Origin of the sequence: Hydrogenophaga sp. (genome assembly GCF_051860785.1) — a bacterium.
Lineage (GTDB): Bacteria > Pseudomonadota > Gammaproteobacteria > Burkholderiales > Burkholderiaceae_C > Hydrogenophaga.
In genome coordinates, this window is the sequence record NZ_JBIMLB010000002.1 from 1 (window position 1) to 110,648 (window position 110,648).

General features: G+C 63.3%; 110 protein-coding genes, 2 tRNA genes and 1 pseudogene (1 of these 113 running past the window's edge). 76 read left to right on the plus strand and 37 right to left on the minus strand.

Annotation, left to right across the window (positions count from 1 at the left end; translation table 11 throughout):
- Positions 1-310, minus strand: a pseudogene (locus ACTIF6_RS02995) (IS21 family transposase); the annotation flags it as partial.
- Positions 311-574: 264 nt separating this feature from the next.
- On the opposite strand from ACTIF6_RS02995, the gene ACTIF6_RS03000 reads away from it, so the two are divergent.
- Positions 575-1,492, plus strand: coding sequence for a porin (locus tag ACTIF6_RS03000; RefSeq protein ID WP_439586917.1), 918 nt, complete (start codon positions 575-577; stop codon positions 1,490-1,492).
- Between the two features lie 77 nt (positions 1,493-1,569).
- Here ACTIF6_RS03000 and ACTIF6_RS03005 read toward each other — a convergent pair whose 3' ends face one another.
- A complete protein-coding gene (locus ACTIF6_RS03005) occupies positions 1,570-1,887 on the minus strand; it encodes a ComEA family DNA-binding protein (RefSeq protein ID WP_439586534.1) in 318 nt (105 codons plus the stop codon).
- A 259-nt stretch (positions 1,888-2,146) separates the two neighbouring features.
- On the opposite strand from ACTIF6_RS03005, the gene ACTIF6_RS03010 reads away from it, so the two are divergent.
- The 8 genes from ACTIF6_RS03010 to ACTIF6_RS03045 all read left to right on the plus strand — a co-directional run bounded on the left by ACTIF6_RS03010 (position 2,147) and on the right by ACTIF6_RS03045 (position 11,587).
- Positions 2,147-2,857 (plus strand): DUF3047 domain-containing protein, encoded by a 711-nt coding sequence (locus ACTIF6_RS03010; protein ID WP_439586535.1) that lies wholly within the window; start codon positions 2,147-2,149, stop codon positions 2,855-2,857.
- Positions 2,858-3,029: 172 nt separating this feature from the next.
- Positions 3,030-4,601, plus strand: a complete 1,572-nt coding sequence (locus ACTIF6_RS03015; RefSeq protein ID WP_439586536.1) for an ABC transporter substrate-binding protein — start codon at positions 3,030-3,032, stop codon at positions 4,599-4,601.
- Between the two features lie 63 nt (positions 4,602-4,664).
- Positions 4,665-5,645, plus strand: a complete 981-nt coding sequence (locus ACTIF6_RS03020; RefSeq protein ID WP_439586537.1) for an ABC transporter permease — start codon at positions 4,665-4,667, stop codon at positions 5,643-5,645.
- Positions 5,642-6,943, plus strand: coding sequence for a M20 aminoacylase family protein (locus ACTIF6_RS03025; RefSeq protein WP_439586538.1), 1,302 nt, complete (start codon positions 5,642-5,644; stop codon positions 6,941-6,943). The genes ACTIF6_RS03020 and ACTIF6_RS03025 overlap by 4 nt, the downstream gene beginning before the upstream one ends.
- A gap of 41 nt (positions 6,944-6,984) precedes the next feature.
- Positions 6,985-8,517 carry an ABC transporter substrate-binding protein gene (locus ACTIF6_RS03030; protein ID WP_439586918.1) on the plus strand — a complete coding sequence of 511 codons (1,533 nt, stop codon included), beginning with the start codon at positions 6,985-6,987 and terminating at the stop codon, positions 8,515-8,517.
- A 91-nt stretch (positions 8,518-8,608) separates the two neighbouring features.
- Positions 8,609-9,517 (plus strand): ABC transporter permease, encoded by a 909-nt coding sequence (locus ACTIF6_RS03035; RefSeq protein WP_439586919.1) that lies wholly within the window; start codon positions 8,609-8,611, stop codon positions 9,515-9,517.
- A 4-nt stretch (positions 9,518-9,521) separates the two neighbouring features.
- A complete protein-coding gene (locus ACTIF6_RS03040; protein ID WP_439586539.1) occupies positions 9,522-10,499 on the plus strand; it encodes an ABC transporter ATP-binding protein in 978 nt (325 codons plus the stop codon).
- A gap of 44 nt (positions 10,500-10,543) precedes the next feature.
- Entirely contained in the window at positions 10,544-11,587 is a 1,044-nt protein-coding gene (locus ACTIF6_RS03045) for an ABC transporter ATP-binding protein (RefSeq protein ID WP_439586920.1), read from the plus strand.
- A gap of 6 nt (positions 11,588-11,593) precedes the next feature.
- On the opposite strand, the gene ACTIF6_RS03050 is transcribed toward ACTIF6_RS03045, so the two are convergent.
- Positions 11,594-12,442, minus strand: a complete 849-nt coding sequence (locus ACTIF6_RS03050) for a MurR/RpiR family transcriptional regulator (RefSeq protein ID WP_439586540.1) — start codon at positions 12,440-12,442, stop codon at positions 11,594-11,596.
- A gap of 63 nt (positions 12,443-12,505) precedes the next feature.
- Between ACTIF6_RS03050 and tal the strand changes: the two genes are divergently transcribed.
- Entirely contained in the window at positions 12,506-13,447 is a 942-nt protein-coding gene (gene tal / locus ACTIF6_RS03055; protein ID WP_439586541.1) for a transaldolase, read from the plus strand.
- A 73-nt stretch (positions 13,448-13,520) separates the two neighbouring features.
- Here tal and groL read toward each other — a convergent pair whose 3' ends face one another.
- Positions 13,521-15,173 (minus strand): chaperonin GroEL, encoded by a 1,653-nt coding sequence (groL, locus tag ACTIF6_RS03060; protein ID WP_439586542.1) that lies wholly within the window; start codon positions 15,171-15,173, stop codon positions 13,521-13,523.
- 44 nt (positions 15,174-15,217) lie between these two features.
- On the minus strand, positions 15,218-15,508 hold the full coding sequence (locus ACTIF6_RS03065; protein WP_439586543.1) for a co-chaperone GroES: 291 nt from the start codon (positions 15,506-15,508) through the stop codon (positions 15,218-15,220).
- A 237-nt stretch (positions 15,509-15,745) separates the two neighbouring features.
- On the opposite strand from ACTIF6_RS03065, the gene ACTIF6_RS03070 reads away from it, so the two are divergent.
- Positions 15,746-16,294, plus strand: coding sequence for an NADPH-dependent FMN reductase (locus tag ACTIF6_RS03070; RefSeq protein WP_439586544.1), 549 nt, complete (start codon positions 15,746-15,748; stop codon positions 16,292-16,294).
- 16 nt (positions 16,295-16,310) lie between these two features.
- On the opposite strand, the gene ACTIF6_RS03075 is transcribed toward ACTIF6_RS03070, so the two are convergent.
- From ACTIF6_RS03075 to metK, 3 genes are all read right to left on the minus strand, one after another.
- Positions 16,311-17,090 carry an SDR family oxidoreductase gene (locus tag ACTIF6_RS03075; RefSeq protein WP_439586921.1) on the minus strand — a complete coding sequence of 260 codons (780 nt, stop codon included), beginning with the start codon at positions 17,088-17,090 and terminating at the stop codon, positions 16,311-16,313.
- A 755-nt stretch (positions 17,091-17,845) separates the two neighbouring features.
- Positions 17,846-19,918, minus strand: a complete 2,073-nt coding sequence (locus ACTIF6_RS03080) for a PAS domain-containing sensor histidine kinase (protein WP_439586545.1) — start codon at positions 19,916-19,918, stop codon at positions 17,846-17,848.
- A 182-nt stretch (positions 19,919-20,100) separates the two neighbouring features.
- Entirely contained in the window at positions 20,101-21,282 is a 1,182-nt protein-coding gene (metK, locus tag ACTIF6_RS03085; protein ID WP_439586546.1) for a methionine adenosyltransferase, read from the minus strand.
- Positions 21,283-21,405: 123 nt separating this feature from the next.
- On the opposite strand from metK, the gene ACTIF6_RS03090 reads away from it, so the two are divergent.
- Complete coding sequence (locus tag ACTIF6_RS03090) at positions 21,406-22,260, plus strand: lysophospholipid acyltransferase family protein (RefSeq protein ID WP_439586547.1); 855 nt, start codon at positions 21,406-21,408, stop codon at positions 22,258-22,260.
- Between the two features lie 56 nt (positions 22,261-22,316).
- Positions 22,317-23,219, plus strand: a complete 903-nt coding sequence (locus tag ACTIF6_RS03095; protein ID WP_439586548.1) for a lysophospholipid acyltransferase family protein — start codon at positions 22,317-22,319, stop codon at positions 23,217-23,219.
- On the opposite strand, the gene ACTIF6_RS03100 is transcribed toward ACTIF6_RS03095, so the two are convergent.
- The gene (locus tag ACTIF6_RS03100) at positions 23,204-24,133 is read right to left on the minus strand and encodes an alpha/beta fold hydrolase (RefSeq protein ID WP_439586549.1); all 930 of its coding nucleotides are present in this window, start codon (positions 24,131-24,133) and stop codon (positions 23,204-23,206) included. The two genes, ACTIF6_RS03095 and ACTIF6_RS03100, sit on opposite strands and share 16 nt — an antisense overlap.
- A 27-nt stretch (positions 24,134-24,160) precedes the next feature.
- Positions 24,161-24,931: a ribosome biogenesis GTP-binding protein YihA/YsxC gene (gene yihA / locus ACTIF6_RS03105; RefSeq protein ID WP_439586550.1), complete on the minus strand. Its 771-nt coding sequence runs from the start codon at positions 24,929-24,931 to the stop codon at positions 24,161-24,163.
- Positions 24,932-25,034: 103 nt separating this feature from the next.
- Between yihA and ACTIF6_RS03110 the strand changes: the two genes are divergently transcribed.
- From ACTIF6_RS03110 to ACTIF6_RS03130, 5 genes are all read left to right on the plus strand, one after another.
- Positions 25,035-25,649, plus strand: coding sequence for a c-type cytochrome (locus ACTIF6_RS03110; RefSeq protein ID WP_439586551.1), 615 nt, complete (start codon positions 25,035-25,037; stop codon positions 25,647-25,649).
- A 172-nt stretch (positions 25,650-25,821) separates the two neighbouring features.
- Positions 25,822-27,975 (plus strand): cytochrome c biogenesis protein ResB, encoded by a 2,154-nt coding sequence (locus tag ACTIF6_RS03115; protein WP_439586552.1) that lies wholly within the window; start codon positions 25,822-25,824, stop codon positions 27,973-27,975.
- A complete protein-coding gene (ccsB, locus tag ACTIF6_RS03120) occupies positions 27,972-29,339 on the plus strand; it encodes a c-type cytochrome biogenesis protein CcsB (protein ID WP_439586553.1) in 1,368 nt (455 codons plus the stop codon). Before ACTIF6_RS03115 ends, ccsB begins: the two co-directional genes overlap by 4 nt.
- 104 nt (positions 29,340-29,443) lie before the next feature.
- Complete coding sequence (gene msrP, locus ACTIF6_RS03125) at positions 29,444-30,451, plus strand: protein-methionine-sulfoxide reductase catalytic subunit MsrP (protein ID WP_439586554.1); 1,008 nt, start codon at positions 29,444-29,446, stop codon at positions 30,449-30,451.
- 4 nt (positions 30,452-30,455) lie between these two features.
- The gene (locus ACTIF6_RS03130; protein ID WP_439586555.1) at positions 30,456-31,127 is read left to right on the plus strand and encodes a sulfite oxidase heme-binding subunit YedZ; all 672 of its coding nucleotides are present in this window, start codon (positions 30,456-30,458) and stop codon (positions 31,125-31,127) included.
- Here ACTIF6_RS03130 and lysA read toward each other — a convergent pair.
- On the minus strand, positions 31,063-32,361 hold the full coding sequence (lysA, locus tag ACTIF6_RS03135; protein ID WP_439586556.1) for a diaminopimelate decarboxylase: 1,299 nt from the start codon (positions 32,359-32,361) through the stop codon (positions 31,063-31,065). The genes ACTIF6_RS03130 and lysA overlap by 65 nt on opposite strands.
- A 19-nt stretch (positions 32,362-32,380) precedes the next feature.
- The gene (gene lptM, locus ACTIF6_RS03140) at positions 32,381-32,581 is read right to left on the minus strand and encodes an LPS translocon maturation chaperone LptM (protein WP_439586557.1); all 201 of its coding nucleotides are present in this window, start codon (positions 32,579-32,581) and stop codon (positions 32,381-32,383) included.
- A 12-nt stretch (positions 32,582-32,593) separates the two neighbouring features.
- Between lptM and cyaY the strand changes: the two genes are divergently transcribed.
- Positions 32,594-32,923, plus strand: coding sequence for an iron donor protein CyaY (gene cyaY / locus ACTIF6_RS03145; protein WP_439586558.1), 330 nt, complete (start codon positions 32,594-32,596; stop codon positions 32,921-32,923).
- Here the strand turns inward: cyaY and ACTIF6_RS03150 are convergent.
- Positions 32,913-35,336 carry a penicillin-binding protein 1A gene (locus ACTIF6_RS03150; protein WP_439586559.1) on the minus strand — a complete coding sequence of 808 codons (2,424 nt, stop codon included), beginning with the start codon at positions 35,334-35,336 and terminating at the stop codon, positions 32,913-32,915. The two genes, cyaY and ACTIF6_RS03150, sit on opposite strands and share 11 nt — an antisense overlap.
- Before the next feature lie 267 nt (positions 35,337-35,603).
- On the opposite strand from ACTIF6_RS03150, the gene ACTIF6_RS03155 reads away from it, so the two are divergent.
- From ACTIF6_RS03155 to hisF, 29 genes are all read left to right on the plus strand, one after another.
- Positions 35,604-36,683, plus strand: a complete 1,080-nt coding sequence (locus tag ACTIF6_RS03155) for a pilus assembly protein PilM (protein WP_439586560.1) — start codon at positions 35,604-35,606, stop codon at positions 36,681-36,683.
- A complete protein-coding gene (locus tag ACTIF6_RS03160; protein WP_439586561.1) occupies positions 36,680-37,303 on the plus strand; it encodes a PilN domain-containing protein in 624 nt (207 codons plus the stop codon). The genes ACTIF6_RS03155 and ACTIF6_RS03160 overlap by 4 nt, the downstream gene beginning before the upstream one ends.
- Positions 37,304-37,321: 18 nt before the next feature.
- Positions 37,322-37,996, plus strand: coding sequence for a type 4a pilus biogenesis protein PilO (locus ACTIF6_RS03165; RefSeq protein ID WP_439586562.1), 675 nt, complete (start codon positions 37,322-37,324; stop codon positions 37,994-37,996).
- Complete coding sequence (locus ACTIF6_RS03170; protein ID WP_439586563.1) at positions 37,996-38,547, plus strand: pilus assembly protein PilP; 552 nt, start codon at positions 37,996-37,998, stop codon at positions 38,545-38,547. The genes ACTIF6_RS03165 and ACTIF6_RS03170 overlap by 1 nt, the downstream gene beginning before the upstream one ends.
- Positions 38,544-40,664 (plus strand): type IV pilus secretin PilQ, encoded by a 2,121-nt coding sequence (gene pilQ, locus ACTIF6_RS03175; RefSeq protein ID WP_439586564.1) that lies wholly within the window; start codon positions 38,544-38,546, stop codon positions 40,662-40,664. Before ACTIF6_RS03170 ends, pilQ begins: the two co-directional genes overlap by 4 nt.
- A complete protein-coding gene (locus ACTIF6_RS03180) occupies positions 40,661-41,227 on the plus strand; it encodes a shikimate kinase (protein ID WP_439586565.1) in 567 nt (188 codons plus the stop codon). The genes pilQ and ACTIF6_RS03180 overlap by 4 nt, the downstream gene beginning before the upstream one ends.
- Before the next feature lie 45 nt (positions 41,228-41,272).
- A complete protein-coding gene (aroB, locus tag ACTIF6_RS03185) occupies positions 41,273-42,397 on the plus strand; it encodes a 3-dehydroquinate synthase (RefSeq protein WP_439586566.1) in 1,125 nt (374 codons plus the stop codon).
- Complete coding sequence (locus tag ACTIF6_RS03190; RefSeq protein ID WP_439586567.1) at positions 42,394-43,584, plus strand: deoxyguanosinetriphosphate triphosphohydrolase; 1,191 nt, start codon at positions 42,394-42,396, stop codon at positions 43,582-43,584. Before aroB ends, ACTIF6_RS03190 begins: the two co-directional genes overlap by 4 nt.
- A complete protein-coding gene (locus ACTIF6_RS03195; RefSeq protein WP_439586568.1) occupies positions 43,581-44,789 on the plus strand; it encodes an MFS transporter in 1,209 nt (402 codons plus the stop codon). The genes ACTIF6_RS03190 and ACTIF6_RS03195 overlap by 4 nt, the downstream gene beginning before the upstream one ends.
- A 42-nt stretch (positions 44,790-44,831) precedes the next feature.
- Positions 44,832-45,533, plus strand: coding sequence for a transposase (locus ACTIF6_RS03200; protein WP_439586569.1), 702 nt, complete (start codon positions 44,832-44,834; stop codon positions 45,531-45,533).
- Between the two features lie 175 nt (positions 45,534-45,708).
- Positions 45,709-50,487 carry a glutamate synthase-related protein gene (locus tag ACTIF6_RS03205; RefSeq protein ID WP_439586570.1) on the plus strand — a complete coding sequence of 1,593 codons (4,779 nt, stop codon included), beginning with the start codon at positions 45,709-45,711 and terminating at the stop codon, positions 50,485-50,487.
- Positions 50,488-50,523: 36 nt separating this feature from the next.
- On the plus strand, positions 50,524-51,990 hold the full coding sequence (locus ACTIF6_RS03210; RefSeq protein ID WP_439586571.1) for a glutamate synthase subunit beta: 1,467 nt from the start codon (positions 50,524-50,526) through the stop codon (positions 51,988-51,990).
- A 66-nt stretch (positions 51,991-52,056) separates the two neighbouring features.
- Positions 52,057-52,884: an ABC transporter ATP-binding protein gene (locus ACTIF6_RS03215; RefSeq protein ID WP_439586572.1), complete on the plus strand. Its 828-nt coding sequence runs from the start codon at positions 52,057-52,059 to the stop codon at positions 52,882-52,884.
- Positions 52,881-53,663, plus strand: coding sequence for a lipid asymmetry maintenance ABC transporter permease subunit MlaE (gene mlaE / locus ACTIF6_RS03220; RefSeq protein WP_439586573.1), 783 nt, complete (start codon positions 52,881-52,883; stop codon positions 53,661-53,663). Before ACTIF6_RS03215 ends, mlaE begins: the two co-directional genes overlap by 4 nt.
- Before the next feature lie 28 nt (positions 53,664-53,691).
- A complete protein-coding gene (gene mlaD / locus ACTIF6_RS03225) occupies positions 53,692-54,183 on the plus strand; it encodes an outer membrane lipid asymmetry maintenance protein MlaD (protein ID WP_439586574.1) in 492 nt (163 codons plus the stop codon).
- A 20-nt stretch (positions 54,184-54,203) separates the two neighbouring features.
- Positions 54,204-54,965 carry an MlaA family lipoprotein gene (locus tag ACTIF6_RS03230; protein ID WP_439586575.1) on the plus strand — a complete coding sequence of 254 codons (762 nt, stop codon included), beginning with the start codon at positions 54,204-54,206 and terminating at the stop codon, positions 54,963-54,965.
- A gap of 87 nt (positions 54,966-55,052) precedes the next feature.
- On the plus strand, positions 55,053-55,673 hold the full coding sequence (locus ACTIF6_RS03235; RefSeq protein WP_439586576.1) for an MlaC/ttg2D family ABC transporter substrate-binding protein: 621 nt from the start codon (positions 55,053-55,055) through the stop codon (positions 55,671-55,673).
- Between the two features lie 6 nt (positions 55,674-55,679).
- The gene (locus ACTIF6_RS03240) at positions 55,680-55,961 is read left to right on the plus strand and encodes an STAS domain-containing protein (protein ID WP_439586577.1); all 282 of its coding nucleotides are present in this window, start codon (positions 55,680-55,682) and stop codon (positions 55,959-55,961) included.
- Positions 55,962-56,073: 112 nt separating this feature from the next.
- Positions 56,074-57,012, plus strand: a complete 939-nt coding sequence (locus ACTIF6_RS03245) for an ABC transporter ATP-binding protein (protein WP_439586578.1) — start codon at positions 56,074-56,076, stop codon at positions 57,010-57,012.
- Positions 57,009-57,764 carry an ABC transporter permease gene (locus ACTIF6_RS03250; protein WP_439586579.1) on the plus strand — a complete coding sequence of 252 codons (756 nt, stop codon included), beginning with the start codon at positions 57,009-57,011 and terminating at the stop codon, positions 57,762-57,764. The genes ACTIF6_RS03245 and ACTIF6_RS03250 overlap by 4 nt, the downstream gene beginning before the upstream one ends.
- A gap of 1 nt (position 57,765) precedes the next feature.
- Entirely contained in the window at positions 57,766-58,005 is a 240-nt protein-coding gene (locus tag ACTIF6_RS03255; RefSeq protein WP_439586580.1) for a BolA family protein, read from the plus strand.
- 13 nt (positions 58,006-58,018) lie between these two features.
- Positions 58,019-59,299, plus strand: a complete 1,281-nt coding sequence (gene murA / locus ACTIF6_RS03260) for a UDP-N-acetylglucosamine 1-carboxyvinyltransferase (RefSeq protein WP_439586581.1) — start codon at positions 58,019-58,021, stop codon at positions 59,297-59,299.
- A complete protein-coding gene (gene hisG / locus ACTIF6_RS03265; protein WP_439586582.1) occupies positions 59,296-59,946 on the plus strand; it encodes an ATP phosphoribosyltransferase in 651 nt (216 codons plus the stop codon). Before murA ends, hisG begins: the two co-directional genes overlap by 4 nt.
- On the plus strand, positions 59,943-61,334 hold the full coding sequence (hisD, locus tag ACTIF6_RS03270) for a histidinol dehydrogenase (protein ID WP_439586583.1): 1,392 nt from the start codon (positions 59,943-59,945) through the stop codon (positions 61,332-61,334). Before hisG ends, hisD begins: the two co-directional genes overlap by 4 nt.
- 17 nt (positions 61,335-61,351) lie before the next feature.
- Complete coding sequence (gene hisC / locus ACTIF6_RS03275; RefSeq protein ID WP_439586922.1) at positions 61,352-62,419, plus strand: histidinol-phosphate transaminase; 1,068 nt, start codon at positions 61,352-61,354, stop codon at positions 62,417-62,419.
- Positions 62,416-63,036 (plus strand): imidazoleglycerol-phosphate dehydratase HisB, encoded by a 621-nt coding sequence (gene hisB / locus ACTIF6_RS03280; RefSeq protein WP_439586584.1) that lies wholly within the window; start codon positions 62,416-62,418, stop codon positions 63,034-63,036. Before hisC ends, hisB begins: the two co-directional genes overlap by 4 nt.
- A 13-nt stretch (positions 63,037-63,049) precedes the next feature.
- On the plus strand, positions 63,050-63,709 hold the full coding sequence (gene hisH, locus ACTIF6_RS03285; protein WP_439586585.1) for an imidazole glycerol phosphate synthase subunit HisH: 660 nt from the start codon (positions 63,050-63,052) through the stop codon (positions 63,707-63,709).
- A gap of 31 nt (positions 63,710-63,740) precedes the next feature.
- Entirely contained in the window at positions 63,741-64,481 is a 741-nt protein-coding gene (gene hisA, locus ACTIF6_RS03290; protein WP_439586586.1) for a 1-(5-phosphoribosyl)-5-[(5-phosphoribosylamino)methylideneamino]imidazole-4-carboxamide isomerase, read from the plus strand.
- Positions 64,482-64,489: 8 nt separating this feature from the next.
- Positions 64,490-65,269: an imidazole glycerol phosphate synthase subunit HisF gene (gene hisF, locus ACTIF6_RS03295; RefSeq protein WP_439586587.1), complete on the plus strand. Its 780-nt coding sequence runs from the start codon at positions 64,490-64,492 to the stop codon at positions 65,267-65,269.
- Positions 65,270-65,279: 10 nt separating this feature from the next.
- Here hisF and ACTIF6_RS03300 read toward each other — a convergent pair whose 3' ends face one another.
- Positions 65,280-65,774, minus strand: a complete 495-nt coding sequence (locus tag ACTIF6_RS03300) for a LapA family protein (protein ID WP_439586588.1) — start codon at positions 65,772-65,774, stop codon at positions 65,280-65,282.
- A gap of 91 nt (positions 65,775-65,865) precedes the next feature.
- Here ACTIF6_RS03300 and hisI point away from each other — a divergent pair, with 91 nt between their 5' ends.
- From hisI to tatC, 7 genes are all read left to right on the plus strand, one after another.
- On the plus strand, positions 65,866-66,264 hold the full coding sequence (gene hisI, locus ACTIF6_RS03305; protein WP_439586923.1) for a phosphoribosyl-AMP cyclohydrolase: 399 nt from the start codon (positions 65,866-65,868) through the stop codon (positions 66,262-66,264).
- A gap of 7 nt (positions 66,265-66,271) precedes the next feature.
- The gene (locus ACTIF6_RS03310) at positions 66,272-66,652 is read left to right on the plus strand and encodes a phosphoribosyl-ATP diphosphatase (protein WP_439586589.1); all 381 of its coding nucleotides are present in this window, start codon (positions 66,272-66,274) and stop codon (positions 66,650-66,652) included.
- A gap of 13 nt (positions 66,653-66,665) precedes the next feature.
- Entirely contained in the window at positions 66,666-67,055 is a 390-nt protein-coding gene (locus ACTIF6_RS03315; RefSeq protein WP_439586590.1) for a DUF4870 family protein, read from the plus strand.
- Positions 67,056-67,058: 3 nt separating this feature from the next.
- Positions 67,059-67,421, plus strand: coding sequence for a histidine triad nucleotide-binding protein (locus tag ACTIF6_RS03320; RefSeq protein ID WP_439586591.1), 363 nt, complete (start codon positions 67,059-67,061; stop codon positions 67,419-67,421).
- Between the two features lie 115 nt (positions 67,422-67,536).
- On the plus strand, positions 67,537-67,779 hold the full coding sequence (gene tatA / locus ACTIF6_RS03325; protein ID WP_439586592.1) for a Sec-independent protein translocase subunit TatA: 243 nt from the start codon (positions 67,537-67,539) through the stop codon (positions 67,777-67,779).
- 61 nt (positions 67,780-67,840) lie between these two features.
- The gene (gene tatB, locus ACTIF6_RS03330; protein WP_439586593.1) at positions 67,841-68,338 is read left to right on the plus strand and encodes a Sec-independent protein translocase protein TatB; all 498 of its coding nucleotides are present in this window, start codon (positions 67,841-67,843) and stop codon (positions 68,336-68,338) included.
- Positions 68,338-69,132: a twin-arginine translocase subunit TatC gene (tatC, locus tag ACTIF6_RS03335; protein WP_439586594.1), complete on the plus strand. Its 795-nt coding sequence runs from the start codon at positions 68,338-68,340 to the stop codon at positions 69,130-69,132. Before tatB ends, tatC begins: the two co-directional genes overlap by 1 nt.
- Positions 69,133-69,141: 9 nt before the next feature.
- Here tatC and ACTIF6_RS03340 read toward each other — a convergent pair whose 3' ends face one another.
- Positions 69,142-70,293 carry a Do family serine endopeptidase gene (locus ACTIF6_RS03340; protein ID WP_439586595.1) on the minus strand — a complete coding sequence of 384 codons (1,152 nt, stop codon included), beginning with the start codon at positions 70,291-70,293 and terminating at the stop codon, positions 69,142-69,144.
- Between the two features lie 187 nt (positions 70,294-70,480).
- Between ACTIF6_RS03340 and ACTIF6_RS03345 the strand changes: the two genes are divergently transcribed.
- Positions 70,481-71,245 carry a Nif3-like dinuclear metal center hexameric protein gene (locus ACTIF6_RS03345; RefSeq protein WP_439586924.1) on the plus strand — a complete coding sequence of 255 codons (765 nt, stop codon included), beginning with the start codon at positions 70,481-70,483 and terminating at the stop codon, positions 71,243-71,245.
- A gap of 8 nt (positions 71,246-71,253) precedes the next feature.
- Positions 71,254-72,297, plus strand: a complete 1,044-nt coding sequence (gene pdxA / locus ACTIF6_RS03350) for a 4-hydroxythreonine-4-phosphate dehydrogenase PdxA (protein WP_439586596.1) — start codon at positions 71,254-71,256, stop codon at positions 72,295-72,297.
- Here pdxA and mscL read toward each other — a convergent pair.
- Positions 72,287-72,715 (minus strand): large conductance mechanosensitive channel protein MscL, encoded by a 429-nt coding sequence (gene mscL, locus ACTIF6_RS03355; RefSeq protein WP_439586597.1) that lies wholly within the window; start codon positions 72,713-72,715, stop codon positions 72,287-72,289. The genes pdxA and mscL overlap by 11 nt on opposite strands.
- Positions 72,716-72,923: 208 nt before the next feature.
- Between mscL and petA the strand changes: the two genes are divergently transcribed.
- From petA to ACTIF6_RS03385, 6 genes are all read left to right on the plus strand, one after another.
- Positions 72,924-73,532, plus strand: a complete 609-nt coding sequence (petA, locus tag ACTIF6_RS03360; protein ID WP_439586598.1) for a ubiquinol-cytochrome c reductase iron-sulfur subunit — start codon at positions 72,924-72,926, stop codon at positions 73,530-73,532.
- A gap of 41 nt (positions 73,533-73,573) precedes the next feature.
- Complete coding sequence (locus ACTIF6_RS03365; protein WP_439586599.1) at positions 73,574-74,974, plus strand: cytochrome b; 1,401 nt, start codon at positions 73,574-73,576, stop codon at positions 74,972-74,974.
- 32 nt (positions 74,975-75,006) lie between these two features.
- Positions 75,007-75,762, plus strand: a complete 756-nt coding sequence (locus ACTIF6_RS03370) for a cytochrome c1 (RefSeq protein ID WP_439586600.1) — start codon at positions 75,007-75,009, stop codon at positions 75,760-75,762.
- Between the two features lie 113 nt (positions 75,763-75,875).
- Positions 75,876-76,487 (plus strand): glutathione S-transferase N-terminal domain-containing protein, encoded by a 612-nt coding sequence (locus tag ACTIF6_RS03375; protein WP_086122704.1) that lies wholly within the window; start codon positions 75,876-75,878, stop codon positions 76,485-76,487.
- Positions 76,488-76,510: 23 nt separating this feature from the next.
- Positions 76,511-77,056 carry a ClpXP protease specificity-enhancing factor gene (locus ACTIF6_RS03380; protein ID WP_439586601.1) on the plus strand — a complete coding sequence of 182 codons (546 nt, stop codon included), beginning with the start codon at positions 76,511-76,513 and terminating at the stop codon, positions 77,054-77,056.
- 15 nt (positions 77,057-77,071) lie between these two features.
- Positions 77,072-77,147: transfer RNA gene (locus ACTIF6_RS03385), tRNA-Thr, on the plus strand.
- 40 nt (positions 77,148-77,187) lie between these two features.
- Here ACTIF6_RS03385 and ACTIF6_RS03390 read toward each other — a convergent pair.
- Entirely contained in the window at positions 77,188-77,505 is a 318-nt protein-coding gene (locus ACTIF6_RS03390) for a hypothetical protein (RefSeq protein ID WP_439586602.1), read from the minus strand.
- Positions 77,506-77,552: 47 nt separating this feature from the next.
- Between ACTIF6_RS03390 and ACTIF6_RS03395 the strand changes: the two genes are divergently transcribed.
- The 5 genes from ACTIF6_RS03395 to ACTIF6_RS03415 all read left to right on the plus strand — a co-directional run bounded on the left by ACTIF6_RS03395 (position 77,553) and on the right by ACTIF6_RS03415 (position 84,093).
- Positions 77,553-78,503, plus strand: a complete 951-nt coding sequence (locus ACTIF6_RS03395; RefSeq protein WP_439586603.1) for a M23 family metallopeptidase — start codon at positions 77,553-77,555, stop codon at positions 78,501-78,503.
- Between the two features lie 173 nt (positions 78,504-78,676).
- Positions 78,677-81,433: a preprotein translocase subunit SecA gene (secA, locus tag ACTIF6_RS03400; RefSeq protein WP_439586604.1), complete on the plus strand. Its 2,757-nt coding sequence runs from the start codon at positions 78,677-78,679 to the stop codon at positions 81,431-81,433.
- A 74-nt stretch (positions 81,434-81,507) separates the two neighbouring features.
- On the plus strand, positions 81,508-82,755 hold the full coding sequence (gene argJ, locus ACTIF6_RS03405) for a bifunctional glutamate N-acetyltransferase/amino-acid acetyltransferase ArgJ (RefSeq protein WP_439586605.1): 1,248 nt from the start codon (positions 81,508-81,510) through the stop codon (positions 82,753-82,755).
- A gap of 10 nt (positions 82,756-82,765) precedes the next feature.
- Entirely contained in the window at positions 82,766-83,644 is an 879-nt protein-coding gene (locus ACTIF6_RS03410; RefSeq protein ID WP_439586606.1) for an ATP-binding protein, read from the plus strand.
- On the plus strand, positions 83,641-84,093 hold the full coding sequence (locus tag ACTIF6_RS03415) for an NUDIX domain-containing protein (protein ID WP_439586607.1): 453 nt from the start codon (positions 83,641-83,643) through the stop codon (positions 84,091-84,093). Before ACTIF6_RS03410 ends, ACTIF6_RS03415 begins: the two co-directional genes overlap by 4 nt.
- A 9-nt stretch (positions 84,094-84,102) precedes the next feature.
- Here the strand turns inward: ACTIF6_RS03415 and ACTIF6_RS03420 are convergent, their stop codons facing one another.
- The 8 genes from ACTIF6_RS03420 to ACTIF6_RS03455 form a co-directional block, all read right to left on the minus strand.
- The gene (locus ACTIF6_RS03420) at positions 84,103-84,306 is read right to left on the minus strand and encodes a DNA gyrase inhibitor YacG (protein WP_439586608.1); all 204 of its coding nucleotides are present in this window, start codon (positions 84,304-84,306) and stop codon (positions 84,103-84,105) included.
- 9 nt (positions 84,307-84,315) lie between these two features.
- Complete coding sequence (gene zapD, locus ACTIF6_RS03425) at positions 84,316-85,071, minus strand: cell division protein ZapD (protein ID WP_439586609.1); 756 nt, start codon at positions 85,069-85,071, stop codon at positions 84,316-84,318.
- Positions 85,072-85,113: 42 nt separating this feature from the next.
- On the minus strand, positions 85,114-85,719 hold the full coding sequence (gene coaE, locus ACTIF6_RS03430) for a dephospho-CoA kinase (RefSeq protein ID WP_439586610.1): 606 nt from the start codon (positions 85,717-85,719) through the stop codon (positions 85,114-85,116).
- An 8-nt stretch (positions 85,720-85,727) separates the two neighbouring features.
- Positions 85,728-86,588 (minus strand): prepilin peptidase, encoded by an 861-nt coding sequence (locus ACTIF6_RS03435; protein ID WP_439586611.1) that lies wholly within the window; start codon positions 86,586-86,588, stop codon positions 85,728-85,730.
- A complete protein-coding gene (locus ACTIF6_RS03440; RefSeq protein WP_439517738.1) occupies positions 86,588-87,805 on the minus strand; it encodes a type II secretion system F family protein in 1,218 nt (405 codons plus the stop codon). The genes ACTIF6_RS03435 and ACTIF6_RS03440 overlap by 1 nt, the downstream gene beginning before the upstream one ends.
- 31 nt (positions 87,806-87,836) lie before the next feature.
- Positions 87,837-89,528, minus strand: a complete 1,692-nt coding sequence (gene pilB, locus ACTIF6_RS03445) for a type IV-A pilus assembly ATPase PilB (protein WP_439586612.1) — start codon at positions 89,526-89,528, stop codon at positions 87,837-87,839.
- Positions 89,529-89,738: 210 nt separating this feature from the next.
- Positions 89,739-89,815: transfer RNA gene (locus ACTIF6_RS03450), tRNA-Pro, on the minus strand.
- A 49-nt stretch (positions 89,816-89,864) separates the two neighbouring features.
- Positions 89,865-90,794, minus strand: a complete 930-nt coding sequence (locus tag ACTIF6_RS03455; RefSeq protein WP_439586925.1) for a polyprenyl synthetase family protein — start codon at positions 90,792-90,794, stop codon at positions 89,865-89,867.
- Positions 90,795-91,058: 264 nt separating this feature from the next.
- Between ACTIF6_RS03455 and rplU the strand changes: the two genes are divergently transcribed.
- The 4 genes from rplU to proB all read left to right on the plus strand — a co-directional run bounded on the left by rplU (position 91,059) and on the right by proB (position 94,062).
- The gene (rplU, locus tag ACTIF6_RS03460; protein ID WP_086122717.1) at positions 91,059-91,370 is read left to right on the plus strand and encodes a 50S ribosomal protein L21; all 312 of its coding nucleotides are present in this window, start codon (positions 91,059-91,061) and stop codon (positions 91,368-91,370) included.
- Between the two features lie 13 nt (positions 91,371-91,383).
- Positions 91,384-91,641: a 50S ribosomal protein L27 gene (rpmA, locus tag ACTIF6_RS03465; protein WP_439586613.1), complete on the plus strand. Its 258-nt coding sequence runs from the start codon at positions 91,384-91,386 to the stop codon at positions 91,639-91,641.
- Between the two features lie 140 nt (positions 91,642-91,781).
- Positions 91,782-92,855, plus strand: coding sequence for an Obg family GTPase CgtA (gene cgtA / locus ACTIF6_RS03470; protein WP_439586614.1), 1,074 nt, complete (start codon positions 91,782-91,784; stop codon positions 92,853-92,855).
- A 73-nt stretch (positions 92,856-92,928) separates the two neighbouring features.
- Positions 92,929-94,062: a glutamate 5-kinase gene (gene proB / locus ACTIF6_RS03475; RefSeq protein WP_439586926.1), complete on the plus strand. Its 1,134-nt coding sequence runs from the start codon at positions 92,929-92,931 to the stop codon at positions 94,060-94,062.
- A gap of 25 nt (positions 94,063-94,087) precedes the next feature.
- Here proB and ACTIF6_RS03480 read toward each other — a convergent pair whose 3' ends face one another.
- Together ACTIF6_RS03480 and ACTIF6_RS03485 are read right to left on the minus strand one after the other, a co-directional pair.
- Positions 94,088-94,627 carry a CNP1-like family protein gene (locus ACTIF6_RS03480; RefSeq protein ID WP_439586615.1) on the minus strand — a complete coding sequence of 180 codons (540 nt, stop codon included), beginning with the start codon at positions 94,625-94,627 and terminating at the stop codon, positions 94,088-94,090.
- On the minus strand, positions 94,624-95,268 hold the full coding sequence (locus tag ACTIF6_RS03485) for an RNA pyrophosphohydrolase (RefSeq protein ID WP_439586616.1): 645 nt from the start codon (positions 95,266-95,268) through the stop codon (positions 94,624-94,626). The genes ACTIF6_RS03480 and ACTIF6_RS03485 overlap by 4 nt, the downstream gene beginning before the upstream one ends.
- Before the next feature lie 179 nt (positions 95,269-95,447).
- On the opposite strand from ACTIF6_RS03485, the gene ACTIF6_RS03490 reads away from it, so the two are divergent.
- Together ACTIF6_RS03490 and ACTIF6_RS03495 are read left to right on the plus strand one after the other, a co-directional pair.
- On the plus strand, positions 95,448-97,193 hold the full coding sequence (locus ACTIF6_RS03490; RefSeq protein WP_439586617.1) for a proline--tRNA ligase: 1,746 nt from the start codon (positions 95,448-95,450) through the stop codon (positions 97,191-97,193).
- On the plus strand, positions 97,190-97,822 hold the full coding sequence (locus ACTIF6_RS03495) for a lytic transglycosylase domain-containing protein (protein ID WP_439586618.1): 633 nt from the start codon (positions 97,190-97,192) through the stop codon (positions 97,820-97,822). The genes ACTIF6_RS03490 and ACTIF6_RS03495 overlap by 4 nt, the downstream gene beginning before the upstream one ends.
- Here the strand turns inward: ACTIF6_RS03495 and ACTIF6_RS03500 are convergent, their stop codons facing one another.
- The 5 genes from ACTIF6_RS03500 to hemA form a co-directional block, all read right to left on the minus strand.
- Complete coding sequence (locus tag ACTIF6_RS03500; RefSeq protein ID WP_439586619.1) at positions 97,823-98,827, minus strand: AAA family ATPase; 1,005 nt, start codon at positions 98,825-98,827, stop codon at positions 97,823-97,825.
- A 180-nt stretch (positions 98,828-99,007) separates the two neighbouring features.
- Positions 99,008-99,331, minus strand: a complete 324-nt coding sequence (gene grxD / locus ACTIF6_RS03505) for a Grx4 family monothiol glutaredoxin (protein ID WP_439586620.1) — start codon at positions 99,329-99,331, stop codon at positions 99,008-99,010.
- Positions 99,332-99,384: 53 nt separating this feature from the next.
- Positions 99,385-100,218, minus strand: coding sequence for a peptide chain release factor N(5)-glutamine methyltransferase (prmC, locus tag ACTIF6_RS03510; RefSeq protein WP_439586621.1), 834 nt, complete (start codon positions 100,216-100,218; stop codon positions 99,385-99,387).
- Positions 100,215-101,303 (minus strand): peptide chain release factor 1, encoded by a 1,089-nt coding sequence (gene prfA / locus ACTIF6_RS03515; RefSeq protein WP_439586622.1) that lies wholly within the window; start codon positions 101,301-101,303, stop codon positions 100,215-100,217. Before prfA ends, prmC begins: the two co-directional genes overlap by 4 nt.
- A 72-nt stretch (positions 101,304-101,375) precedes the next feature.
- A complete protein-coding gene (gene hemA, locus ACTIF6_RS03520; protein ID WP_439586623.1) occupies positions 101,376-102,674 on the minus strand; it encodes a glutamyl-tRNA reductase in 1,299 nt (432 codons plus the stop codon).
- 48 nt (positions 102,675-102,722) lie between these two features.
- Here hemA and ACTIF6_RS03525 point away from each other — a divergent pair, with 48 nt between their 5' ends.
- Complete coding sequence (locus ACTIF6_RS03525; RefSeq protein WP_439586624.1) at positions 102,723-102,992, plus strand: hypothetical protein; 270 nt, start codon at positions 102,723-102,725, stop codon at positions 102,990-102,992.
- A 12-nt stretch (positions 102,993-103,004) separates the two neighbouring features.
- On the opposite strand, the gene ugpQ is transcribed toward ACTIF6_RS03525, so the two are convergent.
- The 5 genes from ugpQ to ugpB form a co-directional block, all read right to left on the minus strand.
- A complete protein-coding gene (gene ugpQ, locus ACTIF6_RS03530) occupies positions 103,005-103,736 on the minus strand; it encodes a glycerophosphodiester phosphodiesterase (RefSeq protein WP_439586625.1) in 732 nt (243 codons plus the stop codon).
- Positions 103,733-104,737 carry a sn-glycerol-3-phosphate ABC transporter ATP-binding protein UgpC gene (gene ugpC / locus ACTIF6_RS03535; RefSeq protein WP_439586626.1) on the minus strand — a complete coding sequence of 335 codons (1,005 nt, stop codon included), beginning with the start codon at positions 104,735-104,737 and terminating at the stop codon, positions 103,733-103,735. Before ugpC ends, ugpQ begins: the two co-directional genes overlap by 4 nt.
- Before the next feature lie 38 nt (positions 104,738-104,775).
- Positions 104,776-105,627 carry a sn-glycerol-3-phosphate ABC transporter permease UgpE gene (gene ugpE, locus ACTIF6_RS03540; protein ID WP_439586627.1) on the minus strand — a complete coding sequence of 284 codons (852 nt, stop codon included), beginning with the start codon at positions 105,625-105,627 and terminating at the stop codon, positions 104,776-104,778.
- Position 105,628: 1 nt separating this feature from the next.
- Positions 105,629-106,510: a sn-glycerol-3-phosphate ABC transporter permease UgpA gene (gene ugpA / locus ACTIF6_RS03545; protein ID WP_439586628.1), complete on the minus strand. Its 882-nt coding sequence runs from the start codon at positions 106,508-106,510 to the stop codon at positions 105,629-105,631.
- A gap of 117 nt (positions 106,511-106,627) precedes the next feature.
- Positions 106,628-107,953 (minus strand): sn-glycerol-3-phosphate ABC transporter substrate-binding protein UgpB, encoded by a 1,326-nt coding sequence (gene ugpB, locus ACTIF6_RS03550; protein WP_439586629.1) that lies wholly within the window; start codon positions 107,951-107,953, stop codon positions 106,628-106,630.
- 176 nt (positions 107,954-108,129) lie between these two features.
- Between ugpB and ACTIF6_RS03555 the strand changes: the two genes are divergently transcribed.
- A protein-coding gene (locus ACTIF6_RS03555; RefSeq protein WP_439586630.1) for a DUF3683 domain-containing protein crosses the window boundary here: on the plus strand, positions 108,130-110,648 show its 5' portion. 1,360 nt of this gene lie beyond the right edge of the window; the window shows 2,519 of its 3,879 coding nt (coding positions 1-2,519); its start codon is at positions 108,130-108,132; its stop codon lies off the right edge, out of view.

The window sequence follows — 110,648 nt, forward strand, 5'->3', positions numbered from 1 at the left end:
GGCCGGGGTGGCGGGTGCTGTGCTCCTCCCACAGCAGCATCAGCGTCATGCCCTTGCGGCGCAACTCCTGGTGGATACGGCCGTAGTCGGGCTGCACAAAGCCACTGGCTCGCTGAGGTGTCCCCAGCAAACGGTTGTGCAGGGCGGTGTCATCGAGGGCCTGGATTTGCGGCCAATCCAAACCAGCGCCTGTGGCCAGGGTGAGGTACTTGGTGATGACGCCTTTGGAGATATCCAGAGCAGCAGCGGTTTGCTCGTGGGTGAGCTGGGCTTCAAGTTTGAGACGCAGCACGTCCCGTATCTTGCGCATATTGATCCTTCGGGTGTCGGGCATGCCCACTCCAGCAAAGCTGTCGAGGCTACCCGCGTGGGTTGGGGAAATATGCGCAACGTCACACGCTGCAAGACCTGATTCCGGCATCGTGAACAAGCATTCCGGCGTCGTGAACGGGGATTCCGGTCACTGCCCAAAAACGTTCACGATCGCCCGGAATCCCTGTTCACGATAAATCGGAATCGGTGTTCACGATCTGCCGGAATCACCGTTCACGGTCGTCCGGAATACCCAGTCACGATCTACGGTATCGCTGACGTTTGGGTCGGCAGCCAGAAGGACACCGGCGGCGTCGTGGTGCCCCAGGTTTCGTCCACGAACGTTCTCGAGTCGGGTGGCTTGTCTGCCAGCCGTCTGGGCTTCAAGGGTACGGAAGACCTCGGCGGTGGCCTGTCTGCCGTATTCGGCCTCGAAGCCGGCCTGACCATCGACAACGGCACCGCAGGTGGCCTGAGCTTCAACCGCCAGTCCTACGTCGGCTTCGCTGGCGGTTTTGGTGAGGTGACCTTCGGCAAGATGTGGACCTCGTACGACGATATCGAAGCCGGCGCACACAGCCTGTTCGGTGGTCTGGACTTCGCTCCGGAATACGCCGTGATGCTCAGCGGCCGCGACTACATCGGCAACCCCAACAACGGCTTCAAGTACACCTCGCCCGATTTCGGTGGCATCAGCGGCTCCGTGTCTTATGCGCTGGACGAAACCGTTGGTGGTAACGCTGAAGTGACGGCCTTCCACATCAAGTACACCGGCGGCCCGATCTACGCTGGCATCGCCTACCAGGACGAAGGCACCACCGGTGGCCTGCCCAACCCTGAGTACATCCGTGCCAACGCGTCCTACGACTTCGGTGTTGCCCAACTGCTGGCCACCTACGGCAACAAGAAGGTCGGCGCTGCCAAGACCAACGAGTACGCCCTGGGCGTGAACGTGCCCGTGGGCCCCGCTGTCGTGGTGTCCGCTGGCTATGCCACCTCCAAGGACAACGCCGCTGCAGGCAGCAACAAGCGCACCGGCTTCGGCCTGGGCGCCACCTACGCCCTGTCCAAGCGCACCGCGCTGTATGGTGCATTCACCTCGGCCGACTGGAAAGACGGCGCTGGCGTGAAGACCAACGACATCAGCATCTGGGGCGTGGGCGTTCGCCACACCTTCTGATCGACGTTCTCCGGAACAGCGAGCATCAAAAAAGCCACCCGGCGTGCCGGGTGGCTTTTTCTTTGGCGCAGACGTGGTTACTTCGACGCTTTGGCCGGCTTCTTTTCTGCAGTGCTGGCGGTGCTGCCAGGCTTGTAGGCTTCACCATTGACGGTAAGCCCCTCGGCGGAGAGTTTGCTGGCACGCTTGTCGCCGATGCCGGGGACTCGCTGGACCAGATCTGCCCAGTTCTTGAATGGCGATGCCTTTCGTTCTTCCAGCATCTTGCCCGAGGTCCCGGGTCCGATGCCTTTGATGCTGTCCAGATCGGCGGCAGTGGCTGTGTTGACATCCACGGCTGCCCAGCAGGTGAGGGCAAAGAAGGCCAGCAAGGCGGCCACAGTTTTTTTGATCATGTGTTTCCTCCACTAGGGAATCGGGTTTTGAATCACCTGCTCAGCAGGCGGGTGCCGCATGTGTGGCATCCGAGTGAAATGTAATTCTTTTGTATTCAATTGACATCCTGATAATCCCGGAGAAAAACGCCAATGAAACTTAGACTTGGCGCGAGCAGTGATTGGCCCGTTGGCCAGAGGACCTATGCAATCGAACAAGCCAAATAGAGGCGCCGCGCTGCTTACCATCGTGCTGGTGGCTGGGTGCGCTGGAACGTTGATGCGCGATGACGCAACAGAGGCCGGCAAAACCGTCGAAGTGGACGATGCCAGCTTGAAGGCCGTGGCCAACCGGATATTGCTGACGCCGGCTGGCGTGCCCGACTGGCAGTCTTTTGTCTTTCCCGGCAAGCGCTTTGCGCCTTTCGAGCCGGTGGTGGTGCAGGACCGACAGGGGTTGCGAGTCAGGGCAAAAAGCTCGGTGAGCATCTTGCGCCAGCGCTTCGATCCCATGCTGAACCGGTTGGGTCAACTGAGCTTCTCGTGGCGGGTCGACGGACTGCCCGGCCAGGCAGACCTCACGCAGGCCGCTCTGGCCGACTCACCGGTGCGGGTCGTGCTGGCGTTTGAGGGCGATCGCCAGCGCTGGTCGCCGAGGACGCACCGACTCTCCGAGATGAGCCGCCTGTTCACCGGAGAGGAGTTGCCCTATGCCACGCTGGTCTATGTGTGGAGCGTGAAAGATGCGCTGGGCAGTGTGGTGATGAACCCGCGCACGGACCGCATCCGCAAGCTGGTGCTGGACAGTGGCCCGGAGCGTTTGGGCCAATGGCGTGACCACGTGCGAGACGTGAGGGCGGACTTCATCCAAGCATTCGGGGAAGAGCCTGGACCGCTTCGCGCGGTGGCGCTCATGACCGACACCGACAACACCCAGAGCCGGCTCACCGCCTGGTACGGTGCGTTGAGCCTGGTGGGCGCAGTCGACTGACCGCCCGCGGCTTCAGTGCCCGCGCCCCGCGGCGATGCATGCGCTGCCTGAAAAGGACACCCAGGTGACCAATCCAGTGCGTTTTCGAGCCGCGGTTGGGGTTAGTCCCGTGCATGAGCGGGAACGTTTGTTGCATAGTTGCGAGATGTTCATTTTATTTAGGTGTCAACAAATGAAATTTCGACTCGCACTCCTTTGCGCCGCGATGGCGGTGGGCGTTGGTGGTGTCCAGGCCAAGACCTTCAAATGGACCAGTGCCAGCGACATTCCCACCTGGGACATCCATTCCCAGAACAACGCCCTTGCCAACGGTGTTCACGCATCGGTCTACGAGTCGCTCGTCTACTACAACAGCCGCACCTTCAAGCCCGAGCCCATGCTGGCCAGTGGCTGGACGCAGGTCTCCCCTACGCAGTTGCGCATCACGCTGCGCAATGGTGTGAAGTTCCATGACGGTTCGGCTTTCACGGCTGACGATGCGGTGTTCTCCATCGAACGCGCCATGAGCAAGACGTCGAACTTCACTGTTTACACACAGGGCATTACCAAGGTCACGAAGGTCAACAACAACACCATCGACATCATCAGTGGCGGGCCCAACCCGGTGCTGGTGAACCAGTTGACGGAACTGCGCATGATGAGCAAGGCCTGGGCCGAGAAGAACAACTCGACCGCGCCCAAGGACATCAAGACGCAGGACGAGAACTTTGCCCACCGCAACGCGAACGGCACGGGGCCTTTCATGCTCAAGGAGTGGCAACCCGACCAGAAGATCGTGCTGGCCAAGAACCCCAACTGGTGGGGCACGGCCGAAGGCAACGTGACCGAGATCGTCTACACCCCAGTGAAGGCTGTGGCCACCCGCATGGCCGCGCTGCTGTCGGGCGAGGTGGACTTCGTTCTCGACCCCAGCCCGCAGGATCTGCCCCGCATCCGCCAGGACGGCAACCTGAAGGTGATGGACGGTGTCGAGAACCGCACCATCTTCTTCGGCATGGACCAGTTCCGCGACGAGCTGCCAGGCAGCAACATCAAGGGCAAGAATCCGCTGAAGGACCAGCGGGTGCGCAAGGCGCTCTATCAGGCCATCGACATCAACGCCATCACCCGCGTAAGTCTGCGTGGTCTTGGCCAGGCCACGGGTGCGCTGGTGGCGCCGCAGGTGGCAGGATGGACGGAAGCGGTGCACGCGCGCCATCCGTTCGACGTGGCCGCTGCGCAGAAGCTGCTGGCCGATGCCGGCTACAAAGATGGTTTCGAGGTCGACTTCGCCTGCCCGAACAACCGCTACATCAACGACGAACAGATCTGCCAGGCCGTGACCGCCATGTGGGCGCGCATCGGCGTCAAGGCCAAACTGCGCACGCTGCCGCTGGCCACCTACTTCCCCATGATCCAGCGTTTCGAAGCAAGCATCTACATGCTGGGCTGGGGCGTGCCGACCTTCGATGCGCTCTACAGCCTGCAGTCACTGGTGCGCACGCTGGGCACGGGCGGTGACGGCAACTACAACGTAGGCCGTTACAGCAACCCCAAGATGGACGCCATCATCGACCGCGCCAAGACCGAGACCGACCCCTTCGTGCGTCCGCGCCTGTTGACGGAGGCCCTGGCGCTGTCGAATGAGGATGTGTCCCACATCCCGCTTCACAACCAGATCATTCCCTGGGCCATGAAGAAAAACATCGACGTGGTGCACCGCGCTGACAACCGCCTGGATTGGCGCTTGATCAAGGTAAACTGATTCCAGCCAGTCAGACGAGGGTCGCGCACCGACAGGGGCGACCCTCTCTTTATTTCCAACAAGATGTTCGCATTCATTCTCCGGCGGCTCGCGCAAGCGGTCGTCGTCATGGTCAGCGTGGCGCTGATCGCGTTCATGTTGTTCCAGTACGTGGGCGATCCCGTGGTGTTCCTGCTCGGACAGGACGCCACCGCGGAGCAGATTCGTGAACTGCGCGCCGACCTCGGTCTGGACCAACCGTTTTTCGTCCAGTTCTGGCATTTCCTGGCCAACGCCGTGCAAGGCGAGTTCGGGCTCTCGCTGCGCCAGGGTGCGAAGGTCTCGCGCCTGATTGCCGAGCGCTTCCCCGCGACGCTGGAACTCTCCATGGTGGCGGCGGTGCTCGCGCTGGCGATCGGCATCCCGATGGGGGTGTACGCGGCCTTGCGGCGCGGCACTTTCATGAGCCAGGTGTTCATGACTGTGTCGCTGCTCGGCGTCTCGCTGCCCACCTTCCTGATCGGCATCCTGCTCATTCTGGGTTTTGCGGTGAACCTGGGCTGGTTTCCGAGCTTCGGGCGCGGTGAGGTGACGCAGGTGGGCTGGTGGACCACCGGGCTGCTCAGTGCCAAGGGCTGGCACCACATCACCCTGCCTGCCATCACCCTGGCGATCTTCCAGCTCACGCTCATCATGAGGCTGGTGCGCGCGGAGATGCTGGAGGTGCTGCGCACCGACTACATCAAGTTCGCCCGCGCACGTGGCCTCACCAACCGCGCCGTGCACTTTGGCCATGCGCTGAAGAACACGCTGGTGCCGGTGATGACGATCACGGGCCTTCAACTGGGTGGGCTCATTGCGTTTGCCATCATCACGGAGACCGTGTTCCAGTGGCCGGGCATGGGATTGCTGTTCATTCAGGCCGTGACCTTTGCCGACATTCCCGTGATGGCGGCTTACCTCTGTCTCATCGCCCTGATCTTTGTGGTGATCAACCTCGTGGTGGACCTGCTGTACTTTGCGGTGGATCCCCGTCTTCGTGTCGAAAAGGCAGGTGGCCATTGAACGCCCGTCAAGACAGTCTCGCGCCGCGCATCAAGGCCCATGGCCGCGCATTCGCGCACATCGCGGCCTTCCATCCTGAGCTCACGGCGCTGCGGCGCGATCTGCACGCCCATCCCGAACTGGGCTTCGAAGAGCACTACACCGCCAACCGGGTGGTGGAGTCGCTCAAGGTTTGCGGCGTGGACGAGATTCACACCGGCATCGGCAAGACCGGCGTGGTGGCCGTGATTCGTGGACGCAAGACGGACAGTGGCCGGATGATGGGTCTTCGTGCCGACATGGACGCCTTGCCCATGACCGAGCACAACGACTTCGCCTGGCGCTCCACCCGCCCCGGAATGATGCACGGCTGCGGACACGATGGCCACACCACCATGCTCGTGGGCGCGGCGCGGTACCTTGCCGAGACACGGAATTTCGACGGAACTGCCGTGCTGATCTTCCAGCCAGGGGAAGAAGGCTTTGCTGGCGCCAAGGCCATGATCGAAGACGGTCTGTTCGATCGGTTTCCCGTGCAGTCGGTCTATGGCATGCACAACTGGCCTCAGATGAAACCCGGCATGGTCGGCGTGAATCCGGGGCCGATGATGGCCTCGGCCGACCGCATCACCATCGAGATCACGGGCAAGGGTGGTCATGGTGCACATCCTTATCAGACCGTGGATCCGGTGCTGGTCGCTGCCCACATCATCACGGCCGTGCAGAGCATCGTCTCGCGCAACGTGCGCGCCATCGACAGTGCGGTGATCAGCCTGTGCGCCATGCAGGCCGGCGACATGGGTGCCTTCAGCGTGACGCCGGGCAAGGCCACGCTGGTGGGCACGGTGCGCACCTTCAACCCCGAGGTGCAGAACCTCGTGGAGAAGCGCCTGCACGAGGTGTGTTCCGGTGTGGCGCTCGGGCTGGGTGCCGCGGCGCACGTGAACTACGAGCGCATCTACCCGGCCACCATCAACAGCCGCGATGAAGCCCGATTTGCCGGCGACGTGGCGCAGCGTCTCGTCGGTCACGATCACGTGGATCGCAACATGGACCCGAGCATGGGTGCGGAGGATTTCTCCTTCATGCTTCAGGTCAAGCCCGGTGCCTACATGCGCCTGGGCCAGGGCACTGACAGTGGCATGGGCGGGTGCTTCCTGCACAACAGCCGCTACGACTTCAACGACGAGGTGCTTCCTCTGGGGGCCGCATTGCATGCTGGCCTCGTCGAGCATGGCATGCCCCTGGCCGATGAATCACGTGCCACCGGCAACCAACCCCTTTCCGCAACCCCAACCCCGACAAGGAGCGACGCATGAAACTCAAGAAAACCCTGGCAGCCACCCTGGTGACCGCTGCCATGATCACCATGGGCGCCGCGTCCGCACAGACGATCCGCATCGGCAACCAGGGGGATGCCCTGTCGATGGATCCGCACTCGCTCAACGAATCGCTGCAGCTCAGCGTGACCGGCAACATCTACGAGCCGCTGGTGGGTCGTGATGCCAATCTCAAGCTCACGCCCGCACTGGCCACAAGCTGGAAGCAGACGTCACCCTCCGTCTGGCGCTTCGAGTTGCGCAAGGGCGTGAAATTCCACGACGGCGCCCCCTTCATCGCAGACGATGTGCTGTTCAGCTTCGAGCGTGCCGGGGCCGATGGCTCGGACATGAAGAGCTACGTCAACGACATCAAGGAAGTGCGCAAGGTGGGTGACTCCGTCATCGAGATCGAGACCAAGGCGCCGTTCCCCATCCTCCCCGACGTGATCTCGCTGCTGTTCATCATGAACAAGAAGTGGGCAGAGGACAACCAGGCCACGCGTCCGGTGGACCGCCGCAAGGGCATCGAGAACGCCGCGTCTTTCCGCGCCAACGGCACCGGTCCCTACCGCCTGCGCGAGCGCCAGCCCAACATCAAGACCGCCTTCGTGCGCAACGGCAACTACTGGGGCAAGATCGAAGGCAACGTCATCAACGTCGAGTACACGCCCATCGGCAACGACTCCACCCGCGTGGCAGCCTTGTTGTCGGGCCAGGTGGACGTGATCGAACCCGTGCCGCTGCAGGACGTGGCCCGCATCAATGCCAGCGGCAAGACCAAGGTCATGCAGGGCCCTGAGCTGCGCACCATCTTCCTGGGCATGGACCAGAAGCGCGACGAGTTGCTGTATTCGAACGTCAAGGGCAAGAACCCGTTCAAGGACAAACGCGTGCGCCAGGCTTTCTACCAGGCGATCGACATCAACGGCATTCAGCGCACCGTGATGCGTGGCGCCTCCAAGCCCACGGCTCTCATGGTCGGCCCCGGCATCAATGGTTTCGACGATGCCATGAACACGCGCCTGCCCTACGACCCGGAAGCGGCCAAGAAGCTGCTCGCCGATGCCGGCTACCCCAACGGCTTTGAAGTGGCGCTCAACTGCCCCAATGACCGTTACGTGAACGACGGTGCCATCTGCCAGGCCGTGGCAGCCAACCTGGCGCGTGTGGGCGTGAAGATCAACCTGCAGGCCGAAACCAAGGGTACGTACTTCCCCAAGATTCTGCGGCGCGACACCAGCTTCTACATGCTGGGATGGACGCCCGGTACCTACGACTCGCACAACGCCCTCAACGCCTTGATGCGCTGCGTGGACGACAAGGGCAGCGGCCAGTTCAACCTGGGTTCTTACTGCAATCCCAAAGTGGATGAATTGACGCTGAAGATCCAGTCGGAGACCGACAAGCCCAAGCGCGACGCGCTCATCAAGGAAGCCTTCAAGCTGCACACGGACGACATCGGCCACCTGCCGCTGCACCAGCAGGCCCTGGCCTGGGGTGTCGCCAGCAATGTGACGCTGGTCCAGCTGGCCGACAACTTCATGCCCTTCCGCTACATGTCGGTGAAGTAAGCCGGCGGCCGGCTCAATCGCCGCGGGGTGTGAAGCTCTTCAGGCCTCACACCCTGCCGGTGGCGATGATTCCAACCAGGTTCCCCACGTGATCAGTCTTCTCAAACGAGGCCTAGACAGCGATGTCGGCCACAGCTTCCGCACTTCGCCGACAGCCATCGTGGCGGCCGTGATTGCGTTCATCTGCATTTTTTGCGCGGTGTTTGCTCCCTGGGTCGCACCGCACAACCCCTTCGACCTGGCCACGCTGGAGCTCTCCAACGCGCGCTTGCCGCCGGCCTGGAGCCCGGATGGTTCGTCCAAGTTCCTGCTGGGCACCGACGATCAGGGACGCGACATCCTTTCCGCGCTCATGTACGGCGCGCGCATCTCGCTGGCCGTGGGCCTGGCGTCGGTGCTGCTGTCGGTGATCATCGGCGTGTCGTTTGGCCTGTTGGCCGGGTTCCTCGGCGGCTGGGTCGACGGCTTGCTCATGCGGCTGTGCGACGTGATGTTGTCGTTCCCGCCCATCCTGATCGCGCTGCTGATCGCCGGTGTGGGCCGTGCGCTGTTCCCGAATGCCCATGAGACGCTGGCCTTCGGTGTGCTCATCATCTCGATCACACTCACCGGTTGGGTGCAGTACGCGCGCACTGTGCGTGGTTCCACCCTGGTGGAGCGCAACAAGGAATACGTTCAGGCGGCGCGGGTGACTGGCGTGGCGCCGCTGCGCATCATGCGCAGCCACGTGCTGCCCAACGTCATGGGTCCGGTGCTGGTGCTGGCCACCATCCAGGTCGCCACGGCCATCATCACGGAAGCCACGCTCTCTTTCCTGGGCGTGGGCGCACCACCCACGTCACCCTCGTTGGGCACGCTCATCCGCGTGGGCAACGACTATCTGTTCTCCGGGGAGTGGTGGATCACCATCTTCCCGGGCGCCATGCTGGTGCTGATCGCACTCAGCGTGAACCTGCTCGGCGACTGGCTGCGCGATGCCCTGAACCCGCGACTGCGATAACAACATGAGCCTGCTTCAAGTCAAGAACCTCGTTGTCGAGTTCCCCAACCGGCGCGGCACGCTGCGTGCGCTCGACGACATTTCCTTCGACATCGCCCCCGGCGAGATCCTCGGTGTGGTGGGAGAGTCCGGCGCCGGCAAGTCGCTCACCGGTGCCTCCATCATCGGTCTGCTCGAGCCACCGGGGCGCATTGCATCGGGTCAGATCCTGCTGCAGGGCGAACGCATCGACAACCTGCCCTACGAGGCCATGCGCAAGGTGCGCGGCCGAAAGATCGGCGCCATCTTCCAGGATCCGTTGACCTCGCTCAACCCGCTGTACTCCGTGGGCCGTCAATTGATCGAGACCATCACAACGCACTTGCCGGTGTCGCAGGCCGAAGCGCGCAAGCGTGCCATCGATCTGCTCAAGGACACCGGCATTCCCGCAGCCGAGCAGCGCATCGATCACTTTCCGCACCAGTTCTCTGGTGGTATGCGCCAGCGCGTGGTGATCGCACTGGCGCTGGCCGCCGAGCCTCAGCTCATCGTGGCCGACGAGCCCACGACCGCGCTGGACGTGTCCATTCAGGCGCAGATCATCACGTTGCTCAAGACCATCTGCAAACAGCGCGGTGCTGCTGTGATGCTGATCACGCACGACATGGGTGTGATCGCTGAAACCTGTGACCGCGTGGCCGTGATGTACGCTGGGCGCGTGGCCGAGATCGGCCCGGTGCACGAAGTCATCAACCACCCGGCGCATCCCTACACCTCGGGCTTGATGGCCTGCATCCCTGACATGACCGAGGATCGCGAGCGCCTGCACCAGATCGACGGCGCCATGCCGCGCCTCAACGCCATTCCCGCAGGCTGTGCCTACAACCCCCGTTGCGAGAAGGTGTTCGATCGCTGCCACACGCAGCGCCCCGATCTTTTGTCTGCCGGCGCCACGCAGGCGGCCTGCTGGCTGCACGCCGCTGAAAAGGCGGTGGCCGTATGAGCACCATCGAGAACACCGTGCAGGCCGAGGCGGCCAGAACCCGGATGACCGAGGCGCATGCCTCCATTTCCGCCGCCACCCGGGAAGCCTCGTCCGCCGCGCCGCTGGTGCGCGCGACCGATCTGGCCAAAACCTTTGACGTCTCCGCTCCGTGGCTCAACCGCGTGATCGAGCGCCAACCGCGCTTGCTGTTGCGCGCGGTCGACGGTGTGTCGTTCGACATCCCGCGCGGTCAGACGCTGGCACTGGTGGGCGAATCAGGTTGTGGCAAGAGCACCGTGGCCCGTCTGCTGGTGGGTCTCTACGAACCCACGCGCGGCGGCTTCGAGTTCGATGGGCAGGATGCTCACGCTGCGTTCAAGACACCCGAAGGCCGCAAACTGCGTCGCCGCATCCAGATGATCTTCCAGGACCCCTACGCCAGCCTCAACCCGCGCTGGCGCGTGGAGGACATCATTGCCGAGCCGCTGCGCGAGCACGAGATCGAGACCGATCCCGCTGCGTTGAAAGAGCGCGTGGCCGATTTGCTGAGATCGGTTGGCCTCTCCCCGCTGGATGGTCCGAAGTATCCGCACCAGTTCTCCGGCGGCCAACGCCAGCGCATCTCGATCGCGCGCGCCCTTGCGACACAGCCGGAATTCCTGGTGTGCGACGAGCCCACCTCGGCGCTGGATGTGAGCGTGCAGGCGCAGGTGCTCAACATCATGAAGGACCTGCAGCGCGAGCGCGGGCTCACTTACCTCTTCATCAGCCACAACCTGGCAGTGGTTCGCCACGTGAGCGACCAGGTGGGCGTGATGTACCTTGGCCGTCTGGTGGAACTCGCACCCAAGCACACGCTGTTCGACAGCCCGCGCCATCCCTACACGCGCATGCTGCTGGATGCCATTCCGAAGATGCACGACACGGGCCGTGCCCGCACACCCGTATCTGGCGAGGTGCCCAACCCGTTGAATCCACCGAGCGGTTGTGCTTTCAACCCACGGTGCCCGCACGCCAACGATCGCTGCCGCAGCGAACGGCCAAATCTTTTGACTTTGGGCGGCATCCGCATCGCGTGCCACGCAGTGGAAGAGGGCAGGATCTAGCGGCGGTCACGCGTACCGCTTGCTTTTCAGGTTGTTCTTCATTTCCTTGAGCAGTGGCTGGAGCTTCGTCCCGCCAATGCGCAACGCCAGACAGGTTGCGACCACGTCGATCACCATCAGGTGCATCAGGCGCGAGGTCATGGGGCTGTAGCGGTCGTACCCTTCTGGGTGGTCCGCCGACAGATGGATGTGGCCGCTCTGTGCAAGCGGTGAGCCGCTGGTGGTGATGACAATCACCGTCGCACCGTGCTTGCGCGCAATGTCGGCCGCGTCCATCAGGTCGCGCGTGCGGCCTGAGTTGGAAATGATCACCACGCAGTCGCCCGGGCCGAGCAGTGAGGCGCTCATCACCTGCATGTGTCCGTCGCTGTAGGCGATGGCGTTGATGCCCAGGCGGAAGAACTTGTGTTGCGCATCCTGCGCCACGATGCCCGAATTGCCCGCGCCGTAGAACTCGATGCGCCCCCGGTTCTTGTAGGTCGCCACCAGCGCGTCCACCGCCTTCTCGATCGCGTGGCTCGAGGCGTCGTTGCGGTACTTCAGGAACGCCGCCACCGTGTTGTCGATCACCTTGACCAGCACGTCGCTGGTCTTGTCGTCTGCGTCCACGCTTCGGTGGATGAACGGCACGCCTTCGCTGACCGTACCTGCCAGCTTGAGCTTGAAGTCCGACAGGCCGTCGTAACCCATGCTGCGGCAGAAGCGCACCACGGTGGGTTTGCTCACGTGGGCGCGCTCGGCAAGTTCGGTTACCGGCAGGCTGGCAAAGGTGCGTGGATCGATCAGCACCAGTTTGGCCACGCGTTGCTCGGCAGGTGCCAGGGAGGGCAGGGAGGCTTTGATCCGGTCGAGCATGTGAGGACCTGAGTTACAAGAGGAGGTGAAATTTTATTACGGAGATTGGCCGATAATCCGCACATGAACCAGCTCGACGCCCTCAAACAATTCACCACCGTCGTGGCCGATACCGGCGATTTCAAGCAGATTGCCGCCTATACGCCCCAGGACGCCACCACCAACCCTTCGCTGATCCTCAAGGCGGTTCAGAAACCGGAGTACGCGCATCTGCTGCAGGACGCGGTGTCCAGGTACGGTGGGCAAGGGTTTGATGAGGTGATGAACCGCCTGCTGGTGCGCTTCGGCTGCGAAATCCTCGGCCTGATTCCAGGCCGCGTGTCCACCGAAGTCGATGCCCGCTTGAGTTTTGACACCGAAGCCACCGTGACGCGAGCGAGGCGCATCATCGACCTGTATCAGGGCGAAGGCGTGCACGTGGACCGGGTGCTGATCAAGATCGCCTCCACCTGGGAAGGCATCCAGGCTGCGGCCCGGCTGGAGCGCGAGGGCATTCACACCAACCTCACACTGCTGTTCTCCTTTGCGCAGGCGGTGGCCTGTGGGCAGGCCAAGGTGCAGTTGATCTCTCCATTCGTGGGGCGCATCTACGACTGGTACAAGAAGAACGCTGGAGCCAGTTGGGACGAAGCCGCCATGGCCGGCGCCAACGATCCCGGCGTGCGCTCGGTGCGCAGCATCTACGAGTTCTACAAGAAGCACGGCATTGCCACCGAAGTGATGGGTGCGAGCTTTCGCAACGTCGGACAGATCACCGCACTCGCCGGTTGCGATCTGCTCACCATCAGCCCCGACCTGCTGGCCCAGCTGGCAGCCAGCGAAGCGCCCTTGAGCCGCGCGCTCGACGGCAACGCTGCCAAGACCATGGACATTCCGTTCGTGACGCACGACGAAGCCAGTTTCCGTTTCGCGCTCAACGAAGACGCGATGGCAACCGAGAAATTGTCCGAAGGCATCCGCGCCTTCGTGGCGGACACGATCAAGCTCGAAGCGATGATGAGGTAGTCGTCGAGACAGAGCGAAAAAAAAGCCCCGCAATCGCTTGCGGGGCTTTTTGCCTTCAGGAGGCAGGGAGCACTTACATGCCCATGCCGCCCATGTCGCCCATACCGCCCATGCCACCGCCAGGCATGCCGCCGGCGCCGGCTTCGTCCTTCGGGGACTCGGCGACCATGGCTTCGGTCGTCAGCATCAGGCTGGACACCGAAGCGGCGTTCTGCAGCGCGGTGCGGGTCACCTTCGTCGGGTCCAGAATGCCCATTTCGATCATGTCGCCGTAGGTGTCGTTGGCGGCGTTGAAGCCGTAGTTGCCCTTGCCAGCCAGGATCGCGTTGACCACCACCGACGGTTCGCCACCGGCGTTGGCCACGATCTCGCGCAGGGGCGCTTCGATCGCTTTCAGCACCAGCTTGATGCCGGCGTCTTGATCAGCGTTGTCGCCCTTGATGGTGCCAGCGGCCTGACGGGCGCGCAGCAGAGCCACGCCACCACCGGCCACGATGCCTTCTTCCACCGCAGCGCGCGTGGCGTGCAGCGCATCTTCGACGCGGGCCTTCTTTTCCTTCATTTCGACTTCGGTGGCAGCGCCGACCTTGATCACGGCAACACCGCCGGCCAGCTTGGCCACGCGCTCTTGCAGCTTCTCGCGGTCGTAGTCGCTGGTGGCTTCTTCGATCTGCACGCGCACTTGCTTCACGCGGGCTTCGATGTCACCGGCAGCGCCAGCGCCGTCGATGATGGTGGTGTTTTCCTTGCCCACTTCGATGCGCTTGGCCTGGCCCAGGTCGGCCAGGGTCACTTTTTCCAGCGTCATGCCGACTTCTTCGGCAATCACCTTGCCGCCGGTCAGGATGGCGATGTCTTCCAGCATGGCCTTGCGGCGGTCGCCGAAGCCAGGGGCCTTCACAGCCACGACCTTCAGGATGCCGCGGATGGTGTTGACCACCAGCGTCGCCAGGGCTTCGCCCTCGACGTCTTCGGCAATGATCAGCAGCGGACGGCCAGCCTTGGCGACTTGCTCCAGCGTGGGCAGCAGGTCACGGATGTTGGAGACCTTCTTGTCGTACAGCAGCACGAAGGGGTTGTCCAGCAGCGCCGATTGCTTCTCGGGGTTGTTGATGAAGTAGGGCGACAGGTAGCCGCGGTCGAACTGCATGCCTTCGACGACGTCGAGTTCGTTCTGCAGCGACTTGCCGTCTTCCACGGTGATCACGCCTTCCTTGCCGACCTTGTCCATGGCGCTGGCGATGATGTCGCCGATGCTGGTGTCGCTGTTGGCAGAAATGGAGCCGACCTGCGCGATTTCCTTGCTGGTCGTGGTGGCCTTGGAGGCCTTCTTCAGCTCGGCGATCAGGGCTTCCACGGCCTTGTCGATGCCGCGCTTGAGGTCCATCGGGTTCATGCCAGCGGCCACGTACTTCATGCCTTCGCGCACGATGGCCTGGGCCAGCACGGTCGCGGTGGTGGTGCCGTCACCAGCGTTGTCGGAGGTCTTGGAAGCGACTTCCTTGACCATCTGGGCGCCCATGTTCTGGAGCTTGTCCTTGAGTTCGATTTCCTTGGCCACGGACACGCCGTCCTTGGTCACGGTGGGTGCGCCGAACGAGCGCTCGAGCACCACGTTGCGGCCCTTGGGGCCCAGGGTGACCTTGACCGCGTTGGCCAGGATGTTCACGCCCTCGACCATGCGTGCGCGGGCTTCGCCGCCGAAAATGACGTCTTTTGCTGCCATGTTGATTTCTCCGGATTCAGTAAATGGGATGAGTGAGCGAAGGCTTACTTCTGGACGACCGCGAACAGGTCGTCTTCCTTCATGACCAGCAGTTCGTCGCCGTTGACCTTGACGGTCTGGCCGCTGTACTTGCCGAACAGAACGCGGTCACCGACCTTGACGTTCATGGCGGACAGTTCGCCCTTGTCGTTTTTCTTGCCGGGACCCACCGCCAGGATTTCGCCCTGGTCTGGTTTCTCGGCGGCGGCGTCGGGAATGACGATGCCGGAGGCGGTCTTGGTTTCGCTGTCAATGCGCTTGACGATCACGCGATCGGCGAGAGGACGAAGGTTCATTGCATCTCCTGGATATGAAACGGATGGGGTTGTTCAGAACGGCGTTGCCCCCTGAACAGGGTTGGCGCTTACCGCCGCTCGACTTGGGGTTGGGTGTTAGCACTCAACCTCAGCGAGTGCTAATGATAAGGGCGTCGGAGTCCGTTTTCAAGGCAGGGTGGTTTTTTTCTTCAGCGACGAAGCACCCGAAAGCGGGTAGCCTGCTCGCTCACCCACCATCCAGAGAGGATCTCCGCCATGTCGGAATTCAAGATTGCTGTGATCGTCGGCAGCCTTCGCCGCGATTCCTTCAACCGCAAACTCGCCACTGCGCTCGCATCACTCGCACCGAAGGAATTTGCCTTCAAGCAACTCGAAATCGGCGATCTACCCTTGTACAACCAGGACGACGACGCCCAGCAGGCCGCGTCCGTGCTTCGTCTCAAGTCCGAGATATCGGCCTCGCAAGGCGTGGTGTTCGTGACGGCGGAATACAACCGCTCGATCCCGGGGGTGCTCAAGAACGCCATCGACCATGCCTCCCGCCCTTATGGCAAGAGCGCGTGGGCGGGCAAACCGGCTGGGGTGATCGGTGTATCGGTCGGCGCGATCGGCACGTCCCTGGCCCAGCAGCACCTGCGCAACATCCTGGCTTACCTCGACATGCCCACCCTGGGCCAGCCTGAGGCGTTCATCCAGGCCAAGGAAGGCCTGTTCGATGCCAACGGCGGGCTTGGCGCGGACAGCGTGGGTTTTGTCCAGAAGTGGGTCGATGCCTATACCGCGTGGGTCAGGCAGCACGCCTGAGCGGGTGGCGGTGGCGTCAGAAATGCGCCAGATAACCGCCGTCCACCACCAGCACCTGCCCGGTGACGTAGTTTGAGGCGGCCGACGCCAGGAAGACCGCTGCGCCGCCCAATTCGTCGGGCTGTCCCCACCGGCCCAGAGAGCAGCGTTGCTGCAGCCATTGCGTAGTGCCTGCGTCGTTCACCATCGCCGCGTTGGTGTCGGTGGCGAAATATCCGGGTGCAATCGCGTTCACATTGACGCCGTGCGGGCCGAGCTCGGCGGCCAGGGCGCGCGTGAGGGCTTCTAGCGCCCCTTTGCCCGTGGTGTAGGCCGCGTCCCCCGCGCGCGCGATCGGCCCTGCGATGGACGTCACATTGATGATGCGGCCAGCACCCTGGGTGCGCATGGGCCGAGCCACTTCCCGGCACAGATGCCATGCCGAGACCAGGTTGGCCTCCAGCAATGCGCGAAGGGCGGCAGCGGGCAGGTCTTCGAGCGGCTGCCGCCGTCGCTGCCCCACGTTGTTGATGAGAATGTCGATGCGTCTGCTCTCGCTGAGCACTCGCGCCACGGCAGCGCTGGCAGCGGCTTCATCGCTGACATCGAAGGGCAGCGCGTGCGCCGTTCCTCCAGCCGCTTTTCCGGCGGCCCGGACTTGATCGACAGCCTTCTGCAATGGGATGGGGTCGCGGCCATTGAGCCAGACCGTGGCGCCATGCGCCGCCAGTGCGCAGGCCATCGACAGCCCCAGACCACGCCCTGCGCCGGTCACCAGGGCGACCTGACCTTGAAGCGAGAACAACGAAGTGGGAATGGGGTTTGGATTTGGATGGGGCGGGTGCACCGATTGATTATCGGGTCAGGGTGTGGGCCCGGTGCGGCGGTGAGTTCTCGGCAGGGCAGCTCTCGGTTCCTGCAAGGAAAAGGTGTTGCCATTCGCAAAAAAAACGCGGCTGGGTGCTTCCGGACGGCGGATTGGGGTCGTCGAACGAGACCTGCTTGGCGATGTATCCAACCGCTCGAGAAAAGCGACCGTTTCCAGAACGGAAGGTGCCTGCGGAGGTGACAGCATCGCGACTGGTGAAGGGGGGTGCAACTCAGATTCAAGGGCGTACTTCGCCGCCTGCAGCGCGGCTGCGCGTGCCAGGGCTTCTCTTTCGAAAGCTGCTCGCGCCTTGTCTTCAAATGCGTAGTTCCGCTTGGGTGTCTCGCGTTCAATATCAGATTCGGGGTTCCACTCGGGTGTCTCGCGTTCCGTGCTCAGTGGTGCCGAAAGCGGATGGTGGTGTATTCGTCGAGCGCGCTGGACGGGCGATGTTCCGAGCTGTGTTTGTTGTGCCCGCCCCATTGACGAATTCCATGGCGGCCGAATTGCCAGCGGGATGGGCGAAGCGACAAGACGGGCAGTGCGGTTGACGGACATACACGGGAGCCTTTCTGCTCGAAGGCATGGGGAATCGTGATGTCACTCTGGCAGCAAATACCGCTGACCAACGAGCAGGACACAAACCGACCTGTCACGGCAACAAGCTGCTCACGAGCCGACCTCGCAAGCGCCTGCAGACGGTCTCAGACCGAGAGTTCGGCCATGGACGACTCTGGGAAAGCCATCTCTGGCTCCATGCCGTCGAATGGCAGGGTGAAGTAGAAGGTGCAGCCTTCGCCGGGCGAAGTTTCGGCCCAGATGCGACCGCCGTGGCGCTCGATGATGCGCTGCGACAGCGCCAGGCCGGTGCCCGTGCCTTCGAAATCCATCGAATGGTGCTGGCGCTGGAACATCACGAACAGGTTGTGTGCCTTTTCCAGGTCGAAGCCCGCGCCGTTGTCCGACACGTAGAACGTGCGGCCGCCCACGGGGTTGACCTTCCAGCCCACTTCGATGCGGGCCAGGTCGCGCTGGCGGGTGTACTTCACCGAATTGCCCAGCAGGTTGCCCCAGGCCTGGGCCAGCAGCATGGCGTCGCCGCGCACGATGGGCAGATCGGTGTCGATCACCCATTCGATGCGGCGTTGCGGATTCTCCTGCTTCAGATGGGCGATCACGCCTTCGAGCAGCGGTTTCAGTGGCACAGGTTGCGACTCGATGGTCACGCGACCCAGGCGTGCGTATTCCAGCAGGCCCTCGATCATCAGGCTCATGCGCCGCGACGCCTTGGCGATGGAGTTCTGGTACTGGAGCGCGAGGGTATCGGCCGAGTCGCCCATCTGCTCCTGCAGCAGGCTGACAAAGCTCGCGATGTGGCGCAGGGGCGCGCGCAAGTCGTGCGACACCATGTGGGAGAACACATCCAGGTCCTTGTTGGCGGCCACCAACTGCTGCGTGCGTTCGGCGACGCGCTTTTCCAGTTCGCGGTTGAGGTCGTTCATCACGTCCTCCAGGCTCTTGGCCGCGGTCATGTCCCTGGTGATGCTCGAGAGGCCCTGCAGTTCGCCGGCTTCATTGCGCAAGGCGGTCAGCACGGTGTGCGCCCAGAAGCGCGAGCCGTCTTCGCGCAGGCGCCAGCCCCGCGTTTCCCATTGCCCGTGCGCCTTGGCCAGGCGAAGCACCTGGCCGGCTTCCACCTCGTCCTCGCCCGCGTTGTCGGCACTGAGCAGTTCCTCGTACGAACGTCCCACCATCTGCGAGTGGCTGTGCCCATGCAGGCGTTGGGCGCTCTCGCTCCATTCGGTGACGATGCCGTTCTCGTCGACGAAGTAGACGCAGTAGTCCTGGATGGCATCGACCATCAGGCGGTAACGTTGTTCGCTGGCAAACAGCTCGGCCGAGCGTTCGCGCACGCGGTCCTCCAGATCCTGGTTGGCATGCAGCACGAATTCCTCGGTGCGGCGCCGTTCGGAGATGTCGTGTAGTTCGATGAAGATGCCCTCGACCTGGCCGTTCTGGAAATCGGGGATGTAGTGCACTTCAAAATAGTTGCGCGAGCCGTCGGCCGACGGGCGCTCGGCCTCGAAGGTCTGCGTCTGGCCGCTCAGGGCCTGCGCCACGCGCGGCAGGATGTCGGGGAGGATGTCCGGGCGCACCACCTGGCTGAGGTGCGAACCCACCATCTCGGCCGGCTTCTTGCCGTAGCGTTGCGCATGGGCGTTGTTGGCAAACCGGCAGATCAGGTCTTTGTCGTAGTAGGCCAGTCGGGCGGGGATGCGATCGGTGATGCTGCGCAGCAGGCTCTCGTTGGCCGTGGGTTTGCCAGACGATGCCTCTCCAGTGATCTCGGTGACCGTGCTGTTGCCCAGCAGGAAGTTGCCATCCGCGTCGAAGACCGGCGTGGAGGACAGCCGGGCCTTGAACAGACTGCCATCCTTGCGCACCAGCTCGATTTCCACAGGGTCGGCGTGGCCGCTCAGGCGCAGCGTTTCCACATGGGCTGACGCCTGTTCGCGCCAGCGCGGAGCCACCAGTTCACGCAGGCTCTTGGGCACGCTGGTGTCCTGCCGGTCGTGGCCCAGCCAGCCCAGCAGGGTCTGGTTCAGGTGGGTGCAGTGTTGCTCTACATCGAAGGACAGCAGACCACAGGGCGCCTGGTCGCAAAGGGACCGGGCGCAGAGCAGGGCGGTTTCGAGTTCTTTCGTCCGTTCCCTCAGCAACCGCTCGCAATCCGGCGCAGAAGCGTCCATCCCGTCGGGGCAGATAGAGGTGTCCATGGTCAAAGGCTCCCAGATCGTTGCAGTGCAGGCCGAAAAAATGGCTTGTACTCCCATATCGGAGCGAGGGACGAAAAATTCAGATTGTTACGACTGACGGTGCAGGGCCGGATTCCCGGCGCAGCAAAAGAAAAGCCCCGAGGCTTGCGCCACGGGGCTTTGCACTTAATGGCTGTAATTATTTACAGGCCAGCAGCTTTGCGCAGGGCTGCTGCCCGATCGGTGCGCTCCCAGGTGAATTCCGGCTCTTCCCGGCCGAAGTGGCCATAGGCGGCGGTCTTGGTGTAGATCGGACGCAACAGATCCAGCATCTGGATGATGCCCTTGGGACGCAGGTCGAAATGCTCGTTGACCAGGGCAGCAATCTGATCGTCAGGGATCACGCCGGTGCCTTCGGTGTAGACCGTCACGTTCATGGGGCGCGCGACCCCGATGGCGTAGGCCACCTGAATCTGGCACTGGCGTGCCAGGCCGGCGGAGACGATGTTCTTGGCCACGTAGCGCGCGGCGTAGGCGGCGGAGCGGTCAACCTTGCTGGGGTCCTTGCCGCTGAAGGCGCCACCGCCATGCGGGCAGGCGCCGCCATAGGTGTCCACGATGATCTTGCGGCCGGTCAGACCGCAATCGCCCTGCGGGCCGCCGATCACGAAGCGCCCGGTCGGGTTGATCAGGTATTTGGTGTCCTTGAGCCATTCCTTGGGCAGCACTGGCTTGATGATCTCTTCGATGATGGCTTCGTTGAACGAAGCCTTCATCTTGGTGGCCGACTCGCTCTGGTCTGGCGAGTGCTGCGTGGAGAGCACCACGGTGTCGATGCTGTGGGGCTTGCCGTCCACGTAGCGCATGGTCACCTGGCTCTTGGCGTCCGGGCGCAGGAACGGCAGTCGGCCATCCTTGCGCAACTGGGCCTGGCGCTCCACCAGACGGTGCGCGTAATAGATCGGGGCCGGCATGAGCTCGGGCGTTTCGTCACAGGCATAGCCGAACATCAGGCCCTGGTCACCGGCGCCGGTGTTCAGGTGGTCATCTGAAGCGTGGTCCACGCCCTGGGCAATGTCGTTGGATTGCTTGTCGTAGCAGACCATCACCGCGCAACCTTTGTAGTCGATGCCGTACTCGGTGTTGTCGTAGCCGATGCGCTTCAAGGTGTCGCGCGCCACCTGGATGTAATCGACGTGCGCGTTGGTGGTGATTTCACCGGCCAGCACCACCAAGCCCGTGTTGCACAGGGTTTCGGCCGCCACGCGGCTGCGTGGGTCCTGGGTGAAGATGGCATCCAGAATGGCGTCGGAAATCTGGTCGGCGACCTTGTCGGGGTGGCCTTCAGAGACGGATTCGGATGTGAAGAGGAAGTTGTTCGCCATGTATAAACTCCGGAGTGGTTGATCGGCGTTGCCGGTCTGTCAGAGTTCGGCGAACGCTTTAGCGGAATTTATGAATCGCCCCGCAATTAGTTCAATAACTCGGCGATGCGCGCATTCTAGATCATGGCCGTGCTGATCCGCTTCCTCTTCCGATTCGCCAGTCTGCTGCCGTTGCCGGTGTTGCACGCCTTCGGCTGGCTGCTGGGCTGGTTGAGCTTCGGGCTGTCCAGCCGCTACCGCCGCAGGCTGTTTGCCCACGCCCGACAGGCGGGCTTTTCCAGGGGTGTGGCGCTGGCTTCAGTGGGCGAGTCTGGCAAGCTGGTGGCCGAGCTGCCACGCTTGTGGTCGGGGCGTTCCGTGGTCGTGTCCTGGGAAGGTGCCGAGCACATCGAGGCGGCACTCGAAGGCCGAAGTGGGGTGCTTTTTCTCACGCCCCACCTGGGTTGCTTCGAGGTCGCTGCACAGGCGTATGCACAACGGTTCGGTGATCGCCAGCCCACCACGGTGCTGTTTCGTCCCGCCCGCAAGGCCTGGCTGCGCGACATCATGACCGGCGCGCGGGAACGACCGGGCTTGTTCACAGCGCCCACCACGCTGGCAGGCGTCAAGCAACTCATCAAGGCGCTCAAGGCTGGTCAGGCAGTGGGCCTGCTGCCCGATCAGGTGCCGCCAGCGGGGCAGGGGGTGTGGGCGCCGTTTTTCGGGCGCGAGGCCTACACCATGACCTTGTCGGCGCGGTTGGTGCACGCGGCGCGCGCCCAGATTCTGCTGGTCTGGAGCGAGCGCCTGGGCTGGGGCAGGGGCTACCTCATCCATGTGCGCCCGTTCGAGCACGCGGGCGTAGGGCCGCTGTCCGGGGATGCCACCGATGCCGCGGCGCAGATCAATCGGGCGATGGAAATGCTGGTGCGAGAATGCCCGCAGCAATATCTCTGGTCGTACGACCGTTACAAGGAGCCCGCTGCGGCGCTCCGGTGAACCGTTCCTCATCCCATTTCGTGATGCCACCTTCCGAATCGAAAGAAGCCCCTGTCGTGCCCGCTGCTTCATTCAGCGAGCGCTGGGGCAACCGCCTGGGGGTGGGCTTCATGCGCCTGTTGGCCCGATTGCCTCTGAGCTGGGTGCGAGGGCTGGGCTGGGTCATGGGCCAGGTGCTGCACGCAGCCGCTTCGCGGCGCAGGCGCATTGCACGCACCAACTGGGCGCTGTGTTTTCCGCAGGACAGCACCATTGAGCGTCACCGCGCCGTGCGGCGCCATTTCGTGGCTTTTGCGCAGGCCTGGCTGGATCGCAGCTGGCTCTGGGAAGGCAGCGAGGCCACGGTGCGCGCGCGGCTCAAGGTGGTGGGCGCCACGCACGAGCTGCATGGCGACAAACCGGTGCTGATGCTCGCACCCCATTTCGTGGGCATGGATGCTGGCGGCACAGCGCTGGCCCTGCTGGAGCCACGCCCGTATTCCTGTATTTACCTCTCACAGATCAACGAGGATGTGGACCAATGGATCCGCACGGGTCGCCTGCGCTTTGGCACCGTGCGCCTGATCGAGAAGCAGCAAGGCTTGCGAACCGTGGTGCAGTCGATTCGTTCCGGGGAGGCGCTCTATCTGCTGCCCGACATGGACCTGGGCCCCGAAGAGTCGATCTTCGTGCCGTTCTTCGGCGTGCCCACGGCCACGGTGCCGACCCTGCCGCGTCTGGCCCGGCTGGGTGGGGCCAAGGTGGTGCCGGTGGTCACGCGGCTCACATCGCGCGGCTATGAGGTGGAGGTGTTGCCCGCGTGGCCAGGCTACCCCGGACCGGACGCTGTGGAAGACACCGCGCAAATGAACCGCCGGATCGAGGGCATGATCAAGCGCATCCCCGAGCAGTACTACTGGGTGCACAAACGGTTCAAGACACGCCCGCCTGGCGAGCCTTCGCTCTACGGCAGCGACTGAGCAAGGAAAGCGCTCAGCAGGGCCGCCACCTTGTGCGGTTGCTCGTGCACCAGCCAGTGCGTGGCGTCCGTCAGCTTTTCAATGTGCAGGTACTGCACGAAGTCTTCCAGGCCATCGAGCAGCGCCACAGGCAGGGCGGTGTCGCCCAGACCCCAGATCACCAGTGTCGGTACTTTCACCGTGACCTTGTCGCACGGAATCTGCACCGCCGCCGCGCCGGGGTCTTGCGGTGTGGGCGGGCGCAGGGGCGAGGCGGCGTAGTAGGCACAGCCGCCGCGCAGGCCCTGCCGCCAGACGGCCCGATAGCGCTCGCGGATGGCTTCGTCCAGCCACGCGGTGGGCCCGCTGTCGGCGGCCATGTTGGTAAAGAACGACCACAGTCGGGCGAAATCGTTTTCTGCCAGCAAATCGGCGGCGTCGGGGCGCGCCAGGAAGTTCATGTAGGCGCTGCTGGCCTGCTGGTCTGGTGAATGGGCCAGTTCGCGCGCGAACGTGGCGGGGTGTGGCGCGTTGAGGATGGCCAACCGGTGCATGAGCGCGGGATGTTGTGCCGCCACGCTCCAGGCGAGTGCGCCTCCCCAGTCGTGTGCCACCAGGCAGGCCAGTTGGCCAGGGGTGGGGCTGTGCTGGGTGATGGCCTCGATCACGGCGCAAAGGTCCTGAATCAGTGGTTTGGCGCGGTAAGCGGCAACCTCCGTGGGCGCACTCGAGCGCTCGAAACCGCGCAGGTTGGGCGCCACGCAGCGGTATCCGCCATGTTCAGGTTGGGCGAAATGCGCCAGCAGGCCGTCCCAAACGAATGCGGCTTCGGGAAAGCCGTGCAGGAAAAGCAGCACCGGTCGGCCGGGTTGGCCTGCCGCTCGGCAGCTCAGGGTGATGCCGTGGGGCAGAGGCAGGTCGAAGGTCTGGATCATGCGGGCACTCTCAAAGGCCCGCAGGGGTCAGTCCAGCGCGGGCGGCTCGTCTTCGGGAACGGGGGCAGTCACCGGCGCGCTGGCGTCGTGGGTCCAGCGCCAGAGCATCTGCGCCACCTCGTCCAGCCCCTTTTTCTTCAGGGCCGAGAAGAGTCTGGCCTCGCCGCCGCCAGACTGCAGTCGCGCAATCGACAGCGCTTTCTGAGCCTCGGCGTGGTTGAGTTTGTCGGCTTTGGTCAGCAACACCAGAAACTTCAGGCCTTCCTCTACGCGGGGCCTGATCACCTCGAGCAGGATTTCGTCGAGTTCGGTGAGGCCCAGTCGCGGGTCGATCAGCAGCACCACGCCGCGCAGGTTCTCGCGAGTGAGCAGGTAGTTGCCCATCACGCGCTGCCAGCGCAGCTTGGCTTCGCGCGGTACTGCGGCGTAGCCGTAGCCGGGCAGGTCGGCCAGCACCGCATCGGTCACACCCTGTTTGCCGAGGGAAAACAGATTGATGCTCTGGGTGCGCCCGGGCGTTTTGGACGCAAAGGCCAGGCGCTTCTGCTGCGTCAGGGTGTTGATGCAGGTGGATTTCCCGGCGTTGGAGCGGCCCACGAACGCCACCTCGGGCACCGTCAGCGGCGGCAGGTGCTCGAGTTGCGGGGCGGTGGTCAGAAAGCGGGCCGTGTGCAGCCAGCCGTGGGCAATCTTGGGATCGGGGGTCTGGGTTCCAGCTTGGGGAGAGTGGGCCTTGGGGCCCTTGGCGTGCTCGGTGGGTGGAGCGGTCGGTTGGGCTGGAGTGGGGTGTTGGGTCATTTGGGGGTTTTCCCGGTGGGACATTGTAAAATCGATTGGCTTTGACCAGACAACCCGCGAATTTCCTCAACCAGAACACGTCGCCGCCGACGCCCGCCCCGTCATGAAATTGCCTGTCTCCCTACTTTGCGCCGCTGCCGCTGCAGCTCTGTCGTTCAGCGCCCAGGCGCAATCCGTCAAGCCCGATCTGGCCAAGGGAGCCGCCATGTTCGGTCAGGTGTGCGTGGCTTGCCATGCGGCGGACGGCAATTCCACCACGCCGGCCAATCCCAAGCTGGCGCAGCAGCACCCCGAATACCTCGTCAAGCAGTTGCAGGAGTACAAATCGGGCAAGCGCGACAACGCCATCATGAAGGGCTTCGCTGCCGCGCTGTCCGACGCCGACATGCGCAACATCGCCTACTGGCTGGCCGATCAGAAGGCCAAAGGTGGTGCAGCCACCGACAAGGACCTCGTGAAGCTCGGCGAGCGCATCTACCGCGGTGGCATTGCCGACCGCCAGATCGCTGCGTGCGCTGGCTGCCACAGCCCCAACGGCGCGGGCATTCCCTCACAGTACCCGCGCCTTTCGGGCCAGCATGCCGAATACACCAAGGCCCAGTTGGAGCAGTTCCGCAGCGGGGCTCGCAAGAACAACGCCCAGATGACCGGCGTGGCCGCCAAGATGAACGACCGCGAAATTCAAGCGGTGTCTGACTACATCGCCGGCCTGCGCTGAAACCCGGTGTGCAGCTTGCCCCTCCGGGGTGCAAGAGATATAAGTCGATATTGATATTTCGCGGCACAATGCCGCCGATGCCTCCGGCGTTGAACCGCCAGCCAAAAACAACATCTGATCAAGGCGGTTCCGGATTCACCGGAACCGCCTTTTTTCTGTCCTCCTCCGATTCATGACCGTTTCCACCCAAGGCCTGCAGATCCGATCTGGTCCCCGCTTCGTGAGCGAGGCGGTGGAATTGCTGTCGTCGATGCGGTTCGCGATTTCCTTGCTCACGGTGATCTGCATCGCTTCGGTGATCGGTACTGTCGTCAAGCAGCACGAACCGTTCATCAACTACGTGAACCAGTTCGGCCCCTTTTGGGCGGATGTGTTTGCCAGCGCACAACTCTTTTCGGTGTACAGCGCCTGGTGGTTCCTGCTGATCCTGGCGTTTCTGGTGACCAGCACCAGCCTGTGCATCGCCCGCAACACGCCCAAGATCTTTGCCGACTACAAGGCCTACAAGGAAAATATCCGCGAGCAGAGTCTCAAGGCTTTCCCCCACCGGGCCGAGGGTGCGCTGGCGGAGACGCCCGAGGTGGCCGCCCACCGCATCGGCCAGACGCTGCTGGGCTCAGGGTGGAAAGTCAAGCTGCAGTCGCGCCCGATGGCTGGTGGTACCGGCTGGATGGTGGCGGCCAAGGCGGGCACCGCCAACAAGATCGGCTACCTCGCCGCGCACAGCGCCATCGTTCTGGTGTGCATTGGTGGCCTGCTCGATGGCGACCTGATGGTGCGCGCGCAGATGTGGTTCAACGGCAAGACGCCATTCACGGGTGGTGGTCTGATTGCCGATGTGCCGGCTCAGCACCGCCTGGCCAGCACGAATCCCACCTTCCGGGGCAACCTGCTGGTGACCGAGGGCACCACCGCCGGCACGGCCATCCTGGCGCAGCCTACGGGCGTTCTGTTGCAGGACTTGCCCTTCACCGTGGAACTGAAGAAGTTCATCGTCGAGTACTACGAAACCGGCATGCCCAAGCTGTTTGCCAGCGAGGTCGTGATCCAGGACAACGAGACCGGTGAGAAGAAGGAGGCGCGTGTCGAGGTGAACCACCCGGCCAGCCACCGCGGCATCAACATCTACCAGTCCAGCTTCGACGACGGTGGCTCGCGCGTGAAGCTGCAAGCCGTTCCGCTGAACCGGCCCACGCGGGCGTTCGAGATCGAGGGCACCATCGGCGGTTCGACGGCGCTCAGCAATGGCGCGGACCAGCTCACGCTGGAGTACACCGGGCTGCGCGTGATCAACGTGGAGAACTTCGCTGGTTCCAGTGCCGGCGAGGCCACGGACGTGCGCAAGGTGGATCTGCGCAGCTCGATCGAAAGCCGCCTGGGCTCCGGCCACAAGACCGTGACCGAGAAGACACTGCGCAACGTGGGACCGAGCATCACCTACAAACTGCGCGACGCGGCAGGCCAGGCGGTGGAATACCACAACTACATGCTGCCGATGGAAATAGACGGTTCGCGCATGTACCTGCTGGGTCTGCGCGAGACGCCTTCCGAACCGTTCCGCTACCTGCGCATCCCGGTCGACGAGAACGACGGTCTCGACGGGTTCGTGCGCTTGCGGGTCGCTCTGGACGATCCCCAGATGCGCGCGGAGGCGGTTCGTCGATACGCCACGTCGGCGGTGGAAGACGGCAAGCCCGAACTCGCCGAGGCGCTCGCGGCCTCTGCCCGGCGCGCCATGGATCTGTTTGCGGGTGTGGAAAGTGTGACGCCGAACGCCGCGCAGCGGGTGGACAACGGCTCTACGCCCAAAGACGTCCGCGGTGGTCTACAGGCGGTCTCGGCGTTCCTCGAAGCCAATGTGCCAGCGGATGAACGCGAGCGAGCGAGCGAGGTGCTGGTGCGCATCCTCAACGGCACGTTGTTCGAGCTGATGCAATTGAGCCGGGAACGCGCGGGCCTTGCGCCGCTGGAGCGTGGCGAAGGTACGCAGCAGTTCATGGCGCAGTCGGTCATCAGCCTGAGCGACACCTTCTTCTATCCCGCGCCCATGACCTTCCAGCTCAAGGACTTCACCCACGTGCAGGCCAGCGTCTTCCAGGTGGCGCGAGCGCCTGGGCAGAACATCGTTTACCTGGGCTGCCTGTTGCTCATCCTCGGCGTTTTTGCCATGCTCTATGTGCGCGAGCGCCGCCTGTGGGTCTGGCTCGCGCCTTCGGGCGAGCAGGGCGCCCAGGCTTCCATGGCCCTGTCGTTGAACCGCAAGACGATGGAGGCCGACCGCGAATTCGACCTGCTGAAGACGCAATTGCTCAAGGTGCCAACATGAATACCGCCACCGCATCACAGACCATCGAACTCAAGAAGGGGCAGGGTGCTGACGGCCTGCAGCCGGGCTATTTCGCTCGTCGCAACGTCTGGGACTGGCTGTTCGCCGCGCTCGTGGTGCTGGGCGCTTCCTGGGCTTTCGTGAGCTACAACACCGCCATGGATGGCTACGAAAAGGCCATTCTGGTGGGGACGGTGCCGGCCATGATCTGGCTGGGCTGGTTCTGGCGGCCACTGCGCAGCCTGGCGGTGGTGGTGGCCGCGCTTTCGCTGCTGGCGATCTGGCTCTACATGACGCCGGCAGGCACGGCGGATCTGGCTCGCGCCGATCAGGTGTTCCTGCTCAAGTACTTCATTTCGAGTCAGTCCGCGATTCTGTGGATGAGCGTGCTGTTTTTCATGAGCACTGCGTTCTACTGGGTCGGCATGGTCACGCGGGGAGGCGACGCTTTTGACCTGCTCGGCTCGCGCCTGGCCTGGGTGGCCGTGACGCTGGCGCTGGTGGGCACCATGGTTCGCTGGTTCGAGAGCCACCAGATTGGCCCCGACATCGGCCACATTCCGGTCAGCAACCTTTATGAGGTGTTCGTGCTCTTCTGCTGGATGACCACCGCGTTCTATCTTTACTACGAAGACCAGTACAAGACTCGCAGCATGGGTGCCTTTGCAATGCTGGTGGTCAGCGCGGCGGTGGGTTTCCTGCTCTGGTACACCGTGGTGCGCGAGGCGCACGAGATCCAGCCGCTGGTGCCGGCCCTGCAGAGCTGGTGGATGAAGCTGCACGTGCCGGCCAACTTCATCGGCTACGGCACCTTCGCCATCGCCGCCATGCTGGCGTTTGCCTACTTGATCAAGCAGAGCGCGAGCGAGAGTCGCTGGTACAAGCTCGCACCGTTGTGGCTGCTGGGCGTGGTGCTGTGCTTCGAGCCCATCGTGTTTCGCCAGTCGGCAGCGCAGAGCGGAGGCAGCTACTGGTTTGTTTATTTCGGCGTCTCGGCGCTGATCGTGGGCACCATCATTTTCGGCCGCCGCCGCATCGCCGAGCGGCTGCCCAGTTTCGAAGTGCTTGATGACGTGATGTACAAGGCCATTGCGGTCGGTTTCGCGTTCTTCACCATTGCCACCGTGCTCGGTGCCCTGTGGGCTGCCGAGGCCTGGGGCGGCTACTGGAGCTGGGATCCGAAGGAGACCTGGGCCCTGATCGTCTGGTTGAACTACGCGGCCTGGCTGCACATGCGGCTCATGAAAGGGCTGCGCGGCACCGTGGCTGCCTGGTGGGCGCTGGTGGGCCTGGCCATCACCACGTTCGCCTTCATTGGCGTGAACATGTTCCTCTCCGGTTTGCACAGCTACGGCGAGCTCTGACCCGCTCTGTCTGGAACTTTGTAAGAATCGCGGTTGTCCGACGACGGACGAAGACACGGCGCGGCATTTTCCGCGCGCGGGTACACCTTGCAAAGGACCGTCCCATGATCATCCGCACCGGCCACCACGGTTTCCAGCATCCGCTGCCCAGCGAGATCACACCTCAGGCGACCTACCTTAACCGAAGGCAGTGGCTGGAGCGCACTGCGCTCAGCGCCACCGCCCTCGGCGTGGCGGGTACCTGGGCAAGCCGCGATGCCTGGGCGCAGGCGGAAACGCCCAAGCCCGGCAAGCTCTCTGCCCTGCCCGGCCGCGCCTCCAGCGTGAGCGGTGCGCGCGCCATGGAGAAACTCACCTCCTACCAGGACGCGAGCAACTACAACAACTATTACGAGTTCGGTACTGACAAGGCGGACCCCGCAAGCGCAGCCAAGGCGCTCAAGCCACGCCCCTGGACGGTGGCGGTGGAAGGCCTTGTGAACAAGCCGGGTAATTTTGATCTGGACGCGCTGCAAAAGCTCAGTCCCATGGAGGAGCGGATCTACCGCTTGCGCTGCGTCGAGGGCTGGTCGATGGTGATCCCCTGGGTCGGCTATTCGCTCTCGGAACTCATCAAACAGGTGCAGCCGCAGGGCAGTGCGAAATATGTGGAATTTCACACCCTGGCCGATCCCAAGCAGATGCCGGGCTTGCGCTCGAACGTGCTGACATGGCCCTATGTGGAGGGTTTGCGCCTGGATGAAGCCATGCACCCGCTGACGCTGCTCGCGTTTGGCATGTACGGCGAAGTGCTCCCCAATCAGAACGGTGCGCCGCTGCGCCTCGTGGTGCCCTGGAAGTACGGCTTCAAGAGCGGCAAGTCGCTGGTGAAGATCCGCTTCACCGACAAGGAGCCGCGCACGGCCTGGAACGTGGCGGCTCCCCAGGAGTACGGCTTCTATTCCAACGTCAACCCGCAGGTGGATCACCCGCGCTGGAGCCAGGCAACCGAGCGGCGCATTGGCGAGGAGGGCGGCCTCTTCGCCAAACGCCGTCAGACCCTGATGTTCAATGGCTACGAACCTCAGGTGGGTCAGCTCTACGCAGGCATGGACCTGCGCAAACTGTATTGACGGGATGCGGCCCGCTGGCTCACGCACCAACCGATGGATCGGGCACACGGCTGCCAAGCCAACCGTTTTCCTTCTTGCAAGTCTGCCCTTCGCCTGGCTCATCTGGGCGGCGTTCTCCAACCAGCTTGGCGCCAATCCCGCTGAGGCGCTGATCCGCTCGCTGGGCGACTGGACCCTGCGCTTCCTGGTGCTCGTGCTGGCGATCACGCCTTTGCGGGTAATGGGTGGCTGGCCGGCGCTGGCGCGCTGGCGGCGCATGTTGGGCCTTTTCGTGTTCTTCTATGCCTGCATGCATCTGCTGGCCTACGCCTGGTTCGACATGGAGTTCGACCTGACCGGCATCCTGGCCGACATCGTCAAACGACCGTTCATCCTCGTGGGCTTCCTGGCCTGGTTGTTGTTGCTGGCGCTGGCGGCCACGTCGTTCAATCGCGCCATCCGGATGCTGGGCGCGCAGGTGTGGCAACGTCTGCACCGCGCGGTGTATGCGATAGCGGGCCTTGCCGTGCTGCACTTCTTCTGGATGCGCAGTGGCAAGAACGACTTCGCGGAGGTGGCGGTATATGCCGCGATCCTTGCGGCTTTGCTGGGTTGGCGCCTTTGGCGCCGGCTCAGGCGGGTGGCAGCAGGCGCTCCAGGCGGAGCTGGTCAACCGCCGTCTCGCGCGAACGGATGAGCGTGGCCTGGTCACCGTTTACCAGCACTTCGGCCGCGCGGCCACGCGTGTTGTAGTTGCTCGCCATGCTCATGCAGTAGGCACCGGCCGAGAGCACGGCCAGGAAATCGCCTGCCTGCACCGCCAGTGCTCGGTCACGTCCGATCCAGTCGCCGCTTTCGCACACCGGACCGACCACGTCCCAGGTGGTGTGCGGTACACCTTCGCGCGGGGCGAGTGGCACGATGCGGTGAAATGCCTCATACAACGCCGGCCGTGGAAGGTCGTTCATGGCGGCATCGACGATCAGGAAGTTCTTGTGCTCCCCCGGTTTGAGGTAAAGCACTTCGGTGAGGCAGGCGCCTGCGTTGCCCACGAGTGAACGGCCGGGTTCGATGTAGATCGTGCGGTCGCCAAAGCCTCGCGCGTCCAGGCGCTGCAGCAATTGCCCCCAGAGTGCGTCGGCCTCGGGCGGCGCATCGCCCTGGTAGTCGATGCCCAGGCCACCCCCGAAGTCGATGTGCTCGATGGCAATGCCCGCGGCCTCGATGCCCTGCACGAGGTCGAGGATTCGGTCCATGGCGTCCAGATAGGGGCCTGACTGCGTGATCTGCGAGCCGATGTGGCAATCAATGCCCACCACACGCAGGCCGGCACAGCCCGCTGCATGGCGGTAGGTGGCGATCACATCTTCGTGCGCGATGCCGAACTTGTTGCCTTTGAGTCCGGTAGAAATGTAGGGATGCGTTTTCGCGTCCACGTTGGGGTTGACGCGCACGCTCACGGGCGCACGCAGATCCATCTCGCGCGCCACTTCATCGAGCACGTCGAGTTCGGCGCGGCTTTCCACGTTGAAACAGCCTATGCCCAGTCGCAGCGCTTGCTGCATTTCCGCGCGCGTCTTGCCCACGCCGGAAAAAATCACCCGGGCGGGGTCGGCGCCGACGGCCACGGCGCGTTCGAGCTCACCGCCCGAGACGATGTCCAGCCCGCATCCTGCGCGCACCAGGGTCTGCAGGATCGCCAGCGAGGAATTGGCTTTCATGGCGTAGCAGATCAGGTGCTTGCGCCCGGCAAGGCCTCGCTGGTACGCCGCCAACGCCGACAGCATGGCCGCCTGGCTGTACACGAACAATGGCGTGCCGTGTTCCCGTGCCAGCTGTTCCAGGGGAACACCTTCGACCGTCAACTGATGGTCTTGATACGCGAAACATGGGGGCAATGCCGCGGAGGGCAGGCCTGAAGTGGTGGTCATGCGATGAGGGACGGTAGCATCAGCGCGGGGCTACCGGGACTGCCGGGGCAGGCGTGCTGACGGGTTTTTCTTTGCCTGAGGTGCCCGGCGCCGGAAGATACAGCGGGCCCTTTTGCCCACAGGCAGACACACCCAACGCACCGACGAGGCAAAGCACGGCGATGGCCATGCGGCGCGAGCGGGAAGGACCACGCCCTAGAATGCTTTTCAACCCAGACATCCAGGGATTGTAATGACCGATACCGAGTACCAGGACCTGGCTGAAGCGTTGCTTCGGTCCATCGAACTGGCGTGTGACCGCATCAACGACGCGACCGATGCCGACCTCGACAACCAGCGCGTGGGTGGCATGATCACCGTGACCTTTGCCAATGGCAGCCAGATCATCATCAATCTGCAGAAGCCGCTGCATGAAGTCTGGATGGCTGCTCGCGCCGGTGGATTCCACTTCAAGCACGACGGTGAACGCTGGATGGACACCAAACAGCAGGGCGAATTCTTCTCGCTGCTCAGCCGTTTCGCCTCGGAGCAAGCCGGCTTGCCGCTGCGCTTCAGTTCCTGAACAGATCCAGAATGCTGCGCCGGTCCACGTTCTCCGCGGGGGGCTTGACCGGCAGATTGGTGTTGGGGTCGTACTCCACAGGAGCTGCCGGGGCGCCTGGCCATGGATCTTGCAGTCCCAGACCGTGCACGCCGCGCCCTGGGCCGAACTCCTCGTAGTACCACTCGCCGCCCACATTGATGACGCCGGAAGGCGGCGTGTAGGTTGCCACGTCCACCCCTTTGAGTGCCTCGGACATGTATGAAATCCAGATCGGCAGGCTCAACCCGCCTCCGGTTTCACGGCTGCCCAGGTTGCGCGGGGTGTCGTAGCCGACCCAGGCCGCGGCCACCAGAGAAGGCTGGTAGCCGACGAACCAGGCATCCACCGCATCGTTGGTGGTGCCGGTCTTGCCATAGAGATCGGTGCGCTTGAGCGAGGCCTGCGCACGGGCCGCCGTGCCCGAGCGCGTGATTTCCTGCAGCAGGCTGTTCATGACAAAAGCATTGCGAGCGTCGATCACGCGCTGCTCGTCAGCCAGTGGCGTGGGCTGAGCGGCGTACAGGACCTTCCCCTTGTGGTCGCTTACCCGGGTGATCAGATTCGGCGCGATGCGGTAGCCGCCATTGGCAAACACCGAATACCCCAGGGCCATCTGCATGGGTGTGACCGAGCCAGCGCCCAGTGCCATCGTCAAATAGGGTGGGTGCTTGTCTGCGTCGAAGCCGAAGCGCGTCACCCATTCCTGTGCGCTCTGGGTGCCCACCAGTTGCAGTACGCGGATGGACACCATGTTCTTGGACTTGGCAAGTGCTCGCCGCACCGACATCGGACCTTCGAACTGGCCGTCGTAGTTCTTGGGTTCCCAGGGCTTGCCGCCGGTTTCTCCGGCCGAATAGAAAAGTGGCGCGTCGTTGACCACTGTCATGGGGGTCAGGCCCTTTTCCAGCGCGGCGGAGTAAATGAAGGGCTTGAAGCTGGAGCCCGGTTGGCGCCAGGCCTGCGTGACGTGGTTGAACTTGCTCTTCTGGAAGTCGAACCCGCCGATCAGCGCAATGATGTTGCCGCTGCGTGGGTCGAGCGCCACGAAGGCCGATTCCACCTCAGGCAGTTGCGTGATGCGCCAGGCCTTGGAGCCGGTTTGCACGACGCGAATCACCGCGCCCGGACGAATCTTGATATTGGGACCGGCTTTCTCCGAAAGCCCGGATTGGGCCGGCTTCAAACCCTCGCCCGTGATCTCGAAAGGTTCACCGTCCTGTCGCACGGCCAGCACCCGGCGCGGGTTGGCCTCCAGCACCACCGCGGACAGCAGGTCGTCGTTGTCGGGTCGGTCGGTCAGTGCCTCGTCGATCGCGTCATCCCGCGCGGCCTTGTCCTCGGGCAGGTTGATGAACAGCTCCGGCCCGCGGTAGAACTGGCGCCGCTCGTAGTCCAGCACGCCCTGGCGCACCGCTTTGTAGGCCGCCAGCTGGTGCTTGGTGTTGAGGGTTGTCATGACCACCAGACCGCGCGTGTAGGCTTCGTCACCGTATTGGGCCACCATGGACTGGCGCACCATTTCCGCAACAAATTCGGTGTGAGGGCGGTCCGGATTGACCGTCGGCCGCAGCTTGAGCTCTTCGGCCTTGGCGTTCTCCGCTTCGGCGGTGGTGATGAAGCCGTTCTCGACCATGCGGTCGATGATGTGCAGTTGCCGGGCGCGGGCGCGTTTGGGGTTGCGCACCGGGTTGTAGGCGGAGGGTGCCTGGGGCAGACCGGCGAGCATGGCGGCCTCGGCGATGGTGACGTCCTTCAGCGATTTGCCGAAATAGATCTGCGCGGCGGAGGAGAAACCGTACGCCCGTTGACCCAGGAAGATCTGGTTCATGTAGATCTCGAGGATCTGCTCCTTGGTGAGCATGTGCTCCAGCTTGAAAGTCAGCAGCACTTCGTAGATCTTGCGGGTGTAGCTCTTCTCGGCCGAGAGGTATACGTTGCGCGCGACCTGCATGGTGATGGTGGAGGCACCCTGGCTCTTGGCTTGGCGAAGGTTGGCCAATGCGGCACGAACCATGCCCCGGTAGTCGACCCCGCTGTGCTCGAAGAAGCGGGCGTCCTCGATGGCGAGCACGGCATTCTTCATCACCGCCGGAATCTGGTCGAAGGTCAGCAGGTTGCGCCGCTCTTCGCCAAATTCGCCAATCAGTTCACCATCGGCAGAGAGTACCCGCAAAGGCAACTTGGGACGGTAGTCGGCCAGGCTGGCCACTTCGGGCAGGTTGGGGTAGGCGACCGCGAGCGCAATACCCACCGCCATCAGCAATCCTGCAACACCCGCCACCGCCAGTCCGGCCAGACCCACCACCAAGCGACCAGCCCAGACGAGTGCGGTGCGTCCGGTCGATACTGACCCATCGGAAGAGCGAGGCGAAGAAGTGTCGTTTTTGGGCATGCGGACGATCAGAGCGGTACTGCCGATTATAAAAATCGGGACGCCCTCCAATCGAGCGCCTGTCCGGCTTATTGTGAGTTGTTGTGAATTGGCCCGATAACCGGCCGATGACGCAATTCACGAAGGGTACCGAATGCGTATGCTTTTGACAACGTTTCACTTTGTCGCAAAGGCAAAAAATCTTTGCTGGACAAAGGCCTTACTGCTAGCATTCAAGTGAATTCTTAAGTCTGGCGCCGCCCGTCGTCACCATTAATGGGGGTCACCTTGATCTCATTGGGATCGTTATTCAGCCGTGAACCGGCGCCTTTGCTGGGCATTGATGTCAGTTCATCCAGCGTGAAGCTGGTGGAACTCGGACGCAACCGGGCGGGAGACCTCGTGCTGGAGCGTTGCGCCATGGAGCCGCTGGAGCGTGGCTGGATTTCCGACGGCAATATCGAGAAATTCGACGAAGTGGCCGACGCTGTGCGCCGTGTGGTGCGCAAGAGTGGCAGTAGGACCAAGAACGTGGCGCTGGCGTTGCCGGCGTCGGCGGTGATAACGAAAAAAATCATTCTGCCGGGGGGACTTTCCGACAAGGAACTTGAAGCCCAGGTGGAGTCGGAAGCCAACCAGTACATCCCGTTTTCGCTGGACGAAGTCAGTCTGGACTTCTGCGTGATTGGCCCCAGTGCCAACTCGGTGGGTGATGTGGAGGTGTTGATCGCCGCTTCGCGCAAGGAAAAGGTGTCGGACCGACAAGGCCTTGCCGAAGCCGCTGGGCTAAAACCCGTCGTCATGGATGTGGAGTCCTACGCCTCGCGCATGGCTGCTGGCCGTGTGATCGAGACCTTGCCCAATCAGGGTGTGGATTCCCTGGTGGCCCTGTTCGAGGTGGGCGCGTTGACCACCAGCATGCAGGTCATGCGCAACGACGATGTGCTCTATGAGCGCGACCAGGCTTTTGGTGGCGCCCAGCTGACCCAGCTCATCGTGCGCCAGTATGGCTTTTCGTCCGACGAAGCAGAAGCCAAGAAGCGCTCGGGCGATCTGCCTGACGACTACCGCTCGGCGGTGCTCGATCCCTTCATCGAAAGCATGGCACAGGAAATCGGCCGTGCGCTGCAGTTCTTCTTCACCAGCACACCCTACAACAAGGTCGACCATATCCTGCTTGCTGGCGGCAGCGCTGCCCTCCCAGGTCTCACCGAAGCCGTGACCCACCAGACCTCGTTCGCCTGCATGGTGATCAACCCGTTTGATGCCATGGAAATGGCAGCCTCCGTGCAAGCCCGAAAGATTTCCCGGGAAGCGCCGTCCTACCTGACCTCGACCGGCCTGGCCCTGCGGAGGTTTTACCAATGATCCTCATCAACCTGCTGCCTCACCGCGAGGCTGCCCGCAAGCGCCAGAAAGACCAGTTCTATACCCAGTTGGGGCTCTCGGCCTTGCTTGGGGGCGTGATTTGCGGTGCCATCTTCACCTGGTATCAGGGCCAGATTGCTTCGCAACAGGGCCGGAATGAGTTCCTTCAGGCCGAGATCAAGAAACTCGAGGCCGAGATCAAGGACATTGCCAGTCTGCAACGTGAGATTGCCTCCCTGCGCGCGCGCCAGACCGCAGTGGAAAACCTCCAGGGTGATCGCAATCTCCCCGTGCATCTGCTCGATGAACTGGTGACCCAGTTGCCCGACGGCATCTACCTCAACAGCATGCGTCAAGAGAACCAGAACGTGTTGCTGGTGGGTGTGGCGCAATCGCAGGAGCGTGTCTCCGAGTTGTTGCGCAACCTTTCGAGCAGCAGCACCTGGTTGGTGCGTCCCGATCTGGTCGAAATCGTGGCGGCCAATGTGGCCGGACCCAATCGCGAGGTGCGCCGGGTGTCAAACTTCTCCATCCGCGTTTCGCTCAAACGCCCCTCTGCCGCGGCGCCTGCAGCACCAGGCACAGCCCCCGCTGCGCCTGCTGTCCCTGGAAAAGTTTGATCAGGGGACCCAGCAATCATGGCCAAATCGCCCAGCATCAACGTGGATTTCAAGGGAATCCAGGACAAGCTCAAGGCCCAGTTCAGTGGTCTTGATCCGAACGATCCATCGCAATGGCCGGCCCTGCCGCGCAACCTGTTGTTTGTGGCGGTCTGCGCAGCAGTGATTGCCGGCCTCTGGTTTGCCTGGCTGAAGGCGTCCGATGAGGAGCTGATTGCGGAAAAAGCCCGCGAAGTCACGCTTCGAGAGGACTATCGCAAGAAGCTGGTGCAGGCCGTCAATCTGGACGCACTCAAGAAGCAGCTGGAGCAAGTGCAGCAGTACGTGACGCAGCTGGAGAAACAACTGCCTAGCAAAGCCGAAATGGACGCGCTGCTGTCCGATATCAACCAGGCCGGCCTGGGCCGCAGCCTGCAGTTTGAATTGTTCCGACCGGGTCAGGTGAGCGTGAAGGAGTACTACGCCGAGTTGCCGATCTCTGTGCGCGTCACGGGCACTTACCACGACATCGGTCTGTTCGCCGCCGATATCGCCAATCTCTCGCGCATCGTGACCCTGAACAACCTGACCCTTACGCCGGTCAAGGACCGCGATGGCGTGTTGACCATGGATACCACGGCCAAGACGTTCCGTTACCTGGATCAGGAAGAAGTCGCGCTGCAGCAAAAAGCAGCCCAGGGAGCCAAGAAGTGATGCAGACCCGATGGTTGATGCCGGGCACGTTCCTGGCGCTGGCAGTGAGCCTGACGGCATGCACGTCATCCAGCCAGGACGAGCTTCAAACCTGGATGCAGACTGAGCGCAATTCGATCAGGCCTTCCGTGAAGCCGATTCCCGAACCCACCAAGTTCGTGCCGCAAGCCTATGAGGGCGAGCGCTTGCTCCCGCCGTTCAGCAACGAGAAGCTGGCCAGCGTGTTGCGCGGCAGTCAGTCGGTTCCTGTAGCGAACGCGAAGCTGATCGAACCCGAACTCGCTCGCCGCAAGCAACCGCTCGAGGCCTATCCGCTGGACATCATGAAGATGGTCGGTAGCCTCAACCGGGATGGCCAACTGGTTGCTCTCGTGAAGGTGGACAGTCTGTTGTATCAGGTTCGGCCCGGCAACTACCTGGGGCAGAACTACGGGCGCGTGACCAGGATCAGCGAAACCGAAGTGGTGATGCGCGAGATCGTGCAGGACTCATCGGGTGAATGGACCGAGCGCCCTGCGGCGCTGCAGCTACAAGAGGATGTCACTAAATGAACAAGCCAAACAAGGCGACCGGTTTCTCAGCCGTGGAGCGGGGGGTGCTCAAGGGCGCGATTTTCGCGTGCATGTCGTTGTCGGCGTTCTGGGTGCACGCCCAGAATGCCATTCAGTCGATCACCGGGGGTGTGCAAGGCGGTGTGGAGGTGGTTCGCATTACCACCACCGAGCCACTGGCGGCGGTGCCGACGGGTTTCACCATTCAGGCCCCGGCGCGCATCGCGCTGGATTTCCCGGGCGTCGCGAACTCGATTGGGCGCAACGCCATTGAAGTCAACGAAGGCAACATCCGTTCGGTCAATGTGGTTCAGGCCGGTGACCGCACGCGTGTGGTCGTCAACCTCAAGCAGGCGGCTTCGTACCAGACGCAAGTGGACGGCAAGACGCTGCTCGTGGTGCTTGACCGCGCGCAACCAGTGACAGCTGCCTCTGCACCAGCAGCCGCCTTTGCAGAGAACCGCAACCGCGACGTTGCCGCCTTGCGGGATATCGATTTCCGCCGTGGCGTGGGCAACGCTGGTCGGGTGGTGGTTGACCTGGCGAACAACCAAGTGGGTGTCGACATTCGCCAGCAAGGCCAGAACCTGGTGGTGGAGTTCCTCAAGACCTCGTTGCCTGAAGGTCTGCGCCGCCGCCTGGACGTGAGCGACTTCGGGACGCCTGTTCAAAGTGTGACCACCACGCAGACGGGCGACCGCGTGCGCATGGTCGTAACCCCCACCGGCAACTGGGAGCACTCGGCTTATCAGAGCGACAACCAATTCGTGCTGGAAGTGCGCGAACAGAAAATCGACTCTTCCAAGCTCACGCAAGGTCCCGGCTACAACGGCGAGAAGCTCTCGCTGAATTTCCAGAACATCGAAGTTCGCACGCTGTTGCAGGTGATCGCCGACTTCACCAATTTCAACGTGGTCACTTCCGACTCGGTCACGGGTGCCGTCACCCTTCGCCTGAAGGACGTGCCCTGGGACCAGGCGCTGGACATCATCCTGCAGGCCAAGGGCCTGGGCATGCGCAAGTCGGGCAACGTGTTGTGGATCGCGCCCAAGGACGAGATTGCCGCGCGTGAAAAACAGGAGCTGGAATCCAAGGCCTCCATCGAGAGCCTGGAGACGTTGCGCACGCAGGGTTTCCAGATGAACTACGCCAAGGCTGCCGACATTGCCACGCAACTGGTCTCGACCGGGGCAGGACGCGGTGGTAGTGCGACCAACGCGCGTATTCTGTCCGAGCGGGGCAGTGTGATTTCCGAGCCGCGCACCAACCAGCTTTTCGTGACCGACATTCCCTCGCGCCTGCAACAGGTGCAGGAGCTGATCGCCAAGCTGGACATCCCGATCCGTCAGGTGATGATCGAAGCGCGCATCGTCGAAGCAGACGACAGTTTCGGAAAATCGCTCGGCGTGCGACTGGGTGGTGGCGTGCGAGGCTTCAATGTGGGCTCGGTCAATGGCAACCAGATTCAGGGCAACTTCGGTTCCACCTACGGCGCCGTTTCGACGGGCCCGACCTTGACGTCGCAGCCTTTCGTGAGCCTGCCGGCCAACCCGGGCAATGCGCTGGCGGCATCTTATGCGCTGTCGCTGTTCAGTCCGAATGCCTCGCGTTTCCTGAGCTTGGAAATCTCGGCACTCGAGTCCGATGGCAAGGGACGAATCGTTTCCAGCCCGCGGGTGGTGACTGCCGATCAGGTGAAAGCTCTGATCGAGCAGGGTACCGAATTCCCTTATCAGACGGCCACCTCCAGCGGTGCCACGGCCATTGCCTTTCGCAAGGCCAACCTGAAGCTGGAAGTCACGCCCCAGATCACGCCTGAAGGCAACATCATCCTGGACCTGGACATCAACAAGGACAGCCGTGGTGAGTCGACGCCCGACGGCATTGCCATCAACACCAAGCATGTGCAGACGCAGGTGCTGGTGGAGAACGGCGGTACGGTTGTGATCGGTGGCATCTTCGAGCAGACTGAACGTGACCAAGTGAACAAGGTGCCGCTGCTGGGCGACCTTCCAGCCTTGGGCAATCTGTTCAAGTCGCGCGAACGCATCGCCAACAAGTCCGAGCTGCTGATCTTCATCACGCCACGCGTACTGGGTCGCTCGGCCATCAATTGAGCGTCGCTTCATCGTGTTTCCTGGTGGGCCTCCCGGGTTCGGGAAAGTCCACCATTGGGCGGCAGCTCGCCCGACGTCTCTCGCTCCCTTTCTTCGACTCCGATCACGTGATCGAAGAGCGCCTGGGTTGTTCGATCCGGGAGTACTTCGAGCGCGAGGGAGAGGCGCGTTTTCGTGACCTCGAAGAATCCGTGCTCGATGAGTTGACTCGCGGACCTGTCTCGGTGGTGTCCACCGGCGGCGGCTCGGTATTGCGGCCAGCCAATCGCACGCACCTGCATGAACGCGGTACCGTCGTATACCTGCGTTCCGTTCCCGAGGAGGTGTTTCGCCGATTGAGGCACGACCGCAATCGCCCCCTGCTTCAGGTGGAAGATCCTCTGCAGCGTCTGCGCGACCTGTTCGAAGCACGCGACCCACTGTATCGGCAAACCGCTCACTTCGTGATCGAGACAGGCCGCCCTTCGGTGGCGACGCTGGTCAACATGATCGTGATGCAGATCGAACTGGCCGGTGTGGCGCCCACTCAGCAAACCACGAGCCCCGGCCCCCAGGGGCACTGACCCCTGCACCGGGTCGTGCGGTATGCACGGCATAAACTCGGGGTCATGACTTCTCTGATTCCGGATTCCGGCCTCGATCCAGTGCGCATCGACCTGGGTGATCGCAGCTATGACATTGCCATCGGCCCAGGCTTGCTGGATGCGCCCGATACCTACGCGCACCTGCCCACGGCCACCAGCGCGCTGATTGTCACCAACCAGACGGTCGCGCCGCTCTACGCCGAGCGCCTGGCGCGTGCGCTCGCACCCCGTTACCCAAAGATCCATACGGTGAGCCTGCCCGATGGCGAGTCCCACAAGAACTGGGAAACACTCAACCTCATCTTCGATGCCTTGCTGACGCATGGCTGCGACCGCAAGACTGTGATGTTCGCCTTGGGCGGCGGTGTGGTGGGCGACATGACCGGCTTCGCTGCTGCCAGCTACATGCGCGGCGTGCCTTTCGTGCAGGTGCCGACCACCTTGCTGGCACAGGTGGACTCCTCGGTGGGCGGCAAGACGGCCATCAACCACCCGCTCGGCAAGAACATGATCGGGGCCTTCTATCAGCCTCAGCGCGTGGTGTGCGATCTGGACACCCTCAAGACACTGCCCGCACGTGAGCTCAGCGCGGGGCTCGCCGAGGTCATCAAGTACGGCCCCATCGCCGACATGGTGTTCTACGACTGGATCGAGTCCCACATGGATGCACTGATGCTGCGCGATCCCGAAGCGCTCGGCCACGCCGTGCGGCGCAGTTGCGAAATCAAGGCCGAGGTGGTGGGGCAGGATGAGCGCGAAGGCGGGTTGCGCGCCATCCTCAACTTCGGTCACACCTTCGGGCATGCCATCGAGGCGGGCATGGGCTATGGGCAATGGCTGCATGGCGAAGCTGTGGGGTGCGGCATGGTGATGGCGGCCCGTCTCTCCTGTGCCATGGGACTGGTGGATCAAGCCTTCGTCGATCGGCTGGCCGCACTGGTGCATCGAGCGGGCCTGCCTACGGTGGCGCCGGTGCTGGACCCGCGGGACAATGTGGGCCGCTATCTGGCGCTGATGCGGGTGGACAAGAAGGCGGAGGCGGGCGAGATCAAGTTCGTTCTGATCGACCACCCGGGCCACGCCAGGGTGCAGTCGGTGCCCGATGAGGTGGTGGCTCGCGTGATCGATGCCAGCGTTCACCACCCATGACCGGAACCGGTATCGTTTCTGCTGAGGGCCTGGCGCCTTACGCGAGCAACCCGGCCTTCAGCCGGGGTCGAAGGTACCCAGAGCCCGAAGCGCCCACCCGCACCGCCTACCAGCGCGACCGCGATCGGGTGATCCATTGCACCGCCTTTCGACGCTTGGTCTACAAGACCCAGGTGTTCCTCAACCACGAGGGTGACCTGTTTCGCACGCGGCTTACGCATTCACTCGAAGTGGCCCAACTCGGGCGCAGCATCGCCCGCTCGCTGCGCCTCAATGAAGATCTGGTGGAAGCCATTGCACTGGCCCACGATCTGGGCCACACACCGTTCGGCCACGCCGGACAGGATGCGCTCAACGAATGCCTGCGCAACCGCGGCCCCCAGGATGCACCCGACGCGGGGGACGGATGGGGCTTCGAGCACAACCTGCAGAGCCTGCGCGTGGTTGACGAACTGGAGGAACGCTATCCGGCCTTTGATGGGCTCAACCTCTGCTTTGAAACGCGTGAAGGTGTGCTGAAACATTGTTCACGAGCCAATGCCCTGCGCCTGGAGCAGCAGGAGCCCGGCGGCGTGGCATGGCGCTTCCTGCACGGAGGCTCGCCCTCGCTCGAAGCCCAGTTGTGCAACCTGGCGGACGAGATCGCCTACAACGCGCACGACATCGACGACGGCGTTCGATCGGGCTTGCTGTCCATGGAACAACTCGCCGAAGTGGAGCTGTTCGAACACTACCGCCGGCTGGCGTTGACCCACCATCCCAGTCTCGCGGGCCGCCGTCTCCTGTTCGAGGCGATCCGCTTGATGCTCAGCGATCAGGTGTATGACGTCATCGACACGACGCGCGAACGCATTGCGGCTTCTGGAGTCGAGAGCGTCGATGCGGTTCGCGCTGGTCCGAGGCTCGTGGCTTTTTCCGAGGGCATGCGCGAGCGCACCCGGGTGCTCAAGATCTTTCTGCTGCGAAACCTCTACCGACACCCGCAGGTCATGGAAACCACCCAACGAGCGCGGCGGGTGGTCTCGGATCTGTTCGATCTGTACATGGAAAAGCCTTCCGAGATGCCGGAAGCACACGGCCAGCGACAGCACCAGGCGCGGGCCGTGGCCGACTACATCGCCGGCATGACCGACCGCTTTGCCATCCGGGAACACGAGCGGCTTCTGGGCGCAGTGTTGTTTCCGTGAGCGCGCCGTCGACCACCGACCCGCGGCGGCTGGCTGCACTGGTGGTGCTGGTGGGTGTGAGCTGCGCCTTGCATGTGGGCAAGCTGCCGGTGGCCATTCCCGTGCTTCGCGAGTCCCTGGGCATGAGCCTGGTGCAAGCGGGTTTCCTGCTTTCCCTTGTGCAACTGGCCGGGATGACGTTGGGATTGCTGGTGGGACTCATGGCCGATCGACTGGGGCCACGACGCGTCATGCTCGGTGGGCTGGGTCTGCTCGCTCTGAGCAGCGCACTTGGTGCGCTCTCGCCCAATGTCGAGACCCTGCTGGCCATGCGCGTGATCGAAGGCATGGGTTTCCTGCTTGCCGTGCTGCCAGCGCCCAGTTTGCTTCGCCAACTTGTGGAGGATGGGCAGACACTTGCTCGGTCACTCGGTTGGTGGGGCTCGTACATGCCGCTGGGTACGGCTCTGGCCCTGCTGCTGGGCGTGCCGTTGCTCGGGGTCGTCGGCTGGCGTGGTGCATGGTGTTTCCTGGCCCTGCTGTCTACCGTAGCGGCCCTCGCACTGGCACGCTGGGTACCGCATGATGCGCGGATGACGCCGGCGGCGAACGCCAATGCGCTGGGTCCCAGACTGGCGCGCACTTTGCGGGCACCGGGCCCCTGGCTTCTGGCACTCGCTTCCTTGCTCTACTCTGGCCAGTGGCTCGCGGTCGTTGGCTTCCTGCCCACGATCTACCATCAGGCAGGTTACGCCGACGGCGTGGTGGGCGTGCTCACGGCACTGGCTGCAGGCATCAATATGGCGGGCAACATTGGCGCCGGCAGGTGGCTGGCCCGGGGCGCACGCCCGGGCAACGTTCTCATGCTGGCCTATGCGGCCATGGGCCTGGGTGCTCTGGTGACGTTCAGCGCCCAGGGCCATCCGGTCTGGCAATACCTCGCGGTGCTGGTGTTCTCGGGCGTAGGTGGGCTCATTCCCGGTACCTTGTTTGGCCTGTCAGTGCGCCTGGCGCCGGACCATGGCACCGTTTCCACCACCTTGGGCTGGATGCAGCAGTTCTCAGCGTTCGGACAATTCCTCGGCCCTCCCATGGTGGCGTGGGTTGCCACTCAGGTGGGTGGCTGGCAATGGACCTGGGTGGTCACCGGGGCATGTTGCGTACTCGGCATCCTGCTCGCCCGCCGCCTTCAAGTTGTGTGGAACCGTCGTCATGAGGATGTTTAATTGGGGTCAGATTCCAATTTTTAGATTCTGGAGCTGCTGCACATGGCCCGTTTGCCCCGCCTCACCGTACCCGGCTACCCGCACCACGTGATCCAGCGCGGCAACAACCGCCAGCCCATGGTGATGGACGATACCGACCGCGATGTCTTGCTGGATGTGCTGAGCGACAACGCGCGCAAGCAGCATGTCGCCATCAACGCCTACGTGCTGATGGACAACCATTTCCATCTGTTGCTCACACCCGACACGACCGAAGGTGTGCCTCTGATGATGCAGGCCGTCGGGCGAAGTTATGTGCGCTATTTCAATGACCGGCATCGTCGCACAGGTACCTTGTGGGAAGGTCGCTACAAATCCACTTTGATCCAGACCGAGCGTTATTTGCTGGCCTGCATGGTTTACCTCGACCTCAACCCGGTTCGTGCGGGCTTGGTGAGCGAACCGAGGCAGCATGCCTGGTCCAGTCATCGCCACTTCACCGGACAAACGCAAGACAAGCGGGTCACGCCGCATCCCATGTACTGGGCTTTGGGCAACACCCCCTTTGCGCGCGAGGCCGCCTACACCGAAATGGTGCGCATGGGGTTGGACACACCGTCACAGCGCGCCATCACCGATGCCACCTTGCGAGGATGGGCATTGGGGGACGTGGGATTCATGGCCGAGTTGCAGAAAAAGACGACACGACGTATTTCACCGTCGCCTAGAGGTCGGCCGGTTTCCAAGCCCGTGGCAGAGCGCTGAACGACCCGAGCACCAGTGATAAACGCGGTCAATCTGATATGTCCCCATTAAAAAATTTGCTTCAAATCAGAAGGGAAAATTAGAATCTGACCCCATTTAATGTGCTTGGCATTGTTGTTGCAATGCAATATCCTTTCCAGTCCGTTTTTGCCCCACGAACCAAGAAGGAAGCGCCATGAACAAGGCAGCCGAGCAACAGCACCTCCAGCAATATGGCCTGTACGACCCCGCGAACGAGCACGATGCTTGCGGCGTGGGTTTTGTGGCTCATATCAAGGGCGAGAAGAGCCATGCCATCGTGAAGCAAGGCCTGAAGATCCTTGAAAACCTGGACCATCGGGGTGCGGTGGGGGCGGACGAGCTGATGGGTGATGGTGCCGGGTTGCTGATCCAGTTGCCCGACGCGTTGTACCGCGCGGAGATGGCCGCGCAGGGCGTGAACCTGCCTCCGGCCGGTGAGTACGGCGTGGGCATGATCTTCATGCCCAAGGAGCACGCGAGCCGCCTGGCGTGCGAGCAGGAAATGGAGCGCGCGGTGGCGGCCGAAGGCCAGGTGCTGCTGGGCTGGCGCGATGTGCCGGTGAACAAGGACATGCCCATGTCGCCCACTGTGCGCGAGAAGGAGCCCGTGATTCGTCAGGTTTTCATCGGCCGCGGCAGCGATGTGATCGTGCAGGACGCGCTGGAGCGCAAGTTGTATGTGATCCGCAAGACCGCCAGTGCTGCCATCCAGCGCCTGCAACTGACCCACAGCAAGGAGTACTACGTGGTCAGCATGAGCAGCCGCACGGTGGTTTACAAAGGCCTGCTGCTGGCCGATCAAGTTGGCACCTACTTCCGGGACCTTGAGGATGAGCGCTGCGTGTCTGCCTTGGGGCTGGTGCATCAGCGCTTCTCCACCAACACCTTTCCGGAATGGCCGCTGGCGCATCCGTACCGGTATGTGGCGCACAACGGCGAGATCAACACCGTCAAAGGCAATTACAACTGGATGAAGGCGCGCGAGGGCGTGATGTCGTCGCCCGTGCTCGGCGAGGACCTGAAGAAGCTCTACCCGATCAGTTTTGCCAGCCAGTCCGACACCGCCACTTTCGACAATTGCCTGGAACTGCTCACCATGGCGGGTTACCCGCTGGCGCAGGCTGTGATGATGATGATCCCCGAGCCGTGGGAGCAGCACACCACGATGGACGAGCGCCGCAAGGCCTTCTACGAATACCACGCGGCCATGATGGAGCCATGGGACGGCCCCGCTTCCATCGTGTTCACCGACGGCCGCCAGATCGGCGCCACGCTGGACCGCAACGGCCTGCGCCCCTCGCGCTACTGCATCACCGATGACGACTTCGTGATCATGGGTTCCGAGTCGGGCGTGCTGCCTGTGCCCGAGAACAAGATCGTGCGCAAGTGGCGCCTGCAGCCCGGAAAGATGTTCCTGATCGACCTGGAGCAGGGCCGCATGATCGATGACGAGGAGCTCAAGGCCAACCTCGCCAACACCAAGCCCTACAAGCAGTGGATCGAGAACCTGCGCATCCGCCTCGACGACGTGGAGACTCCCGTGGCGGGCGAGTCGGCGCAAGAGCAGCGCATCAGCGCCACCGAACCTCAGGCGTCCGGGGTCGAGAACTTCGCCCCCGAATTGCTGGACCGCCAGCAGGCCTTCGGCTACACGCAGGAAGACATCAAGTTCCTGATGAGCCCGATGGCGGCCAATGGCGAAGAGGGTATTGGCTCCATGGGCAACGACAGTCCGCTGGCGGTGCTGTCGGACAAGAACAAGCCGCTCTACAACTACTTCAAGCAGTTGTTCGCGCAGGTGACCAACCCGCCGATCGACCCGATTCGCGAAGCGATCGTGATGTCGCTGGTGTCGTTCATCGGTCCCAAGCCCAACCTGCTCGACATCAACCACGTCAATCCGCCGATGCGGCTGGAGGTGAGCCAGCCCGTGCTGGATTTCGCCGACATGGCCAAACTGCGCGACATCGATGTCGTGACGCAAGGCAAGTTCCGCAGCCACACGCTGGACATCACCTACCCGGCCAGTTGGGGTCGGCAGGGTGTGGAGGCCAAGCTGGCCTCGCTGTGCGCGGCCGCCGTGGACGCGATCAAGGGGCACAAGAATATCCTGATCATCAGCGACCGCAACGTGAGCGCCACGCGCATCGCGATTCCTGCGCTGTTGGCACTGTCGGCCATTCACCAGCACCTGGTGCGCGAAGGCTTGCGCACCACCGCCGGTCTGGTGGTCGAGACCGGCACCGCGCGTGAAGTGCACCACTTTGCCGTGCTGGCAGGCTACGGCGCGGAAGCCGTACATCCCTACCTGGCCATGGAGACGCTGGCTGCCATCCACAAGGATCTTCCCGGCGACCTCAATGCCGACAAGGCGATCTACCAGTACGTGAAGGCGATCGGCAAGGGCCTGTCCAAGATCATGTCCAAGATGGGCGTGTCGACCTACATGTCGTACTGCGGCGCGCAGTTGTTCGAGGCCATCGGCCTGAACAGCGAGGTGGTGAACAAGTACTTCAGCGGCACTGCCAGCCGCGTGGGCGGCATCGGTGTGTTCGAGATCGCGGAAGAAGCCATCCGCATGCACAAGGCGGCCTTCGGCGACGATCCGGTGCTGGCCAGCATGCTGGATGCAGGCGGCGAATACGCCTGGCGCACGCGTGGTGAAGAACACATGTGGACGCCCGACGCCATCGCCAAGCTGCAGCACAGCACGCGCGCCAACAACTGGAACACCTACAAGGAATACGCGCAGCTCATTAACGACCAGAGTCGCCGTCACATGACGCTGCGTGGCCTGTTCGAGTTCAAGATCGACCCCGCCACGGCGATTGCCATCGACGAGGTGGAGCCTGCCAGCGAGATCGTCAAGCGCTTCGCGTCGGGCGCCATGTCGCTGGGCTCGATCTCCACCGAGGCGCACGCCACGCTGGCCGTGGCCATGAACCGCATCGGCGGCAAGAGCAACACCGGCGAGGGTGGCGAAGATGCACTGCGCTACCGCAACGAGCTCAAGGGCATCCCGATCAAGCAGGGCCAGACCATGTCCGACCTGCTCGGCAAGGACACCTTCGAGGTCGACTACGAGCTGCAGGCCGGTGACTCCATGCGCTCGAAGATCAAGCAGGTGGCCTCCGGCCGTTTTGGCGTCACCGCCGAGTACCTCAACAGTGCCGACCAGATCCAGATCAAGATGGCGCAAGGTGCCAAGCCCGGCGAGGGTGGTCAGTTGCCCGGTGGCAAGGTGAGCGACTACATCGGCAAGCTGCGCCACAGCGTGCCCGGCGTGGGTCTGATTTCTCCGCCGCCGCACCACGACATCTATTCCATCGAAGACCTGGCGCAGCTCATCCACGATCTGAAGAACGTGGCGCCGCACTCGAGCATCAGCGTCAAGCTGGTGTCCGAGATCGGCGTGGGCACCATCGCCGCCGGCGTGGCCAAGTGCAAGGCCGACCACGTGGTGATCGCGGGCCATGACGGCGGTACGGGCGCCTCGCCCTGGTCGTCCATCAAGCATGCGGGCAGCCCCTGGGAAATCGGCCTGGCCGAGACGCAACAGACGCTGGTGCTCAACCGCCTGCGCAGCCGCATTCGCGTGCAGGCCGACGGCCAGATGAAGACCGGCCGCGATGTCGCCATCGGCGCGCTGCTGGGTGCCGACGAATTCGGTTTCGCCACCGCACCGCTGGTGGTTGAAGGCTGCATCATGATGCGCAAGTGCCACCTCAACACCTGCCCGGTGGGCGTGGCCACGCAGGACCCGGTGCTGCGGAAGAAATTCAGCGGCAAGCCCGAGCACGTGGTGAACTACTTCTTCTTCGTCGCGGAGGAAGTGCGCCAGATCATGGCGCAGCTGGGCATCCGCAAGTTTGACGACCTGATCGGCCGCGCCGACCTGCTCGACATGAAGCAGGGCATCGAGCACTGGAAGGCCAGGGGCCTGGACTTCAGCCGCCTTCTGGCCCTGCCCCAGGTGCCTGCTGACGTGCCTCGCCTGCACACGCAGAACCAGGAGCACGGCCTACATAAGGCGCTGGACGTGGTGCTGATCGAGAAGTCGCGCGCGGCCATCGACAAAGGAGAGCGCGTGCAGTTCATCGAAGTGGCGCGCAACGTGAACCGCTCGGTGGGCGCGATGCTCTCCGGCGCCGTGACCAAAGTGCACCCTGAAGGCCTGCCGGATGACTCCATCCGCATCCAGCTCGAAGGCACGGGCGGGCAGTCGTTCGGTGCCTTCCTTACGCGTGGCATCACCCTGTATCTCATCGGCGATGCCAACGACTACACCGGCAAGGGCCTCTCGGGCGGCCGTGTGGTGGTTCGCCCCAGCATCGACTTCCGCGGCGAGGCGGCGCGCAACATCATCGTCGGCAACACGGTGATGTACGGCGCCACCACGGGCGAAGCCTTCTTCAGCGGTGTCGCCGGCGAACGTTTTGCCGTGCGACTGTCGGGTGCCACCGCGGTGGTGGAGGGCACGGGCGACCACGGTTGCGAGTACATGACCGGCGGCACGGTGGTGGTGCTGGGCAAGACCGGGCGCAACTTTGCCGCCGGCATGAGCGGCGGCGTGGCCTATGTGTTCGACGAGGACGGCGAGTTCGCCCGGCGCTGCAACACGGCGATGGTCAGCCTGGAGAAGGTCCTGCCTTCGGCCGAACAGGAAGCCGGCATGGACCGCGCCATCTGGCACCGCGACCAGACCGATGAAGTCCAGTTGAAAAAGCTGCTGGAAGAACACAACCGCTGGACGGGCAGCAAGCGCGCACGCGAACTGCTGGACACCTGGGCGCAGTCGCGCGGCCGTTTCGTGAAGGTGTTCCCGAACGAGTACAAGCGCGCGCTGGGCGAGATCAACGCCCGCAAGACGGCCGCGGCCGCCACCACCAAGGCCCAGGGCTCGGCGAAGAAGTCCCTGGCTCCGGCCAAGTAAGCCCGCCGCATCGAACACGATTGAAGGACACGCATCATGGGAAAAGTCACTGGCTTCATGGAATTCGAGCGCCTGGAAGAGGGCTACAAGCCCGTACCCGAGCGCTTGAAGCACTACAAGGAATTCGTGGTGGGACTGGACGAGTCGCAGTCCAAGGTGCAGGCGGCCCGCTGCATGGACTGCGGCACGCCGTTCTGCAACAGCGGCTGTCCGGTCAACAACATCATTCCGGACTTCAACGACCTGGTGTTCCAGGGCGACTGGAAGAACGCCATCACGGTGCTTCACAGCACCAACAACTTTCCCGAGTTCACCGGCCGCATCTGCCCGGCGCCTTGTGAAGCGGCCTGCACGCTCAACGTGAACGACGACGCCGTGGGCATCAAGTCGATCGAGCACGCCATCATTGACCGTGCGTGGGCCGAGGGCTGGGTGCAGCCGCAGCCGCCGCGCCACAAGACCGGCAAGAAGGTCGCCGTGGTGGGTTCTGGCCCCGCCGGCATGGCAGCGGCCCAGCAACTCGCGCGCGTGGGTCACGACGTGACCCTGTTCGAGAAGAACGACCGTGTCGGCGGCTTGCTGCGCTACGGCATTCCCGACTTCAAGATGGAGAAGAGCCACATCGACCTGCGTGTGAAGCAGATGGAGGCCGAAGGCGTGGTGTTCCGCACGGGCGTGATGGTGGGTGAGCTGCCCAAAGGCAGCAAGGTGACCAGTTGGGCCAAAGAGACGGTTTCTCCCGAGCAACTGCAGAAGGACTTTGATGCCGTGCTGCTCACGGGCGGCGCCGAGCAGAGCCGCGATCTGCCGGTGCCCGGCCGGGACCTGGATGGCATCCATTTTGCCATGGAGTTCCTGCCGCAGCAGAACAAGGTGAACGCAGGCGACAAGCTCAAGGGCCAGCTGCGCGCCGACGGCAAGCACGTGATCGTGATCGGCGGCGGCGACACCGGCAGCGACTGCGTGGGCACCAGCAACCGCCACGGCGCGGCCAGCGTGACGCAGTTCGAAGTGATGCCCCAGCCGCCCGAAGAGGAAAACAAGCCGCTGGTGTGGCCTTACTGGCCGCTCAAGCTGCGGACCAGCTCCAGCCACGAAGAAGGCTGCGTGCGCGAATTCGCCATTTCCACCAAGGCATTTCTGGGCGAGAAGGGCAAGGTCACCGGTCTGCAGACCGTGCACGTGGAGATGAAGGACGGCAAGCTGGTCGAGATTCCCGGTACCGAAAAGACCTACCAGGCAGACATGGTGCTGCTGGCCATGGGCTTCGTGAACCCGGTGGCCAGCATCCTGGACGGCTTTGGTGTCGACAAGGATGCCCGCGGCAACGCTCGGGCGAGCACGGACTTCACCGGCGGCTATGCCACCAACGTGCCCAAGGTGTTCGCCGCTGGCGACATGCGCCGCGGTCAGAGCCTCGTCGTGTGGGCGATTCGAGAAGGCCGCCAGGCTGCCCGTTCGGTCGACGAGTACCTCATGGGGTTTTCCGATCTCCCGCGCTGACACGCCGGTGACCTGAATCCCGTATCATTCAAAAACCGGGCCCTGAACTGCCCGGTTTTTTGTTTGATGCCCACCGACTCCAACACCCCTCTGGTCGAACTGCGTCACCTGACCTTTGGTTACGGCGAGCGCGCCATCCTCGACAACATTTCGCTGACCGTGCCGCGTGGCAAGGTCACGGCGCTCATGGGCGCGTCAGGCGGCGGCAAGACCACGGTGCTCAAACTCATCGGTGGACAGATTCGCGCGCAGAAGGGCCAGACGCTGTTCGACGGTCAGGACGTGACGGTGATGAACCCCAAGGCCCTGTACGCCGCGCGGCGCCGCATGGGCATGTTGTTCCAGTTCGGTGCCCTGTTCACCGACATGAGCGTGTTCGACAACGTGGCTTTCCCCTTGCGTGAGCACACCGCTTTGCCTGACGCTCTCGTGCGCGACATCGTGCTGATGAAGCTCAACGCGGTGGGCCTGCGCGGCGCCCGCGACCTCATGCCGAGCGAGCTGTCGGGCGGCATGGCGCGGCGCGTCGCCCTGGCCCGCGCCATCGTGCTCGACCCCGAACTGGTAATGTACGACGAGCCCTTTGCGGGCCTGGACCCGATTTCTCTGGGCACTGCAGCGCGGCTGATCCGCCAGCTCAACGACGCGATGGGCCTGACCAGCATCGTGGTCTCGCACGATCTCGACGAAACCTTCCACATTGCCGACCAGGTCATCGTGCTGGCCAACGGCAAGATCGCGGCCCAGGGCACGCCCGAAGAGGTGCGCCACAGCGAAGATCCTTTGGTCAAGCAGTTCGTCAATGCCCTGCCTGATGGCCCGGTGCGTTTTCACCATCCAGGGCCCGACCTGGCCGAAGACTTCGGCTTGTCCAGCAAAGGGAGGCGTCCATGAAGGCCCTGCATCCCGCGCGCGTGGGATTTGCCGTGCGCCGCCAGTTGGCGGACATCGGCCACGGCACCCGGCTTTTCTTCCGCCTGATCTGGTTGCTGGGCGCTGCATTGCGCCGCCCCGGGCTGGTGAGAGACCAGATCCATTTCCTGGGCAACCACTCTCTGGCGATCATTGCGGTCTCCGGTCTGTTCGTGGGCTTCGTGCTCAGCCTGCAGGGCTACTACATCCTGCAACGCTACGGTTCGGCCGAGGCGCTGGGCATGATGGTGGCCTTGAGCCTGTTGCGCGAACTGGGGCCCGTGGTCACCGCGTTGTTGTTCGCCGGACGCGCCGGCACCTCGCTCACGGCAGAGATCGGTCTCATGAAGGCTGGCGAGCAGCTCAGCGCCATGGAAATGATGGCGGTGGACCCGGTGCGCCGCGTTCTGGCGCCGCGTTTCTGGGCTGGCGTGTTCACCATGCCGCTGCTGGCAGCGGTGTTCAGTGCGGTCGGTATCCTGGGCGGCTGGATCGTTGGTGTGCTGCTCATCGGCCTGGACAACGGGGCTTTCTGGAGCCAGATGCAGGGCGGTGTCGACGTGTGGGCCGATGTGGGCAACGGTGTGCTCAAGAGCATCGTCTTCGGTTTTGCCGTCACCTTCGTCGCGCTGCTCCAGGGCTTCGAAGCCCATCCCACGCCCGAGGGCGTATCGCGTGCCACCACCCGCACCGTGGTGGTGGCCTCGCTGAGCGTGCTGGCGCTGGATTTCGTCCTCACCGCCATGATGTTCAGCATCTGACACGCCTCATTTCAGCGGAGAAACAACCATGCAAACTTCCAAGAACGACGTCTGGGTGGGCCTGTTCGTGCTCATCGGTGCAGCGGCCATCCTGTTTCTGGCGCTTCAGTCGGCCAACCTGCTGAGCCTCAACTTCGAAAAGACCTACAAAGTGGTCGGCCGATTCGACAATGCGGGCGGCGTCAAGGCCAAGGCGGCGGTTCGCAGTGCGGGCGTGCTGGTCGGGCGCGTGGAATCCATTACGTTTGATGACAAAACCTTTCAGGCCAACATCACGCTGGCGCTGGAATCCCGCTACGCTTTTCCCAAGGACAGTTCGCTCAAGATCCTGACCAGTGGTTTGCTGGGCGAGCAGTACATCGGGATCGAGCCGGGCGGCGACGAGCGCAACATCGCCGATGGTGACGTGATCACCCAGACGCAGTCGGCTGTGATTCTGGAGAACCTTATCAGTCAGTTCCTGTTCAGTCGGGCAGCCGATGGCGACAAGGATTCCGCTAAAGAGCCCGCGAAAGAATAGTTCCGAGCAGGGGAAGAACCATGTCAAACCACCATTCGGGCCGCCACCGGGCCTTCCACAGCGGTGCGCTGGTGTTGTCGTTGTCGATGCTGGGCGCATGCGCCACGGGCCCGGACGCCAACCCACGCGACCCACTCGAACCCTTCAACCGGGGTGTCACCAAATTCAATGATGCCGTGGATGAAGCAGTCCTCAAGCCTGTGGCCACGGTTTACCAGGACGTCACGCCCACATTGGTACAAACCGGCGTGGGCAACTTCTTCAGCAACCTGGGTGATCTCTGGTCGTCGGTCAACGCCGCCCTGCAACTTCGTCCCCGGGAAGCCACCGAGAACCTCGCGCGCTTCAACCTGAACACCTTTTTCGGCCTGGGCGGTCTGCTCGACATTGCCAGCGAGGCCGGCATTCCGCGCACTCGCATCGATTTCGGCCAGACCATGGGCCGCTGGGGCATGCCTTCGGGGCCTTACGTCGTTCTTCCAGTGCTCGGCCCATCCTCGGTACGCGACACAGCGGGGTTGTTGGTCGACAGCCAGGCCGACCTCATGACCGAGATCACGCCCGTATCGGCCCGCAATTCGCTGTATGCGCTGCGCATCGTTCACACCCGTGCCAGCCTGCTGCGCGCGGGCGCGGTGCTGGAAGGCGCGGCGCTGGACAAATACAGCTTCACGCGCGATCTCTACCTCAACCGCCGCCAGAGCCAGATCGACGACATGATCGACAAAGGAATTGGCACGGGCGATGGGGGATCGCAGGAAGATACGAAAAGCAACGATTGAGGGGGAACCCCTTCACAATCCGGCCGGTCTGATGAAGTACGCTGCCCTGTCTGCAGCAAGGCCATTGGCCTCGAAAGGAAACACATGATGAAACGCCGATCCTGGCTCGCCGCCGTGATGATGTCCGCCGCCGCGGTGTCCATGCCCGCCCTGGCTGCCGACGAGGCGCCTGACGCCCTGGTCAAGCGCGTCTCCGCGGAGGTGCTGGCCGCCATCAAGGCAGATCCGGCCATTCAGGCGGGCGATGTGAACCGCATCATGGCCTTGGTCGACACCAAGATCATGCCGAACGTGAACTTTGCGCGCATGACGTCGTCGGCCGTGGGTCGCTATTGGCGCCAGGCCACGCCCGAGCAGCAAAAGCAGCTGCAGGACGAGTTCAAGACCTTGCTGGTGCGCACGTATTCGGGCGCGCTGGGCGAGGTGAAAGATCAGACGCTGACGTTCCGCCCGATGCGCTCCAAGCCGGAGGACACCGAAGTCGTGGTGCGCTCTGAGGTGCGTGGCAAGGGTGATCCGGTCCAGCTCGACTATCGGATGGAAAAGACGCCCTCCGGCTGGAAGATCTATGACCTGAACGTGCTGGGCGTGTGGCTGGTGGAAACCTACCGCACCCAGTTTGCACAGGAGATCGGCGCCAAGGGCATTGACGGTCTCATCGCCTCGCTGGTCCAGCGCAACAAGAGCAACACGGCCAAGGCCAGTTGAGCGGTCATGCCTGAGCACGCCATGGCTTTGCCGGACCGCCTCACCCTGGAAGAGGCGGTCCTGACACTGCAGCGCCTGGACGATCAGCTTGCGCAACAGCCCGACTCCACGGTGGTGCTGGACGCCGCATCGCTGCGAGAGTTTGATTCCTCGGCCCTGGCGGTGCTTCTCGAGTTGAGTCGGCGTTTGCAGGCCCGGGGCAAGAGCCTGAGGGTGGAAGGCTGGCCACGCCGGCTCCAGGATCTGGCCGGGCTCTACGGCGTGCGGGAACTGCTGACCAGCGCCTAGAGGGCAGCGCCCCGCCGCCAGCGAGGACGGCGGGTGGCGCATAAAATACCCGGTTCACCTCGGCGGCCAGATGTCCTGCCCGCCAGAGGTGGCCCTTGGGTCTCGCCCGCGCATGCCAGCCGTCTCCTTCCAGAACGTTTCCAAGACCTACCCGACTTCGCGCGGCGATCTGCATGCGCTGCAGTCGGTGTCCTTCGACATTGAGCCTGGCGAGTTCTTTGGCCTGCTCGGGCCCAACGGAGCGGGCAAGACCACGCTGATCAGCGTGCTTGCGGGCTTGGCGCGGGCCACTTCTGGGCGGGTGCTCGTGCACGGCAGCGATGTGCAGGCCGACTACGCCGCGGCGCGCAAGCAGCTCGGCGTGGTGCCCCAGGAACTCGTGTTCGACCCTTTTTTCAATGTGCGCGAGGCCTTGCGCATCCAGTCGGGCTACTTCGGCATCCGGCGCAACGATGCCTGGATCGACGAGCTGCTGGAAGGCCTGGGCCTGGCGGACAAGGCCACCGCCAACATGCGCCAGCTATCGGGTGGCATGAAGCGCCGCGTGCTGATTGCGCAGGCGCTGGTTCACAAGCCGCCCGTCATCGTGCTGGACGAGCCCACGGCAGGTGTGGATGTGGAACTGCGCCAGACGCTGTGGCAGTTCGTCTCCGACCTCAACAAGCGCGTGGGCAGCACCGTGCTGCTGACCACGCACTACCTGGAAGAAGCCGAAGCCCTGTGCGGGCGCATCGCCATGCTCAAGCAGGGCAGGGTGGTGGCGCTGGAGTCGACCTCCGCGCTGCTGGCGCGTGCGGCGTCCAACGTGCTGCGTTTCAAGACCGATGCGGCCCTGCCGACCGATCTGGCGGTGCAGGCACGCATCACCGGCCGCGTGGTGCAACTGCCGGCTAACGACGCGCTGGCGGTCGAGCGCATCCTGGCGCGTTTGCGGGAAGTGGGCGTGTCGCCCGAGGACATCGAGATCCGCAAAGCCGATCTGGAGGATGTGTTCCTCGACCTGACGGGTGCCCATCCACGCCCGGTGGCAGCTGCAGAGGTGGCCGCATGACCGGCTGGCAGACGCTTTTCTACAAGGAGGTGCTGCGTTTCTGGAAGGTGGGTTTCCAGACGGTGGCCGCGCCGGTGATCACCGCCATCCTTTACCTGATGATCTTCGGCCACGTGCTCGAAGGGCGGGTGCAGGTTTACGACTCGGTGAACTACACCCCTTTCCTGCTGCCTGGCCTGGTGATGATGAGCGTGCTGCAGAACGCCTTTGCCAACAGCTCGTCCTCGTTGATCCAGAGCAAGATCATGGGCAACCTCGTGTTCCTGCTGCTCACGCCGCTGTCGCACCGCGCCTGGTTCGTCGCGTATGTGGGCTCTTCGGTGGTGCGCGGTCTGGCAGTGGGGCTGGGTGTGATGGTGGTCACCTGGTGGTTCGCCCAGCCTTCGCTGGTGGCGCCGCTGTGGATTCTTGTCTTCGGCTTCATGGGCGCTGCGCTGCTGGGCGCGCTGGGGTTGATTGCCGGGCTCTGGGCCGAGAAGTTCGACCAGATGGCCGCGTTCCAGAACTTCATCATCGTGCCCATGACCTTCCTCTCGGGCGTGTTCTACTCGATCCATTCCCTGCCCGATTTCTGGCAGCGCGTGAGCCACCTCAACCCCTTCTTCTACATGATCGACGGCTTCCGCTATGGCTTTTTCGGCGTGAGCGACGTGTCGCCCTGGATCAGCCTGGCGCTGGTGGGAAGTGCCTTGCTGGTGGTGAGTGCCATCGCGCTGCATCTCCTGAAAACCGGCTACAAGATTCGACACTGACATGACCGCTGAAGAACTCCAAACCCTCATCGCCGCTGGCCTGCCGTGCGACCACATCGAAGTCACGGGTGACGGCCGCCACTGGGCCGCCGTGATCGTCTCGCCTGCCTTCGAAGGCCGGCGCCTGATCCAGCGCCACCAGGCCGTCTACGGCACGCTGGGTGCGCGCATCCAGAACGATGAAGTGCACGCGCTTTCGATGAAGACCTACACGCCCGCCGAGTGGGCGGCCCAACCCTGAACGTCAGTCACACATGGACAAATTGCGAATCACCGGCGGCCGGACCCTGAAGGGCGAGGTGAACATTTCCGGTGCCAAGAACGCCGCGCTGCCCGAGCTGTGCGCCGCGCTGTTAACGGATGAAGCGGTGACCCTGAACAACGTGCCGCGCCTGCGGGACGTGGCCACCATGCGCCAGTTGCTCGACAACATGGGTGTGCAGACCGAGACCCACGGCGATCGCGGCGGTATCACGCTGCGGGCGGCCGATCCGATCAAGGCCGAGGCGCCTTACGAGCTGGTCAAGACCATGCGGGCTTCGGTGCTGGTGCTCGGGCCGCTGCTCGCGCGCTTCGGCCATGCCCGTGTGTCGCTGCCTGGGGGCTGTGCCATTGGTTCGCGTCCGGTGGACCAGCACATCAAGGGCATGCAGGCCATGGGCGCGGAGATCGTGGTCGAGCACGGCTACATGGTGGCCCGGCTGCCCGCTGGCCGGCAGCGCCTGCACGGCGCGCGCATCGCCACCGACATGGTGACCGTGACCGGCACCGAGAACTTCCTCATGGCGGCCGCGCTGGCCGAGGGCGAGACCCTGCTGGAGAACGCCGCGCAGGAACCCGAGATCGGCGATCTGGCCGAGATGCTGATCGCCATGGGCGCAAAGATCGAAGGCCACGGCACCAGCCGCATCCATGTTCAGGGTGTGGATCGTTTGCACGGCTGCACCCACCAGGTGGTGGCCGATCGCATAGAGACCGGCACCTTTCTTTGCGCGGTGGCCGCCGCGGGTGGCGACGTGGTGCTGCGCCATGGCCGCGCCGACCACCTGGACGCGGTGATCGACAAGCTGCACGAGGCCGGCGCCGAGATCGAGGCTGGCAGGGACGCTGGCGGCGACTTCATCCGGGTGCGCGCGTCCGGGCGCCTGAAGGCGCAGAGCTTCCGCACCACCGAGTACCCGGGTTTTCCGACCGACATGCAGGCCCAGTTCATGGCACTCAACTGCATTGCCGAGGGTCCGAGCAAGGTCACCGAGACGATCTTCGAGAACCGCTTCATGCACGTCAACGAGCTGGTGCGCCTGGGTGCTCACATCCAGACCGATGGCAAGGTCGCCGTCATCGAAGGCACCCCGCGCCTGTCTGGCGCCACGGTGATGGCCACCGACCTGCGGGCCTCGGCCAGCCTGGTCATCGCCGGCCTGGTGGCCGAAGGCGAGACCATCGTCGATCGCATCTACCACCTGGATCGGGGCTACGACCAGATGGAGGAAAAACTGCGCAGGATCGGCGCCGACATCGAGCGAATCAAATGATCACCCTGGCTCTTTCCAAAGGCCGCATCTTCGACGAGACCCTGCCGCTGCTCAGGGCTGCGGGCATCGAGGTGCTCGAAGACCCCGAGAAGTCGCGCAAGCTGATCCTGACCACCAGCCATCCCGGCGTGCGCGTGGTGCTGGTGCGCGCCAGCGACGTGCCCACCTACGTGGAATATGGGGGCGCCGACCTGGGCGTGACAGGCAAGGACACGCTGATCGAACACGGTGGCCAGGGCCTCTACCAGCCGCTGGACCTGAACATCTCGCGCTGCCGCGTGAGCGTGGCCGTGCGTGCCGATTTCGATTACGCCTCGGCCGTGCGCCAGGGCTCGCGCCTGAAGGTGGCCACCAAGTACACCTCGATCGCCCGGGAATTCTTTGCTGGCAAGGGCGTGCACGTGGACCTGATCAAGCTCTACGGCAGCATGGAGCTCGCGCCCCTCACGGGCCTGGCCGACGCCATCGTGGACCTGGTCTCCACCGGCAACACGCTCAAGGCCAATCAGCTCGTGGAAGTCGAACGCATCATGGACATCAGCGCGCGCCTGGTGGTCAACCAGGCCTCGCTCAAACTCAAGCAGGCCACCATTCGCCCCATCATCGAGGCCTTCGCCGGTGCCATCGTGCCGGGAGTCCAGGCATGACGATGAAGGCCGAGCCGCTGCGGCTGTCGACCGTTGAGCCTGACTTCGAGGCCCGTTTCCAGGCCCGACTGCACTGGTCGTCCGAGACCGATGGCGCCATCGAGCAGCGCGTAGCCGACATTCTGGCCGACGTTCAGCAGCGGGGCGATGCCGCCGTGCTCGAGTACACCGCGCGCTTTGATGGCCTGGTCGCTGACAACATGGCCGAACTCGAACTCACGCAGGCCGATTTCAAGCGCGCGTTCGACGGCCTGCCCGAGGCCCAGCGCAAAGCCCTGCAAGCGGCCACGCGCCGCGTGCGCAGCTACCACGAAGCGCAGAAGAAAGCTGGTGGCGAAAGCTGGAGCTACCGCGACGAGGATGGCACGCTGCTGGGCCAGAAGGTCACGCCGCTGGACCGCGTGGGTATCTACGTGCCGGGTGGCAAGGCGGCCTATCCTTCGAGCCTGATCATGAACGCCGTGCCCGCGCACGTGGCCGGCGTGCAGGACATCATCATGGTGGTGCCCACGCCGGTGCGCGGCAGTGTGGCCACCGGTGGCAGCGGTGCCGCCACCGCTACGCGCGGCGAACGCAACGAACTCGTGCTCGCGGCGGCGTATGTGGCCGGTGTGACGCGGGCCTTCACCATCGGCGGCGCCCAGGCGGTGGCTGCCCTGGCCTATGGCACCGCCACGGTGCCCAAGGTCGACAAGATCACTGGCCCGGGCAATGCTTACGTGGCCAGTGCCAAGAAGCGGGTGTTCGGCACCGTCGGCATCGACATGATTGCGGGTCCGAGCGAGATCCTGGTGCTGGCCGACGGGAGCACGCCCGCCGATTGGGTGGCCATGGACCTCTTTAGCCAGGCCGAACACGACGAGCTCGCGCAGAGCATCCTGCTGTGTCCGGACGCGGCCTACATCGCCGCCGTGCAGCGTGAAATCGAGCGCTTGCTGCCCGCCATGCCGCGCGCGGCCATCATCGCCAAAAGCCTGAACGATCGCGGCGCCCTGATCCACACCCGCAGCATGGAAGAGGCCTGCGCCATCAGCAACCGCATCGCACCCGAGCACCTGGAAGTCTCCAGCAGCGAACCACACCGCTGGGAGCCGCTGCTCAAGCACGCCGGTGCGATCTTCCTGGGCGCGTACACCAGCGAAAGCCTGGGCGACTACTGCGCGGGCCCCAACCACGTGCTGCCCACCAGCGGCACCGCACGTTTCTCCTCGCCGCTGGGCGTGTACGACTTCCAGAAGCGCAGCAGCCTCATCGAAGTGAGCCAGGCGGGCGCCCAGGGCCTCGGGAAGATCGCCGCCGAAATGGCCTACGGTGAAGGCTTGCAGGCGCACGCCCGGGCGGCCGAACTGCGACTGGACGATGTCCCACCCATGAGAGGTCAACCGTGAGCCGTTCCCCACTGGAAATGATCCGCCAGGACGTGCAGTCCATGCACGCCTACGCCATCCAGGACTCGGCCGGCATGGTCAAGCTCGATGCGATGGAGAACCCGTACGCCTTGCCAGCGGACCTGCAGGCCGAACTGGGTGCGCGGCTGGGTGCCGTGGCCATCCACCGTTACCCGGGCGCGCGCATCGAAGACCTGAAGCAGGCGCTGGCCCGCTACGTGGACCTGCCGGCGGGGCAGGCGCTCATGCTGGGCAACGGTTCGGACGAACTGATTTCCCTGCTGGCCATGGGCTGCGACCTGCCGGGCGCCACCATTCTCGCCCCGCTGCCTGGCTTCGTGATGTATGCCATGAGCGCGCAACTGCAGGGCCTGAAGTTCGTCGGTGTGCCGCTCACGCCCGATTTCGAGCTCGATGAGTCCGCCATGCTGGCGGCGATGCGCGAGCACAAGCCCGCCATCACCTACATGGCCTATCCCAACAACCCCACGGCCAACCTCTGGAGCGCAGACACCATCCGGCGCCTGATCGCCGAGACGGCTGGCTTCGGTGGTCTGGTGGTGATGGACGAGGCCTATCAGCCCTTTTCCAGCCGGAGCTGGCTGGACGAGATTCGCGCGAACCCGGCCGCCAACGCGAACGTGCTGCTCATGCGCACGCTCTCCAAATTCGGCCTGGCGGGCGCGCGCATCGGCTACATGCTGGGCCCGCAAGCGCTGCTGCATGAGGTCGACAAGCTGCGTCCGCCCTACAACGTGAGCGTGCTCAACGCCGAATGCGCGCTGTTCGCGCTGGACCATGCCGAGGTGTTCTCGCGCCAGGCGGCCGACATCCGGGAACAGCGCCATTTGCTCATGGACGCGCTGGCCGGTATGCCGGGCGTGACGCCCTTTCCGAGCGAGGCCAACATGGTGCTGGTGCGTGTGCCCGATGCGCAACGCTGCTTCGAGGGTCTCAAGGCCCAGGGCATTCTGGTGAAGAATGTTTCTAGAATGCACCCACTGCTGGCCGAATGCCTGCGCCTGACGGTGGGCACGCCGTCGGAAAATGACCAGTTGATCCGCGCCCTCCAGACCACCCTATGACCCAGACGCCTTCCGCCTCCACCGTGTCCGACCGCATTGGCCACGTGCAGCGCAACACTTCGGAAACGCAGATCGGCGTGCGCGTCAACCTCGACGGCACGGGCCAGGCCAGCCTGTCCACCGGCATCGGCTTCTTCGACCACATGCTCGACCAGATCGCCCGCCATGGGCTGATCGACCTGGACATCCAGGCCAAGGGTGATCTGCACATCGATGGCCATCACACCGTGGAAGACGTGGGCATCACGCTCGGCCAGGCCTTTGCGCAAGCCGTGGGCGACAAGAAGGGCATTCGCCGGTACGGCCACGCCTATGTGCCGCTGGATGAAGCCCTGTCGCGCGTGGTGATCGATTTCTCTGGCCGCCCGGGCCTGCACATGCGCGTGCCGTTCAAGAGCGGCATGGTGGGTGGTTTTGACACCCAGCTCGCCTTCGAATTCTTCCAGGGCTTCGTCAACCACGCTGGCGTGACCCTGCACATCGACAACCTGCACGGCGAGAACGCCCACCACCAGGCCGAAACGGTTTTCAAGGCTTTCGCCCGCGCGCTGCGCATGGCCCTGGAGCGCGACCCGCGCATGGGCGACGTGATCCCCTCGACCAAAGGCTCGCTGTAACCCCTTCCCGGCCATGAAACGCAAGACAGTCGCCGTGGTGGACTACGGCAGCGGGAACCTGCGCTCGGTGTCGCAGGCGGTGCAGCACGTGGCACGTGTGGAAGATGTGGACGTGCGCGTCACCTCAAACGCGCAAGAGGTGCTCGACGCCGATCGTGTGGTGCTGCCCGGTCAGGGCCATATGGGCGATTGCATGCGGGAACTTGCCGCATCCGGCTTGCTGGCTTCCGTGCTGCACGCCGCCGCGAACAAGCCGCTTTTCGGCGTCTGCGTGGGCATGCAGATGCTGCTTGATCGCAGCGAAGAAGGGCCCACCGACGGCCTGGGCCTGATTCCGGGCGAGGTCGCCCGCTTCCGCCTGGAAGGGCGCCTGCAGGCCGACGGCAGCCGCTTCAAGGTACCGCAGATGGGCTGGAACCCGGTGTTCCACGAACTCGACCGGCCGGCGCACGCCCTCTGGGCCGGTATTGGGGAAGGCGCCTATTTTTATTTTGTGCACAGCTTCTATGCTCGGCCGGTCGATCCTGTGCACACCGTGGGCGAAGCCGACTACGGTGGCCGCTTTGCAGCAGCCGTTGCGCGCGATAACATTTTTGCCACCCAGTTTCACCCCGAGAAGAGCGCCGACCAGGGCCTGGCGCTCTACCGCAACTTCCTGTCCTGGAATCCCTGAGTCCTTCTGCCTTCACTGACATCACATCATCATGCTGCTGATTCCTGCCATTGATCTGAAAGACGGCCAGTGCGTTCGCCTCAAACAGGGCGACATGGACCAATCCACGGTGTTCGGAGAAGACCCGGCGGCCATGGCCCGCAACTGGGTCAACAAAGGCGCACGCCGGGTGCACCTGGTGGACCTCAATGGCGCCTTCGCCGGCAAGCCGAAGAACGAACAGGCGATTCGCGCCATCCTGAAAGAAGTGGGCGCCGAGGTCGACGTACAGCTCGGCGGTGGCATCCGCGACCTCGACACCATCGAGCGATACCTTGATGCCGGCCTGCGCTACGTGATCATCGGCACCGCAGCGGTGAAGAACCCGGGCTTCCTGCAGGACGCCTGCACCGCGTTTGGTGGCCACATCATCGTGGGCCTGGACGCCAAGGACGGCAAGGTCGCCACCGACGGCTGGAGCAAGCTCACAGGCCATGAGGTCGTCGACCTGGGCAAGAAGTTCGAGGACTACGGCGTCGAAGGCATCATCTACACCGACATCGGCCGTGACGGCATGCTCTCGGGTATCAACATCGACGCCACCGTCAAGCTGGCGCAGGCGCTGTCCATCCCGGTGATCGCATCGGGGGGGCTGTCCAACCTCGAGGACATCCGTGCGCTGTGTGCCGTCGAGGACGAGGGCGTCGAGGGTGTGATCTGTGGCCGGTCCATCTACAGCGGCGACCTTGATTTCGAAGCCGCTCAGCAGCTCGCCGACGATCTGAACGGATAAGCCGACTCATGCTCGCCAAGCGCATCATTCCCTGTCTGGACGTCACGGGCGGGCGCGTCGTCAAGGGCGTGAACTTCGTCGAACTGCGCGACGCTGGCGACCCGGTGGAAATCGCGGCGCGCTACAACGAACAGGGTGCCGACGAACTGACCTTCCTGGACATCACCGCCACCTCCGACGGCCGAGACCTGATCCTGCACATCATCGAGGCTGTGGCTTCACAGGTCTTCATTCCCCTCACGGTGGGCGGTGGCGTGCGCACCGTGGAAGACGTGCGCCGACTGCTCAATGCCGGAGCCGACAAGACCAGCTTCAACTCCGCCGCCATCGCCAACCCCGAGGTGATCCGGGACGCTTCCGCGAAGTACGGTGCGCAATGCATCGTGGTGGCCATCGATGCCAAACGCCGTCAGGGCGACGATCTGGCTCAACGGGGTGAGGGTTGGGATGTGTATAGCCATGGCGGGCGCAAGAACACCGGGATGGACGCGGTGGTGTGGGCTTCCCGGATGGCCGAACACGGTGCTGGCGAAATCCTGCTGACCAGCATGGACCGCGACGGAACCAAGTCCGGTTTTGATCTCGCCTTGACGCGTGCCGTGGCCGACGCAGTGGACGTGCCGGTCATCGCCTCCGGGGGTGTGGGCAACCTCGACCATCTCGCGGACGGTGTGCAACAGGGGGGTGCCGATGCGGTGCTGGCCGCCAGCATCTTCCACTACGGTGAGTTCACCGTGGCACAGGCCAAGGCCCGCATGGCCGAGCGCGGCATTCCTGTGCGGCTCTGACCTGCCCGGTTCAGAGCGGCGCGCTGCGTGGCAGGCTCTGGCGTTCGAGCCGGTCTTCCAGTTCACCGATGCTGGCGCTCAGGCCATTGCCGTTCTGCTCGATCACTTGTGTCAGCGCGGCCTGCACCTGATCCATCTTCAGGTTCGTTTTGTCGGCAAGCTCCCGTTCGCGTGCTGCCGTGGCCTGCAGTTCCGTTTGCAGGTACTGCCGCAGTTCGGTGAAGCGGGAGGCTTCAGCCTTGTCGGCCAGGGTGCGCTGGTCGGCGGCGTCGCGCGTGATGCGCCGCACCTCCATCATGTGCAGGGTCTGGGAGTAGACCAGCGCAGCCAGAAAAACCACCAGCACCAGCGCCAGCATGCCCAGCAACACGAGTCCCAGTGGCGCCTGCACCTGCGTGACGCCGAAGTTGAGGGGGGTTGGCAGCAGAATTTGCTCGAAGTTCAGGGCCACGAAGCCCGCAATCAGCAGGATAAAGACGACCAGGAGCAGGGTGCGGAGTTTCATGGGATTCCTTGGGCGGTCTGGGAGAGGGCGGCCGAACTCATCCTAACGGCATTCCCCTCGGCATGTGTGTCCAGACGCAAGCACATGGTAGATTCCCCTGATGAACTGGCTGGACGAAGTAAAGTGGGACGCGCAGGGCCTGGTGCCGGTGATCGCTCAGGAAGCCGCCTCGGGCGACGTGCTGATGTTCGCCTGGATGAACCGCGAAGCCTTGCAGAAGACGGCAGAGCTTGGTCGGGCCGTGTACTACAGCCGCTCGCGCGATCGACTCTGGTTCAAGGGCGAAGAATCCGGCCATGTGCAGACTGTTCACGACATCCGCATGGATTGTGACAATGATGTGGTGTTGCTCAAGGTGACGCAACTTGGGCACGAGCCCGGCATTGCCTGCCACACGGGTCGCCACAGCTGCTTCTTCCAGAAGCTTGAAAACCATCGCTGGAGTGCGGTCGAGCCGGTGCTCAAAGACCCCGAATCCATTTACAAGTAGAGCCACCATGTCCACCACTGACGACCTGGCACGACTGGCTGCCGTGATCGAGGGGCGCAAACCCGCCAACGGCGGCGATCCCGAAAAAAGCTACGTGGCGCGCCTGCTGCACAAAGGCCCGGACACGTTCCTGAAAAAGATCGGCGAAGAGGCAACGGAAGCGGTGATGGCTGCCAAGGATCTCGACCATGGAGGTGATCCTCAGAAGCTGGTGAACGAAACCGCCGATCTGTGGTTTCACTGCATGATTGCGCTCGCGCACTACAACCTGGGACCTGCGGACGTCGTGGCTGAGCTGGTACGCCGTGAAGGTCTGAGCGGTCTGGAAGAGAAAGCCATGCGAAAAGTCCTGGAGCGTGAAGCCACTCCAGGACCCGAAGCTCGTTGAAAGGAGTGCCCTTGTGAGCGACATCATCGACATCGACACTGTAGACAATGAAAAAGCCCAGTCCCTCAAGACAGTGGGCTGGATCAGCTACTTCCTGCACCTGATCGTGGCAGTGGCCGCCGTGCTGCCCGGCGCCCAGGCCAGTGCGGCGGTGCTGATCATCGCCCTGGTCATCGACTTGGTGAAAAAGGGGGATGCCGAAGGCACCTGGCAGGCCAGCCATTTTTCCTGGCGCATCCGCACCGTGATCTGGGCCGGTGTGCTCTATCTCGTCACCGCGCCACTGTGGCTTCTGTTCTTCGTCCCAGGCTGGATCGCCTGGTGTCTCATCTCCATCTGGTTCCTCTACCGCATCGTAAAAGGCATGGTGCGCATGAACGCGAGCCGGGCCATGCCCTCCTGAACCATGAGCGACCACGACCCGAACTGCATCTTCTGCAAAATCGTTGCCGGCCAGATTCCATCCCGCAAGGTCTACGAGGACGAAAAGGTCTTCGTTTTCCATGACATCCATCCCTGGGCCCCGGTTCACTTCCTCATGGTTCCCAGAAAGCACATTGCTTCCATGGCGCAGATCGGCGCGGAGCATGAAGCCCTGATGGGTCGTATCATGGTGCTCGCTCCTCGTCTGGCGCTGCAGGAAGGCTGCAATCCATACCCCGAAGGCGGATTTCGCATGGTGTGCAACACTGGCGTCGAAGGTGGTCAGGAAGTGCATCACCTTCATTGGCATGTGATGGGCGGCCCCCGTCCCTGGCTTCGCGGCTGAATACCCCCCTCATCCATCTGTCGGGGCTCAGGATCACAGGGCCTGAACTCCTGCCCGGGCTTAGAATCCCACCCACAGCGCGTGTCGCTACTTTTATTCAAGTCTGGAGATATCCATGGGTACGTTTTCCATCTGGCACTGGCTGATCGTGCTGCTGATCGTCGTGATGGTGTTCGGCACCAAGAAGCTCAAGAACATCGGGTCCGACCTGGGTGGGGCTGTGAAGGGCTTCAAGGACGGCATCAAGGAGGGTGGACAGAACCCCGCCGACACCACCGCCGCGCCGGCTTCGCAGGTCACTCAGGAATCCCGGGCCGACAAGAACGCCATCGACGTCGAAGCCAAGCAGAAGAGCTGATGCCCTGCATCACGGTGTGGGGGATTCCTTTCGGTGAACCCGCTCGTGAAATGGTGTTCCCATGATTGACCTGGGCATTTCCAAACTCGCGCTGATCGGCGCGGTGGCGCTGGTCGTCATCGGGCCGGAAAAGCTGCCGCGCGTGGCCCGCACGGTCGGGGCCCTGCTTGGCAAGGCGCAGCGCTACGTGTCCGACGTGAAGGCCGAGGTCAGCCGCTCCATGGAGCTGGAAGAGCTCAAGAAGATGAAGGACTCGATGACCGAGGCCGCCCGCGATGTGGAGTCCTCGGTGCAGAGTGGGGCCAGCGACTTCGAGAAATCGTGGTCCGACGCCACGGCCGGACTGGATGGCACGTCGTCCACCTCTTCGTATGACGCCAACGCCCCGCTGGGCTCGCTCGAACACCCCGTCTACAAGCATCCCAAGAAGAACTGGCGCCTCAAACAGGGGGCGATGCCCCAGTGGTACAAAGCCCGTGCGGGCGTGCGCACCCGCACCCAGTCCGGTGCGGCCCGCGTGGCCCGTTTCCGGCCACGCTCCAATTCCGGCTCCCGTTGATGCCCGACACCAAAGATCCCGCCGACGAACTCGCCGGTTCCGAGCAGCCTTTTGTCCAGCACCTCAAGGAGCTGCGCGACCGGCTTCTCTACGGCATCGTGGGGCTGGCCATCTGCATGGCACTGCTGGCCGTGTGGCCTGGCCCGAGTGGTTTGATCGACCTGATCGCCGTGCCCATTCGCGCCCACATGCCACCGGACGCCAAGCTGATCGCCGTGGGGGTCTTCTCGCCATTCTTCGTACCCATCAAGGTCCTGGCCATGGCGGCGCTGCTGCTGTCGCTGCCCTGGTGGATGTACCAGGTGTGGGCGTTTGTCGCGCCGGGTCTCTACAGCCATGAAAAGCGCTTCGCAATTCCGCTGATCGTGCTCGGCAGCCTGCTGGCCTACACGGGCATTGCGTTCGTGCAGTTCTTCGTGCTGGACAAGATGTTCGGTTTCATCCAGAAGTTCACGCCCGCCAGCGTGGCAGCCACGCCCGACATTGCCTCCTATGTCGAAGCGATCCTTTCGCTGTACCTGGCTTTCGGGCTGGCTTTCCAGGTGCCCATCGTGGTGGTGCTGCTGGTCAAGATGAATATGGTGACGGTCCAGAAGCTCAAGGATTTCCGTGGCTATTTCATCGTGGTGGCGTTCATCATCGCGGCGGTGGTCACGCCGCCGGACGTGATCTCACAGCTGGCGTTGGCTGTGCCCATGTGCCTGCTCTACGAGCTGGGCATCTGGGGTGCCCAGTGGTTCGTCAAATCCTCGGCCAAGCCCGAGGAGGATGCCGAAAAAGAAACCGCAGCCTGACGCAGGGGATCAGCGGGCCGCGGCTTGTCTGGGCAGGTTGCGTCGGCCCGGTGTGACCTGTATCTGAGCCTTGCCTTCCTTGCGGACCACTTCCAGCGTGGCGGGTGTCCCGGGCGACAGATTGGCCACGGCCGACAGCAGTTGTGCCACGTTGGTCACGTCGCGCCCGGCCACGGACGTGATCACATCACCCGGCCGGATGCCAGCCTGGGCAGCAGGGCCGTTCTGGAGCACACCGGTAATGATGACACCGGTGCCTGGCTTCATGCCGAAGCTTTCTGCCAGTTCGGGGCCCAGGTCCTGAGGTTCCACCCCGATCCAGCCACGCGTGACCTGACCGTCTTTCACGATGGCCTCCATCACACTGCGTGCGGTCGAAGTGGGAATGGCAAATCCGATGCCCATCGAGCCGCCCGAGCGCGAGTAGATGGCCGTGTTGATGCCCATCAGGTGGCCGTTGACGTCAACGAGTGCACCGCCCGAATTGCCAGGGTTGATGGCGGCATCGGTCTGGATGAAGTTTTCGAACGTGTTGATCCCCAGCTGCGTGCGCCCGAGCGCGCTCACGATGCCACTGGTGACGGTCTGTCCCACGCCGAAGGGATTGCCGATGGCCAGCACCTGGTCGCCAATCTCCAGTGCATCCGAATTGCCGAGGGTGATCACCGGCAGATCGGTCAGGTTGATCTTCAGGATCGCGAGATCGGTCTCGGGGTCGGTGCCGATCACTTGCGCTACCGCCTTGCGCCCATCGTTCAGGATCACCTCGATCTCGTCAGCTTCCTCGATCACATGGTTGTTGGTGAGGACATAGCCTGCCGGACTCACGATCACGCCCGAGCCCAGACCACTTTGCTGCTGAGATGGCGCCTGGTCCCCGAAAAAGAAACGGAACCAGGGATCAGCGCTTTGCGGGTTGTTGACTGGTGCCTTGCTGGTGTTGATGCTCACCACGGCGCCCGAAGCCGACTTGGCGGCGGCGCGAAAACTGCCGGAAGCCGCACCTTCCACGGGCGTCAAGGCCGGAGCCTGCAGCACCGGCACCACCGAGCCCACGCTGGTTGGGCGGCCCAGCCACTGGGGCTGCAGGGTGGCGACGACGAACAGCGCGGCCACGGCCACGGTGACTGTTTGGGCAAAAAGAAGCCAGAGACGTTTCATGTGGAGGCGCGGGCAGGTTGACTGTCGCGAAGCGGTCCGGTTTCAGGCCGGCTTGGAGCCGTTTCGCACAGCGTATTGTCCCGCAAATGGGTCCTCTGACCACCGCCTCAAGACTGCCGGAGCACAAGTTGCGGGTGTCAGAATGGAGGCCACCCCCGTGCCACGCACCTTCCGTTCGCCTTTGCCCATGTCCATCGTCTCCCGCGCCACCCTGACCGCCAGTCTGGATGAACTGCTTCAGCCCGCGTTGTTCAAGGACTATGGCCCGAACGGTCTGCAGGTGGAGGGGTGTGAGACGGTAGGCAAGCTGGTCAGCGGCGTGACGGCCAGCCGGGCATTGATCGACGCAGCGATCGAGCAGGGAGCGGATGCCATCCTGGTGCACCACGGCCTGTTCTGGCGTGGCCAGGATGGCCGCGTGACCGGCTGGATGAAGCAGCGCCTCTCGCGCTTGCTGGCGCACGACATCAACCTGTTTGCCTACCACCTCCCGCTGGATGCGCATCCCCAACTGGGCAACAACGCCCAGCTTGCGCTGCGCCTGGGCGTGGACGTCTATCCCGATGCGCGCGGACGCTTTGGCGAGCAGGCGCTGGGATTCCTGGGTGAGCGGGTGGTTTCTTCAGCCGGACAACTGGCCGATCACGTCTCTAAGCAACTGGGCAGGCCTGTGACGCTGGTGGCCGAGCCGGATCGCACGGTTCGTCGGGTGGCACTATGCACGGGTGGGGCACAGAGTTATTTCGAATCGGCGATTGCCGCCGGTGCCGACGTGTTCATCACGGGCGAAATTTCAGAGCCGCAGGCGCACTATGCGCGCGAGTGTGGCGTGGCGTACATCGCCTGCGGCCACCATGCGTCCGAGCGCTACGGGGCTCCGGCGGTGGGCGCTCACGTGGCCGCCCAGCTCGGACTGGCGCATGTGTTCATCGACATCGACAACCCAGCCTGAGGCGCAGCATGTCCACACCCGCGACCCCGCCCGTGATCTTGAGCATGGGCGATCCGGCAGGCATCGGCCCCGAGATCGTCGTCAAGGCCTTTCGCGAGCGGCCAGACCTGCTTCGCGATGTGGTGGTGGCAGGCGACGTGCCGACGCTGCAACGAGCCTTGCGCATCACCGCCCCGGATACGAATGCTGGTGGCCTCATGCTGGCGCAAATCGAGGCACCCGCCGATCTGACGATGGCGCCGCCGGGCTGCATGGCGGTGGTGCAGGCTTGTGCCTTGGACGAGCCCGTCAGGTGGGGGCACATCGGTGCGCAGGCCGGGCGAGCCGCTGCAGACTGCATCCGGTTTGCCGCGAACGCCGCCTTGCACCATCAGGCCCGCGCTGTGGTGACCGCGCCCATCCACAAGGAATCCCTGGCCGCCGCCGGCGTCCCGCACCCCGGCCACACCGAGATGCTGCAAGCGCTGGCGGCCGGGCATGCTGGCCTGTCGGCCAGCGCCATGCCGGTTCGCATGATGCTGAGCGGCCCCGGGCTGCACACCGTGCTGGTGAGCATCCACATGTCGTTGCGGCAGGCGCTGGACGCGGTGACGACTGCCCAAGTGTTGCAGACCATCGAGATCACCCACGCCCATTTCCAGCGCCAGGGTGTTTCGAGTGCGCGCATCGCGGTGGCCGGCCTCAACCCGCACGCGGGGGAGGGCGGACTTTTCGGACGGGAAGAGATTGAGGTCATCGCGCCCGCCGTGGCGCAGGCACGTGAGGTGGGCATCGACGCCACCGGACCGCACGCACCTGACACGGTGTTCATGCGCGCACGTCGCGGGGATTTCGACGTGGTGGTGGCCATGTACCATGACCAGGGCCTGATTCCGGTGAAGCTGCTGGGGCTGGAGCACGGCGTGAACACGACGCTCGGGCTACCTTTCGTGCGCACCAGCCCCGATCACGGCACCGCGTTCGACCTGGCTGGCACCGGCCGGGCGAGCGCAGCAAGCTTGCTGGCCGCGCTGGACGCAGCGCTGGAGACGACGGGGCGAACTATCTCTTGAGGCTGTCGCGGATCTCGCGCAGCAGCAGCACGTCTTCCGGGGGCGCCACTGGTGCGGGCGGCGCGGCCGGCGTTTCGCGCTTGAGCCGGTTGATCTGTTTCACCATCATGAAGATGATGAAGGCCATGATGGTGAAGTTCAGGGCCACTGTGATGAAGCTGCCATAGGCCAGGGTGGGCACGCCGGCGGCCTTGAGGGCGGCCAGCGTGGGCGCAGTGCCCTCAGGCACCCTGCCCAGTGCGATGTAGAGGTTGGTGAAATCGAGGTTGCCGAAGATCGCACCCACGATGGGCATGATGATGTCTTCCACCATTGAGGTGACGATCTTGCCGAACGCGCCACCGATGATGACGCCAACGGCCAGATCGATGACATTGCCCTTGACGGCAAATTCCTTGAACTCCTGCATCATGCCCATGGTGTCCTCCAGGCTCGGGGTGAAATGAACGAACTGTGGACTGATTCTCACACACCCCGCGTCAGGCGCACAGGGCTGCAGCTCACCGCCGAATGCGCTCCGCAATACTCCAGTCCGCTACCCCGGCAAGCCCTGGATCGCCTCTGGCGCTCCAGTACAATGCCGGGTTGTCCCTAGTGTCCCGACCGTACCTCATTGAAAGATCCCCATGAGTGAAGCAACCGCTGGCGCGACCGTCGATCGCAGCCGCCGTACCTGGCTGATCACCTCCTGCGCCATGGGTGGCGTTGGCGCAGCCGCCGTCGCCGTGCCCTTCGTGAGCACATTCCAGCCTTCCGAGCGTGCCAGGGCTGCCGGTGCCGCCGTCGAGGTGGACATCTCCGGCATTGCACCGGGCGAGAAGATCGTCGTCGAATGGCGTGGCAAGCCGGTCTGGATCCTGCGCCGCACGCCCGAGCAACTCGCCGCCCTCGAAACCATTGAGGGCGAACTGGCAGATCCGAATTCCGATCGCACGGCCTATCCCACGCCGGCGTACGCCAAGAACCGCCACCGCTCGATCAAGCCCGAGTACCTCGTGACCGTGGGCATCTGCACCCACCTGGGTTGCTCCCCTGGCGACAAGCTAACTCCCGGTCCCCAGCCCTCGCTGCCCAACGATTGGAAGGGCGGTTTTCTGTGCGCCTGCCACGGCTCCACCTTCGATGTGGCGGGCCGCGTGTTCAAGAACAAGCCCGCTCCTGACAACCTGGAAGTGCCGCCGCACTACTACCTGTCCGACACCACCTTGCTGGTGGGCGAAGAGAAGCAGGCCTGAGCCCCGCGGCGCTCACAGACAACGGACCAAGAAGGCATCCCATGGCTGAATTCAAAGAAATCTCCCCCGACGCACCGATCGGTCAGAAAGCCCTGAACTGGATCGACAACCGGTTTCCGCTCTCCAAGCTCTACAACGAGCATCTGGCCGAGTACTACGCACCCAAGAACTTCAACTTCTGGTACTTCTTCGGCTCGCTGGCCCTTCTGGTGCTGGTGATCCAGATCGTCACCGGCATCTTCCTGGTGATGCATTACAAACCGGACGCGGCGCTGGCCTTCGCTTCGGTCGAGTACATCATGCGGGACGTGCCCTGGGGTTGGTTGATCCGCTACATGCATTCCACGGGAGCCTCCGCCTTCTTCGTCGTGGTCTATCTGCACATGTTCCGTGGCCTCATCTACGGCAGCTACCGCAAGCCACGCGAGCTGGTCTGGGTGTTCGGGTGCGCGATCTTCCTTTGCCTGATGGCCGAGGCCTTCATGGGCTACCTGCTGCCCTGGGGCCAGATGTCTTACTGGGGCGCGCAGGTGATCGTGAACCTGTTTGCCGCGATTCCCTTCATCGGCCCCGACCTCGCCCTGCTGATCCGTGGCGACTACGTGGTGGGCGATGCCACGCTCAACCGCTTCTTCAGCTTCCACGTGATCGCGGTGCCGCTGGTGCTGCTGGGCCTGGTGGTGGCGCACATCATCGCGCTGCACGAAGTGGGTTCCAACAACCCCGATGGGGTGGAGATCAAGGCCAAGAAGGACGCTGCCGGCAAACCCTTGGACGGCATCCCCTTCCACCCCTATTACACCGTGCACGACCTGCTGGGCGTCACCGTGTTCCTGATGGCCTTCTCCGCGATCATCTTCTTCGCGCCGGAGTTTGGCGGCTACTTCCTCGAGTACAACAACTTCATCCCGGCCGATCCGCTGGTCACGCCGCTGCACATTGCACCGGTCTGGTACTTCACGCCGTTCTATTCGATGCTTCGGGCCATCACCACCGAGATGATGTACGCCCTGGTGGCGATCGTCGTCGTCGCGGCGGTGCTGGGTGCCATCAAGGCCAAGGTTTCCGGCGCGCTCAAGGTCGGCATTGTGATCGCCGCGCTGGTGCTGGTGGCACTGATGCTGTCCATCGACGCCAAGTTCTGGGGCGTGGTGGCCATGGGCGGCGCCGTCATCATCCTGTTCTTCCTCCCCTGGCTCGACCACAGCCCTGTGAAGTCGATCCGTTACCGCCCTAGCTGGAACATCTGGCTGTACACGGTGTTCGTGATCAACTTCCTGATCCTGGGTTACCTTGGGGTGCTGCCGCCCTCGCCGGTGGGCGAGCGCGTATCGCAAGTGGGCACGCTGTTCTACTTCGGCTTCTTTCTCCTGATGCCGTGGTGGAGCCGCATCGGCGAGTTCAAGCCCGTGCCTGACCGCGTCACCTTCCAGCCCCACTGAACCCCACAGAGCCAATCCGGAGAGTCAAGCAAATGAAAAAAATCATCTTGGGCTTCATGCTGGCCCTGGGCCTGTCGGGTGCAGCACTAGCCGCCGGCGGTGGCATTCCGCTGGACAAGGCGCCGCAGCGCACCAACGACATGGCTGCGCTGCAGAACGGCGCCAAGCTGTTTGTCAACTACTGCCTGAGCTGCCATTCGGCCGCATTCATGCGCTACAACCGCCTGCGCGACATCGGTTTGAACGAGAAGCAGATCGGCGATAACCTCGTTTTTGCCACAGACAAGATCGGCGACACCATGAAGGCGTCCATCGATCCGAAGCAGGCCAAACAGTTCTTCGGCGTGAACCCGCCCGACCTCACCCTTATCGCGCGCTCACGCTCCAGTGGTGCCGGCACCGGTGCGGACTACGTCTACACCCTGCTTCGCACCTACTATCGCGACGACACCAAGCCCACAGGCTGGAACAACCTGGTCTTCCCCAACATCGGCATGCCGCATCCTCTGTGGGAATTGCAAGGTGAACGCCGCCCAGTGCACGAGAAGGTGATGAGCCATGGCCACGAGGTCGACAAGGTCAAAGGCTGGGATGTGGTCAAGCCCGGCACGATGAGCCAGGCAGCGTACGACAACAACGTAGGGGACCTTGTGGCCTACCTGCAGTGGATGGCCGAGCCGAACCAGAACACCCGTGTTCGCATCGGTGTCTGGGTGCTGCTGTTCCTGGCCGTCTTCACCGTTGTGGCCTGGCGCCTGAACGCATCGTTCTGGAAAGACGTCAAGTAAGTTGTTGATCTGGCTGGTTCGGTCTCAGGGTCGAACCGCCCGCCCCACAGTGGTTTGCAGTGCCCTCAGGGCATGGAAGCAAGCCACTGTTTTTTGCTTTAAGGAGACTCCCCATGATGGTCTTGTATTCGGGTACCACCTGCCCCTATTCCCACCGCTGCCGCTTCGTGCTGTTCGAAAAAGGCATGGATTTCGAGATTCGGGATGTGGACCTCTACAACAAGCCCGAGGACATCAGCGTGATGAACCCGTATGGCCAGGTGCCCATTCTGGTCGAGCGTGATCTGATCCTCTATGAGTCGAACATCATCAACGAGTACATCGACGAGCGTTTCCCTCACCCCCAGCTCATGCCGGGTGACCCGGTGGACCGCGCGCGCGTGCGCCTGTTCCTGCTGAACTTCGAGAAGGAGCTGTTCACGCATGTCTCCATGCTGGAGTCGCGCAGCAGCAAGGGCAATGAAAAGGCACTCGAAAAGGCCCGCTCGCACATCCGGGACCGCCTCACCCAGCTCGCGCCAGTGTTTCTGAAGAACAAGTTCATGCTGGGTGACAACTTCTCCATGCTCGACGTGGCGATTGCTCCTTTGCTGTGGCGTCTGGACTTCTACGGTATCGAGCTCAGCAAGAACGCAGCGCCCCTGCTCAAGTACGCTGAGCGCATCTTCTCGCGCCCGGCCTACATCGAAGCGCTCACCCCGTCCGAGAAGGTGATGCGCAAGTAAGCGGTTGCGGCCTGCGCCTTTCCATGAACGCCTTCGAACCTGAAGTCCCGTCCACCAGGCCGTACCTGATTCGTGCCTTGCACGAATGGTGTGCCGACAATGGGTTCTCACCCTACATCGCGGTGCAGGTCGATGCTTCCGTGCAGGTGCCGATGGAGTTCGTCAAGAACGGTGAAATCGTGCTCAACGTCAGCATGGATGCGACCAGTGCGCTCAAGCTGGGCAATGAGTTCATTGAGTTCAAGGCCCGCTTCGGAGGCGTGGCGCGCGAGATCATCGTTCCGGTCAGCCATGTGATTGCGATCTACGCGCGTGAAAACGGGCAAGGCATGGCGTTCCCAGCCCCCGCGGCGTCCCCGCAAGTTGTCACTTCGCCAGGCCAGCCCGCGCGCGCTGTCGAACCTGCTTCCGACAAGTCGCAGGACACGATCGCCGATGCGTCACGGGGTATTCCGTTGAGATCCGTCCCCAGCGAATCCTCTCCGTCCGGTGAGGGAGAGCCGCCGCCCCAGCCCCCGAAGGGGCCGGACAGACCGGGCGGCAGGCCCCAACTCAAGCGGGTCAAGTAAAATTTCCGACCTTGCGCCGCTTTAGCTCAGTTGGTAGAGCAATCGCCTTGTAAGCGATAGGTCGTCTGTTCGAGTCAGACAAGCGGCACCATGGCCTACCTCTGCGCCGCTCGGGCTCCCTGGTGAAGCGCTCATCGCCCAGGTGTTTGGACTTTGATGCGGATTGCGTTAACCTGCGCACCCCTTTGGGTCAAAGTCAGTTGCAACGCTGGCAGCAATTGCCTCAGTTTGGTGGAAGCGGAGGCACTGGCCACCAGCAGACACCACTCCTGATCCTGCAACGGCCCAGGCAATACATGGGGACGTAGGTTCGAGGGGATCAGGTGTTGCACCTGGTCCAGGCACCATCGGGATTCGCGGATGCGCTCCCGCAGTGCGGAAAGCGTGGGTGCCGCGCCCACGGCCTGCTCAAGGCTGAGCATGGTGGAGCTTCGTTGGGCGGTGGACATGTGGTGGCGGATGCCCGGCTGGGTCGGGTTCCAGGAAGGGTGAAGACTTGCACATCATTATTACGGATGCCTGGCTGGCCAAGAGCCGAGCGCTTCACCTGAGTGGCCTCAAACTCGTCGGCGCCGGCGTGGTCGCCTCGGCGTTGCTGATGTTGAGCGCCATTGCCACCTACCACTGGGTGTTTCTCGAAGGTGTTCGCCAGGGCTGGCCGGGTTTTGCCCCGGTGGCCCGGCTCGTCCATCAGGATCAGTTCAATTCCCAGGATGCCTACATGCGCGCCAATCTGGATGCCATGGCGCGCAAGCTGGGTGAGATGCAGGCCCGAATGGTGCAGATCGACTCCCTGGGGGAGCGCGTGGCAGGCTTGGCGGGTCTGAGCCCCAGCGAGCTCAAGCCCAGGCCGGGTGCCGGCGGTGCGCTGGTGGGCAGCCGGGAACTGAGCATGGATGAGCTGATGGGTGCGCTGGACCGCATCGACCAGACCAGCGGCTCGCGGGTGGATTGGCTCACGGTGGTGGAGTCCCGCCTTTTCGACCAGAAGATCCAACGCACGATGGTGCCCACCGAGCAACCGGTGACCGGCGTATCGGTGGGTTCGCGTTTCGGCTTCCGCATCGACCCGATTACCGGGCGCTCCGCCCTGCACACCGGCCTGGATTTCCCGGCTGACCCTGGCACCCCCATTCTGGCTGCTGCTGGTGGCGTGGTTGTGGTGCAGGAATACCACCTGGCCTACGGAAACATGGTGGAGGTCGATCATGGCAACGACCTGATCACCCGATACGCGCATGCTTCCAAAGTGTTCGTGAAGAAGGGCGACATCGTCAAAAGAGGACAGAAGATCGCCGAAATCGGTTCCACGGGCCGCTCGACCGGTCCTCACCTGCACTTCGAAGTCTGGGTGGCCGGGGTGCCCCAGGATCCCCAACGGTTCCTGGAGGCCGGAGAAAACATGGCGGCTGCGCAGTTGCCCGGCCCCGGGCCACGCAAGCCCTGAAGCGGCTTGGGTGCGCCGGGTAAAATGCGAGCTTTGCTCTTGATAGTGCCGCGTTCGACGGCATATCACGGGTAGTTTCTCCGTCTTTCAGGTTCCCTCGGGCTCGCAAGAGCCCTCCTCAATTCATCTGTCTGCCCGGAATCCGCGAGGGTATCCGGCGCAGGCCCGCACGTATGGCCACAACCTTTCTCACCAAGATCTTCGGTAGCCGCAATGACCGCCTGCTCAAGACCTACCGCAAGACGGTCGAACGCATCAACGGGCTGGAGCCGAAATTCGAGAAGCTGAGCGACGACGAGCTGAGTGCTCAGACCGATGTTTTCAAGCAGCGCGTGAGCCAGGGCGAAGCGCTCGAGGCCATCCTGCCCGAAGCCTTTGCGGTCGTGCGCGAGGCGAGCAAGCGGGTCATGAAGATGCGTCATTTCGATGTGCAGCTCGTGGGTGGCCTGGCTTTGCATCATGGCAAGGTGGCCGAAATGCGCACTGGCGAAGGCAAGACGCTGACCGCCACATTGCCGGTGTACCTGAATGCGCTGACGGGCAAGGGTGTTCACGTGGTCACGGTGAACGACTACCTGGCCAGCCGAGACGCGCAATGGATGGGGCGCCTCTACAGTTTCCTTGGCCTGACCGTGGGCATCAACCTGCCCCAGGCACCCCGGGAGGAAAAGCAGGCGGCCTACCGTGCCGACATCACCTACGGCACCAACAACGAGTACGGGTTCGATTACCTGCGAGACAACATGGTTTACGAGTCGGCAGACCGCGTGCAGCGCGGGCTGAACTACGCCATCGTCGACGAGGTGGACTCGATCCTGATCGACGAAGCGCGTACCCCGCTGATCATCAGCGGTCAGGCCGAAGACCAGACGCAGGTTTATCTCGCGATCAAGCAACTGGTGCCCCACCTGGTGCGCCAGGAAGGCGAGGCCGACCCGCGCACGGGTGAGGGCGTCATCAAGGCAGGCGATTTCACGGTGGATGAGAAGGCGCATTCCATCCACATGACCGAGCAGGGGCACGAGAATGCCGAACGCCTGCTCAGCCAGGCCGGGCTGTTGCCCGAAGGCGCGTCGCTCTACGACCCCGCCAACATTGCCCTGCTGCACCATCTGGTGACCTCGCTCAAGGCGCATCACCTCTACCACCGCGACCAGCACTATGTGAACCAGGGTGGCGAGATCGTGATCGTGGACGAGTTCACCGGTCGCCTCATGTCGGGTCGCCGCTGGAGCGATGGTCTTCACCAGGCCGTGGAAGCCAAGGAAGGCGTGGCGATCCAGCCCGAGAACCAGACGCTGGCATCCATTACCTTCCAGAACTACTTCCGCCTCTACGGCAAGCTCGCGGGCATGACCGGCACCGCCGACACCGAGGCCTACGAATTCCAGGAAATTTATGGCCTGGAGACGGTGGTGATTCCACCGAACCGCCCGAGCAAGCGGACCGACCAGCTCGATCGCGTCTACAAGACGACGAAGGAGAAGTACGTCGCTGCCATCGAGGACATCCGCGAATGCCACGAACGGGGCCAGCCGGTGCTGGTGGGCACGTCTTCGATCGAGAACTCCGAGATCATCGCCAACCTGCTGCAGGCCGAGAAACTCCCGCATGAAGTGCTCAACGCCAAGCAGCACGCGCGCGAGGCGGACATCATCATCCAGGCCGGTCGGCCCGGCGCCATCACCATTGCGACCAACATGGCCGGTCGCGGTACCGACATCGTGCTCGGCGGCAATCTGGAGAAGATGGTAGATGCCGTTCAGAACGACCCTCCGCTCGACGACTCGACCAAGGCGAGTCGCATCGAGGTCTTGCGCCAGCAATGGCAACAGGATCATGAAAAGGTGAAGGCGCTGGGCGGTCTGCGCATCATTGCCACCGAACGCCATGAGTCACGCCGCATCGACAACCAGTTGCGCGGCCGTTCGGGCCGTCAGGGCGACCCGGGGTCCTCGCGCTTCTACCTGAGCCTGGACGATTCGCTGATGCGCATCTTCGCGGGCGACCGCGTGCGCGCCATCATGGACCGTTTGAAGATGCCCGAGGGCGAAGCCATCGAGGCGGGCATCGTGACCCGAAGCATCGAAAGCGCCCAGCGCAAGGTGGAGGCGCGCAACTTCGACATCCGCAAGCAATTGCTGGAATACGACGACGTTTCCAACGACCAGCGCAAGGTGATCTATCAGCAGCGCAACGACATTCTGGATGCTGGTTCGCTGCGCGCGCAGATCGACTCGCTGCGCGATGGCTGCTTCACTGATCTGGTGCACCATCACGTGCCCGAAGGCAGCGTGGAAGAACAGTGGGACCTGCCGGCGCTGGAGCGTGCGCTGAAAGAGGAATGGGCGGTGGATGCGCCTGTGACCTCCTGGGTCTCCGACGCCGAAGCGATCGACGCAGAAGAGATCGTCGAGCGAGTGCTGGCTGCTGCCAAGACGGCATTCGATGCCAAGGTGCAGATGGTGGGTGAAGAGAATTTCACCCAGTTCGAGCGCGTGGTGCTGCTGCAGAACATCGACAGCCAGTGGCGCGAACACCTTGCGGCGCTGGACTATCTGCGTCAGGGCATCCACCTGCGGGGTTACGCGCAGAAGCAGCCCAAGCAGGAGTACAAGCGGGAGGCTTTCGTGTTGTTCGGCCAGTTGCTTGACAGCGTGAAGAACGACGTGACGCGCATCCTCATGAACGTGCGCGTTCAGTCACCCGAGCAGATGGCCGAGGCGGCTGAGAAGCTCGAGGAACGCGCAGAACAGATCGGCAACGTGACCTACACTGCGCCCACCGAAACAGGTGAGGTGGAAAGCATTCCGCAGGCGCCGCCGTCCGCCGCGCGCGCGCAGGGTGCGATGCCCCGAGTCGGGCGCAACGATCCTTGTCCCTGCGGCAGTGGGAAAAAATTCAAGCAGTGCCACGGCAAGTTGGACTGACGCGAGTTTCGGCAGCGTTCGTGCCGGGGGCGCTCGGCTGAGCGCGAGTCCCCAGTTTCATTGACGGAGTTTTCATGCCGGTTCTTCTCGAAACGCCCCAGGCTTCCGACCTGCTTCCGATCGCAGGTGTTCGCATCGGTGTCACCCAGGCGGGCATCCGCAAGGCAGACCGCAAGGATCTCACGGTGTTTCTTCTTGAAGAGGGTTGTGCCGTCGGTGCGGTGTTCACTCGAAACCGATATGCCGCTGCGCCAGTACAGGTTTGCCAGGACCACCTTGCCTCGGGGCATGCCATCCGCGCGATGGTGATCAACACCGGCAATGCCAACGCCGGCACCGGTGAACCAGGTCTTGCCGCCGCGCGCCAGACCTGCACGGCGCTGGCCCGCTCCCTGGGTTTGCACCACGAGCAGGTGTTGCCTTTTTCGACCGGCGTGATCATGGAGCCCTTGCCGCTGGACCGCCTGCTCGCGGGCCTGCCACAGGCCCTGGCCGATGCCGCCTTGCCGCAGAACGAGACGGGTGAGCACTGGCTCTCTGCAGCGCAGGGCATCATGACCACCGATACCCTGCCCAAGGCTTTCAGCCAACGCTTCGAGGTGGATGGCCATGCGGTCAGTGCCACGGGCATTGCCAAGGGTGCCGGCATGATCCGGCCCAATATGGCGACCATGCTGGGCTTTCTGGCCACGGACGCGAGTGTGTCACCGGCCTTGATGGACAACCTGGCGCGGCGCCTGGCCGATGCGTCGTTCAACCGTGTCACGGTGGACGGGGATACCAGCACCAATGACTCTTTCGTGGTGGTGGCCTCCGGGCGTGCCGGGCACCCACCCATCACCGATCTCGACAGTCCCTCTGGGCACGCGCTACTGACAGCGCTCACCAAGGTGGCGCGCCACCTGGCGCACGCCATCGTGCGTGACGGCGAGGGAGCCACCAAGTTCATCACCATTCGCGTCGAAGGTGGGCGCGATTCGACCGAATGCCTCAAGGCCGCTTATGCGGTGGCGCACTCACCGCTGGTGAAGACCGCCTTCTTCGCCAGCGACCCCAACCTCGGACGCATCCTGGCGGCCGTGGGCTACGCCGGCATCGACGACCTGGAGGTCGACACCATCGATCTGCACCTGGGCGACGTGCATGTGGTCAGCGCGGGCGGACGCCATCCCGAGTACCGCGAAGAGGATGGCCAGCGCGTCATGAAGCAGGCCGAGATCTTGGTGCGCATCGGCCTGGGCAGAGGAAAGTCCACCGAGACTGTTTGGACTTGCGATTTCAGCCACGACTACGTCACCATCAACGCCGACTACCGTTCCTGACCATCCCACCATGAACGAGCATTTCGAGCACCTGCTGCAACGCGCCGAGCAACTCATTTCCCGGATCGAGTCGGTGTTGCCGCAACCCCTGTCTGCACCCGACTGGTCGCAGGCGGTGGCCTGGCGATACCGCAAGCGCAGCAGTGGACATGGCGTTCTCGAGCCGGTGCGCCACGTGGGCGCCATGGCGCTTGCCGATCTGAAAGAGGTGGATGGCCAGAAGGAAAAGATCCGGCGCAACACCGAGCAGTTCGTGCAGCAATTGCCGGCCAACAATGTGCTGCTGACTGGTGCGCGCGGAACAGGAAAGTCCTCGCTGGTACGCGCCTGCCTCAACGAGTACGCGCCTCAAGGGTTGCGCCTGATCGAGGTCGACAAATCCGATCTGGTGGATCTTCCGGATATCGTGGACGTGGTGGCGGAAAGGCCGGAGCGCTTCATTGTCTTCTGTGACGACCTGAGCTTCGAGGACGGCGAGCCAGGCTATAAAGCATTGAAATCCATCCTCGATGGCTCAGTCTCAGCCGCCAGCCCCAATGTGCTGATCTACGCCACCAGCAACCGCCGCCACCTGCTGCCCGAGTACATGAAGGAAAACCTCACGTACACCCACACGCCTGAAGGTGAGGTGCACCCGGGTGAAGTGGTGGAAGAGAAGATATCCCTGTCTGAGCGCTTCGGCTTGTGGGTCAGCTTCTACCCCTTCACCCAGGACGAGTACCTCACCATTGTCGCGCAGTGGCTCTCGTCGCTGGGCGTTGGGGCCGCAGACGTCGAAGCGGCGCGCCCGCTTGCGCTGGTGTGGGCGCTGGAGCGCGGTTCGCGCAGTGGCCGGGTGGCCTACCAGTTCGCGCGCGATTACGCAGGCACACACCGTCAGGGCGCATGAGCACCTCAACGCTGGTGGTCGATGCCGACCACGATCAGCCGCGGTCGGCCGATCGCAAGGTGGTCGATGTGGCCGTTGGGGTTCTCATCGATCGCATGGGTGCCTATCTGCTTACCAGTCGCCCTCCGGGCAAGGTGTACGCCGGCTACTGGGAGTTTCCAGGCGGCAAACTGGAGGACGGCGAAACCGTTGAGCTGGCGCTGCGTCGGGAACTGCAGGAAGAGATCGGTGTGACGATCGGGGCTGTACAACTCTGGAGGCAGTCGCTGGTGGATTATCCGCATGCGCTCGTGCGCCTGCATTTCTGCAAGGTGCGCGAATGGACAGGGGAACTGCAGATGCGCGAAGGTCAGCAATTCGTCTGGGAGCGCCTGCCCGTGCGCTGCGCACCCGTTCTGGCGGGCACCGTGCCGGTGCTGGAATGGCTGGCCGCCGAACAGGACGCGTGATGCCGGGTGTCAGCTCTGCTCGAATCGAGGATCGCTCTGCCCTTCCTTCTCGGGCAGTTTGAAGCTTTCGCTGGCCCAGGCACCCAGATCCATCTGCTTGCAGCGCTCGCTGCAGAATGGTCGATAGGGATTTTGAGGTGCGTACACGCTGGGGCCGCCGCAGCCGGGGCAGCGCACGGTCTTCACTGGTGTGCCCGAAGAATTCGAGTCCATCGCCAGGCCTCAGGCGCAGAGAGTCAGCTCGAATGCGGCGTCTTCCTGCGCCGGATGAAGTCGGTCGTCTTCGCCATGGCGCATCAGGCGCACCGAGAGCATGAGCCGGTTGCCACTGATTTCCGGAATCATGCCCAGCGCTGGATCGATGCGCAGTCGCAGCAACTGGAAAGTACGGCCCTGGGGCAGGGTCAACTGAAACAGGCCGCCAGGTGCCATCACCTTCTGCGCCGAACCCGAGTCGCGCAGCATCTTGAGCAGCAACACGATTGCCTCAGCCAGTGGGGAAAGCGGCACGGTCCAGCGGTGCAGGTCCGCCTGACGAGCCTCGACGCTCTGGTGCTGCCAGTGGTAGTAGGCCGGCAGGTCGAATTCGCAAGTGCCGCCCGGGATGCCGATCCGGCTGCGAATGCTCATCAACCAATCGTTCTCGGTGAGCGATTGACCGGTTTTCCCGGCGAGCTGGCTGAGCTGGGTGAAGCAGTCGTCCAGTTGCTGGATCACGCCATCGAGCACCTCCTCGGCGATCATCGGGTTGCCTCGGTAACCCGCGAGTTGCTGCTTGTGTCGGTCAATGTCCTTGAGCACGTCCGACTTCATGTCGGCACGAGCAGCCACATCCATGATTTCGAAGATGGTCTGCAGCGCGTAGTGGTGGTCCAGCGGGTGGGTGCGAGGCACCAGCTCCACCAGTCGCCTGAACAGCTGCTCAAGCCGCAGATACGTGCGGATGCGTTCGTTGAAGGGGTAGTCGTACAGGATCACAGCGGCGAATGTGCGCGGGGTGGAGCGGCGGGCGAAGCTTCATCATAGCCCGAACCGCTGGGCGAGCGCCTTTGCTGAGGCTTGCAGGGGCGCCATGTCGTCTGCGTCGTTGTGCACCACTGCGTCGGCAGCCTTCAACCTCTGCAGTCTGGGGCTCTGGGTTCGCATCACAGCCTCGATGGTCTCCACAGGCCAGCCACTGCGCTGTTGCACCCGCCGAATCTGGGTGGCGGGCGAGCAGTCCACCACCAGCACGCGGTCCAGTTGGGAACGCCAATGCGGCGATTCCACCAGCAGCGGCACATCGAACACGATGCAGGGTGACGAGCATGCTGCCGCCTGGCGCTGGATTTCGGCGCTCACCAGTGGGTGAACAATACGTTCGAGTGCCTCGCGCGCTTCTGGATGTGCGAACACGTGTTCACGCATCCGCTGACGGTCCAGGGCGCCATCGCGGGTGATGAAGTCGGGACCGAACGCCTGCGTGATCGCGGCGATGGCTGATCCTGCAGCGGCGGTGCTGGCGCGCGAGATCGCGTCGGCATCGATCAGGTCGGCACCGTGCGATTGCAGCAGCTTGGCCAGGGTGCTCTTGCCGCTACCGATGCCACCGGTGAGGCCCAGTCGCCAGGCGGGGCGGGCGGGCACCACCGGATTCACAGGCCAATGGCGGCCAGCATGGCCGGTGGTCCGAACCCCATGGCCGTGAGGCCAGCCAGCGCGAGGAATGGACCGAAAGGAACGTATCCGCCTTCGCGCAGACGACCCAGGAACTTGATCGCAATGCCGACCACCGCGCCCAGTACCGAGGCCATCAGAATGACCGGGATCAGAGCCTGCCAACCAAACCAGGCACCGAAGGCAGCGAAGAGCTTGAAGTCGCCGTAGCCCATGCCTTCCTTGCCCGTCGCCAGCCTGAAAGCCCAGTACACCAGCCACAGCGAAAGGTAGCCTGCCACCGCTCCCCAGACGGCGTCCACGAGTCGCGTGTCGATCAAGCCCAGGGCGGCGGCACACAGGCCGGCCCAGAGCAAGGGCAGGGTGATGTCGTCGGGCAGCAGCGTGGTGTCCCAGTCGATGAAGGCCAGTGCCAGCACCGCCGCGGAAAAGCCGCACCAGGCCAGTGCAGTCCAGCTCGCTCCCCATTGCCAGCCGCACCAGGCAAACAACGCTGCGCTGACCAGTTCGATGGCGGGATAGCGAAAACTGATGAAGGTCTTGCACTGGCTGCATCGGGCTCCCAGGGCAAGGTAGCTGAGCACCGGAATGTTCTCGAACCAGCGGATGTGGTGGCCGCAATGCGGGCAGCGCGAACGCGGCACCATGAGGTTGTAGGGCTCGCTTGGCGTTGCAGGCGCCAGCGCAGGTTCCTTGGCCGGATCCAGTTCAGCGCAGTCGGCTGTCCAGCGTGCTTCCATCATCCGGGGCAGCCGATGAATCACCACATTGAGAAAACTGCCCACCAGCAATCCCAGCAGCCCCAGCAGCGCCGCTGCCGGCGCGCTTCCCACGAGCATCAAACCACCTGACCCAGCTTGAAGATGGGAAGGTACATCGAGACAACGATGCCACCGATGATGGTACCCAGCACGACGATGATGATGGGCTCCATCAGGCTGGAGATGCCGGCGACCATGTCGTCCACCTCGGCTTCGTAGAAATCGGCCGCCTTGCCCAGCATGTGGTCGATCGAACCTGACTCTTCGCCAATGGCGCACATCTGCAGCACCATGGACGGAAAGATGTTGGCGTTGGTCATCGCGTTGGTCAGACTCGTGCCCGTGGAGACTTCCTGCTGGATCTTTTCGGTGGCAATGGCATACAGCGAATTGCCGGAAGCACCGCCCACGGAGTCGAGCGCCTCCACCAAGGGCACACCCGCAGCGAACATCGTCGACAGCGTGCGCGTCCAGCGCGCAACCACCGACTTCTCGATCAACGGCCCGAAGATCGGCAGCTTGAGCAACACACGGTCCATGAAACGTTGCACTTTCTCGTTCCGCTTCCAGGCCTGCATGAAAAAGTAGCCGCCACCGCCCAGCCCGCCGAAGATCAGCCACCAGTACTCGGTGAAGAACTCGCTCATGGCAATCACGAACAAGGTCGGACCCGGAAGGTCGGCGCCGAAAGAGGTGAACACTTCCTTGAACGAAGGGATCACGAAGATCATGATCACGGCGACCACCACGAAAGCCACGATGATCACGGCGATCGGGTACATCAGGGCGGACTTGATCTTGGATTTGAGCGCCTCGGTCTTCTCCATGTAGGTTGCCAGGCGGTCCAGCAACTCTTCCAGGATACCGGCCGCCTCACCAGCCTCGACCAGGTTGCAATAGAGGCTGTCGAAGTAAAGCGGGTTCTTGCGGAACGCTGCGCTCAGCGAGGTGCCCGTTTCGACGTCGGAACGGATGTCGTTGAGCAGCTTGGTCACGCTGGGGTTGGGATTGCCCCGGCCAACAATGTCGAAGGCCTGCAGCAGCGGCACGCCGGCCTTCATCATCGTGGCGAGTTGGCGCGTGAAGATCGCAATGTCCTTGGGCTTGATGCGCTTGCCCGAGCTCGTGCGCCGCTTCTTGACCTTGCCCGGCACGATGCCCTGGCGCCGCAACGCTGCAAGCACCTGATTCTCGCCGGCGGCGCGGGTCTCTCCGCGAACCGTCTTGCCATTGCGGTCTTTGCCTTCCCACTCGAAGACAACGTCCTTGATGCTTTTGGATACTGCGGTTGCCATGGGATCCTCTAAGGCTTGTATCTGGCCAGCGTCACTCGTTGGTCACGCTGAGCACTTCTTCCAGCGAAGTCATGCCAAGCTTGACCTTGAGAAGGCCCGACTCGCGAAGCGTGCGGACCCCTTCCTTGCCGGCTTGCTGGGCAATGTCCAGTGCGCTGCCTCCGCGCAGGATGATCCGCTGGATTTCTTCGCTGATGGGCATGACCTGATAAATGCCGACGCGGCCCTTGTAGCCGTTGTTGCAGGCTGAGCAACCCACTGGCCGGTAGGGCGTCCACGTGCCATCGAGGTCTTCGGGTTTGAATCCGGCATCCACCAGCGCCTTGCGCGGCACGTCCAGCGGGGCCTTGCAGGTCGCACACAGGCGGCGTGCGAGGCGCTGCGCGGTGATCAGGATGACACTGGAGGCGATGTTGAACGTGGGGATGCCCATGTTCATCATCCGCGTCAGCGTTGTCGGCGCGTCGTTGGTGTGCAGCGTCGACAACACCATGTGGCCCGTCTGCGCGGCCTTGATCGAGATGTCGGCGGTTTCCAGGTCGCGAATCTCACCGACCATGATGACATCCGGATCCTGGCGAAGGAAAGCCTTGAGCGCCGCCGCGAAGGTAAGACCCGCTTTCTCGTTGACGTTGACCTGATTGACCCCAGGCAGGTTGATTTCCGAGGGGTCTTCAGCCGTGGAAATGTTGATGCCCGGCTTGTTGAGGATGTTCAGGCAGGTGTAGAGCGAGACCGTCTTGCCCGAACCTGTGGGCCCGGTGACGAGCACCATGCCGTAAGGACGGCCGATGGCGCTCATCAGGCGTTCCTTTTCCTCCGGCTCATAGCCCAGCGCATCGATGCCCACCTTGGCACTGCTCGGGTCGAGGATACGGATCACGATTTTTTCGCCGAACAGCGTGGGCAGCGTGCTGACCCGGAAATCGATCACCCGCTCGGGACCGATCTTGAGTTTCATTCGACCATCTTGCGGCACACGCTTCTCGGAGATGTCCATGCGGGAGATCACCTTGATGCGAGAGGCCAGCTTGTCCTTGATGGCGATCGGCGGTGAAGCGATCTCGCGCAATTCGCCGTCGACGCGGAAGCGTACTCGGTAGTTGTGCTCGTAGGGCTCGAAATGGAGGTCGGAGGCGCGCATGTTGAACGCGTCGATCAGCATCTTGTGCAGGAACTTGACCACCGGCGCGTCGTCGACTTCGGACGCCTTGTCGGTCACATCGTTCACCGCATCGGTGGCCACCTCGTCGAACTCGAACTCGCCTCCGATGATGTTGTCCATCGTCTCGTTGACGCTGGTGGTCTGTGCTTCCACCAGTTTGCTGAGCTTGTCGTACTCGGCAATCACCCAGTCCACGCCCATCTGCGTGGCGAACTTGATCTTTTCCGCCGCTTGCTGGTCGGCCGGGTCGGCCGTGGCGACCATCAGCCGGTTGTTGCGCTTGCTCAGGACCACGATGCGGTAGTCGGCGCAGATCTTGGGATCCAGAAGGCCTGCGGGAAGCCTTTGCACATCAATGGCATCAAGATCCAGCAAGGGCGCTGCAAAAGCCACCGACATGGTGTGCGCAAGATCCGACGCGGACACCGCACCAGATCCGGTGAGTTCGGCAATGAAACTGGTGCGCCCGCTCTGGGCTTTCCGGTAGAGGTCTTCAGCGGCTTTCTGCCCCAGCTTGCCCGCGGACACGAGCGCGCGCCCCAAGCCTGGCAAGGCCATGGAAGGTGTATCTTGGACGACGGATTCGACAGACGCCATAAGCCCGTAATCTAGCGTAAATCAAGGACTTGCCCGTCGATATTGAGGCAACTTGTGCTGAAAATGCGGTTTATGCCGCATTTGGCGTTGTATCGAGGTTGCGGGCTTGCCGATCATCGGCCAAACCTCGCCTTTGAGCCGTTGACCCAGCACATGCGGGGCGAGCGGGAGTGGTCGGGGTGAGAGGATTCGAACCTCCGGCCTCTACGTCCCGAACGTAGCGCTCTACCTGGCTAAGCTACACCCCGATGGGTCTTTTAGTGGACCGCTCGACGACGCTATGGCCATCGTCCGGACTCAGGAACGACGCTCCAGAAGACCAGCCGCCAATTGTAGCAAAGCCTCACTGTGCGCATTGAGCGGCAGTTGTTGTGCCGCTTCGATGGCGCGATTGGCCTCAGCGTGCGCGCTGGCGCGCGCGGCCTCGAGGGCGCCAGTCTGCAGAATGATGTCGCGAATGGCGTCGAGGTGTGCCACATCGCCTTGCTCAATGGCCTGGCGGATCAGGCTTTTCTGGCTTTTCGATCCAGAGCGAAGGGCGCAGATGATGGGCAAGGTGACCTTGCCTTCCCGAAGGTCGTCACCGAGGTTTTTGCCCAGTTCGTCCGAGCTGCCCTCGTAGTCCAGCACGTCGTCGATCACCTGGAAGGCGGTTCCCAGCGCTTGCCCGTACTGGGCGCACAGCACCTCGGTGCGCTCATCGGAGCCAGCGAGAATGGGTGCAAGTTTTGCACTTGCTTCAAAAAGTTTGGCTGTCTTGGACCGGATGACGCGCAGATAGGCGCTTTCATCGATGGAGGCGTCGTGCATGTTGACAAGCTGGAGCACTTCACCTTCGGCGATCACATTGGTAGCGTCAGACAGTACCTGCATCACACGCATGTCGCCCACGTCGACCATCATCTGGAAAGCGCGCGAATACAGGAAGTCGCCGACCAGAACGCTGGCGGCATTGCCAAAGCGTTCGTTGGCGGTTTCTCGACCGCGGCGCAGGGTCGATTCGTCCACGACGTCATCGTGCAGAAGTGTGGCCGTGTGGATGAACTCCACCACGGCTGCCAGCGTGTGGCGCAGCGGGTGCTGGCTGCCGATGGCGCCACTCATCAGCAGCAGCAATGCCGGGCGAAGACGCTTGCCGCCAGCAGAAATGATGTATTGCGCAACTTCCCGGACCAGCGGAACCTCAGTGGTCAACCGCTCGCTGATCACCTGATCCACCTGCCGCATGTCAGGCTGTATCAGTTCCAGAAGCGTTCTAGTAGGGGTGGAAGTGGTCAAGATGGGGTCGCTCGTGGATGGGCCACGTCCGGTTGGCTCGGATTATAGGAAGCGGTACGAGGCATCGGCCTCGTACCGCTTCCGGTCGTTTCTCCCGGAGTTCGAGCCCGGACATACGGGCTTGGCAGCCCAAAAAGGACATGCTAAAATCCGTAGTTCAGTGGAATTTGGTCCACTGAACTTCCATTCGTGGAATTTTTACAAGAGGTTCATATGTACGCGGTCATAAAAACCGGTGGCAAACAGTATCGTGTTGCTGCTGGCGAAAAAATCAAAGTAGAACAGATTGCTGCGGATGTGGGCCAAGAGATCGTGTTTGACCAGGTTCTTGCTGTCGGAAACGGCACCGAGATCAAAGTGGGCACTCCCTTGGTTTCCGGCGCAACGGTCACGGTCACGGTGTTGGCCCATGGCAGGCATGACAAGGTGCACATCTTCAAGATGCGCCGTCGCAAGCACTACCAGAAGCGCCAGGGTCACCGTCAGAATTTCACCGAACTGCAGGTCTCGTCGATCGCAGCCTGAGGAGTAAGTCAACATGGCACAGAAAAAAGGCGGCGGCTCAACGCGAAACGGGCGTGATTCCAAGCCCAAGATGCTCGGTGTGAAGGCATTCGGTGGCGAACTGGTTACTGCCGGTTCCATCATCGTGCGCCAGCGCGGTACCAAATTCCACCCTGGCCTCAATGTTGGCCTGGGCAAGGACCACACCATCTTTGCGACGGTTGACGGTCACGTGACGTTTGCCGTCAAGGGCGAATTGAACCGCCACGTCGTCAGCATCACCCCGGTCTGACCGGTTGCTGCAGGCGGTGCCCGATTGCAGAATTCGGGCAGTGCACTGGGCTCGGGTGATATGTCGAATGCAGAAGGCCCGCCCGTGCGGGCTTTTTGTTTTGCGTCACTGGATCGATCCCCTTCAATGGAAAGTGTGTCATGAAATTTGTGGATGAAGCCACGATCGATGTCGCCGCGGGCGACGGCGGCAATGGTTGCGCCTCGTTCCGACACGAGAAGTACAAAGAGTTTGGCGGACCGGACGGTGGCGATGGTGGCCGTGGTGGTCACGTGTATGCGCTGGCAGATGCGAGCCTGAACACGCTGGTCGATTTCCGCTTCACACGCCGTTTCGAGGCCCACCGCGGTGAGCACGGCAAGGGCTCGGACATGTTCGGCGTGAAGGGCGATGACATCGTGCTGAAGATGCCCGTGGGTACCATCATTGCCGATGCCGAGACCGGAGAGGTGCTGCACGAGTTGCTGCAGCCAGGTGAGCAGGTGACGATCGCCAAGGGCGGTGACGGCGGTTTCGGCAACATGCACTACAAGAGTTCGACCAATCGGGCACCGAGACAGAAGACGCCAGGCTGGCCTGGCGAGAAACGCGCTCTGAAGCTGGAGCTCAAGGTGCTGGCCGACGTAGGCCTGCTGGGTATGCCCAATGCCGGAAAGTCCACGCTCATTTCCGCCATCTCGAACGCCCGTCCCAAGATTGCCGACTATCCGTTCACCACCTTGCACCCCAACCTGGGCGTGGTGCGCGTGGCTGCCGAAAAGAGCTTCGTGGTGGCCGACGTGCCTGGTCTGATCGAGGGAGCATCGGAAGGTGCTGGCCTCGGGCACCAGTTTCTGCGTCATCTGCAGCGCACGCGCCTGCTGCTGCACCTTGTGGACGTTGCGCCTTTCGACGAAGGGGTGGACCCCGTTGCGCAGGCCAAGGCGATCGTGGCTGAACTCAAGAAGTTTGACCAAGCCTTGTACGACAAGCCTCGCTGGCTGGTGCTCAACAAGGTCGACATGCTGCCCGGAGATGAGCGTGAAAAGCGCATCCAGGACATCGTCAAACGCCTGAAGTACAAAGGACCTGTTTTCGAAATCTCGGCCCTGACGCGCGAAGGATGCGAGCTGCTGGTGCAGAAGGTCTATCAGCACATCGCCAAGGTGCACACGGACTCTCTACCGCCAGTCGAGGTCGATCCCCGTTTTGTGGATACCCCAGAAGCCCCCTGACCAAGACTTTCTCCATCTCATGGACCTTGCTCTCAACATGCAGCAGCCCGATGTCTCGATGAACGTTCACGGCATGACGCCTGCGGCTGTTTTCCAGTCGGCACGCCGTATCGTGGTCAAGGTGGGTTCCAGCCTGGTGACCAACGAGGGCCGTGGCCTGGACGAAGAAGCCATCGGCCAATGGAGTGAGCAACTCGCCGCGCTTGTTCAGCAGGGGCGCGAAGTCATCATGGTCAGCAGCGGGGCGATTGCGGAAGGCATGAAGCGACTGGGCTGGAGCGTGCGTCCCCGGGAGGTGAACGAGCTGCAGGCCGCTGCTGCGGTGGGCCAGATGGGGCTGGTGCAGATGTACGAAAGCAAGTTGCGCGCTTGTGGCGTAGGAAGTGCACAAGTGCTGCTGACCCATGCGGATCTGGCTGATCGGGAGCGTTACCTCAATGCGCGCTCCACGCTGCTCACGCTGCTTCAGCTGAGAGTGGTGCCGGTGATCAATGAGAACGACACCGTGGTCAATGACGAAATCAAGTTCGGCGACAACGACACACTGGGCGCGCTCGTGGCCAACCTGGTGGAAGCCGATGTGCTCGTGATCCTGACCGACCAGAAAGGCCTGTACACAGCCGATCCCAGGCGCGATCCGCAAGCTGAGTTCGTGCACGCCGCGCGGGCGGGCGATCCCCGACTGGAAGCCATGGCTGGAGGCGCAGGCAGCGGCATCGGCAAGGGCGGCATGATCACCAAGATTCTGGCGGCGAAGCGGGCGGCGGGCTCGGGTGCATCCACGGTGATCGCCTGGGGGCGCGAGCCCCGGGTGCTTCTCCGCCTGGTTGACGGTGAGCCCATCGGTACCTGCCTGGTGGCTCAGACGGCGAAGAACCAGGCGCGCAAGCGCTGGATTTCAGATCATCTGCAACTTCGTGGTGCCGTGGTGGTGGACGAAGGCGCGGTCGTCAAGATTGTGGGTGAGGGCAAGAGCCTGTTGCCCATCGGCATGACGGCGGTTTCGGGCGACTTCTCGCGCGGTGATGTGATCGCCGTTCACGATGTCCGCGGGCAGGAGGTGGCACGCGGCCTGGCCAACTACGCCAGTTCCGAAGCGCGCCTGATCTGCCGCAAGTCGTCGGGCGATTTCGAGCGCCTGCTCGGCTATGCCGCCGAACCTGAAATGATCCACCGCGACAACCTGGTGCTGGCTGCACGGGTTTGATGTCCCGGCAGCCTGGGGCACAGTTTCAGCGCTGCAGGTACATGCCGGTTTTCAGCGTAGCGAGCATCTTGCGTGGATTGCCGTTGACCGATTTGCCATTGCACAAGCCCTCCATGGCCAGGATCATCGCGGGCCGCGTCGCGCCGCCGAACGCCAGGGCTTTCCATTCTGAATTGGAGGGGGTGTGCCATGCAGAGCGGTTGTTGTCCCAGCGCGCGTAGGTCTTGACCTCTGCCGACTGACAACGGATGCCTTCGTAGAGCACATTGAGAGCGCCGCTGGTGCTGCGGGCCACCATCACGTACCGCACTACCCAGTCCTCACCCACAGTCAATGTCTCCGGGTCGATGCCATAAGTCAACGAAGAGCCTTGCGACACCGTGAATGTCTGGAGTTTATCGACGCTGAAAGTTTTGGGTGCTTCAGTGGCCTTCTCTTGCCAGGGCGTTTCGTCGTCGTCAGCAGCGGTTGCCAGGGTGGCAGTGGTCAGAAAGGTCAGCGCAAGCAGGGAGGCGCGGCCCAGGGCTGCCACACGGTTGGGCAGCATGGCATGGCGAATGGTCATTTGGGTTCGATGTGCGCAGAGCGACTGTCGCTCTGCGGGTCGGGGTCGAAGCTGGCGCCGGGTGGCAACTCCAGTCCGTGGGGTGAGAGTGATGTGCTGATCGGCGCCTGACCTTCGTCATTGCCACGGTGACGCACGCCGCCACGAAGATAGCGGTTGCGATTCTCCGTTTTGGGCAGATAGCGCGAGAGCTCGGTGAGGGCCAGCTCGTAGACGCCCCGTTTGAACTCCACCACCACGTCCAGCGGCACCCAGTAGTCGTGCCAACGCCATGCGTCGAACTCGGGATGGCTGGTCGCGCGCAGGTTCAGGTTCCAGTCTTGCGCCACCAGACGCAGCAGATACCAGATCTGCTTCTGACCTTTGTAGTGGCCGCGAGCGTCGCGGCGGATGAAGCGGTCCGGCACTTCGTAACGCAACCAGTCCCGCGTGCGGGCGACGATGCTCACGTGTTCGGGCATGAGCCCCACTTCTTCATGCAGTTCGCGGTACATCGCCTGTTCGGGAGTTTCCCCCCGGTCGATGCCACCCTGCGGAAACTGCCAGGAGTGGGAACGTATCCGTTTGCCCCAGAACACCTGGTTTCGCTGGTTGAGCAGAATGATGCCGACATTGGGCCTGAAGCCTTCTCTGTCAAGCATAATCAACCCCAAATTTTTAAACTGTGTTCATTATGCATCGCTGAGTGCGACTTGCGAAGTGACCACACACCTGTTGCGTCTCTGGAGCGTGCGGGCGGTTCCCAGCGGGAGCTGTGCGGCGCGTCCGACCCCCCTTATTCATCTCCATATCCTGCCTCGGGCAGAACCCTGGTGCCTCCATGAAAGCCTCACAGTTCTTCATTTCGACCCTCAAGGAAGCTCCGGCGGACGCGGAGGTGGTGAGCCACCAGCTCATGACGCGTGCCGGCATGATCAAGAAGCTGGGTGCCGGCATCTACAGCTACATGCCCATGGGCCTGCGCGTGATCCAGAAGGTGGAGGCGATTGTTCGTGAGGAGATGAATCGTGCCGGTGCGGTCGAACTCACCATGCCGGTGATCCAGCCTGCGGAACTCTGGCAGGAAACCGGTCGTTTCGACAAGATGGGGCCGGAGTTGCTGCGCATACAGGATCGGCACGACCGCGATTTCGTGGTGCAACCCACCAGCGAGGAAGTGGTCACCGACATTGCGCGTCAGGAGTTGCGCAGCTACAAGCAATTGCCGAAGAATTTCTACCAGGTCCAGACCAAGTTCCGCGACGAGCGCCGCCCGCGCTTTGGTCTGATGCGCGGGCGCGAGTTCATCATGAAGGATGCCTACAGCTTCGACCGTGATGGCGATGCGGCGCAAGCAAGTTATCAGGTGATGGCTGCCGCGTACCGGCGTATCTTCGACCGCTTCGGTTTGCGCTACCGCGCCGTGGCGGCCGACAGCGGCGCGATCGGGGGAGATCTTTCCGAGGAGTTCCAGGTCATCGCCGCCACGGGTGAGGACGCCATCGTCTATTGCCCGGGCAGCGATTACGCCGCCAACATGGAGAAGGCCGAGGCCCTGGCACCAGCCGGGCCGCGCCCGGGTGCCGCCAATCCGATGGTCAAGATGCCGACGCCCGGCAAGAGCACCTGCGCCGATGTTGCCGCGCTGCTCGGGGTCCCGCTGGCGACCACGGTCAAATCGCTGGTGCTCGCCACCGATGAGCTCAATGAAGCCGGTGAAATCGAAAAAAGTCAGGTGTGGCTGTTGCTGCTGCGCGGCGACCACGACATGAACGAGGTCAAGGTGGCGAAGGTGCCGGGTCTGGACGTCGGGTTTCGATTTGCCACCGTGCCCGAGATCGAGGCGCACTTTGGTTGCAGGCCGGGCTACCTGGGTCCCATCGGCACGAAGAAGCCGGTGAAGCTGGTGGTGGACCGCGAAGTGGCCGTGCTGGCCGACTGGATCTGCGGTGCCAACGAATTGGACTTCCACATGACCGGCGTGAACTGGGGCCGTGACCTGCCCGAACCGAACTTCGTGGCCGACCTGCGAAATGTGGTCGAGGGCGATGCTTCACCCGATGGCAAGGGCACGCTGGCGATCGAGCGCGGCATCGAGGTGGGCCACGTGTTCTACCTGGGCACCAAGTACAGCAAGGCCATGAACGCCACCTTCCTGGGCGAAGACGGCAAACCTGCGTTCTTCGAGATGGGCTGTTACGGCATAGGCATCACTCGGTTGCCGGCCGCGGCCATCGAGCAGAACCACGATGAGCGCGGCATCATCTGGCCGGATGCGCTGGCGCCCTTCACACTGGTGATCTGTCCCATCGGCATGGACCGCAGCGCAGACGTGAAGCAGGCCGCCGAACGCCTGCACGACGAGCTCGCGGCTGCGGGCGTGGACGTGATCCTGGACGATCGTGGCGAGCGCCCAGGTGCCATGTTCGCGGATTGGGAGCTGATTGGCGTGCCGCACCGTGTGACCATCGGCGAACGTGGCCTCAAGGCGGGACAGGTGGAGTACCAGCACCGCCGTGACAGCGCAGCCACGCAGGTCAACACGCCAGAGTTGCTCGCGTTTTTGCAGAGCAAGCTGAAGGCATGAACCTGACAGTGGGCTGGTCGCGGCGGGACTGCCTGCTCGGGGTGGCTTCGCTGGGGGTGGCGGGCTGGCCGGTCCTGGCGGATGCTGGTGGTCAGCTCGAAGAACCGTTGGCCGACTCCGTGCGCGGTGCCCTGAGCGCGGCGATTGCCAACAACGCGCCGCCCGTGCCCGAATTCACCGATCCGGCCAAGCGGTTGGCCTACCTGCGCTGGCTGGGTGCCATGAGCGACCGCCTGCACCGGCGCAAGACCGATTTCCAGACACGCATCGAATTTCTGCAAACAGTCTGGTACGAGTCCAGGCGCGCCGGGCTGGACACCACGATGGTGCTGGGTTTGATCCAGGTGGAGAGCGCGTTCCGCAAGTTCGCCATTTCGCGCGTGGGCGCGCGAGGCTACATGCAGATCATGCCGTTCTGGTCGCGCCTGATCGGCGACGGTGAAGTGGGGCGCCTGTTCAACATGCAGACGAACCTGCGTTTTGGCTGCGTGATCCTGCGCCACTACCTGGACCGCGAGCGGGGTGACACCTTTCTCGCGCTGGGTCGATACAACGGCAGCCGGGGACGGGCCGAGTACCCCAACGCGGTGTACGCAGCCGCGAAGAACTGGTCACACCCCGACGCCTAGCTATTGCATGAAGCCGATGCGCCCTTTGCCTGTGCCGGCCTTGGGCAGGTCGTCGGCCTCCACGCTGTAACGGTTGTCCAGGCGCGCGTTGCCAAATGCCGTGACCAGCGCGCGCCGCATCTCGCGCGGTGCCAGCGCAGCCAGAGCGTCAAGCACGTCATCCACCGGTTCCGGATCGAAGCGCTGGCCCCAGTCGTGCTCGCCGCGAATGCTGCGGTAGAGGTGGGCGGCGATCTTTCGCGCGGCTTCGGGCGTGGGCGGGGCAATCTCGAACACATTCATGCGGTTGAGGATGGGCTCGGGGATGCTGCGTTCGTGGTTGGCGGTGGTCACCCAGATCACCTGGCTGGCGTCGATCGGCACTTCGGCAAATTCGTCCACGAAGTTCTGCGCCGTGTCGTGCTCCAGCAGACTGTAGAGCGCGCCCAGGGGGTCGTACTGCGCGTCCGCACTGGCCTTGTCGATCTCATCCACCACGATCACGGGGTTGGCGTACTGGCCGTCCACGAGCGCCTCGAACACCTTGCCGGGCTTGGCGCCCTTCCATTGCGAAGACGACCCAGACAACAGCCAACCCGCGGTCATGGAACTCATGGGCACCAGGCTCATGCTGGTGCCAAGCAAATCCGCGAGCTGGCGGGCGAAGTGGGTCTTGCCCACGCCGGGTGGGCCAAGCAGCAGGATGGGTGTCACTTCCAGGCTGTCACGGCTGTCCTGGCTCAGTGCCACATGGCGCTTCACGTCGTCGAGCACCTCACCAAAATTGGGCAGCAGGTCGTAGAGCGGTGCCATGTCGGGCACGCCTGAAGGCTTGACCGCAAAGCGCTGGGGACCGCGTTCGAGCATGCGCTGCCAGGTGTTGCGCAGGCTCTCGTAGTCGCGTTCGTTGCCGCTGGCCTGCAGGTGAGCCAGCTTGCGCTCGACGTCGTCGGCACTGAACACGCTGCGCATCTGGGCGATGGGCAGACCGAGGGAGGGTGAAGCGACCAGGCTGCGAGAGCTCATGCGATTCTCCTGTAGGGTTCGGCGACGAATTCATTCAAGCACAAGACGTGCCTGGCCTCAATGCAGAAATGCCACAGTTGTTGCCCTCAATCCCAAGGACCGTCGCGAGATGTGTGAAATGACGCAATCCAGAAAACAAAAAAGCCACCCGAGGGTGGCTTGATGATGCGGATCGAGAGATCAGGCCTGGCCGCTGATGACCTGCTGCAATTCGCCAGACTGGTACATCTCCATCATGATGTCCGAGCCACCGACGAACTCACCCTTCACATACAGCTGGGGAATGGTCGGCCAGTTGCTGTATTCCTTGATGCCCTGGCGGATGCCATCGTCTTCAAGCACATTGACGGTCTTGAGGGTCTTGGTTTCCACGCCGCAGGCCTTCAGGATCTGGATGGCGCGGCCCGAGAAACCGCACATGGGAAAGCTCGCGCTGCCTTTCATGAACAGCACGATGTCGTTGGATTTGACCAGTTGGTCGATGCGGGTTTGTGCGTCGCTCATGGCTGAAGGGTCCTTTTGCAGATGGGTCTGGTGAGACCCGGAAACGTCTCACATTATCGCCGCATGGGCCATTGGCCGCCGCTGCAGCGTTCGATGCCCGTCAGGTCGGTGCGGCTGATGACCTGAGCGAATCCTGCGTGTTCGAGCAGGCCGCGCACGGCACCCGCCTGGTCATGCCCGTGCTCCAGCAGAAGCCAGCCGCCGGGCCTGAGCCCGCTCGGAGCGGCCGACGCCAGCGTGCGGAGGTCGTCGAGGCCGTCCTTGCCGGAACTCAGTGCCGACCCTGGCTCATGGGTCAGTGCCTGCAGGTGATGGTCGCCAATGGCGATGTAAGGCGGATTGCTGACGATGACATCGAAATGTCGACCTGGAACGGCCGCCATCCAGTCGCCATGGTGGAACTCCACCGCCAGTCCCAGGCGCTGGGCGTTGGCGACGGCCACTTCCAGCGCGGGTCCGCTGGCATCGGTGGCCGCCACCGTGAGCTCCGGGCGCGATGCCTTGAGCGCCAGTGCGATCGCGCCGCTGCCGGTGCCCAGATCGAGGACGCTCGGGGTGTCCGAAATGCCTTGCATCACCTCCAGCGCCCACTGCACCAGAGTTTCGGTGTCGGCGCGTGGCACCAGCACCCGAGAGTCGACCCGGAGCGTGAGGCCGAAAAACTCCTGTTCGCCACGCAGGTAGGCCATGGGCTCGCCCAACTGGCGGCGCTGCGCGAGTGCACTGAACGCGCTCTGGATTTCGGGCGAAACCGCATCGGCCTCATGCGCCATCAGCCAGGCGCGGTCATGCGGGTCGCGTTGCAGGGCCATAAGGAGCAACATCTGCGCGTCCAGCCGATCCAGGCCTTTGCGCCGCCATTGCGTCAGGGTGTCGCCCAGTGTCATGAGCCGTTGCGCTGTTCGAGTTCGGCCAGCAGCTCGGTGCCGCGCGCCACCTGCAGCGCATGGATCACGTCGTCCAGGTCGCCCTCCATGACCTGCAGCACCTTGTAGAGCGTCAGGTTGATGCGGTGGTCGGTCAGCCGGCCTTGCGGAAAGTTGTAGGTGCGGATGCGGTCGCTGCGATCGCCGCTGCCGATCAACCCCTTGCGGGTGGCGGCTTCCGCGGCGGCGCGCTCGCTGCGCTCCTTCTCCTGCAGCCGCGCGGTGAGCACCTGCAGCGCCTTGGCCTTGTTGCTGTGCTGCGAACGGCCATCCTGGCATTCGGCGGTGATGCCGGTCGGCAGGTGCGTCACGCGCACCGCCGAATCCGTCTTGTTGATGTGCTGGCCACCGGCGCCGCTGGCGCGGTAGGTGTCGATCCGCAACTCGCTCGGATTGAGTTGCACCGCCTGGGTTTCGTCTGGTTCAGGCATCACGGCCACCGTGGCCGCACTGGTGTGAATGCGGCCCTGCGTTTCCGTGGCGGGCACGCGTTGCACGCGGTGGCCGCCGGATTCGAAACGCAAGCGCCCATACGCGCCATGGCCGGCGATGCGCAACACCACTTCCTTGTAGCCACCCAGTTCGCTGGGTGACTCGCTCACGATCTCGACCTGCCAGCGCTGGCGTTCTGCGTAGCGGGTGTAGAGCCTGGCCAGGTCGCCGGCGAACAGCGCGGATTCGTCACCTCCGGTGCCTGCGCGGATCTCCACAAAGGCGTTGCGCTCGTCGTCCGGATCTTTGGGCAGCAGCAGTTGCTGCAGTTCACCGTCCAGGCGTTCCAGGTCGGCTTCGGCGCTTTTGATTTCTTCCTGCGCCATCTCGGCCATGTCGGCGTCGTTCAGCATGTCCTTTGCCGAGGCCGCATCGGATTCGCGCTGCAGGTAGCGGTTGAACACCTCGACCACGGTGGATGCTTCGGCGTGCTCACGGCTCAAAGCGCGAAAGCGCTCCATGTCGTCCACCACGTCCGGCGCGGACAGCAGGGCGTCGAGTTCATGCAGCCTTGAGCGCTGGCGCAGCAGGGTGTCGCGGACAAAGTTTTTCATGTGGAAGGAGGGTGACCCAGGCAAGCCGATGCAGGCGCCCGCCCAAAGGGGGCCGGGCAACGGATCGCCAAGCTAGGGCTGCGCGTCGCGCGGGGATCTGGATGGCTCGTCGCGCAGGAACAGCCGGGAAACGGTCTGCGCCGTGGCGGCGCGTGCGGCGCTGTCGCCCGTGTGCAGCTCGGCCAGGGTACCGTGCAGCATCTTCTGCGTGAGGCCACGCGAGAGGGCTTCCAGCACGGCTTCCACCGGTTCGCCTCTGGCCAGCAAGCGGCGCGCACGGGCCAGTTCAACGGACCGCCATTCGTCCGCCTGTGCGTTGATCTGCTGGATCAGCGGAACCACGCCATGAGCGGGGTCGCGTTGCTCCATCCAGTGCATGAAGCTGAGCACGCCCGCGTCGATGATGGCCTCGGCCTGAGCCACGGCGGCTTGCCGGCTGTCCTTGCCAGTCTGGACCACGGCAGCCAGATCGTCCACGGTGTAGAGGTACACGTCGGACAACGCCTTGACCTCAGGCTCGATGTCGCGGGGTACAGCCAGATCGACCATGAACATGGGGCGGTGGCGACGCTTCCTGACCGCGCGCTCCACGGCACCCAGGCCGATGATGGGCAAGGTGCTGGCGGTGCAACTGATGATGGCATCGAATTCGTGCAGGCGGTCAGGCACGTCGGCGAGGCGCATGACTTCTGCACCAAAGCGACTGGCCAGTTTCTCACCCCGCTCGAGCGTGCGGTTGGCGATGGCCATGCTCTTGGGCGTCCTGGCTGCGAAGTGCGTCGCAGCCAGTTCGATCATCTCGCCCGCGCCCACAAACAGCACCTTGATGTCGCGCAGGTCCTCGAACAACTGGGAAGCCAGGCGCACGGCGGCGGCGGTCATGCTGATGGAATGGGCACCGATTTCGGTGGAGCCGCGCACTTCCTTGGCCACTGCGAATGAGCGCTGAAACAACTGGTGCAGCGTTGTGCCCAGCGCACCGGCATCGTTGGCGGCGCGCACCGCATCTTTCATCTGGCCCAGAATCTGCGCCTCTCCCAGCACCATGCTGTCCAGGCCACTGGCCACACGGAAGGCGTGGCGCGCGGCCTGGTCGTCGCGAAGCACATAGGCGTGGTCGCGCAGCACGTGGCTGCTCACGCCGCCGGTCTGAGCCAGCCAATCCAGAGTGGGGTCCACCGCCGCCTGGTCGCCCGCGCCGTAGAGCTCGGTGCGGTTGCAGGTGGAGAGCAGCGCGGCTTCCGGCTGGCGCGCCAGGCTCTGCCGATACCCGTTCAGGGTAGGTTGAATCTGGTCGAGGGCAAAGGCGAAACGGCCCCGCAGATCCAGCGGAGCCGTGTTGTGGTTGATGCCGAGGGCCCAGACAGACATGCGCTGATTATAAAATTGAACGCTTATGCATGCCATTGCAGCCTTGAAATGACGCCGCTCGAGTTCCTGGGGCACCTCGCGGGGTTCATTGCGCCCGCCCTGGTGGTGGCGTTCATCCTGTGGGGGGTGCCCCGCCTGCGCCGCGCCGGACGCGACGCGCCGGGTGCCCGGCTGGAAGCCTTCATGCTGTTGGTGGCCGGGGTCGCGGTGCTGCTGGCTGGGCTGGTTTTCTTCGGGCGCGACGGCAAGATGGCCACTTATGCGGCCCTGGTGCTTGTGCAAGGCACCCTGGCCTGGTGGCTACACCGCCGCCGCTGATCGCGGGCGGGCTCAGTCCTCCGGCGCGAACAGATCGACCCGGTCGGTGATGATGCCGTCCAGCCCGAGACCCAGCAGCCGCTGCGCGGCCCAATCGTCATTGACCGTGTAGGCCAGGGTTTTCAGGCCAGCGCTTCGCGCCTGGGCCACGGTGGTGGAGTCCCAAAGGGCGTGGTTGCACACCAGCGCGACACAGCCCAATTGACCTGCGGCCTCCAGCCAACCGCTCCAGAGCGTGTCCAGCAGCAGACCGCGTGGCAGATCGGGCGCGGCCTCCCGTGCACCTTGTAGCGCATCGGGCTGGAACGAGGTGAGAAACGGCGTGTGCTCCGGGTCGCTCGCCCACAGGCGGGCGGCTTCAAGGGCGACCGCGCGCCCGGTCTGGGTTTCCATGCCGGGCGTCGGTTTGATCTCGATGTTGAGCCAGTGACCCTGCGCCTGGCAATGCCGGGCCACGCTCTCCAGCGTGGCCAGCGGCTCGCCGGCGAACGCGCGCGAGTGCCAGCTGCCGGCGTCGAGCTGGCTCAATGCGCTCCAGGCCAGGTTGCCCGCCATTCCGTGGCCATTGGTCGTGCGTTCCAGCGTGGCGTCGTGCAGCAGGAAGACCACCCCGTCGGCGCTGAGCTTGGCGTCGCATTCGTACATGCGGTAACCATGGGTGGCGCCGAGTCGGAACGCGGCGAGCGTGTTTTCAGGCGCCAGCTTGCCCGCGCCGCGGTGGGCGATCCACCGGGGGTACTTCACAGGCGTTTGCCGGTTTCGGCGTTGAACCAGTGAACGCGGTCTTCCCGGGGTTTGGCGTGGATGGTGCTGCCGATCGCGGGGGCACCCTGGTCTTCGTGCGTGCGGATGATGAGCTGCTCTTCGCCCAGGCGGACATGCACCAGGCGTTCGGCGCCCAGCAACTCCACGGTTTCCACTTGCAAGGCCCAACCCTCTGAGCCGATGTCCACGTGCTCGGGCCGGATGCCCAGGACGCTGCCCGGACGCCCGCCCGGTGCGTTCTTCAAAAGGTTCATGGGCGGCGAGCCGATGAAGCTCGCGACGAAGGTGGTTGCCGGGCGGGAATACACCTCTTCCGGCGTGCCGAACTGCTCCATGTTGCCCGCGTTCATGACGATCATGCGCTCGGCCAGCGTCATGGCCTCCACCTGATCGTGCGTGACGAACAGCGAGGTGATGCCCAGTTCGCGGTGCAGTTTCTGGATTTCCAGGCGGGTCTGGGCGCGCAGCTTAGCATCCAGGTTGGAGAGCGGCTCGTCGAACAGGAACACCTGTGGCTGGCGCACGATGGCGCGGCCCATGGCCACGCGCTGGCGCTGCCCGCCCGAGAGTTCGCGCGGCTTGCGCTCGAGCAGGTGGCCGAGCTCGAGGATCTTCGCCGCCTTGTCCACGCGGGCACGGATTTCCTCCTTGGGCACTTTGGCGATCTTCAGGCCGTAAGCCATGTTGTCGAAGTTCGTCATGTGCGGGTAGAGCGCGTAGTTCTGGAACACCATGGCGATGTCGCGCTGGGCGGGCTCGAGGTCGTTGACCACTCGGTCGCCGATGCGCAACTCACCCCCGGAAATTTCCTCGAGGCCTGCGACCATGCGCAGCAGTGTGGACTTGCCGCAGCCAGAAGGACCGACGATGACGACGAACTCGCGATCCTGGATTTCGGCGCTCACCCCATGGATGACCTGGTTGGCCTTCGGGCCGATGCCGTAGCGTTTGACGATGTTGCGGAATGAGAGAGAGGCCATGGCGTTGTTGCGTTCGGGTTGTTGTATGTGTTGCCGGACTACTTTTCGGTGTCCACCAGTCCCTTGACGAACCAGCGTTGCATGAAGACCACCACGAGCGCGGGTGGCAGCATGGCCAGCAGCGCGGTGGCCATCACGATGTTCCATTCGTTGCCGGAATCGCCGCCGGCGATCATGCGCTTGATGCCGATCACCACCGGGTACATCTCTTCCGATGTGGTGACCAGCAGCGGCCACAGGTACTGGTTCCAGCCGTAGATGAACTGGATCACGAACAGTGCGGCGATGGAGGTGCGCGAGAGCGGCACCAGGATGTCCTTGAAGAAGCGCATGGGGCCTGCGCCGTCCACGCGCGCGGCCTCCACCAGTTCGTCGGGCACGGTGAGGAAAAACTGCCGGAACAGGAAGGTGGCGGTGGCTGACGCAATGAGCGGGATCGTGAGACCCGCATAGGTGTTGAGCATGCCCAGGTCAGACACCACCTGGTAGGTGGGACCGATGCGCACTTCCACCGGCAGCATCAGCGTGATGAAGATCAGCCAGAAGCAGATGCCCTTGAATGGGAAGCGGAAGTAGACGATGGCAAAGGCCGACAGCAGCGAGATGGCGATCTTGCCGAAGGTGATGACGAGGGCCGTGACCAGGCTGACCCACATCATGCGCGCCACCGGCGCGCTGGAGCCCGGACCGCTACCGCCACCGAACAGGGTGTCGCGGTAGGTCTGCCAGAAGTTGCTGCCAGGCAGCAGGGGCATGGGTGCCTGCACGATGTCCTGCGCGGTGTGGGTCGACGCCACGAATGCCAGGTAAAGCGGGAAACCGACGATGAGCACGCCCAGCACCATGATCAGGTGCGACAGCAGCGTCAGATAAGGACTGCGTTCAACCATGTCAGTACTGCACTTTCTTTTCGACGTAGCGGAACTGGATCACGGTCAGCGCGATGACGATCACCATCAGCACCACCGACTGCGCGGCCGAGCCGCCCATGTCCATGGCCTTGAACCCGTCGTGGTACACCTTGTAGACCAGGATTGACGTGTCGCGCCCCGGGCCGCCCTGCGTGGTGGCATCCACGATCGCGAAGGTGTCAAAGAACGCGTACACCACGTTGATCACCAAGAGGAAGAACGTGGTCGGAGAGAGCAGTGGGAACTGGATGCTCCAGAAACGTCGCCATGGACTGGCGCCATCGATGGCGGCGGCCTCGATCAACGACTTGGGGATCGACTGCAAGCCCGCCAGGAAGAACAGAAAGTTGTAGGAGATCTGCTTCCACACCGCGGCAATCACGATCAGCGTCATCGCGTGATTGGAGTTGAGCATGTGGTTCCAGTCGAAGCCCGACTGGCGCAGCAGGTAGGCCACAACGCCCAGCGAGGGCGAAAACATGAACATCCAGAGCACACCCGCCACCGCAGGAGCCACTGCGTACGGCAATAGCAGTGCGGTCTTGTACGCCAGCGCGCCCTTGATGATGCGGTCCGCGAAGATGGCCAGCACCAGCGAGATGCTGATGCCGCTCACGGCCACCAACACCGAGAAGAAAGCCGTGGTTTTGAACGAGGCCAGGTAGCTGGGGTCTTCGAACAAGGTCTTGAAATTCTCGAAACCCACCCATTCCCTCGAGAAACCAAAGGAATCCTGCACCTGGAACGACTGCACCAACGCCTGGCCCGCCGGCCAGAAAAAGAAGATGCTGATCACCGCCAATTGGGGTGCCAGCAGTGCCCAGGGCAGCCACGCGGAACGAAACAGAACGCGCTTTTCCATCTTCGGTCTTTCAAAGAGACAACCCGCCCCTTTGCAAACCGGTCGGGTCTACAGCGTGGCGGGCTGTCGATGCCTCACCAGGGTTCTGGTGGGCATCATCGGGCATCTGGCAGGAATTTACTTGTTCGCGCGGGCGAAACGGACCAGTTGTTCGTTGCCTCGGGTCACGGCAGTGTCGAGCGCTTCTTTTGGCGACTTCTTCCCGGCCCAGATCTGTTCCGTTTCCTCGTCGATGATGGCGCGGATCTGCAGGAAGTTGCCCAGACGGATGCCGCGCGACTTTTCGGTGGCCTTGCGGATCATCTGCGTCACGGCAACGTCGGTACCGGGGTTCTTTCCATAGAAACCCGACGCATCGGTCAGCTTGTAAGCGGCGGTGGTCACTGGCAGGTAACCGGTGCGCTGGTGGCTGGCGGACTGCACCCGGGTGTCGTTGAGGAAGTTCAGGAAATCGGCCACGCCCTTGTATTCCGCAGGTTTCTTGCCGGCCATCACCCACAGGCTGGCACCACCGATGGCGGTGTTCTGCGGCGCGCCCTTGACATCGGCGTAGTAGGGCAGGGTGGAGATGCCGTAGGCGAACTTGGCGTCTTTGGAGACGCGGGCGTACAGGCCCGACGAACCGGTGATCATGGCGCACTCGCCCGAGGGGAAGGAGGCGTCGGGGGCGTTGCCGCGGCCCTTGTAGACGAAGCTGCCTTCCTTGGAGGCCTTGGCCAGGTTCTCGAAATGGCGAACGTGCAGCGGCGTGTTGAACTGCAGTTGCGCGTCGTTGCCGTCAAAGCCGTTATTCTTGGACGCGAACAGGGTGTTGTGCCAGAGCGAGAAGCTCTCCAGCTGCGTCCAGCTGATCCAGCTGGTGGTGAACGGGCAGGCATGGCCGCTGGCCTTGAGCTTGGAAGCGGCCTCGAACACCTCCGGCCAGGTCTTGGGGGCCTTCTCAGGGTCCAGGCCGGCCTTCTTGAAAGCGTCCTTGTTGTAATAGAAGATGGTGGTCGAACTGTTGAGCGGGTAGCTCAGCATCTGGCCGTTGGGGGCGGTGTAGTAGCCGGCCACGGCAGACACGTACTGCGTCGGGTCGAACTTGAAGCCGCCGTCGTTGAGCACCTTCGTCACCGGCACGATGGCACCCTTGCTGGCCATCATGGTGGCGGTGCCGACTTCGAACACCTGCAGGATGTGAGGGGCATTGCCGGCGCGGAAGGCGGCGATGGCACCTGCCATGGACTCGTCGTAGGTGCCTTTGTAGGTGGGCACCACCTTGTAGGTCGACTGGCTGGCGTTGTACTGCTTCGCAAGATCGTTGATCCATTCACCCAGAGCCGCGCTCATGGAATGCCACCATTGAATCTCGGTGGGGGCCTGGGCCTGGGCGTGTGCCGGGCCGCTCAACAGGGCGGCGAGCGTCAGGGCACTGGCCAGTGGAAGAAAACGCTTGTGCATGGATGCTCCTAAGAGGGGTGTCGGGAACGGGGTAGCGTATGAGTCTGGTGTGACAAATCCATTGCAACGGCGTTTCTCGCCCATGACAACAGGGGTTTCCATAGGGGGGGTGGGTGTATGTTGCGCTGCGGTACCATCCTGGGTTCATTACTGTCATGCTGGCGACTGCCACACCAATGAACGCTCCCACGCCGCTCTCGTTGCTCGCCTCACACACTGACGAAGCGCCGCGCCTGCGCGAGATTCCTTACAACTACACCTCTTTCTCGGATCGTGAAATCGTCCTGCGTTTGCTGGGCGAACGCGCCTGGTCGCTGCTCGATGGGCTGAGAGGCGAGCGCCGCACGGGCCGTTCTGCCCGCATGTTGTATGAGGTGCTGGGCGACATCTGGGTCGTGCAGCGCAATCCCTATCTGCAAGACGATCTGCTGGACAGCTCGAAGCGCCGCCAGCAACTGGTGGACGCGCTGCACCACCGACTGGCCGAGGTGCAGAAGCGCCGCACACCGCAAGACGATGGCGCGCGCGATGCGCTCGTGGCCGAACTGCTGACCGCAGCCCGAGGGGCGGTGGACAGTTTTGCCCGGTCCTTTGAAGACATGGCCGCGCTTCGCCAGCGGGCCAACAAGGTGTTGCGCAGGCTGACTGCGCGCGACAACATCAAGTTCGACGGCCTCTCGCGCGTGTCGCATGTGACCGATGCGACCGACTGGCGTGTCGAGTACCCCTTTGTCGTGCTCACGCCCGATACCGAGGCCGAGATGGCCTTGCTCGTCAAGGGTTGCTTCGAATTGGGCCTGACCATCATCCCGCGCGGCGGCGGTACCGGCTACACCGGCGGCGCGATTCCTCTCACTTGGAAGAGCGCGGTGATCAATACCGAGAAGCTCGAGGCCATGACCGATGTGGAATGGGCGAGCGTGCCGGGCCACGAGCAGCCCTTGCCCACCATCTGGACCGAAGCCGGCGTGGTGACCCAACGCGTGGCCGACGCGGCCGAGCGTGCGGGCCACGTGTTCGCCGTCGATCCGACCAGTGCCGAAGCCTCGTGCATTGGCGGCAACATCGCCATGAATGCTGGTGGCAAGAAGGCCGTGCTGTGGGGCACGGCGCTGGACAACCTGGTCAGCTGGCGCATGGTGACGCCGCAGGCGCAGTGGCTGGAAGTCACGCGCACCGACCACAACCTCGGCAAGATCCACGATGCCGAGGTGGCGAGCTTCGAGCTGAAGTATTTCGAGGCCGATGGCAAGACGCCGGTGCGCACCGAGCAGCTTGTGATCCCCGGCAGGACCTTTCGCAAGGAAGGGCTCGGCAAGGATGTGACCGACAAATTTCTCAGCGGCCTGCCCGGCATCCAGAAGGAAGGCTGTGACGGCCTGATCACCAGCGCGCGCTGGGTGGTGCACCGCATGCCGCAGCATGTGCGAACCGTCTGCCTGGAATTCTTCGGCAACCCCAAGGACTGCGTGCCTTCGATCGTCGATATCAAGGACTTCATGTTCGGCGAGATGAAGCGTCCGGGAGGGGCCATTCTTGCTGGCCTGGAACACCTGGACGACCGTTACCTCAAAGCCGTGGGCTATGCGACCAAAAGCAAGCGCGGCACGCTGCCCAAGATGGTGCTGGTGGGCGACATCGTGGGCGACGACGCCGACGCCGTGGCCCGCGCCACCAGCGAGGTGATCCGCCTGGCCAATTCGCGCAGCGGCGAAGGCTTCATCGCCATCAGTCCCGAAGCGCGCAAGAAATTCTGGCTCGACCGCAAGCGCACCGCAGCCATCAGCAAGCACACCAATGCCTTCAAGATCAATGAAGACGTGGTGATCCCGCTGCCGCGCATGGGCGAGTACACCGAAGGCATCGAGCGCATCAACATCGAACTCTCGCTGCGCAACAAGCTCAAGCTGTGCGAGGCGCTGGAAGCCTTCTTCACCAAGGGCAACCTGCCCCTGGGCAAGACCGACGACGCCAGCGACATTCCCAGCGCCGAGCTGCTGGAAGACCGGGTGCAGCAGGCCCTGGCGCTGGTGCGCGAGGTGCGCGCGCAATGGGCTGGATGGTTGCGGGACGTGGACACCTTGTTTCCTCAGTTGCAGGACCACCGCCTGCGCGCGAGCTGGAAAACGCAGATCCGTGCACCGCTGCAGCAGATTTTTGCCGGCGCAGCCTTCGGCCCCTTGTTGGCGGAGGTCAGCGCCATCCATCAGCGCGTGCTCAAGGGACGCGTGTGGGTGGCGCTGCACATGCATGCGGGTGACGGGAATGTGCATACCAACATCCCCGTCAACAGCGACGATTACGAAATGCTGCAGACCGCGCACGAGGCGGTGGCCCGCATCATGACCCTGGCGCGCCGGCTGGATGGTGTGATCTCGGGCGAGCATGGCATCGGCATCACCAAGCTGGAGTTCCTTACCGACGAGGAGCTGCAGCCCTTTGCCGATTACAAGGGACGTGTCGACCCCGAAGGCCGCTTCAACAAGGGCAAGCTGCTGCGCCACGGTCCGGTGGGCGACGCCAACCTGCGCAGTTCCGACCTCTCGAACGCCTACACGCCCAGTTTCGGCCTGATGGGTCACGAGTCGCTGATCATGCAGCGCAGCGACATCGGTGCCATTGCCGACAGCGTGAAAGACTGCCTGCGTTGCGGCAAGTGCAAGCCTGTGTGCGCGACCCACGTGCCGCGCGCCAA

What these genes read in the sequence shown, in the direction of transcription:
- ACTIF6_RS03300 (WP_439586588.1), bottom strand. Translation starts at nt 65,774, where the DNA reads ATGAAACTCCGCACCCTGCTCCTGGTCGTCTTTATCCTGCTGATTGCG.
- ACTIF6_RS03410 (WP_439586606.1), top strand. Translation starts at nt 82,766, where the DNA reads ATGAACGAGCATTTCGAGCACCTGCTGCAACGCGCCGAGCAACTCATT.
- ACTIF6_RS03005 (WP_439586534.1), bottom strand. Translation starts at nt 1,887, where the DNA reads ATGATCAAAAAAACTGTGGCCGCCTTGCTGGCCTTCTTTGCCCTCACC.
- tatC (WP_439586594.1), top strand. Translation starts at nt 68,338, where the DNA reads ATGCCCGACACCAAAGATCCCGCCGACGAACTCGCCGGTTCCGAGCAG.
- tatA (WP_439586592.1), top strand. Translation starts at nt 67,537, where the DNA reads ATGGGTACGTTTTCCATCTGGCACTGGCTGATCGTGCTGCTGATCGTC.
- ACTIF6_RS03080 (WP_439586545.1), bottom strand. Translation starts at nt 19,918, where the DNA reads ATGGACACCTCTATCTGCCCCGACGGGATGGACGCTTCTGCGCCGGAT.
- metK (WP_439586546.1), bottom strand. Translation starts at nt 21,282, where the DNA reads ATGGCGAACAACTTCCTCTTCACATCCGAATCCGTCTCTGAAGGCCAC.
- hisF (WP_439586587.1), top strand. Translation starts at nt 64,490, where the DNA reads ATGCTCGCCAAGCGCATCATTCCCTGTCTGGACGTCACGGGCGGGCGC.
- secA (WP_439586604.1), top strand. Translation starts at nt 78,677, where the DNA reads ATGGCCACAACCTTTCTCACCAAGATCTTCGGTAGCCGCAATGACCGC.
- hisD (WP_439586583.1), top strand. Translation starts at nt 59,943, where the DNA reads ATGACGATGAAGGCCGAGCCGCTGCGGCTGTCGACCGTTGAGCCTGAC.
- ACTIF6_RS03210 (WP_439586571.1), top strand. Translation starts at nt 50,524, where the DNA reads ATGGGAAAAGTCACTGGCTTCATGGAATTCGAGCGCCTGGAAGAGGGC.
- ACTIF6_RS03370 (WP_439586600.1), top strand. Translation starts at nt 75,007, where the DNA reads ATGAAAAAAATCATCTTGGGCTTCATGCTGGCCCTGGGCCTGTCGGGT.
- ugpA (WP_439586628.1), bottom strand. Translation starts at nt 106,510, where the DNA reads ATGGAAAAGCGCGTTCTGTTTCGTTCCGCGTGGCTGCCCTGGGCACTG.
- ACTIF6_RS03150 (WP_439586559.1), bottom strand. Translation starts at nt 35,336, where the DNA reads ATGCCCAAAAACGACACTTCTTCGCCTCGCTCTTCCGATGGGTCAGTA.
- ACTIF6_RS03320 (WP_439586591.1), top strand. Translation starts at nt 67,059, where the DNA reads ATGAGCGACCACGACCCGAACTGCATCTTCTGCAAAATCGTTGCCGGC.
- ACTIF6_RS03480 (WP_439586615.1), bottom strand. Translation starts at nt 94,627, where the DNA reads ATGACCATTCGCCATGCCATGCTGCCCAACCGTGTGGCAGCCCTGGGC.
- tal (WP_439586541.1), top strand. Translation starts at nt 12,506, where the DNA reads ATGAACCAGCTCGACGCCCTCAAACAATTCACCACCGTCGTGGCCGAT.
- ACTIF6_RS03235 (WP_439586576.1), top strand. Translation starts at nt 55,053, where the DNA reads ATGAAACGCCGATCCTGGCTCGCCGCCGTGATGATGTCCGCCGCCGCG.
- cyaY (WP_439586558.1), top strand. Translation starts at nt 32,594, where the DNA reads ATGACCGATACCGAGTACCAGGACCTGGCTGAAGCGTTGCTTCGGTCC.
- ACTIF6_RS03215 (WP_439586572.1), top strand. Translation starts at nt 52,057, where the DNA reads ATGCCCACCGACTCCAACACCCCTCTGGTCGAACTGCGTCACCTGACC.
- ACTIF6_RS03245 (WP_439586578.1), top strand. Translation starts at nt 56,074, where the DNA reads ATGCCAGCCGTCTCCTTCCAGAACGTTTCCAAGACCTACCCGACTTCG.
- ACTIF6_RS03160 (WP_439586561.1), top strand. Translation starts at nt 36,680, where the DNA reads ATGATCCTCATCAACCTGCTGCCTCACCGCGAGGCTGCCCGCAAGCGC.
- ACTIF6_RS03365 (WP_439586599.1), top strand. Translation starts at nt 73,574, where the DNA reads ATGGCTGAATTCAAAGAAATCTCCCCCGACGCACCGATCGGTCAGAAA.
- ACTIF6_RS03455 (WP_439586925.1), bottom strand. Translation starts at nt 90,794, where the DNA reads ATGCGGCAGGTGGATCAGGTGATCAGCGAGCGGTTGACCACTGAGGTT.
- ACTIF6_RS03170 (WP_439586563.1), top strand. Translation starts at nt 37,996, where the DNA reads ATGCAGACCCGATGGTTGATGCCGGGCACGTTCCTGGCGCTGGCAGTG.
- ACTIF6_RS03040 (WP_439586539.1), top strand. Translation starts at nt 9,522, where the DNA reads ATGAGCCTGCTTCAAGTCAAGAACCTCGTTGTCGAGTTCCCCAACCGG.
- ACTIF6_RS03380 (WP_439586601.1), top strand. Translation starts at nt 76,511, where the DNA reads ATGAACGCCTTCGAACCTGAAGTCCCGTCCACCAGGCCGTACCTGATT.
- rplU (WP_086122717.1), top strand. Translation starts at nt 91,059, where the DNA reads ATGTACGCGGTCATAAAAACCGGTGGCAAACAGTATCGTGTTGCTGCT.
- ACTIF6_RS03420 (WP_439586608.1), bottom strand. Translation starts at nt 84,306, where the DNA reads ATGGACTCGAATTCTTCGGGCACACCAGTGAAGACCGTGCGCTGCCCC.
- tatB (WP_439586593.1), top strand. Translation starts at nt 67,841, where the DNA reads ATGATTGACCTGGGCATTTCCAAACTCGCGCTGATCGGCGCGGTGGCG.
- ACTIF6_RS03130 (WP_439586555.1), top strand. Translation starts at nt 30,456, where the DNA reads ATGCGGCCCGCTGGCTCACGCACCAACCGATGGATCGGGCACACGGCT.
- hisB (WP_439586584.1), top strand. Translation starts at nt 62,416, where the DNA reads ATGACCCAGACGCCTTCCGCCTCCACCGTGTCCGACCGCATTGGCCAC.
- lptM (WP_439586557.1), bottom strand. Translation starts at nt 32,581, where the DNA reads ATGTCTGGGTTGAAAAGCATTCTAGGGCGTGGTCCTTCCCGCTCGCGC.
- pilB (WP_439586612.1), bottom strand. Translation starts at nt 89,528, where the DNA reads ATGGCCTTGCCAGGCTTGGGGCGCGCGCTCGTGTCCGCGGGCAAGCTG.
- ACTIF6_RS03065 (WP_439586543.1), bottom strand. Translation starts at nt 15,508, where the DNA reads ATGAACCTTCGTCCTCTCGCCGATCGCGTGATCGTCAAGCGCATTGAC.
- ACTIF6_RS03240 (WP_439586577.1), top strand. Translation starts at nt 55,680, where the DNA reads ATGCCTGAGCACGCCATGGCTTTGCCGGACCGCCTCACCCTGGAAGAG.
- ugpC (WP_439586626.1), bottom strand. Translation starts at nt 104,737, where the DNA reads ATGGCCTCTCTCTCATTCCGCAACATCGTCAAACGCTACGGCATCGGC.
- mlaD (WP_439586574.1), top strand. Translation starts at nt 53,692, where the DNA reads ATGCAAACTTCCAAGAACGACGTCTGGGTGGGCCTGTTCGTGCTCATC.
- ACTIF6_RS03190 (WP_439586567.1), top strand. Translation starts at nt 42,394, where the DNA reads ATGACCGGAACCGGTATCGTTTCTGCTGAGGGCCTGGCGCCTTACGCG.
- ACTIF6_RS03255 (WP_439586580.1), top strand. Translation starts at nt 57,766, where the DNA reads ATGACCGCTGAAGAACTCCAAACCCTCATCGCCGCTGGCCTGCCGTGC.
- ACTIF6_RS03010 (WP_439586535.1), top strand. Translation starts at nt 2,147, where the DNA reads ATGCGCGATGACGCAACAGAGGCCGGCAAAACCGTCGAAGTGGACGAT.
- ACTIF6_RS03490 (WP_439586617.1), top strand. Translation starts at nt 95,448, where the DNA reads ATGAAAGCCTCACAGTTCTTCATTTCGACCCTCAAGGAAGCTCCGGCG.
- hisA (WP_439586586.1), top strand. Translation starts at nt 63,741, where the DNA reads ATGCTGCTGATTCCTGCCATTGATCTGAAAGACGGCCAGTGCGTTCGC.
- pdxA (WP_439586596.1), top strand. Translation starts at nt 71,254, where the DNA reads ATGTCCACACCCGCGACCCCGCCCGTGATCTTGAGCATGGGCGATCCG.
- murA (WP_439586581.1), top strand. Translation starts at nt 58,019, where the DNA reads ATGGACAAATTGCGAATCACCGGCGGCCGGACCCTGAAGGGCGAGGTG.
- rpmA (WP_439586613.1), top strand. Translation starts at nt 91,384, where the DNA reads ATGGCACAGAAAAAAGGCGGCGGCTCAACGCGAAACGGGCGTGATTCC.
- ACTIF6_RS03485 (WP_439586616.1), bottom strand. Translation starts at nt 95,268, where the DNA reads ATGCTTGACAGAGAAGGCTTCAGGCCCAATGTCGGCATCATTCTGCTC.
- ACTIF6_RS03440 (WP_439517738.1), bottom strand. Translation starts at nt 87,805, where the DNA reads ATGGCAACCGCAGTATCCAAAAGCATCAAGGACGTTGTCTTCGAGTGG.
- ACTIF6_RS03030 (WP_439586918.1), top strand. Translation starts at nt 6,985, where the DNA reads ATGATCACCATGGGCGCCGCGTCCGCACAGACGATCCGCATCGGCAAC.
- ACTIF6_RS03110 (WP_439586551.1), top strand. Translation starts at nt 25,035, where the DNA reads ATGAAATTGCCTGTCTCCCTACTTTGCGCCGCTGCCGCTGCAGCTCTG.
- ACTIF6_RS03500 (WP_439586619.1), bottom strand. Translation starts at nt 98,827, where the DNA reads ATGAGCTCTCGCAGCCTGGTCGCTTCACCCTCCCTCGGTCTGCCCATC.
- ACTIF6_RS03200 (WP_439586569.1), top strand. Translation starts at nt 44,832, where the DNA reads ATGGCCCGTTTGCCCCGCCTCACCGTACCCGGCTACCCGCACCACGTG.
- hisH (WP_439586585.1), top strand. Translation starts at nt 63,050, where the DNA reads ATGAAACGCAAGACAGTCGCCGTGGTGGACTACGGCAGCGGGAACCTG.
- yihA (WP_439586550.1), bottom strand. Translation starts at nt 24,931, where the DNA reads ATGACCCAACACCCCACTCCAGCCCAACCGACCGCTCCACCCACCGAG.
- ACTIF6_RS03310 (WP_439586589.1), top strand. Translation starts at nt 66,272, where the DNA reads ATGTCCACCACTGACGACCTGGCACGACTGGCTGCCGTGATCGAGGGG.
- ACTIF6_RS03205 (WP_439586570.1), top strand. Translation starts at nt 45,709, where the DNA reads ATGAACAAGGCAGCCGAGCAACAGCACCTCCAGCAATATGGCCTGTAC.
- ACTIF6_RS03415 (WP_439586607.1), top strand. Translation starts at nt 83,641, where the DNA reads ATGAGCACCTCAACGCTGGTGGTCGATGCCGACCACGATCAGCCGCGG.
- mscL (WP_439586597.1), bottom strand. Translation starts at nt 72,715, where the DNA reads ATGGGCATGATGCAGGAGTTCAAGGAATTTGCCGTCAAGGGCAATGTC.
- argJ (WP_439586605.1), top strand. Translation starts at nt 81,508, where the DNA reads ATGCCGGTTCTTCTCGAAACGCCCCAGGCTTCCGACCTGCTTCCGATC.
- ACTIF6_RS03045 (WP_439586920.1), top strand. Translation starts at nt 10,544, where the DNA reads ATGACCGAGGCGCATGCCTCCATTTCCGCCGCCACCCGGGAAGCCTCG.
- hisC (WP_439586922.1), top strand. Translation starts at nt 61,352, where the DNA reads ATGATCCGCCAGGACGTGCAGTCCATGCACGCCTACGCCATCCAGGAC.
- aroB (WP_439586566.1), top strand. Translation starts at nt 41,273, where the DNA reads ATGACTTCTCTGATTCCGGATTCCGGCCTCGATCCAGTGCGCATCGAC.
- ugpE (WP_439586627.1), bottom strand. Translation starts at nt 105,627, where the DNA reads ATGGTTGAACGCAGTCCTTATCTGACGCTGCTGTCGCACCTGATCATG.
- petA (WP_439586598.1), top strand. Translation starts at nt 72,924, where the DNA reads ATGAGTGAAGCAACCGCTGGCGCGACCGTCGATCGCAGCCGCCGTACC.
- mlaE (WP_439586573.1), top strand. Translation starts at nt 52,881, where the DNA reads ATGAAGGCCCTGCATCCCGCGCGCGTGGGATTTGCCGTGCGCCGCCAG.
- ACTIF6_RS03230 (WP_439586575.1), top strand. Translation starts at nt 54,204, where the DNA reads ATGTCAAACCACCATTCGGGCCGCCACCGGGCCTTCCACAGCGGTGCG.
- cgtA (WP_439586614.1), top strand. Translation starts at nt 91,782, where the DNA reads ATGAAATTTGTGGATGAAGCCACGATCGATGTCGCCGCGGGCGACGGC.
- ACTIF6_RS03115 (WP_439586552.1), top strand. Translation starts at nt 25,822, where the DNA reads ATGACCGTTTCCACCCAAGGCCTGCAGATCCGATCTGGTCCCCGCTTC.
- ACTIF6_RS03495 (WP_439586618.1), top strand. Translation starts at nt 97,190, where the DNA reads ATGAACCTGACAGTGGGCTGGTCGCGGCGGGACTGCCTGCTCGGGGTG.
- prmC (WP_439586621.1), bottom strand. Translation starts at nt 100,218, where the DNA reads ATGACACTGGGCGACACCCTGACGCAATGGCGGCGCAAAGGCCTGGAT.
- ACTIF6_RS03165 (WP_439586562.1), top strand. Translation starts at nt 37,322, where the DNA reads ATGGCCAAATCGCCCAGCATCAACGTGGATTTCAAGGGAATCCAGGAC.
- prfA (WP_439586622.1), bottom strand. Translation starts at nt 101,303, where the DNA reads ATGAAAAACTTTGTCCGCGACACCCTGCTGCGCCAGCGCTCAAGGCTG.
- ACTIF6_RS03435 (WP_439586611.1), bottom strand. Translation starts at nt 86,588, where the DNA reads ATGCTCGTGGGAAGCGCGCCGGCAGCGGCGCTGCTGGGGCTGCTGGGA.
- ACTIF6_RS03390 (WP_439586602.1), bottom strand. Translation starts at nt 77,505, where the DNA reads ATGTCCACCGCCCAACGAAGCTCCACCATGCTCAGCCTTGAGCAGGCC.
- ACTIF6_RS03050 (WP_439586540.1), bottom strand. Translation starts at nt 12,442, where the DNA reads ATGCTCGACCGGATCAAAGCCTCCCTGCCCTCCCTGGCACCTGCCGAG.
- ACTIF6_RS03525 (WP_439586624.1), top strand. Translation starts at nt 102,723, where the DNA reads ATGACGCCGCTCGAGTTCCTGGGGCACCTCGCGGGGTTCATTGCGCCC.
- ugpB (WP_439586629.1), bottom strand. Translation starts at nt 107,953, where the DNA reads ATGCACAAGCGTTTTCTTCCACTGGCCAGTGCCCTGACGCTCGCCGCC.
- ACTIF6_RS03345 (WP_439586924.1), top strand. Translation starts at nt 70,481, where the DNA reads ATGTCCATCGTCTCCCGCGCCACCCTGACCGCCAGTCTGGATGAACTG.
- ACTIF6_RS03015 (WP_439586536.1), top strand. Translation starts at nt 3,030, where the DNA reads ATGAAATTTCGACTCGCACTCCTTTGCGCCGCGATGGCGGTGGGCGTT.
- hisG (WP_439586582.1), top strand. Translation starts at nt 59,296, where the DNA reads ATGATCACCCTGGCTCTTTCCAAAGGCCGCATCTTCGACGAGACCCTG.
- pilQ (WP_439586564.1), top strand. Translation starts at nt 38,544, where the DNA reads ATGAACAAGCCAAACAAGGCGACCGGTTTCTCAGCCGTGGAGCGGGGG.
- ACTIF6_RS03090 (WP_439586547.1), top strand. Translation starts at nt 21,406, where the DNA reads ATGGCCGTGCTGATCCGCTTCCTCTTCCGATTCGCCAGTCTGCTGCCG.
- grxD (WP_439586620.1), bottom strand. Translation starts at nt 99,331, where the DNA reads ATGAGCGACGCACAAACCCGCATCGACCAACTGGTCAAATCCAACGAC.
- groL (WP_439586542.1), bottom strand. Translation starts at nt 15,173, where the DNA reads ATGGCAGCAAAAGACGTCATTTTCGGCGGCGAAGCCCGCGCACGCATG.
- ACTIF6_RS03340 (WP_439586595.1), bottom strand. Translation starts at nt 70,293, where the DNA reads ATGAAACGTCTCTGGCTTCTTTTTGCCCAAACAGTCACCGTGGCCGTG.
- msrP (WP_439586554.1), top strand. Translation starts at nt 29,444, where the DNA reads ATGATCATCCGCACCGGCCACCACGGTTTCCAGCATCCGCTGCCCAGC.
- ACTIF6_RS03100 (WP_439586549.1), bottom strand. Translation starts at nt 24,133, where the DNA reads ATGATCCAGACCTTCGACCTGCCTCTGCCCCACGGCATCACCCTGAGC.
- ccsB (WP_439586553.1), top strand. Translation starts at nt 27,972, where the DNA reads ATGAATACCGCCACCGCATCACAGACCATCGAACTCAAGAAGGGGCAG.
- lysA (WP_439586556.1), bottom strand. Translation starts at nt 32,361, where the DNA reads ATGACCACCACTTCAGGCCTGCCCTCCGCGGCATTGCCCCCATGTTTC.
- ACTIF6_RS03375 (WP_086122704.1), top strand. Translation starts at nt 75,876, where the DNA reads ATGATGGTCTTGTATTCGGGTACCACCTGCCCCTATTCCCACCGCTGC.
- proB (WP_439586926.1), top strand. Translation starts at nt 92,929, where the DNA reads ATGACGCCTGCGGCTGTTTTCCAGTCGGCACGCCGTATCGTGGTCAAG.
- ACTIF6_RS03070 (WP_439586544.1), top strand. Translation starts at nt 15,746, where the DNA reads ATGTCGGAATTCAAGATTGCTGTGATCGTCGGCAGCCTTCGCCGCGAT.
- ACTIF6_RS03020 (WP_439586537.1), top strand. Translation starts at nt 4,665, where the DNA reads ATGTTCGCATTCATTCTCCGGCGGCTCGCGCAAGCGGTCGTCGTCATG.
- hemA (WP_439586623.1), bottom strand. Translation starts at nt 102,674, where the DNA reads ATGTCTGTCTGGGCCCTCGGCATCAACCACAACACGGCTCCGCTGGAT.
- ACTIF6_RS03250 (WP_439586579.1), top strand. Translation starts at nt 57,009, where the DNA reads ATGACCGGCTGGCAGACGCTTTTCTACAAGGAGGTGCTGCGTTTCTGG.